The 113,485-nt window shown below is 66.2% G+C and carries 112 protein-coding genes, 1 tRNA gene, 1 other RNA gene, 1 pseudogene and 1 riboswitch (2 of these 116 only partly in view); of the genes and pseudogenes, 75 read left to right on the top strand and 40 right to left on the bottom strand.

Annotated elements, in window-relative coordinates; all coding sequences use genetic code 11:
- On the bottom strand, positions 1-976 hold the 5' portion of the coding sequence (locus WC585_RS02430; protein ID WP_373255919.1) for a dicarboxylate/amino acid:cation symporter. The gene continues 383 nt to the left of window position 1, outside the view; only the first 976 of its 1,359 coding nucleotides appear in the window; its start codon is at positions 974-976; its stop codon lies off the left edge, out of view.
- Between the two features lie 236 nt (positions 977-1,212).
- Between WC585_RS02430 and WC585_RS02425 the strand changes: the two genes are divergently transcribed.
- Both WC585_RS02425 and WC585_RS02420 read left to right on the top strand, forming a co-directional pair.
- Complete coding sequence (locus WC585_RS02425; RefSeq protein WP_373255918.1) at positions 1,213-3,009, top strand: ATP-binding protein; 1,797 nt, start codon at positions 1,213-1,215, stop codon at positions 3,007-3,009.
- Positions 3,006-4,340, top strand: a complete 1,335-nt coding sequence (locus WC585_RS02420; protein WP_373255917.1) for a sigma-54-dependent transcriptional regulator — start codon at positions 3,006-3,008, stop codon at positions 4,338-4,340. The genes WC585_RS02425 and WC585_RS02420 overlap by 4 nt, the downstream gene beginning before the upstream one ends.
- Before the next feature lie 27 nt (positions 4,341-4,367).
- Here WC585_RS02420 and WC585_RS02415 read toward each other — a convergent pair whose 3' ends face one another.
- A complete protein-coding gene (locus tag WC585_RS02415; RefSeq protein ID WP_373255916.1) occupies positions 4,368-4,775 on the bottom strand; it encodes a DUF983 domain-containing protein in 408 nt (135 codons plus the stop codon).
- Positions 4,776-4,889: 114 nt separating this feature from the next.
- On the opposite strand from WC585_RS02415, the gene WC585_RS02410 reads away from it, so the two are divergent.
- Positions 4,890-7,781 carry a hypothetical protein gene (locus tag WC585_RS02410; RefSeq protein WP_373255915.1) on the top strand — a complete coding sequence of 964 codons (2,892 nt, stop codon included), beginning with the start codon at positions 4,890-4,892 and terminating at the stop codon, positions 7,779-7,781.
- Between the two features lie 3 nt (positions 7,782-7,784).
- On the opposite strand, the gene WC585_RS02405 is transcribed toward WC585_RS02410, so the two are convergent.
- The 3 genes from WC585_RS02405 to WC585_RS02395 all read right to left on the bottom strand — a co-directional run bounded on the left by WC585_RS02405 (position 7,785) and on the right by WC585_RS02395 (position 9,263).
- Positions 7,785-8,063 (bottom strand): HU family DNA-binding protein, encoded by a 279-nt coding sequence (locus WC585_RS02405; RefSeq protein ID WP_373255914.1) that lies wholly within the window; start codon positions 8,061-8,063, stop codon positions 7,785-7,787.
- A gap of 118 nt (positions 8,064-8,181) precedes the next feature.
- Positions 8,182-8,991, bottom strand: a complete 810-nt coding sequence (gene fliP, locus WC585_RS02400; RefSeq protein ID WP_373256776.1) for a flagellar type III secretion system pore protein FliP — start codon at positions 8,989-8,991, stop codon at positions 8,182-8,184.
- 2 nt (positions 8,992-8,993) lie between these two features.
- Complete coding sequence (locus WC585_RS02395) at positions 8,994-9,263, bottom strand: FliO/MopB family protein (protein ID WP_373255913.1); 270 nt, start codon at positions 9,261-9,263, stop codon at positions 8,994-8,996.
- Positions 9,264-9,412: 149 nt separating this feature from the next.
- Here WC585_RS02395 and flgB point away from each other — a divergent pair, with 149 nt between their 5' ends.
- The 3 genes from flgB to WC585_RS02380 are packed head-to-tail and all read left to right on the top strand — an operon-like array spanning position 9,413 to position 10,567.
- The gene (gene flgB, locus WC585_RS02390) at positions 9,413-9,820 is read left to right on the top strand and encodes a flagellar basal body rod protein FlgB (protein WP_373255912.1); all 408 of its coding nucleotides are present in this window, start codon (positions 9,413-9,415) and stop codon (positions 9,818-9,820) included.
- A 50-nt stretch (positions 9,821-9,870) separates the two neighbouring features.
- Entirely contained in the window at positions 9,871-10,257 is a 387-nt protein-coding gene (flgC, locus tag WC585_RS02385; protein WP_373256775.1) for a flagellar basal body rod protein FlgC, read from the top strand.
- A gap of 10 nt (positions 10,258-10,267) precedes the next feature.
- On the top strand, positions 10,268-10,567 hold the full coding sequence (locus WC585_RS02380) for a flagellar hook-basal body complex protein FliE (protein ID WP_292170918.1): 300 nt from the start codon (positions 10,268-10,270) through the stop codon (positions 10,565-10,567).
- 4 nt (positions 10,568-10,571) lie between these two features.
- On the opposite strand, the gene WC585_RS02375 is transcribed toward WC585_RS02380, so the two are convergent.
- Together WC585_RS02375 and WC585_RS02370 are read right to left on the bottom strand one after the other, a co-directional pair.
- Positions 10,572-11,411, bottom strand: a complete 840-nt coding sequence (locus tag WC585_RS02375; protein WP_373255911.1) for a 2OG-Fe(II) oxygenase — start codon at positions 11,409-11,411, stop codon at positions 10,572-10,574.
- Positions 11,412-11,460: 49 nt separating this feature from the next.
- The gene (locus WC585_RS02370) at positions 11,461-12,609 is read right to left on the bottom strand and encodes an acyltransferase family protein (RefSeq protein WP_373255910.1); all 1,149 of its coding nucleotides are present in this window, start codon (positions 12,607-12,609) and stop codon (positions 11,461-11,463) included.
- Between the two features lie 130 nt (positions 12,610-12,739).
- On the opposite strand from WC585_RS02370, the gene WC585_RS02365 reads away from it, so the two are divergent.
- From WC585_RS02365 to WC585_RS02290, 16 genes are all read left to right on the top strand, one after another.
- Positions 12,740-14,206 (top strand): ankyrin repeat domain-containing protein, encoded by a 1,467-nt coding sequence (locus tag WC585_RS02365; protein ID WP_373255909.1) that lies wholly within the window; start codon positions 12,740-12,742, stop codon positions 14,204-14,206.
- Between the two features lie 415 nt (positions 14,207-14,621).
- On the top strand, positions 14,622-14,885 hold the full coding sequence (fliQ, locus tag WC585_RS02360) for a flagellar biosynthesis protein FliQ (RefSeq protein WP_373255908.1): 264 nt from the start codon (positions 14,622-14,624) through the stop codon (positions 14,883-14,885).
- Positions 14,885-15,655, top strand: a complete 771-nt coding sequence (gene fliR, locus WC585_RS02355; protein ID WP_373255907.1) for a flagellar biosynthetic protein FliR — start codon at positions 14,885-14,887, stop codon at positions 15,653-15,655. The genes fliQ and fliR overlap by 1 nt, the downstream gene beginning before the upstream one ends.
- The gene (gene flhB / locus WC585_RS02350) at positions 15,648-16,718 is read left to right on the top strand and encodes a flagellar biosynthesis protein FlhB (RefSeq protein ID WP_373255906.1); all 1,071 of its coding nucleotides are present in this window, start codon (positions 15,648-15,650) and stop codon (positions 16,716-16,718) included. Before fliR ends, flhB begins: the two co-directional genes overlap by 8 nt.
- A gap of 107 nt (positions 16,719-16,825) precedes the next feature.
- Positions 16,826-18,463 (top strand): flagellar basal-body MS-ring/collar protein FliF, encoded by a 1,638-nt coding sequence (fliF, locus tag WC585_RS02345; RefSeq protein ID WP_373255905.1) that lies wholly within the window; start codon positions 16,826-16,828, stop codon positions 18,461-18,463.
- On the top strand, positions 18,463-19,500 hold the full coding sequence (gene fliG / locus WC585_RS02340; protein ID WP_373255904.1) for a flagellar motor switch protein FliG: 1,038 nt from the start codon (positions 18,463-18,465) through the stop codon (positions 19,498-19,500). The genes fliF and fliG overlap by 1 nt, the downstream gene beginning before the upstream one ends.
- 1 nt (position 19,501) lies before the next feature.
- Positions 19,502-20,170, top strand: a complete 669-nt coding sequence (locus WC585_RS02335; protein WP_373255903.1) for a flagellar assembly protein FlbE — start codon at positions 19,502-19,504, stop codon at positions 20,168-20,170.
- Positions 20,170-20,502, top strand: coding sequence for a flagellar motor switch protein FliN (gene fliN, locus WC585_RS02330; RefSeq protein WP_373255902.1), 333 nt, complete (start codon positions 20,170-20,172; stop codon positions 20,500-20,502). The genes WC585_RS02335 and fliN overlap by 1 nt, the downstream gene beginning before the upstream one ends.
- A 61-nt stretch (positions 20,503-20,563) precedes the next feature.
- On the top strand, positions 20,564-21,958 hold the full coding sequence (locus WC585_RS02325; RefSeq protein WP_373255901.1) for a sigma 54-interacting transcriptional regulator: 1,395 nt from the start codon (positions 20,564-20,566) through the stop codon (positions 21,956-21,958).
- Positions 21,959-21,974: 16 nt separating this feature from the next.
- On the top strand, positions 21,975-22,886 hold the full coding sequence (gene bla / locus WC585_RS02320; protein WP_373255900.1) for a class A beta-lactamase: 912 nt from the start codon (positions 21,975-21,977) through the stop codon (positions 22,884-22,886).
- Complete coding sequence (gene flhA / locus WC585_RS02315) at positions 22,883-25,003, top strand: flagellar biosynthesis protein FlhA (RefSeq protein WP_373255899.1); 2,121 nt, start codon at positions 22,883-22,885, stop codon at positions 25,001-25,003. The genes bla and flhA overlap by 4 nt, the downstream gene beginning before the upstream one ends.
- Before the next feature lie 79 nt (positions 25,004-25,082).
- On the top strand, positions 25,083-26,612 hold the full coding sequence (locus tag WC585_RS02310; protein WP_373255898.1) for a CHASE3 domain-containing protein: 1,530 nt from the start codon (positions 25,083-25,085) through the stop codon (positions 26,610-26,612).
- Entirely contained in the window at positions 26,609-27,034 is a 426-nt protein-coding gene (locus WC585_RS02305; protein ID WP_373255897.1) for a response regulator, read from the top strand. Before WC585_RS02310 ends, WC585_RS02305 begins: the two co-directional genes overlap by 4 nt.
- Positions 27,035-27,041: 7 nt before the next feature.
- A complete protein-coding gene (locus tag WC585_RS02300) occupies positions 27,042-28,082 on the top strand; it encodes a sensor histidine kinase (protein WP_373255896.1) in 1,041 nt (346 codons plus the stop codon).
- 2 nt (positions 28,083-28,084) lie between these two features.
- A complete protein-coding gene (locus WC585_RS02295) occupies positions 28,085-28,543 on the top strand; it encodes an NUDIX domain-containing protein (RefSeq protein WP_373255895.1) in 459 nt (152 codons plus the stop codon).
- 101 nt (positions 28,544-28,644) lie between these two features.
- The gene (locus tag WC585_RS02290; protein WP_373255894.1) at positions 28,645-28,818 is read left to right on the top strand and encodes a CsbD family protein; all 174 of its coding nucleotides are present in this window, start codon (positions 28,645-28,647) and stop codon (positions 28,816-28,818) included.
- A gap of 67 nt (positions 28,819-28,885) precedes the next feature.
- On the opposite strand, the gene WC585_RS02285 is transcribed toward WC585_RS02290, so the two are convergent.
- From WC585_RS02285 to WC585_RS02275, 3 genes are read right to left on the bottom strand one after another with little or no spacing between them, the layout of a single operon-like run.
- Entirely contained in the window at positions 28,886-29,401 is a 516-nt protein-coding gene (locus tag WC585_RS02285; RefSeq protein ID WP_373255893.1) for a hypothetical protein, read from the bottom strand.
- Between the two features lie 58 nt (positions 29,402-29,459).
- Positions 29,460-30,638: a VWA domain-containing protein gene (locus WC585_RS02280; protein WP_373255892.1), complete on the bottom strand. Its 1,179-nt coding sequence runs from the start codon at positions 30,636-30,638 to the stop codon at positions 29,460-29,462.
- Positions 30,639-30,658: 20 nt separating this feature from the next.
- Entirely contained in the window at positions 30,659-31,255 is a 597-nt protein-coding gene (locus WC585_RS02275; RefSeq protein ID WP_373255891.1) for an N-acetyltransferase family protein, read from the bottom strand.
- Between WC585_RS02275 and WC585_RS02270 the strand changes: the two genes are divergently transcribed.
- The 11 genes from WC585_RS02270 (at position 31,254) to WC585_RS02220 (ending at position 39,248) form a co-directional block, all read left to right on the top strand.
- Positions 31,254-32,174, top strand: coding sequence for a histone deacetylase family protein (locus WC585_RS02270; protein ID WP_373255890.1), 921 nt, complete (start codon positions 31,254-31,256; stop codon positions 32,172-32,174). The genes WC585_RS02275 and WC585_RS02270 overlap by 2 nt on opposite strands.
- A 36-nt stretch (positions 32,175-32,210) precedes the next feature.
- Positions 32,211-32,843: a histidine phosphatase family protein gene (locus WC585_RS02265; protein ID WP_373255889.1), complete on the top strand. Its 633-nt coding sequence runs from the start codon at positions 32,211-32,213 to the stop codon at positions 32,841-32,843.
- Positions 32,844-32,931: 88 nt separating this feature from the next.
- Positions 32,932-33,180, top strand: coding sequence for an exodeoxyribonuclease VII small subunit (locus WC585_RS02260; RefSeq protein ID WP_373255888.1), 249 nt, complete (start codon positions 32,932-32,934; stop codon positions 33,178-33,180).
- Positions 33,180-33,530 (top strand): tRNA-binding protein, encoded by a 351-nt coding sequence (locus tag WC585_RS02255; RefSeq protein ID WP_373255887.1) that lies wholly within the window; start codon positions 33,180-33,182, stop codon positions 33,528-33,530. Before WC585_RS02260 ends, WC585_RS02255 begins: the two co-directional genes overlap by 1 nt.
- 47 nt (positions 33,531-33,577) lie before the next feature.
- Entirely contained in the window at positions 33,578-34,450 is an 873-nt protein-coding gene (locus WC585_RS02250; RefSeq protein WP_373256774.1) for a polyprenyl synthetase family protein, read from the top strand.
- Positions 34,451-34,510: 60 nt separating this feature from the next.
- Positions 34,511-36,424 (top strand): 1-deoxy-D-xylulose-5-phosphate synthase, encoded by a 1,914-nt coding sequence (dxs, locus tag WC585_RS02245; RefSeq protein ID WP_373255886.1) that lies wholly within the window; start codon positions 34,511-34,513, stop codon positions 36,422-36,424.
- Between the two features lie 218 nt (positions 36,425-36,642).
- Entirely contained in the window at positions 36,643-37,014 is a 372-nt protein-coding gene (locus WC585_RS02240) for an AtpZ/AtpI family protein (protein ID WP_373255885.1), read from the top strand.
- Between the two features lie 4 nt (positions 37,015-37,018).
- Complete coding sequence (locus tag WC585_RS02235; protein ID WP_373255884.1) at positions 37,019-37,813, top strand: F0F1 ATP synthase subunit A; 795 nt, start codon at positions 37,019-37,021, stop codon at positions 37,811-37,813.
- A gap of 61 nt (positions 37,814-37,874) precedes the next feature.
- Positions 37,875-38,099, top strand: coding sequence for a F0F1 ATP synthase subunit C (locus tag WC585_RS02230; RefSeq protein ID WP_201099132.1), 225 nt, complete (start codon positions 37,875-37,877; stop codon positions 38,097-38,099).
- An 80-nt stretch (positions 38,100-38,179) separates the two neighbouring features.
- Positions 38,180-38,731, top strand: a complete 552-nt coding sequence (locus WC585_RS02225; RefSeq protein ID WP_373255883.1) for a hypothetical protein — start codon at positions 38,180-38,182, stop codon at positions 38,729-38,731.
- Between the two features lies 1 nt (position 38,732).
- Complete coding sequence (locus tag WC585_RS02220) at positions 38,733-39,248, top strand: F0F1 ATP synthase subunit B (RefSeq protein ID WP_373255882.1); 516 nt, start codon at positions 38,733-38,735, stop codon at positions 39,246-39,248.
- 59 nt (positions 39,249-39,307) lie between these two features.
- Here the strand turns inward: WC585_RS02220 and WC585_RS02215 are convergent, their stop codons facing one another.
- The 11 genes from WC585_RS02215 to WC585_RS02165 form a co-directional block, all read right to left on the bottom strand.
- The gene (locus WC585_RS02215; protein WP_373255881.1) at positions 39,308-39,775 is read right to left on the bottom strand and encodes a DUF6789 family protein; all 468 of its coding nucleotides are present in this window, start codon (positions 39,773-39,775) and stop codon (positions 39,308-39,310) included.
- Positions 39,776-39,882: 107 nt separating this feature from the next.
- The gene (locus tag WC585_RS02210; RefSeq protein WP_373255880.1) at positions 39,883-40,827 is read right to left on the bottom strand and encodes an SDR family oxidoreductase; all 945 of its coding nucleotides are present in this window, start codon (positions 40,825-40,827) and stop codon (positions 39,883-39,885) included.
- Positions 40,828-40,864: 37 nt separating this feature from the next.
- A complete protein-coding gene (gene gcvPB / locus WC585_RS02205) occupies positions 40,865-42,436 on the bottom strand; it encodes an aminomethyl-transferring glycine dehydrogenase subunit GcvPB (RefSeq protein WP_373255879.1) in 1,572 nt (523 codons plus the stop codon).
- Between the two features lie 3 nt (positions 42,437-42,439).
- The gene (gene gcvPA / locus WC585_RS02200) at positions 42,440-43,798 is read right to left on the bottom strand and encodes an aminomethyl-transferring glycine dehydrogenase subunit GcvPA (RefSeq protein WP_373255878.1); all 1,359 of its coding nucleotides are present in this window, start codon (positions 43,796-43,798) and stop codon (positions 42,440-42,442) included.
- Between the two features lie 22 nt (positions 43,799-43,820).
- Complete coding sequence (locus WC585_RS02195) at positions 43,821-44,270, bottom strand: OsmC family protein (RefSeq protein WP_373255877.1); 450 nt, start codon at positions 44,268-44,270, stop codon at positions 43,821-43,823.
- Positions 44,271-44,275: 5 nt separating this feature from the next.
- Positions 44,276-44,641 (bottom strand): glycine cleavage system protein GcvH, encoded by a 366-nt coding sequence (gene gcvH / locus WC585_RS02190; RefSeq protein ID WP_373255876.1) that lies wholly within the window; start codon positions 44,639-44,641, stop codon positions 44,276-44,278.
- Between the two features lie 9 nt (positions 44,642-44,650).
- Positions 44,651-45,778 (bottom strand): glycine cleavage system aminomethyltransferase GcvT, encoded by a 1,128-nt coding sequence (gene gcvT, locus WC585_RS02185; protein ID WP_373255875.1) that lies wholly within the window; start codon positions 45,776-45,778, stop codon positions 44,651-44,653.
- Between the two features lie 144 nt (positions 45,779-45,922).
- Positions 45,923-46,019, bottom strand: a riboswitch (glycine riboswitch).
- A 73-nt stretch (positions 46,020-46,092) separates the two neighbouring features.
- Complete coding sequence (locus WC585_RS02180) at positions 46,093-47,406, bottom strand: type VI secretion protein ImpB (protein ID WP_373255874.1); 1,314 nt, start codon at positions 47,404-47,406, stop codon at positions 46,093-46,095.
- 42 nt (positions 47,407-47,448) lie between these two features.
- A complete protein-coding gene (locus tag WC585_RS02175) occupies positions 47,449-48,453 on the bottom strand; it encodes an adenosine deaminase (RefSeq protein ID WP_373255873.1) in 1,005 nt (334 codons plus the stop codon).
- Between the two features lie 191 nt (positions 48,454-48,644).
- On the bottom strand, positions 48,645-50,447 hold the full coding sequence (gene argS, locus WC585_RS02170) for an arginine--tRNA ligase (RefSeq protein WP_373255872.1): 1,803 nt from the start codon (positions 50,445-50,447) through the stop codon (positions 48,645-48,647).
- Entirely contained in the window at positions 50,447-51,124 is a 678-nt protein-coding gene (locus WC585_RS02165; protein WP_373255871.1) for a Tat pathway signal sequence domain protein, read from the bottom strand. The genes argS and WC585_RS02165 overlap by 1 nt, the downstream gene beginning before the upstream one ends.
- 155 nt (positions 51,125-51,279) lie before the next feature.
- Here WC585_RS02165 and ispH point away from each other — a divergent pair, with 155 nt between their 5' ends.
- From ispH to WC585_RS02150, 3 genes are all read left to right on the top strand, one after another.
- The gene (gene ispH, locus WC585_RS02160; RefSeq protein WP_373255870.1) at positions 51,280-52,251 is read left to right on the top strand and encodes a 4-hydroxy-3-methylbut-2-enyl diphosphate reductase; all 972 of its coding nucleotides are present in this window, start codon (positions 51,280-51,282) and stop codon (positions 52,249-52,251) included.
- 63 nt (positions 52,252-52,314) lie between these two features.
- Positions 52,315-53,235, top strand: coding sequence for a DUF4232 domain-containing protein (locus WC585_RS02155; RefSeq protein WP_373255869.1), 921 nt, complete (start codon positions 52,315-52,317; stop codon positions 53,233-53,235).
- Between the two features lie 85 nt (positions 53,236-53,320).
- Positions 53,321-54,652 (top strand): dihydroorotase, encoded by a 1,332-nt coding sequence (locus WC585_RS02150; protein WP_373255868.1) that lies wholly within the window; start codon positions 53,321-53,323, stop codon positions 54,650-54,652.
- Between the two features lie 3 nt (positions 54,653-54,655).
- Here WC585_RS02150 and WC585_RS02145 read toward each other — a convergent pair whose 3' ends face one another.
- Both WC585_RS02145 and WC585_RS02140 read right to left on the bottom strand, forming a co-directional pair.
- Positions 54,656-55,405 carry a hypothetical protein gene (locus WC585_RS02145; protein ID WP_373255867.1) on the bottom strand — a complete coding sequence of 250 codons (750 nt, stop codon included), beginning with the start codon at positions 55,403-55,405 and terminating at the stop codon, positions 54,656-54,658.
- A gap of 74 nt (positions 55,406-55,479) precedes the next feature.
- A complete protein-coding gene (locus WC585_RS02140) occupies positions 55,480-55,857 on the bottom strand; it encodes a HesB/IscA family protein (protein WP_373255866.1) in 378 nt (125 codons plus the stop codon).
- A 65-nt stretch (positions 55,858-55,922) separates the two neighbouring features.
- Between WC585_RS02140 and WC585_RS02135 the strand changes: the two genes are divergently transcribed.
- The 13 genes from WC585_RS02135 (at position 55,923) to lpxC (ending at position 72,753) form a co-directional block, all read left to right on the top strand.
- Positions 55,923-57,098 (top strand): deoxyguanosinetriphosphate triphosphohydrolase, encoded by a 1,176-nt coding sequence (locus tag WC585_RS02135; protein ID WP_373255865.1) that lies wholly within the window; start codon positions 55,923-55,925, stop codon positions 57,096-57,098.
- A gap of 70 nt (positions 57,099-57,168) precedes the next feature.
- Positions 57,169-57,945: an SPOR domain-containing protein gene (locus WC585_RS02130; RefSeq protein ID WP_373255864.1), complete on the top strand. Its 777-nt coding sequence runs from the start codon at positions 57,169-57,171 to the stop codon at positions 57,943-57,945.
- Positions 57,946-57,950: 5 nt separating this feature from the next.
- Positions 57,951-59,039 carry a beta-N-acetylhexosaminidase gene (nagZ, locus tag WC585_RS02125; RefSeq protein ID WP_373255863.1) on the top strand — a complete coding sequence of 363 codons (1,089 nt, stop codon included), beginning with the start codon at positions 57,951-57,953 and terminating at the stop codon, positions 59,037-59,039.
- A 1-nt stretch (position 59,040) separates the two neighbouring features.
- Entirely contained in the window at positions 59,041-59,862 is an 822-nt protein-coding gene (locus WC585_RS02120) for a ScpA family protein (protein ID WP_373255862.1), read from the top strand.
- Positions 59,859-60,524 (top strand): SMC-Scp complex subunit ScpB, encoded by a 666-nt coding sequence (scpB, locus tag WC585_RS02115; RefSeq protein ID WP_373255861.1) that lies wholly within the window; start codon positions 59,859-59,861, stop codon positions 60,522-60,524. Before WC585_RS02120 ends, scpB begins: the two co-directional genes overlap by 4 nt.
- A 198-nt stretch (positions 60,525-60,722) precedes the next feature.
- Positions 60,723-62,162, top strand: coding sequence for a UDP-N-acetylmuramate--L-alanine ligase (gene murC, locus WC585_RS02110; protein WP_373255860.1), 1,440 nt, complete (start codon positions 60,723-60,725; stop codon positions 62,160-62,162).
- Positions 62,159-63,070: a UDP-N-acetylmuramate dehydrogenase gene (gene murB, locus WC585_RS02105; protein ID WP_373255859.1), complete on the top strand. Its 912-nt coding sequence runs from the start codon at positions 62,159-62,161 to the stop codon at positions 63,068-63,070. Before murC ends, murB begins: the two co-directional genes overlap by 4 nt.
- A gap of 12 nt (positions 63,071-63,082) precedes the next feature.
- The gene (locus tag WC585_RS02100; protein WP_373255858.1) at positions 63,083-64,018 is read left to right on the top strand and encodes a D-alanine--D-alanine ligase; all 936 of its coding nucleotides are present in this window, start codon (positions 63,083-63,085) and stop codon (positions 64,016-64,018) included.
- On the top strand, positions 64,006-64,905 hold the full coding sequence (locus WC585_RS02095) for a cell division protein FtsQ/DivIB (protein WP_373255857.1): 900 nt from the start codon (positions 64,006-64,008) through the stop codon (positions 64,903-64,905). The genes WC585_RS02100 and WC585_RS02095 overlap by 13 nt, the downstream gene beginning before the upstream one ends.
- 21 nt (positions 64,906-64,926) lie before the next feature.
- On the top strand, positions 64,927-66,252 hold the full coding sequence (ftsA, locus tag WC585_RS02090; RefSeq protein WP_373255856.1) for a cell division protein FtsA: 1,326 nt from the start codon (positions 64,927-64,929) through the stop codon (positions 66,250-66,252).
- A gap of 196 nt (positions 66,253-66,448) precedes the next feature.
- Positions 66,449-69,841, top strand: coding sequence for a TonB-dependent receptor domain-containing protein (locus tag WC585_RS02085; RefSeq protein WP_373255855.1), 3,393 nt, complete (start codon positions 66,449-66,451; stop codon positions 69,839-69,841).
- A gap of 249 nt (positions 69,842-70,090) precedes the next feature.
- Complete coding sequence (gene ftsZ / locus WC585_RS02080) at positions 70,091-71,650, top strand: cell division protein FtsZ (RefSeq protein WP_373255854.1); 1,560 nt, start codon at positions 70,091-70,093, stop codon at positions 71,648-71,650.
- Positions 71,651-71,826: 176 nt separating this feature from the next.
- Complete coding sequence (lpxC, locus tag WC585_RS02075; RefSeq protein ID WP_373255853.1) at positions 71,827-72,753, top strand: UDP-3-O-acyl-N-acetylglucosamine deacetylase; 927 nt, start codon at positions 71,827-71,829, stop codon at positions 72,751-72,753.
- A gap of 27 nt (positions 72,754-72,780) precedes the next feature.
- On the opposite strand, the gene pgeF is transcribed toward lpxC, so the two are convergent.
- Genes pgeF through lgt form a run of 3 tightly spaced genes read right to left on the bottom strand, consistent with a single transcriptional unit; the run spans position 72,781 to position 75,556 of the window.
- The gene (gene pgeF, locus WC585_RS02070) at positions 72,781-73,563 is read right to left on the bottom strand and encodes a peptidoglycan editing factor PgeF (protein WP_373255852.1); all 783 of its coding nucleotides are present in this window, start codon (positions 73,561-73,563) and stop codon (positions 72,781-72,783) included.
- Entirely contained in the window at positions 73,560-74,645 is a 1,086-nt protein-coding gene (locus tag WC585_RS02065) for a class I SAM-dependent methyltransferase (protein ID WP_373256773.1), read from the bottom strand. The genes pgeF and WC585_RS02065 overlap by 4 nt, the downstream gene beginning before the upstream one ends.
- 5 nt (positions 74,646-74,650) lie before the next feature.
- The gene (gene lgt / locus WC585_RS02060) at positions 74,651-75,556 is read right to left on the bottom strand and encodes a prolipoprotein diacylglyceryl transferase (protein ID WP_373255851.1); all 906 of its coding nucleotides are present in this window, start codon (positions 75,554-75,556) and stop codon (positions 74,651-74,653) included.
- A gap of 188 nt (positions 75,557-75,744) precedes the next feature.
- On the opposite strand from lgt, the gene WC585_RS02055 reads away from it, so the two are divergent.
- The 3 genes from WC585_RS02055 (at position 75,745) to WC585_RS02045 (ending at position 77,410) form a co-directional block, all read left to right on the top strand.
- On the top strand, positions 75,745-76,032 hold the full coding sequence (locus tag WC585_RS02055) for an accessory factor UbiK family protein (protein WP_373255850.1): 288 nt from the start codon (positions 75,745-75,747) through the stop codon (positions 76,030-76,032).
- Positions 76,033-76,096: 64 nt separating this feature from the next.
- Positions 76,097-76,600 carry a YbjN domain-containing protein gene (locus WC585_RS02050; protein ID WP_373255849.1) on the top strand — a complete coding sequence of 168 codons (504 nt, stop codon included), beginning with the start codon at positions 76,097-76,099 and terminating at the stop codon, positions 76,598-76,600.
- Positions 76,601-76,603: 3 nt separating this feature from the next.
- Positions 76,604-77,410: a pyrroline-5-carboxylate reductase family protein gene (locus WC585_RS02045; RefSeq protein ID WP_373255848.1), complete on the top strand. Its 807-nt coding sequence runs from the start codon at positions 76,604-76,606 to the stop codon at positions 77,408-77,410.
- Here the strand turns inward: WC585_RS02045 and WC585_RS02040 are convergent.
- The 3 genes from WC585_RS02040 to WC585_RS02030 all read right to left on the bottom strand — a co-directional run bounded on the left by WC585_RS02040 (position 77,400) and on the right by WC585_RS02030 (position 80,062).
- Positions 77,400-77,894, bottom strand: coding sequence for a hypothetical protein (locus WC585_RS02040; protein ID WP_373255847.1), 495 nt, complete (start codon positions 77,892-77,894; stop codon positions 77,400-77,402). The two genes, WC585_RS02045 and WC585_RS02040, sit on opposite strands and share 11 nt — an antisense overlap.
- Positions 77,895-77,980: 86 nt before the next feature.
- Positions 77,981-79,324, bottom strand: coding sequence for an ATP-binding protein (locus WC585_RS02035; protein ID WP_373255846.1), 1,344 nt, complete (start codon positions 79,322-79,324; stop codon positions 77,981-77,983).
- Positions 79,325-79,330: 6 nt separating this feature from the next.
- Complete coding sequence (locus WC585_RS02030) at positions 79,331-80,062, bottom strand: response regulator (RefSeq protein WP_292175628.1); 732 nt, start codon at positions 80,060-80,062, stop codon at positions 79,331-79,333.
- An 88-nt stretch (positions 80,063-80,150) separates the two neighbouring features.
- Here WC585_RS02030 and WC585_RS02025 point away from each other — a divergent pair, with 88 nt between their 5' ends.
- Positions 80,151-81,029: a branched-chain amino acid aminotransferase gene (locus WC585_RS02025; protein ID WP_373255845.1), complete on the top strand. Its 879-nt coding sequence runs from the start codon at positions 80,151-80,153 to the stop codon at positions 81,027-81,029.
- Here WC585_RS02025 and WC585_RS02020 read toward each other — a convergent pair.
- Positions 81,020-81,631 (bottom strand): TetR/AcrR family transcriptional regulator, encoded by a 612-nt coding sequence (locus WC585_RS02020; protein WP_373255844.1) that lies wholly within the window; start codon positions 81,629-81,631, stop codon positions 81,020-81,022. The genes WC585_RS02025 and WC585_RS02020 overlap by 10 nt on opposite strands.
- Positions 81,632-81,715: 84 nt before the next feature.
- Here WC585_RS02020 and WC585_RS02015 point away from each other — a divergent pair.
- The 4 genes and pseudogenes from WC585_RS02015 to thrC all read left to right on the top strand — a co-directional run bounded on the left by WC585_RS02015 (position 81,716) and on the right by thrC (position 86,384).
- Positions 81,716-82,827 (top strand): annotated as a pseudogene (locus WC585_RS02015) (aldo/keto reductase).
- 198 nt (positions 82,828-83,025) lie between these two features.
- Positions 83,026-84,297: a NupC/NupG family nucleoside CNT transporter gene (locus WC585_RS02010; protein ID WP_373255843.1), complete on the top strand. Its 1,272-nt coding sequence runs from the start codon at positions 83,026-83,028 to the stop codon at positions 84,295-84,297.
- Positions 84,298-84,313: 16 nt separating this feature from the next.
- Positions 84,314-84,934 (top strand): glutathione S-transferase family protein, encoded by a 621-nt coding sequence (locus WC585_RS02005; RefSeq protein WP_373255842.1) that lies wholly within the window; start codon positions 84,314-84,316, stop codon positions 84,932-84,934.
- 67 nt (positions 84,935-85,001) lie between these two features.
- Positions 85,002-86,384, top strand: a complete 1,383-nt coding sequence (gene thrC / locus WC585_RS02000; protein WP_373255841.1) for a threonine synthase — start codon at positions 85,002-85,004, stop codon at positions 86,382-86,384.
- Between the two features lie 13 nt (positions 86,385-86,397).
- Here the strand turns inward: thrC and hemF are convergent, their stop codons facing one another.
- Together hemF and WC585_RS01990 are read right to left on the bottom strand one after the other, a co-directional pair.
- Positions 86,398-87,276 (bottom strand): oxygen-dependent coproporphyrinogen oxidase, encoded by an 879-nt coding sequence (hemF, locus tag WC585_RS01995; protein ID WP_373255840.1) that lies wholly within the window; start codon positions 87,274-87,276, stop codon positions 86,398-86,400.
- Between the two features lie 45 nt (positions 87,277-87,321).
- A complete protein-coding gene (locus WC585_RS01990; protein WP_373255839.1) occupies positions 87,322-87,777 on the bottom strand; it encodes a tRNA (cytidine(34)-2'-O)-methyltransferase in 456 nt (151 codons plus the stop codon).
- Between the two features lie 138 nt (positions 87,778-87,915).
- Here WC585_RS01990 and petA point away from each other — a divergent pair, with 138 nt between their 5' ends.
- From petA to WC585_RS01965, 5 genes are all read left to right on the top strand, one after another.
- Complete coding sequence (gene petA / locus WC585_RS01985) at positions 87,916-88,512, top strand: ubiquinol-cytochrome c reductase iron-sulfur subunit (RefSeq protein WP_373255838.1); 597 nt, start codon at positions 87,916-87,918, stop codon at positions 88,510-88,512.
- A gap of 13 nt (positions 88,513-88,525) precedes the next feature.
- Positions 88,526-89,854 carry a cytochrome bc complex cytochrome b subunit gene (locus WC585_RS01980; RefSeq protein WP_373255837.1) on the top strand — a complete coding sequence of 443 codons (1,329 nt, stop codon included), beginning with the start codon at positions 88,526-88,528 and terminating at the stop codon, positions 89,852-89,854.
- A gap of 8 nt (positions 89,855-89,862) precedes the next feature.
- Positions 89,863-90,729 (top strand): cytochrome c1, encoded by an 867-nt coding sequence (locus WC585_RS01975; protein ID WP_373255836.1) that lies wholly within the window; start codon positions 89,863-89,865, stop codon positions 90,727-90,729.
- A 147-nt stretch (positions 90,730-90,876) separates the two neighbouring features.
- Entirely contained in the window at positions 90,877-92,523 is a 1,647-nt protein-coding gene (locus tag WC585_RS01970; RefSeq protein WP_373255835.1) for a M28 family metallopeptidase, read from the top strand.
- A 234-nt stretch (positions 92,524-92,757) separates the two neighbouring features.
- Positions 92,758-94,356 (top strand): M28 family peptidase, encoded by a 1,599-nt coding sequence (locus WC585_RS01965; protein ID WP_373255834.1) that lies wholly within the window; start codon positions 92,758-92,760, stop codon positions 94,354-94,356.
- 3 nt (positions 94,357-94,359) lie between these two features.
- Here WC585_RS01965 and WC585_RS01960 read toward each other — a convergent pair whose 3' ends face one another.
- The 5 genes from WC585_RS01960 to WC585_RS01940 all read right to left on the bottom strand — a co-directional run bounded on the left by WC585_RS01960 (position 94,360) and on the right by WC585_RS01940 (position 98,048).
- A complete protein-coding gene (locus WC585_RS01960; protein ID WP_373255833.1) occupies positions 94,360-95,478 on the bottom strand; it encodes a beta-ketoacyl-ACP synthase III in 1,119 nt (372 codons plus the stop codon).
- A 148-nt stretch (positions 95,479-95,626) separates the two neighbouring features.
- Complete coding sequence (locus tag WC585_RS01955) at positions 95,627-96,466, bottom strand: CoA ester lyase (RefSeq protein WP_373255832.1); 840 nt, start codon at positions 96,464-96,466, stop codon at positions 95,627-95,629.
- Positions 96,467-96,613: 147 nt separating this feature from the next.
- On the bottom strand, positions 96,614-97,291 hold the full coding sequence (locus WC585_RS01950) for an SDR family NAD(P)-dependent oxidoreductase (protein WP_373255831.1): 678 nt from the start codon (positions 97,289-97,291) through the stop codon (positions 96,614-96,616).
- 137 nt (positions 97,292-97,428) lie between these two features.
- A complete protein-coding gene (locus tag WC585_RS01945) occupies positions 97,429-97,923 on the bottom strand; it encodes a GAF domain-containing protein (RefSeq protein ID WP_373255830.1) in 495 nt (164 codons plus the stop codon).
- A gap of 49 nt (positions 97,924-97,972) precedes the next feature.
- A tRNA-Ile gene (locus WC585_RS01940) sits at positions 97,973-98,048 on the bottom strand.
- Between the two features lie 201 nt (positions 98,049-98,249).
- On the opposite strand from WC585_RS01940, the gene WC585_RS01935 reads away from it, so the two are divergent.
- Positions 98,250-99,011 carry an SIMPL domain-containing protein gene (locus WC585_RS01935; RefSeq protein WP_373255829.1) on the top strand — a complete coding sequence of 254 codons (762 nt, stop codon included), beginning with the start codon at positions 98,250-98,252 and terminating at the stop codon, positions 99,009-99,011.
- A gap of 1 nt (position 99,012) precedes the next feature.
- On the opposite strand, the gene WC585_RS01930 is transcribed toward WC585_RS01935, so the two are convergent.
- Genes WC585_RS01930 through panD form a run of 3 tightly spaced genes read right to left on the bottom strand, consistent with a single transcriptional unit; the run spans position 99,013 to position 100,518 of the window.
- Positions 99,013-99,360, bottom strand: coding sequence for a hypothetical protein (locus WC585_RS01930; RefSeq protein WP_373255828.1), 348 nt, complete (start codon positions 99,358-99,360; stop codon positions 99,013-99,015).
- Position 99,361: 1 nt separating this feature from the next.
- Positions 99,362-100,111: an SIMPL domain-containing protein gene (locus WC585_RS01925; protein WP_373255827.1), complete on the bottom strand. Its 750-nt coding sequence runs from the start codon at positions 100,109-100,111 to the stop codon at positions 99,362-99,364.
- A gap of 50 nt (positions 100,112-100,161) precedes the next feature.
- Positions 100,162-100,518 carry an aspartate 1-decarboxylase gene (gene panD / locus WC585_RS01920; RefSeq protein ID WP_373255826.1) on the bottom strand — a complete coding sequence of 119 codons (357 nt, stop codon included), beginning with the start codon at positions 100,516-100,518 and terminating at the stop codon, positions 100,162-100,164.
- Positions 100,519-100,731: 213 nt separating this feature from the next.
- Here panD and sppA point away from each other — a divergent pair, with 213 nt between their 5' ends.
- The 12 genes from sppA to mraY form a co-directional block, all read left to right on the top strand.
- A complete protein-coding gene (gene sppA / locus WC585_RS01915) occupies positions 100,732-102,507 on the top strand; it encodes a signal peptide peptidase SppA (RefSeq protein ID WP_373256772.1) in 1,776 nt (591 codons plus the stop codon).
- Between the two features lie 112 nt (positions 102,508-102,619).
- Positions 102,620-102,940 carry a hypothetical protein gene (locus tag WC585_RS01910; protein WP_373255825.1) on the top strand — a complete coding sequence of 107 codons (321 nt, stop codon included), beginning with the start codon at positions 102,620-102,622 and terminating at the stop codon, positions 102,938-102,940.
- 18 nt (positions 102,941-102,958) lie between these two features.
- Complete coding sequence (locus WC585_RS01905) at positions 102,959-103,720, top strand: N-acetylmuramoyl-L-alanine amidase (protein ID WP_373255824.1); 762 nt, start codon at positions 102,959-102,961, stop codon at positions 103,718-103,720.
- Positions 103,721-103,923: 203 nt separating this feature from the next.
- Complete coding sequence (locus tag WC585_RS01900) at positions 103,924-104,979, top strand: hypothetical protein (RefSeq protein WP_373255823.1); 1,056 nt, start codon at positions 103,924-103,926, stop codon at positions 104,977-104,979.
- 122 nt (positions 104,980-105,101) lie between these two features.
- An RNA gene (gene rnpB, locus WC585_RS01895) (RNase P RNA component class A) lies at positions 105,102-105,496 on the top strand.
- 541 nt (positions 105,497-106,037) lie between these two features.
- The gene (locus WC585_RS01890) at positions 106,038-106,493 is read left to right on the top strand and encodes a division/cell wall cluster transcriptional repressor MraZ (RefSeq protein WP_292172912.1); all 456 of its coding nucleotides are present in this window, start codon (positions 106,038-106,040) and stop codon (positions 106,491-106,493) included.
- The gene (gene rsmH, locus WC585_RS01885; RefSeq protein WP_373255822.1) at positions 106,490-107,458 is read left to right on the top strand and encodes a 16S rRNA (cytosine(1402)-N(4))-methyltransferase RsmH; all 969 of its coding nucleotides are present in this window, start codon (positions 106,490-106,492) and stop codon (positions 107,456-107,458) included. Before WC585_RS01890 ends, rsmH begins: the two co-directional genes overlap by 4 nt.
- Complete coding sequence (locus tag WC585_RS01880; RefSeq protein ID WP_373255821.1) at positions 107,455-107,886, top strand: cell division protein; 432 nt, start codon at positions 107,455-107,457, stop codon at positions 107,884-107,886. The genes rsmH and WC585_RS01880 overlap by 4 nt, the downstream gene beginning before the upstream one ends.
- Positions 107,883-109,640, top strand: coding sequence for a peptidoglycan D,D-transpeptidase FtsI family protein (locus WC585_RS01875; protein WP_373255820.1), 1,758 nt, complete (start codon positions 107,883-107,885; stop codon positions 109,638-109,640). The genes WC585_RS01880 and WC585_RS01875 overlap by 4 nt, the downstream gene beginning before the upstream one ends.
- Positions 109,637-111,103 (top strand): UDP-N-acetylmuramoyl-L-alanyl-D-glutamate--2,6-diaminopimelate ligase, encoded by a 1,467-nt coding sequence (locus tag WC585_RS01870; RefSeq protein ID WP_373255819.1) that lies wholly within the window; start codon positions 109,637-109,639, stop codon positions 111,101-111,103. The genes WC585_RS01875 and WC585_RS01870 overlap by 4 nt, the downstream gene beginning before the upstream one ends.
- Positions 111,096-112,541, top strand: coding sequence for a UDP-N-acetylmuramoyl-tripeptide--D-alanyl-D-alanine ligase (gene murF / locus WC585_RS01865; RefSeq protein WP_373255818.1), 1,446 nt, complete (start codon positions 111,096-111,098; stop codon positions 112,539-112,541). The genes WC585_RS01870 and murF overlap by 8 nt, the downstream gene beginning before the upstream one ends.
- A protein-coding gene (gene mraY / locus WC585_RS01860) for a phospho-N-acetylmuramoyl-pentapeptide-transferase (protein ID WP_373255817.1) crosses the window boundary here: on the top strand, positions 112,541-113,485 show its 5' portion. Its footprint extends 165 nt past the window's final position; only the first 945 of its 1,110 coding nucleotides appear in the window; its start codon is at positions 112,541-112,543; its stop codon lies beyond the right edge, outside the window. Before murF ends, mraY begins: the two co-directional genes overlap by 1 nt.

Genomic DNA, 113,485 nt, shown 5'->3' with positions numbered 1-113,485 from the left:
GTGCCGCCATGGTCATGTAGATGTTGGTGCCGTCCAGATTGAAGGAATAGCCCGTGGGCACGACCAGCCCGACCACCGACTTGGCAGCTCCGGCCCGCTCCATCTTCTGCATCAGGCTGGGCAGGGCCGCTTCGGACGACGAGGTGCCGAGCACCAGCAGCAGTTCTTCCTTCAGATAGGCGACCAGTCGGAAGATCGAGAAGCCATTGGCCCAGGCGACCAGGCCCAGGATGCCGAAGATGAAGATCAGCGACGTCAGGTAGAAGGTGGCGATCAGGGCTGCCAGGTTGGCTATGGTACCCAGGCCATAGGCCCCGATGGTGAAGGCGAAGGCTCCGAACGCCCCGATCGGGGCCGCCTTCATCAGTATGGCCACCAGTTTGAAGACGATCTGGCTCAGCGATTCGAACGCCCTCTGCACGGGGGCGGCCGCGTCGCCGATGATAGCCATCGCGATCCCGAACAGGATCGACACGAACAGGACCTGCAGGATGTTGCCTTCGACGAAGGCGCTGAACAGGGTGTCGGGAATGATGCTGGTCAGGAAGCCGACGATCGTCGTCTCATGCGCCGCACTGGCATACTGGGCGACGGCCCCGGCGTTCAGCGTCGCCGGATCGATGTTCAGGCCGCGACCGGGCTGAACCACATTGGCGATGATCAGGCCGATGATCAGGGCCAGGGTCGAGAAGAAGAAGAAATAGGCAAAGGCCTTGGCGGCCACCCGCCCGATCTGTTTCAGGTCCCGCATGCCGGCGATACCGGTCACGATGGTCAGGAAGATCACCGGCGCGATGATCATCTTCACCAGCTTGATGAAGCCGTCGCCCAGTGGCTTCAGGCTTTCGCCGAACTCGGGGAAGAAGTGGCCGATCGCACCACCCGCCACGATGGCCAGCAGGACCATGAAGTACAGGCTGCGATAGAAGGGTCGACGAACGACGGGCGCGCCGGGCGCGGCAACTGGATGCAACAAGAGACCTCCCTTGGGTCCCGTGCCGGGTCCCGGTCTGCACGACGCTCTGTGGCGCGATTGCGACCAGTATCGGTGAAGGAAAATCTGCGGCAAGGCGGACGATCCGGTGCAGCAGGCTGTTGTTAGTTATTGGTTTTTCCCCGTGAAGATTAGGTGGCGGCGGATTTTTGTGCGTCATTCCGCACGTCGGCATTGGACATTTGTGCGGATATCCGCATAGTCGCAGCATGCGCCTCATGACGTCCCCCGCCGACCAGTGGCGACTGTTCGCGGCGGCTTGGCTGGTCGTGGCGGTCCTGGTCGTGACGGCTGGCGGCGAGTTCGCGCGCCGGGATGCCCAGGCCACCGCAACCCGCCAGGCCATCACCGCCAGTGCCCTGCATGCCGCGGTTCTTCGCAGCGAACTGGAGCGTCACGAATCCCTGCCTCGCGTCCTGTCGCAGGACCCGGATCTGGCCCGCCTGCTGGCCGCGCCCGATGCGGCCTCCGCCGATCGTCTGAACCGCAAGTTCGAGACCCTGGCCACTGATGTTCGGGCCGCAGCCATCTATGCGCTGGACGCCAACGGCCGCACCCTGGCGGCCAGCAACTGGCGACTGCCGACCAGCTTCGTCGGCTCCGATTATCGATTCCGGCCTTACTATTACCGGGCCATGCGCGATGGTCAGGCGTCCTTCTTCGCTCTGGGCACCGTCAGCGGGCGCCCGGGCCTTTATCTGTCCAGACGGGTGGACGATGCATCGGGCCAGCCCCTGGGCGTCATCGTGGCCAAGGTGGAGTTCGACGCCCTGGAGGCCGACTGGCGCGCTTCGGGCGAGCCGACCTATGTCACGGATGCTGATGGCGTCGTGGTCGTCACAACTGTCCCTGCGTGGCGGTTTCGCACCGAGGAGCCCCTATCGGCCGACCTTCGCCGCCGTCTGGCCGCGACCCAGGCCGCAGGTCCGGTCACGCCCGGCGTCCTGCCCTTCGATACGGACGATCGCCCGATGGTGCGGATCTCATCGGATGTCTCGCCTGATCTGTATGCCGTAGCCTCTGACGCCATAGCGGACATGGGCTGGAGGCTGACGCTGCTGGCCCCTGCGGGCGAGGCTGTCTCCCGCGCTGTCGCCGGAGCGCGCTGGCTGGCCTTCGTCAGCGTGGGCCTGCTGGCCGCCCTGACCGGCATCCTGCTGCGCCGCCGCCAGCGGGCTGCGGCACGAGCCACCGAGGCCGAACAGGCCCGTATCGAACTGGAGCATCAGATCGACCTGCGGACGTCGGAACTGCGTGCGACCAATGATCTGCTGAACACCGAGATCGATGAGCGGCGGCGGCTCGAAACCATTCGCCAGGACCTTCAGGACGACCTGATCCAAGCCAATAAGCTGGCCACCCTTGGCCAGATCGCGGCGGGCGTGGCGCATGAGATCAACCAGCCTATCGCCGCCATTCGCACCCACGCCGACAGTGCCTCGGTGTTGTTGCGGCGCGACGACAGCGCCGGAGCCCTGCGCTCCCTTGGCAATATTGATCATCTGACCGAGCGGGTCGGCGTGATCACCGACGAACTTCGCGCCTTTGCCCGAAAGACCCGGTCCGAGACCGTTGCCGTCCCGGTGGATGGGGCGATCGACGGGGCCCTGCTGCTGGTCGCCGGGCGCCTTCGCGAAAAGGGGATAGAGCTGGAACGTGCCCCTCTGCCGGCTGGACTGTCGGTCAAGGCCGAACGCAACCGCCTGGAACAGGTGGTGCTGAACCTGCTTCAGAATGCGATCGAAGCGCTGGAGGGCATCGCGGACCCGCGCATCACCCTGGGGGTCCGGATCGACGACGACCATGTGATCCTGCATGTCGCGGACAATGGCCCGGGCGTTGCGGCCGATGTTCGCGAGCGTCTGTTCACCCCCTTCACCACCAGCAAGCGCGACGGCATGGGATTGGGTCTGGTCATCAGCCGCGACATCGTGGCGGCTTTTGGAGGTGAACTGTCGCTGGAGCCCTCCTCTCAAGGGGCCCGCTTTGCCATTCGACTGGCCAGGGCCAGATGAGTTTTCGCGCCCTCAACCGTGTCGCCCTGGTCGACGACGACGACGCCTTCCGCCTGGCCCTGACTGAACGGCTGTCGCTGGAAGACCTGACCATTTCCGCCTTCTCTTCTGCGGAAGCCGCTCTCAAGGCCCTGAACGACGGGTTCGAAGGTGTGGTCGTCACGGACCTGCGCATGCCCGGCATGGACGGTCGCCAGCTGGTCGAGCGGCTGAACGGCCTCGATCCGGATTTGCCCGTCGTCATGATGACCGGGCATGGCGACATCGCCGATGCCGTCGAGGCGATGAAGCGCGGGGCCTATGACTTTCTGGCCAAGCCCTTTGCTCCGGAGCGGCTGGTCGAGACCCTGCGACGCGCGCTGGAGAAGCGCGCTCTGGTGCTGGACAATCGCCGACTGGCCTCCGCCGTGGCCGATGACGAAGGCTCGATCCCGCTGAGCGGCGACAGTCCGGCCATCGAGCGGCTTCGGGGTGCCATCCAGCGACTGGCGGACGCCCAGGTCGATGTGCTGATCGAAGGCGAGACCGGAGCCGGCAAGGAGGCGGTGGCGCGAGCCATCCATAATGCCGGTCGTCGTCGGCCCAGGCCCTTTGTGACCGTATCCTGCGCCGCCCTGCCGGAAACCGGACTGGAGAGCCTGCTGATGGGCGATGGGGCAGGGCCGACAGGAAGTCTGCGTCGTCGTGAAGGCCAGATCGAACAGTCGCACCAGGGCACGCTGTTTCTGGACGAGATCGATCTGGCTCCGCCCTCGGCACAACGCCTGCTGCTGCGGGTCCTGGAGGAACGCGAGATCCTGCCGGTCGGGGCGATGGAGCCGCATGCGCTGGATCTTCGAATCCTCGCCTCGACAAAGGGGGACCCGGCCGAGGCGGTGGCGGCGGGTACGCTGCGCGAGGACCTGTATTATCGCCTGAACGTCATCCGCCTGCGCACCCCGCCCTTGCGTGAACGGCGCGAGGATGTGGCCCTGCTGTTTGCGCGCTTTCTGGACCGTGCCGCCAGCCGTCTGGGCCGCAAGGCACCTGCGATCGACCATGACATCCGGCGTCGCCTGATCGAGCACGATTGGCCGGGCAATCTGCGTGAGTTGTCGAACTATGCCAGTCAAATCGCCGTCGGTATCGCGCACCCTGAAACTCTGGGTCCATCACATGAGGGGCTGGTCCAACGCGTCCAGGCCTATGAGGCCCAACTCATCCGCGAATCGCTGACACGGCACCAGGGCGACATCAAACGGGTCACTACAGATCTGCAGATTCCGCGAAAGACCCTTTACGACAAGATGTCCCGCCACGGGCTCGTTCCGGCCAGACACCGTCCGCGATAGCGGCTGTCCAGATTTGGTCAGGCTACCCTATTTCCACTTCGACCCGTCGCCATGCTTGCCGATGCTGGCCCACTCCGCCGGGGCGGCCTTGTGGATGTATTGCTCGGACACCATCCAGCCCTTGATGGGCCTGAGGACTGCCAGACAGGCGAGGACCAGCAGTGGCATGGTCACCACCAGATGCACCCAGATCGGCGGCTGGACCGTGAACTCGAACCACATGAACAGGCCCAGACCCACCGTACCGACACCGGTCATGCCGAAGAAGGCCGGGCCATCGGCCGGATCGGCAAAGCTGTAGTCCAGACCACACTCCGGGCAGGCGTCCCTGATCTTCAGATAGCCCCGCAGCAAAGGCCCCTTGCCGCAGCGCGGGCAGCGGCACCGCAGGCCGGTCGAAAGGGTGCTGAGCGGGGGATAGACAGGATCGGTCATCGCGCTGATGTCGGCCTCTGGTGGCGCGAGGGCAAGCTGCACCTTTGTCGCGGCGACCGGTGGTCACTGATCGTTAACTGCGTTGAAAGGCCGAACCCGTAACCGTGCGCGCACATGTCCAGGGTTTCCGTCAGCAAGCGCGTCCTTCGCACCACCGTGGCCGCCGCCGCGGCGGGTGCAGTCGCGTTCTCGCCCCTGGCTCCGCTGGCTCAGGAAGGCGGTGCAGCGCTCGACCCCGTCACCATACGCATCGGGGCCAACAGCGAATTCACACGGGTCGAGTTTGCGGGCGTCATCGGCTCGCGCTCCCGCGTGCGACGCGAGGGCCGCAACATCATCGTGCGGATCGGCACGACCGCTGCCCCCGACGTCTCACGCCTGAAGGTCGATCCGCCTCCTGGCGTCGAAAAGGTCGAAACCCGTGCCGTGACCGGCGGCACCGAACTGGTCCTGACCTTGACGGAGGCTGGCGACGCCCGCTCGGGCAGCGCGGACGGGGCGGTCTATTTGAATCTTTATGCCCAGGCGGCCGAGGCTCCGGCCCCTGCCGCCGGCAGCGCCGCCGCCACCGTGCCGGTGACGACCCGCGCCGAGGCCGGTCGCGTCACGCTGGACTTCGGCTGGACCACGCCGGTCGGGGCCGCCGTCTTCCGGCGCGGCGAGGCCGTCTGGATCGTCTTCGACACCCGCGCCCGCCTGGACATGGCCGGCGCCAAGGCCCTGGGACCGGTGACCGATGCCAAGTGGACGGCGGGGGCCGACCATGTCGCCGTGCGCATCGCCGCACCGCAAGCCCTGGCCGTCTCGGCCGTCGCCGACGGTACGACATGGCGCGTAACAGTCGGAGGGTCGCCCACGGCCGTCGAGGGCGTGCAGATCGCGCGCGACGACAGCGGTGATGCCGCCCTGGTGGCGCGCATGGCCGGGGCCACAAAAGCGGTCTGGCTGACCGACCCCGTCGCGGGCGACCGCTTTGCTGCCGTCACCGCCCTGGCCCCCGGCAAGGGGTTTGGTGCCCGCCGCAAGACGATGGACCTGGCCCTGCTGCCGACGGCGCATGGCCTGGCCGTCGAAACGACGGCACCGGACCTGGCGATCCTGGCCCAGGGCGATCTGGTGACCCTCAGCCGCCCTGGCGGTCTGATCCTGTCGCCTCCTTCCGCGGAACTCGAGGCAGGTCAGCTTCAGGCTGACGCCCCCGCCCGCGCCAGACATCCAGGCCTGATTATGGCCGAATGGGCCGATGTCGGGACTGACGGCTTCTCAACCCGGTATCGGCTGCTTCAGGATACGGCCGCGCTGGAGGCCCAGAGTGCTGGCGACGACCCCCGCGCCCCCGCCGAGGCCCGCTTCGCCTTCGCCCGCTTCCTCGTCGGTTCTGGCCTTGGCTACGAAGCCATCGGGGTCCTGAATGCCATCGTGGCGCAGCAGCCGAACATGATCGGCGAGCCCGAGTTGCGCGGCCTGCGCGGTGCCGCTCGTGCCTCCATCGGCCGCATGGAAGAGGCGCAAGGCGACTTCGCCTCTGCCGCCGTGGCGGGCGACCCTGCGTCCTCGGTCTGGCGCGGCTATATCGCCTCGACCCAGGGCGACTATGTCAGCGCCCGACAGGCCTTTGCCGCCGGTGCCTCGGCTATCGACCAGTTTCCGGCGGAGTGGCGGGCTCGCTTCGGCGCGGCCCACGCCCTCGCGGCTCTGGAGACCGGCGATCTGGAAGCCACCCGCGCCCTGCTGAGCTATGCCTTCAGTCAGGAAGCACCGGCTGCTGACGAGCTGGCCGCACGTCTGGTCCAGGCCAGGATGTTCGAGATCGATGGACAGTCGGACAAGGCGCTGGCCGTCTATACTGCCGTCGGCCGCGCCCCGATGGAGGCCGTATCGGTGCCCGCCAAGCTGGGGGCCGTACGCCTGTCGATGGCCAAGGGCGCGATGACACCCGCCGCCGCTGCCGCCCAGCTGGAGAGCCTGCGCTGGCGCTGGCGCGGGGATGCCACCGAACTGGCCGTCATCCGGCAATTGGGTCAGCTTTATCTGTCGCAGGGCCTGTACCGCGAGGCGCTGACGGCGCTGAAGGCGGCGGGGCCTCGCATGGCCCGTCTGCCGGGGGCACCCGAGATCCAGGCCGATCTGAACAACGCCTTCCGTGCCCTGTTCCTGGAGGGCGGGGCCGATGGACTTCAGCCGATCCAGGCGCTGGGGTTGTTCTACGATTTCCGCGAACTGACCCCGATCGGGGCCGACGGCGACGAGATGGTCCGCCGCCTGGCCCGTCGTCTGGTCGATGTCGATTTGCTTCCCCAGGCGGCGGAACTGCTCAAATACCAGGTCGAAAACCGGCTGGAGGGCGTGGCCAAGGCCCAGGTCGCCACCGATCTGGCCACCGTCTATCTGATGGACCGCCAGGCCGAGCCGGCCTTGCAAGCGCTCTGGTCCTCACGCTCGACCCTGTTGCCCACGGCCCTGAACGCCGAGCGCCGCGCGCTGGAAGCGCGCGCCCTGACGCAACTGGGCCGCTACGATCATGCGCTGGAAATCCTGGGCGCCGACAACGGGCCGGAGGCGCGGGCGGTGAAGGCGGAAATCTTCTGGAAGCAGCAGCAGTGGCCCCAGGCCGCGGCCCTGTATGAAGCGGGCCTGAGCGAGCGCTACAAGGCGGGTGGGGCCCTGACGGCGGACGAGGAGGCGCGGCTGCTGCGCGCCGGGATCGGCTATTCCCTGGGTCAGGATGGAACGGCTCTCAGCCGTCTGTCGCGCAACTATCGCCCCTATGTAGCCGGGGCCCGCAACAAGTCGGCCCTGTCGATCGCCCTGGACGGTCTGGACGGAACCGACAGCGAGACCTCTGCCGCCGACTTCGCCGGACTGGCCGCCTCTGCCGACACCTTCGCCGGTTGGGTCACCACCATGAAGACCGAGCTCAGAACGAAAACGGGCGGGGACCCTGCGGCCCCCGCCCGTTCGCAAGCTGCGACAGCAGCGCCGGCCTCTGCGAGACCGGCGGCCTAAGTCTTACTTGTTGACCGCATCCTTCAGCGGCTTGGAGACGCGGAAGCGCACGGCCTTGGAGGCGGCGATCTTGATGGTCGCGCCCGTGGCAGGGTTGCGGCCTTCGCGAGCGGCGCGGGCGGCCGTGTCGAACACACCCAGGTTCGAGATGCGGACGTCGCCACCGGCGGTCAGCGACGAATGGATGTTCTTGACGATGGCTTCCAGCACGCGGCCGGCGTCAGCTTGGCTGACGCCTGCATCCTTGGCGACGGAGGCGATGAGTTCGGCTTGAGTAGTCATATGGGTCGTTTCCCGATGAAAGCTCGCTCCGATTCAGGAGCGATGACGAGGGGATGAGGGCGACTTTTTACAGACAATGCAAGCGCCTTTGCCTCTGTAGTGCCCGCAGGGTGGGGATTTATCCCGCGCCGGACGCCCTCTGGAAGCTCTCGACCAGGCTTCCGCACACCAGTCTCCAGCCATCCACGAGCACGAAAAAGATCAGCTTGAACGGCAGGGAGATCACCACCGGCGGCAGCATCATCATACCCATGGACATCAGCACGCTGGCGACCACCAGATCGATCACAAGGAACGGAACGAAAAGGAGAAATCCGATCGTGAAGGCGGTCTTCAGCTCACTGATCATGAAGGCCGGAGTGACCACCCGCAGGGGCAGTTCGATGGGCGGCGTGGTGGCCTCCACGGCCGACAGCCGCGTGAACAGGGCCAGGTCGTCGGGGTCGACCTGAGACAGCATGAAAGTCTTCACAGGTTCCGCCGCCGCATCGAAGGCCTGGGGTAGCTCCATCTGCTGATCCATCAGGGGACGGATGCCCGAATCATAGGCGTCCTGCCAGGTCGGGGCCATGACGACGGCACTCAGGAACAGGGCCAGGGACACGATCACGGCGTTGGGCGGCGACTGCTGCATGCCCAGCGCGGTCCGCAGCAGCGACAGCACCACGACGATCCGCACGAAGCTGGTGGTCATGATCACGATCGACGGGGCCAGCGACAACACGGTCATCAGACCGACCAGTTGCACCACCCGCTCGGTCAGCCCGGCTCCGGTGCCCAGATCGACATTGATCGCCGCCCCGCCCGAGGCGACGTCCTGCGCAAACGCCCCCAGCGGCCACAGCATGCACAGCAGGGTGGCGATAAGCGACAGCCTGGCCGCCCTGGCCAGCTCGGCGCGTGTGGGGACGACAAAGAGGCCGGACAGCTTCACTGGTCCGATCCCCGCGGCTCGATCAGTTCGCGGCCCTCGCCCAGCACCAGCAGGCGTTCCTCATTGTCGATCCGCACCAGCACCAGCCGCCGCGCGGGATCCAGCACCAGGGTCTCGACGATCTGCATGCGGCGGGGTCCGCGCTCGGCGCTCAGCTTGGCCAGCAACTGCGGCGCATAGCGGCGTGCGGCCCAGGCGGCCAGGCCGATGATGCCGAGGGTGAAGGCCAGGGCGAATAATGCCCGCAACAGATCGAGGAAATTCATGCGCCGCCGGTCCCGCCGGAATCGGTCGTCCGGCCCGTCAGATGTCGGCCATCGTGGTTAATGACCCGTATAGATAACGTCCCATTAACCATGCACACGGCATTTTCTGCCCATCTTCTATGGGACGACTCACGTCCGGAGCGATGTCCGTGGGCTTCACCGACCTGCCACTGCTGAGCCAGATCAAGGGCCGCCTGTCCTGGCTGGACGAGCGCCAGCGGGTCGTCGCCCAGAATGTCGCCAACTCCGACACCCCCGGCTATGTCGCCCGCGATCTGCAACAGCCGACCGACTTCGCCGCCGCCATGGCGCGGGGACAGGGCGTTCGGATGACCCGCACCAGCGCCATGCACATAGCGCCGCAAGGGCAGGTCGCGCGTTTCGAAAGCAAATCGGCACCCGATTCCGAGACCACGCTGGATGGCAATTCGGTCGTGGTCGAAGAGCAGATGCTCAAGATGGCCGAGAGCCGAATGGCTTATGACGCCGCCATCGGCTTCTACCAGAAATCCATGCAGATGCTGCGGATGGCCGCGCGCAAGCCCGGCGCGGCCTAGGGCCAGGAGACTGATCGATGACCGATGCCGTACCGCCCAGAAACAGCGCCATGGCCGTGGCCGCCAGCGCCCTGAAGGCCCAGCAGTCGCGCATGCGCGTGATCGCCGAGAATATCGCCAACGCCCAGTCCACGGCCCCGACCGCGGGCGGCGAGCCCTATCGTCGTCAGGTGCCGGTCTTTCAGGCACGAGAGATCGACGGTGCGACCGGCGTGACCCTGGCCGAGGTCCGGCCCGACATGGGTGACTTCCGCAGCGAATACGATCCGTCCCACCCTGCGGCGAACGGCGAGGGCTATGTCCTGCGTCCCAACGTCGACACCCTGGTCGAGGCGATGGACATGCGCGAGGCCCAGCGCGCCTATGAGGCCAATCTGAACGTCATCGAGACGGCGCGGTCGATGGAGACCCGCACCCTCGATCTCCTCAAGCGCTAAAGGCTAGCCCATGAATCCGATGATGGCGGCCAAGGCCTATGCCTCGATCCAGGGCGGGGCCATGCCCACCGCCCCGGTGCAGGGGCCCGCACAATCCGGCTTTGCCGAAATGCTGACCAGCGTCATGGGCGACATGACCCAGACGTCAAAGGCCGCCGAAACCCAGATGGCCGCCTCGGTCCAGGGCCAGGGCAGCCTGATCGACGTCGTCACCGCCGTCTCCTCCGCCGAGGCGTCGCTGGAAACCGTCATGGCCGTCCGCGACCAGGTGATTCAGGCCTATCAGGAAATCATGCGGATGCCGATCTGACGGCTCAGAACTGCGCGCGATCGCGCATCCACTGTGAAAACACCCATTTCTGACCGGCGGTCGGCGGCAGGCCGGCGTGCACGGTGCGTGGGTCGATCTCTCCGTCGGCCAGGGTATTGGCCCACATGAGCGCCTCTCCCTTCCGCCCACGATGCCGGTGCCCTTCATGGGCGAAGGCGGTCTCGCCCCCCTCGAAATTGTCGTTCAGATAGATCAGACAGGTCGCAATCCTCTGCCCTCGTCGGGCCACGTCCTGCGCAAAGCCGGGGACGGCGGGATCCAGATAGTCGACATGCCAGTCGAACGTCTGGCCAACCTCATAATGCAGGACCTGGCTCCACTCTAGGCTGACCAACGGCATTCCGGCGGCATTGGCGATGCGGTGCCTGACCAGGGCAGTGATCACATCCATGGTGTCGAGATCGAACTGGGCCGAGGTATTCGTTCGTCCCTTTGACTGCTGTGCGTGCCCGGCATCGGCGTCGAAAACCGAAGCCGGATTGAGCGCCCCTCGTCCGCGAGATATCAGCCAGTCGCACATCGGCGCTGCCAGAAAGCCTGACATCAGCACCATCGCCGGACTTTCGGACAGCGTCTGGAGAGGGGGAGGGGTCAGCCAGTCCTGAAGATCGAACCGGCCTTCACCCATCCCGAGCAGCCGAACCTGCTCCTCGGCCAGGTCATGCCCCTGCCGCGCCGAGAGGGCCAGCAGCGTCAGTGCACTGTGCCAGTCCTGGGAGACGCCGATACCGTTTGCAGTCATGACGGCAAGGCGGTGGCTGGCTATCCCGTCGCCGCCGTGACTGGCGGTCTGGATTTCATCAAGGATTGGGCTGGAAGGCACGACCGGACGTTAGGCGTATTCTGGCCGCTCGCCAACCGAGACTGCCGCCTTACCCCTCCAGCGACACCACCGGCTGACGCGTCTCCAGCCGTCGTCCGGTCCGGCGCTTCAGCCATGTCCGGATGCGGGTCTGGATCGGCGTGTCGATGACGAAGTGGAACAGGAAGGCAAAGGCGAAGGCCGCCACCACGCCCGCGACCCACAGCCCCCACTGCACCGCGACCGGCAGGGCAAACCGCGCGATCAGCACATTGGCCACGCCGAACCAGGCGATGCGCACCACCTCATTGGTGATGAACATGGAGAAGGAGACCTGGGCGGCCTTCTCGACCCATTTCGACGGACGCGGCGTCGGAATGGCCCCCGCCGCCAATATGATCAGCGAGATACAGACCAGCGACACCAGGGCGTGCTTGTCGAAATACTGGACGAAGGCCAGCGCCAGCGCGGCTACGATCCCGACCCATCCCGCCAGACGCGGCGCGATCCAGACCTTCTGCGCGAACCAGGCCAGGGCCATACCGAGGAAGAACAGCGGCAGGGCGCGGATGAAGCCATAGCCCATCGGCATCTGATAGACGGGATAGCCCAGCAGGCTCCAGGTCATCTGGTTGACCACCAGATACAGCCCGACCCCCAGCGCCAGCGTGCTCCACGGCCCCAGTTTCGTCAGGCCGCGCAGGATCCATGGAAAGCACAGATAGCAGCCGATCAAGGCCGAGATAGACCAGCTGGGCGCATTCCACCCCAGGCCACCGGGCACGCCGAACGCCTGGGTCAGCGTCAACTGGGCCGGCAGCTGGTCCCATCGGAACCACTCCGGTGCGCGCGGCGCGATGCCCATCGCCCCGCTGATCAGGATCAGCGCGACCAGCCCCAGCCCCATCATCAGATGCGCCGGATAGACCCGCAGAAACCGCTTCAGAAAGAAGTCCGTCGCCGACAGCGAGCCCCTGGCGACCGACGCGCCGTAAACCCGCATCAGCACATAGCCGCTGTCGATCAGGAAGAAGTTGGTCAGCAGGAACCCGCCCCGCTCGAACACCGGATGCACGCTGTCCGCCAGATGCACAGGCCCTGCGCCCTGGAAGTGATGCAGGATGATCAGGCTGGCCACAATGAAACGCAACGCATCCAGCCACCCCCCACGCACGATGGGCGGTGTCTCATTTCGGGTCGAAATCGCGGTCCAGGCCATGGCCGAAGCCTCCTTGGACCGGGGCGGCGCAAGGGGCGGGCCATGGGGCCTTAAGCATGATTGCTCATCGACTGGTGAGGCGGGCCTGACACTCTAGGGTGCACGGCCCTGTGTCGTACGGAGTATTCGCGTGTCCAACCGTTTCCGCGCTCTGCTTCCAGGATTGGGACTTCTGGCCTTGACCTGCTGCAACCGGCTCGACCCGGCTGAGGAGGCCGCCCGCATTGCCGCGAAGAAGACAGCGTTTGCTCAGGCCCAGACCGAAGCCGCGCAGCGCTTCGGTCTTGTGGTTGCCGGTCAGTTTTCTATCAGGCTTCCTTCAGGCGTCACCTGCTTCACACCCGGAGGGCAGGCACCGCTCGTCTTCAAGGAAATTGGTCATGGAGATGTTCTCGACGAGGCGACGCGCACAGAGTTGAACCAGGCCCGACTGCATAATCTGGCGATGGTTGCGCGGCCTGACTATCCCGACGCCGACCTTTGCCGGGCGTCCTTGCCCGGGGATCATGATCGGGACTCCAGCTTCCCCTACGGCTGGGCGAAGCCGATGTCCGAACCGGCGCGTGAGGTGGCACGCCCTGTCGCCTCGCTTCATGAAGCGGCGCGGCGAGGCTCTCTAGTGGACGTGCGACGCTTTTTGCGAGACACGCCCATCAATGCCCGTGACGGGCTGGGCCTGACCCCACTCATGTGGGCCGTTGGTCGGAACAGGCCGGAAATCGTCGACCGGCTTCTCGACGCCGGGGCCAGTCCGTGGACTCAGGGCCAGCGAGACGAAACCGCCTTCTACTGGGCGGCTGTCCTCGGCCATCGGACGGTCTTTTTCGACATGCTCGCCCGCGTCCCGGAACCCAGGTCTTGGCGGCGTCAGGATCTGCAAGCCGCCCTCGCCGGTGGCGATATCGCCATCATCCGTCAGATACTGTCGGACCGGCACGAGATGATCCAACCCCACGACCTGCGATCGATACGACTGTCCCTCCCGGCAGCCCGCCTCCTGCTCGAAACCGATGCGCCTGGAGTGGCGGACGCCGTGTTTCAGGCGAGCATAAACGGGCGCGAGCCGCTTCGTGTGGACCTGATGCGGCTAGCGATTTCCAAGGGGGCAGATGTCAACGCCGTCGGTCCCGGTGAATATGAAACCCCGCTCGGCATGCTGGCTGACGGCATATATCCCGGCACGCCGCAGGCTGTCAGACTGCTGCTTGATGCGGGGGCTGACCCGAATGCACTGTCCCACCGCAGTCGTCCGATCTGGGAAGCCGTCGGGACTATGGCGCTCGACGGGGAACAGGCTGACTCCGATGCCAGGGCCGCTCAAATTCTGGACCTGTTGGTGGCGGCGGGCGGGGACATCAACCTGCCCGACCATCAGGGTCGTCCGCCGGTCTGGGCTTTGTTCTTTCCCCGGACTTATGATCATGAGGAACTGGACCCCAGCTTCGTCACCAAGGATCTGCTCACCGACCTCACGGCTCGAGGGCTGGATCTGAATGCGCCATCGAAGGGACGGCGGATCCTGTCCGTGATCGAAGAAAAGGCCGGACCACGATCGGAGTACGCTCTCCGGCTGCGAGAGCTTGGCGCTCGTCCCTGAGGGAGGCCGCGTCGGTCAACCGCGCGACCACAGTGTATTCCCGACCCTGATCATCCCGCCCGTTTGCGGTCCGAGTGGAGACACTGGACCCTGAAATCAGGTGCGAACCCGGCCTTGCATCGCCTTCGTCACGGGCCAGATGTGATGAGGGAGACGTCGTCGGTCTGACAGCGCCACCCGGGTCTTTGACAGGATGAAATCAACGCTGCGGCCGCTGGATCGAGGCCGGACTTCCCATGGCGGTCGCGCCCTGGGGACCGTTTTCCGACGGCCGACTTTTCCGCCGGTAACCGGAGACACTGAACCCCTTACGCGACATCGCTAACGCCGCATTAACCATGGACCCGGCATTCCTTGCCCAGTGCGGGGGCCGCTCTCGGCGGACATCCCCGGGCGCGTGTTTGTGGAGCGTGGGATGAACGGGGCGGAAGTTCTGGATGTGGGGCGCGATGCCCTGTGGCTGACGATCCAGCTGTGCGCGCCTGTGCTGCTGGTCGGCCTGGTCGTCGGCGTGGTCATCGGCCTGTTCCAGGCCCTGACCCAGATCCAGGAACAGACCCTGATTTATGCCCCCAAGATCATCGCCATCTTCGTCTCCCTGCTGCTGTTCCTGCCTTTGATGGGGGCGCTGCTGGGCGGCTTCATGCGCACCATCGCCGTGCGCATCGCCGGGATGTAGTGGAGCCCTACGCCACATCGGATCAGGTCTGGCAGGGCGCGCTGATCTTCGCACGGATCGGCGCGGTCCTGCTGATGATGCCGGGCATTGGGGAATCCTATGTGCCGCCGCGCATCCGCCTGTCGCTGGCCCTGGTCGTCACCCTGTGTCTGTGGCCGGTGGTGTCGGGCAGCCTGCCAGCTCTGCCGACCAGCCTGGGGGCCACCGTCGGCTGGATGCTGCGCGAGGCGCTGGTGGGGCTGGCGATCGGGACGATGCTGCGCATCTTCCTGACGTCCCTGTCCACGGCGGGGGAGGTGGTGTCGCTGCAGACCACGCTCAGCTTCGCCCAGACCGCCAACCCGTTGCAGGCCCAGCCGGGCACGACGATCTCGGCCTTTCTGCTGCTGCTGGGCACGACCCTGGTCTTCGCCACCAACACCCATCACCTGTTCATCGCCGGACTGGTCGGGTCGTACCGCCTGATCGCCCCGGTCCAGCCGCTGGCCACCGGCGACTTCGCCACCCTGGCGGTACGGACCCTGGGCGAGAGCTTCCTGCTGGGCGTGCAACTGGCCGCGCCCGTCATGGTCTTTGCCCTGATCTTCAACCTGGCGTCCGGACTGGTCGGGCGGGTCATGCCCCAGTTCCAGGTCTTCTTCGCCGCGGCCCCGCTCAGCATCATCCTGGGGCTGTCCGTCTTCGCCTTGAGCCTGGGGGTGGTGGGCACGATCTTCATCGATCGCTACCGCGCCCTGGCCGGACAGTTCACGGGAGGCGCGGGTGGCTGATACGCCCGATCCCGAGTCCAAGACGGAAGACGCCACCCCACGAAAACTCGAGGAGGCGCGCAAGAAGGGGGATGTCGCCAAATCCCCGGATGTCGCCTCCGCCCTATCCCTGGCCGGTGCCGCCGCCGTGATCCTGATGGCCGGGGGCTGGTTCGCCACCTCCATGGCCGAGCAGTTCCTGCCCTTCATCGCCGCCCCCCACACGATGATGGGCGGGCTGAACACAGGTGCGGGGGTCGAGATCGGGGGCATCGCCCTGTGGGCCATCACCCCCTTCCTGGGCGCGGTCATGCTGGCGACCATCCTGGGCGGCGTGGGCGGCAACTTGGCCCAGTCGGGCATTATGTTCACAGGCGAGAAGCTGAAGCCCGACTGGTCCAAGGTGAACCCGCTCAAGGGTTTCAAACGCATCTTCGGCCCCGACGGCCTGGTCCAGTTCATCAAGACCTTCCTCAAGCTTCTGGCCGTGGTGGTGGTCTGCTGGCTGGTGCTGAAACCGCATGCGAACGAGCTGGCCAATATGGCGGCCATGTCCCCGGCCATGATCCTGCCGTTCACGCGCGACCTGGCGATCAGCCTGATGGTCTCCGCCCTGGTCTTCCTCAGCTTCACCGCCGGCGTGGACTTCCTCTGGCAGAAATACCGCTTCGCCGAGCGGATGAAGATGACCAAGGAAGAGCTGAAGGAGGACTACAAGCAGTCCGAGGGCGACCCTCACGTCAAGGCCAAGCTGAAGCAGATTCGGGCCCAGCGCAGCCGCCAGCGCATGATGCAGGCGGTGCCCACCGCCACGGTCATCGTCACCAACCCGACGCACTTCTCGGTCGCCCTGCGTTACGAGGCGGGCGACGCCGCCCCGGTCTGTGTCGCCAAGGGCGTGGACGCCGTCGCCTTGCGCATCCGCGAGGTCGCGCGTGAGCATGCGGTGCCGATCGTGGAAAACGTGCCCCTGGCCCGCGCCCTCTACGCCGCCGTGGATGTTGACGAGACCATTCCGCGCGAGCATTTCGAGGCGGCTGCCAAGGTCATCGGCTTCGTGATGAACAAGCGCAAGAAACGCTGATCGTAACGGAACTTAACTCCCCGTTTACCACGTAGGCGGCAGTTTCTGCCTAGCGACCTGTTCGGTTCGCGCGTCGGGGTGGGCCCGTTTTAACTTAGGCGGTTTGAGTGGGCGGCTTTTCGTCGGCATTGCAGAGGTTCGGGGTCGGCAAGCTGGCCGTGCTGCTGGGCGTAGGCGCCGGCGTCGCGGTCGCGCTGGTCTATCTGATGATGCGCGTGGGCCAGGCCCCTGACGCCCTGCTGTATTCCAACCTGGACCTGCGCGAAGCCTCGGAGATCACCACGGCCCTGGACAGTGCCGGGATCAAATACTCTTCGCGTGGCGACGGCTCGACCATCTTCGTCAGCCGCGATCAGGTGGGCGAGGCTCGCATGCTGGTGGCCGGCAAGGGCCTGGTGACCTCTGGCAGCGTCGGCTACGAAATCTTCGACGACCAGTCGGTCCTGGGCCAGACCGAGTTCCAGCAGAACCTCAACGAAAAGCGCGCGCTGGAAGGCGAGCTGGCCCGCACGATCATGAGCCTGCGCGGCATTACCTCGGCCCGCGTCATGATCGCCCTGCCGCCGCGCCAGCTGTTCCAGGCCTCGACGGCCGAGCCGACCGCCTCGGTGGTCGTGGGCGTGACGGGCGGCCAGCTGTCAGGGGCCCAAGTCCAGGCCATCCGCAATGTGGTGGCCTCCTCGGTCACCAATATGAAGCCCGAGCGGGTCACCCTGACCGACACCTCCAACCGCACCCTGGCGGCAGGCGCGGACGCAGGCGGCTTCAGCGCCGCCTCCGCCGAAGAGGCCAAGAGCTCGACCGAGGCCCAGCTTCAGGCCCGTATCAAGGATATCGTTGAAGGCGTCGTCGGCGTCGGGGCGGCCCGCGTCCAGGTCACCGCCGACATCGACCATAGCCGCTCCACCACCCAGCAGCAGGTCTATGACCCCGACGGGCAGGTTGTCCGCTCGACCTCGACCAATGGCTCCGAGAGCCAGGACACAACGGGCCAGGCCGACGGCGGGGCCACGGCGGTCAACAACATCCCGGGCGGTCAGGCCCCCAATGTCACTCCCATCGGCTCGACTGACACCCAGAACACCGAGACCACCAACTACGAAATCTCCAACACCACCACCACGACGGTGAAGGAGGCTGGAGAGGTCAAGAAGCTGGCCGTGGCCGTGGCCGTCGACGGCAAATATACGCCCCCCGCCAGCGGCGACGGCGAGCCGACCTATGCGCCCGTCTCCGAGGAAGACCGGGCCAAGATCGAGGCCTTGGTCAAGGCGGCGGTCGGCTTCAATGCTGAGCGCGGCGACATCGTCCAGGTGACGGCCGTCCGCTTCAACCGCGACACGGCGGCGGTCGGCGGCGAGGAGGCGGGCTCCTCGATGTTCAGCTTCACCAAGGACGACATCATGCGCGGTGTCGAACTGTTGGTCTTGCTGATCACAGGACTGCTGCTGATTTTCTTCGTGCTGCGTCCTCTGCTGAAAACGGCGACGGGCGGGGGTGGAGGTAGTCCGCAGTTGGCCGGCGCAGGGGGTGTACCGGTGACCAGCCTGCAGACCTCGATCGTCAACGGGGCGGCTGATCCTGGCCAGCAGTTCCTGCCGCGCTCGGAGATGGACGATCGGCTCGACATCGCCCGCATCGAGGGTCAGGTGAAGGCCTCGTCGATCAAGAAGGTCGCCGAGTTCGTGGAGAAACATCCGGAGGAATCCACCTCTATCCTCCGCTCCTGGGTGCACGAAGGCTGATGGCGGCCCGGCTGGTCAACAAGAAGCCTGCAGTAGAGGACGCCAGGAAGCTGACGGGGCCCGAAAAGGCCGCTGTCATCCTGCTGTCGCTGGGCGAGGATCACACCCGTCTGTGGCAGAGTCTGGACGACGAGGAGATCAAGGAAATCTCTCAGGCCATGGCCGGTCTGGGTACCGTCACGGCCGCCGTGGTCGAGGAACTGCTGATCGAATTCGTCGCCGGGATGAGCGGTTCCGGCTCGGTGATGGGCAGCTTCGAACAGACCCAGAAACTGCTGGCATCCTTCATGCCGGGCGACCGGGTCGAAGGCCTGATGGAGGAAATCCGGGGTCCCGCCGGCCGGACGATGTGGGACAAGCTGGGCAATGTGAACGAGGCGGTTCTCGCCAACTATCTGAAGAACGAGTACCCCCAGACGGTCGCCGTCGTCCTGTCAAAGATCAAGCCAGAGCACGCGGCCCGTGTCCTGACCAGCCTGCCCGAGGACTTCGCCCTGGAGTGCGTGCAGCGGATGCTGCGTATGGAGCCGGTCCAACGCGAGATACTCGACAAGATCGAACAGACGCTGCGCACCGAGTTCATGTCCAACCTGGCCCGTACGTCCAAGCGCGACAGCCACGAGATGATGGCCGACATCTTCAACAGCTTCGACCGTCAGACCGAGGCCCGCTTCATAGGGGCTCTGGAAGAGCGCAACCGCGAGGCCGCCGAACGTATCCGCGCCCTCATGTTTGTCTTTGAGGATCTTTCAAAGCTGGATCCTGGCGGCGTCCAGACGCTGTTGCGTGCGGTCGAGAAGGATTCGCTGGGCCTGGCCCTTAAGGGAGCGTCGGAATCCCTTCGCGAAATGTTCTTCTCCAACATGAGCGAGCGCGCCGCCAAGATCATGCGCGAGGACATGGAGGGCATGGGGCCTGTGCGTCTGAAGGACGTCGACCAGGCCCAGATGGCCATGGTTCAGGTGGCCAAGGACCTGGCGGCCAAGGGCGACATCATGCTGGTGGGTCAGGGCGGCGACGACGAGTTGATCTACTGACATGACCCCCCAACCGCTCAGCACCCCATTTTCTTTCGACACCGAGTTCGACTCGCTCGGCGATGTCGTGCGCGCCTCCTCTTACCGTCCCGCCAAGCGCGCCTGGACGGGCCCGGAAGTGGAAGCCCTGGTTGCCCAGGCCCGTGCCGAGGCGCGTCAGATCGCCATGGACGAGGTCGAAAGCCTGCAAGCCATGGCCCTGTCGACCATCGGCCAGGCGTTGGCCGCGTCGGCCCCGGCCCTGACGCTGGTCGCCCAGACCCACCGCGAGCAGTCCGCGGCCCTGGCCATGACGGCGGCGCGTGTGGTGTGTGCCGCCGCTCTCGACCGCTATCCGGCCGCGCCGATCCAGGCCGCGCTGGAAGCCCTGGGCCAGGAGATCGACGCCTCTCCGCGCCTGGTCATCCGCGCCGGCGATCTGACGGACCAGACCCGCGCGCGGATCGAACAACTGTGCACGGACGCGGGCTTCTCTGGCGTCGTGGCCTTCCGTGACGAGGCCGGCATGGCTCCCGCCGCCTTCCAGCTGGAATGGGCCGACGGGCGAGCCGAGTTCGACGTCGACGCCACCTTCGCCCGCATGACTGAGGCCTTGAACTCAGCCCTGGCGGCTGACGCCGGGCACGCCGACAGGCTCGCACCCCACAACCTCACCGAAGGGAGGCCGTAATGGCATCCGACACCATGGCTCTGGAGGAGTTTGGCGACTCCACCGCGATCACCGTCAATGACGAGGCGACCGACAAGACGGCCCACGACCTGGCCCCCGTCTTCGATGTGCCGGTCAACATCTCGGCGGTGCTGGGCAAGGCGCACATGACGGTGGCGCAACTGCTGAAGCTGAACCGAGGCTCGGTGCTGGAGCTGGACCGCAAGGTCGGCGAGGCCATCGACATCTTCGTCAACAACCGCCTGGTCGCGCGAGGCGAGGTCGTCGTGGTCGAGGACCGGCTGGGCGTGACCATGACGGAAATCATCAAGACCGAAGACAGCAACGCCTGACGGCGTTGAACCCCGGCCCCTGACACGGGCCATCGTGCGTTGGATGTGAAGGAGAAGACCCATGCGGCTTCTGGTGGTTGGAAGGCTCAGCGGACAGCTGGCGACGGCAGTGAAGATGGCCATGGCGCATGGGGCCAAGGTCAGCCACGTCGAGCGCGGCGATCAGGCGACCGAGCAACTGCGTCGGGGGCAGGGGGCCGACCTGCTGATGGTCGACTATCGCGTCGACATCGCCGCCCTGATTGCGGCGAACGAGAATGAGCGAATTCATGTGCCGGTCGTGGCCTGCGGGGTCGATGCCGATGCGACGGACGCCGCCAATGCCATCCGCGCCGGTGCCAAGGAGTTCATCCCCCTGCCGCCGGACGCTGACCTGATCGCTGCGGTCCTGTCCGCCGTGGCGGACGACGACCGACCCCTGATCTCGGCCGACCCGGCGATGAAGGCCGTGATCGGACTGGCCGACCAGGTCGCGCGGTCGGAAGCCTCCATCCTGATCACCGGCGAAAGCGGCGTCGGCAAGGAAGTCATGGCGCGCTACATGCACGTCAACTCGCGCCGTGCCGACAAGCCATTCATCAGCGTCAACTGCGCCGCCATCCCCGACAATCTGCTGGAATCCGAGCTGTTCGGGCACGAGAAGGGGGCCTTCACCGGTGCCATGGCCCGCCGCATCGGCAAGTTCGAAGAGGCCGACGGCGGCACCCTGCTGCTGGACGAAATCTCGGAGATGGACGTCCGGCTTCAGGCCAAGCTGCTGCGCGCCATTCAGGAGCGGGTGATCGACCGCGTCGGTGGCACCAAGCCGGTGCCGGTCAACATCCGCATCATCGCTACCTCCAACCGCGACCTGGCCAAATCTGTGGCCGAGGGGACGTTCCGCGAAGACCTGCTGTATCGCCTGAATGTCGTGAATCTGCGTCTGCCCGCGCTGCGTGAGCGTCCAGGAGATATCGCCGTCCTGGCCGATCACTTCGTCAAGAAATACGCCGCCGCCAACGGTGTGCCGGTCCGTCCGGTCTCGGCAGACGCCCGCCGGGCCCTGGTCTCGCACCGCTGGAACGGCAATGTGCGGGAGCTGGAAAACGCCATGCACCGCGCGGTCCTGCTGGCCGTCGGGCCCGAAATCGACGTCGATGCCATCCGCCTGCCGGACGGTCAGCCGTTGAGCGCCGGATCGCATGGTGCGGCTCCGGATGCCGGCTTTGCCGGACGCGCGGCCCAGGTCGCCGACACCGTCACCCGCGCCCATGTCGGCCAGACCGTGGCGCAGATGGAGAAGACGCTGATCTTGGACACCCTGTCGCACTGCCTGGGTAATCGCACCCATGCCGCCACCATTCTGGGCATCTCGATCCGCACCCTGCGCAACAAGCTGAACGAATATGCCGACGAGGGCACCAGCATCCCCGCGCCCCAGTCCGGCATCGCCGCCAGCGGCTACGCGGCGGCCTGATCCGATGACCTTTTCGATGGACCGCAGAAGCGTCCTGACCAGCCTGGGTGCGCTGGGCGTCATGGGCTGTTCGCAAGCACCAGCGACGCCGCCTGCGCCGCAGGATCAGCCAGCGCGCCCGGCCGTGGCGATGCAGGCCTTCGACCTGTCGGCCTTGGAGCGTCGCAACGGCGGACGCCTGGGCTTTGTGGCTCTGGATACCGGAACGGGCCGCAGCCTGGGCTGGCGCGGTGACGAGCGGTTCGTCTACTGCTCGACATTCAAGATGTATCTGGCCGCCGCCATCCTGATGCGGGTGCAAGCGGGTCAGGAGCGGCTGGATCGCGCCATCCCGATCACCTCCGCCGACATGGTCAGCCATGCGCCGGTCACCGAACCCGCTGTTGGCAGCAGCCTGACGGTCGAGCAACTGATGAAGGGGACGGTCGAGGTCAGCGACAACCCCGCAGCCAATATTCTGCTGAAAGCCATGGGCGGCATGGAGCCCATGCAGGCCTTCTATCGCGGTCTCGGCGACACCAGCACGCGGGCCGACAGGTTCGAGCCCGAGATGAACCGTCTGGACGGCGACAAGGACACGATCACGCCGGCCCAGTCGGTGGCGAACATGCAGCGGCTGTTCCTCGACCCGGCCTCGCCTCTGACAGAAGAGTCGCAAAGACGGCTTCTGCGCTGGATGACCGACACTCCGACCGGCATGGACCGACTGAAGGGCGGCGTTCCCTCCGGCTGGCGCGTGGCCCACAAGACGGGCACGGGCGGCTATGGTCCGACCAATGACATCGGCCTGATCTATCCGCCCAACGGCAAACCCATCGTGATCGCGGCCTACTACCACGCCACGCGAGAGACCTCCGACGCCCAGAACGCCGCCGTGATCGCCGAGGCGACTCGTCTTGCGCTGACCGCCCTGGGCCGCACCGCATGACCGACATCCCTGCCTCCAACGGCATGATGAAGGACGGCATGGCCCGGCCGACCGGCAAGGACATGCTGGGCTGGGTCGCGCGGGGCGAGGTCGGCATGGCGGTGGGCGTCATCGGCGTCATCCTGCTGCTGATCCTTCCCGTGCCCAAGATGCTGCTGGACCTGCTGCTAGCGATCTCGCTGGTCTCGTCCGTGCTGATCCTGATGACGGCCGTGATGATGAAGCGGCCACTGGACTTCGCCATTTTTCCGACAGTGCTGCTGGTCTCGACCCTGTTCCGGCTGGGCCTGAACCTGGCCTCGACGCGGCTGGTGCTGACGCACGGGCATGAAGGGCACGGCTCGGCCGGTCAGGTGATCGAGGCGTTCGGGGCCCTGATGATGGGCGGCAGCTTCATCATCGGCATCATCATCTTCGCCATCATCCTGGTGGTGAATTTCGTCGTCATCACCAAGGGCTCGACCCGCATCGCCGAGGTGTCGGCCCGCTTCACCCTGGATTCCATGCCGGGCAAGCAGATGGCCATCGACGCCGATCTTTCCAGCGGCCTGATCGACGAAGAGACGGCCAAGCTGCGTCGCAAGGAGCTGGAGCAGGAATCGACCTTCTTCGGGGCCATGGACGGTGCGTCCAAATTCGTGCGCGGCGATGCCGTCGCGGGCCTGATCATCGTCTTCATCAACGCCATCGGCGGCATTCTGATCGGCACCATCCAGCACGGCCTGCCGATCGGAGAGGCGGCCAATACCTATGTCTCGCTGACCGTCGGCGACGGCCTGGTGACCCAGGTTCCGGCTATCATTATCTCCATTGCGGCGGGCTTCCTGGTCTCAAAGGCGGGCGTCGAGGGCACGGCGGACAAGGCCTTGGTCAAGCAACTGGCCACCAATCCGGTCAGCCTGGGTGTCGTGGCCGCTGCCTCGGCCCTGATCGGCGTCATCCCCGGCATGCCGATCATCCCCTTCTTCGCCCTGGCCGCAGGCGCGGGCTTCATGGCGTGGAAGCTGGGCCGCGACCGGCTGAAGCCCCAGCCGACCGAGGCCGAGATCGCCGCCGCTACCGCCAAGCCCCGGGAAGACGTCGAGGAGCCCATCGGCACCGCCCTGACCATCGACGAGGTCAAGATCGAGCTGGGATATTCGCTGCTCAGTCTGATCAACGATCTGGAGGGGCGTCGCCTGACCGATCAGGTCAAGGCCCTGCGCCGTTCGCTGGCCCAGGAGTACGGCTTCGTCATGCCGTCGGTACGCATCCTCGACAACATGCGGCTGGGCACCCAGTCCTATGCCATCCGCATCAAGGAAATGGAGGCAGGAACCGGCGAGGTGCGTCTGGGCTCGCTGATGGCCATGGACCCGGCGGGGCGTCAGGTCGAACTGCCCGGCGATCACACGCGCGAGCCCGCCTTCGGCCTGCCCGCCACCTGGATCGACGAGAGCCTGCGCGAAGAGGCGACGTTCAGGGGCTATACCATCGTCGACCCCTCGACCGTTCTGACGACCCACCTGACCGAAATCCTTAAGGAGAATATGGCCGACCTGCTGTCCTATGCCGAGGTCCAGAAGCTGCTGAAAGAGCTGGGGACGGAAGAGAAGAAGCTGGTCGACGAGCTGATCCCCTCGGTCGTCACCGTGACGACACTGCAACGGGTGCTGCAGTCGCTGCTGCGCGAGAAGGTTTCGATCCGCGATCTGGGGGCCATTCTGGAAGGTCTGGCAGAGGCAGCACCACACACGTCGTCGGTCACCACCCTGGTCGAGCATGTGCGCGGGCGCCTGGCGCGTCAGCTGTGCTGGCAGCACAAGGGCGACGACGGGGCCTTGCCCATCGTCACCCTGTCGCCGGAATGGGAAGCCGCCTTTGCCGAGGCCCTTGTCGGTCAGGGCGAGGACAAGCAACTCGCCATGGCTCCGAGCCGTCTCCAAGACTTCATCCGCGCCGTCCGCGACGTGTTCGAGCGCGCCGCCATGTCGGGCGAGAGCGCGGTCCTGCTGACCGGGCCTCAGATCCGGCCCTATGTCCGCTCCATCATCGAACGCTTCCGCGGCCAGACTGTGGTGATGAGCCAGAACGAGGTCCATCCGCGCGCCCGCCTGCGCACGATCGGCAGCGTCTGAGCAGCAAATTGCGCTAACAGCCAAGCCTGTGTCGGAAACCCGACTGGACAGAACGCCGCACCACGCTAAAGCTGCGCCGATGGCTCCCGCGCTCCGACCCAGACTTTCGGCCCTGAGCCAGTTCCTGCGCACGCCATCGGTGGGGCGCACGGTCGTGGCCCTTTTATCGGTCGCCCTGATCCTGCTGCTTCTGGTCAATCTGACGGTTTTCGTCATGACCCGCCGGACGGCGGACTTCAACGAAACGGTGGACCATGCGCAAGAGGCCCGACTGGTCTCGCAGCAGGTCCTGAACCGGCTGGTCGATGCGGAGACTGGCCAGCGCGGTTTCATGCTGACAGCGCAGCCCAGCTATCTGGCTATACACAGCGAGGCCGTTGCCGAACTACCAGGGCTGTTGACCACCCTATCGGGGCTAACAGTAGCCGATCCGCAACTGGCCCCGCGGGTAGAGCGCGTTCGTGAGCTTTCTGATGAGCGTCTTGGGGTAATGGAACGCAGCATCGCCCTGGCGCGGACCGGACGCATCGGCGAGGCCGTCTCTGTCGTGCGCGGCGGCGAGGGCAAGGACCTGATGGACCAGATGCGGATCGAGATCGCCGCCATCGACACCTTGCAGGCCAGTCGTGTCAGACAGCTGACGCGGGAGTCGGAAGCGGCGGCCAACTTCACGCTGGGCGTCAATGTCTTTGCCGGACTGCTGATCCTGATCCTGGGCGGCATCGTGGGTTGGATCGTCCGTCGCTATCTGTTGGACATGCGCGACGCCCAGATGGCCATGGACCGTCTGAACGCCGGCCTGGAGAATCAGGTGCGTGACCGGACCGCGGCCCTGTCCCGCGCTAACGATGAAATCCAGCGCTTCGCCTATATCGTCAGTCACGACCTGCGGGCCCCGCTGGTCAATGTCATGGGCTATACGGCCGAGCTGGAGCAGGCTGGCAAGATCATCGATCGCCAGATGACGGCCGTCGAAACCAAGGTGCCGGAGATCGTCGAGAACGACGCCCTGATCGCCGTGCGCGAGGATGTACCCGAGGCCATCGGCTTCATCCGGGCCTCGACCGCCAAGATGGACCGTTTGATCAATGCCATTCTGAAGCTGTCGCGCGAGGGTCGCCGCAGTCCTGTCTCCGAAGTCCTGCCTATGGCAGAGATCGTGCAGGCCATCGCCGACAGCGTTCATCATCAGACCGACGCCGCCGATGCGGAAATCGTGGTTGAAGAGCTTCCCACTATCCAGAGCGACCGGCTGTCGATCGAGCAGATCTTCGGCAATCTGGTCGATAACGCCGTGAAGTATCTGGAGCCGTCGCGTCCGGGGCGTATCGTCGTGTCGGGGGAAGTCTCGGGTGATGAGGTCACCTATCGCGTGACCGACAACGGGCGCGGTGTCTCGGACCGCGACCACGAGCGCATCTTCGAGCTGTTCCGCCGGTCCGGCCGACAGGATCGCCCGGGCGAGGGTCTGGGCCTGGCCTTTGTCCGCAACAGCGTGCGCCGCCTGGGTGGCACCATCGATCTGGAGTCGGAGTTGGGCAAAGGCTCGACTTTCGTGCTGAAATTCCCCAAACGCCTCGTCCTTTCGGAAACCGGAGACCTGTCATGAGCAGCGCAGTCAAGATCGTGATGGTCGAAGACGACCACGGCCACGCCAGGCTGATCGAGAAAAACATCCGCCGTGCCAACATCTCCAACGAGATCGTCCACTTCGACGAGGGTGGTGCCGCCATCGACTATCTGTTCAGCGAGGAGGTGCGGGCCAACGGCCCCATGCTGATCCTGCTGGACCTGAACCTGCCGGACATGTCGGGCACGGACATCCTGGCGCGGGTCAAGGGCGACGACCGGCTGCGCCGCGCGCCCGTGGTCGTGCTGACCACAACCGACGACAAGGTCGAGATCCAGCGCTGCTATGATCTGGGCTGTAATGTCTACATCACCAAGCCGGTGGACTATGAGAGCTTTGCCGACGCCATCCGTCAGCTGGGCCTGTTCCTTTCGGTCATGCAGTCGCCGGACATCGAGTAGCCGCACCTTGAGCGAGACCCCTCCCATCCGCCTGCTCTACATCGACGACGACCGCGGCCTGTCGCGGCTGGTCGAGAAGGAGTTCGGCCGTCACGGCTATGTCGTCACCTGGGCTCCCGACGGTGAGGCCGGACTGGAGCGGCTACGCGGGGGCGAGGTCTTCGACGTCTGCGCCCTGGATCACTACATGCCGGGCCGAGACGGGCTGGACGTGCTGCCGGACATCCTGGCGCTGGAGGCTCCGCCGCCGGTCGTCTACGTCACCGGGGCCCAGGATGGGCGGATCGCCGTGGCCGCACTGCGGGCGGGGGCAGCCGACTATGTCATCAAGGACGTGTCGGAGGATTTCACCACCCTGCTGCGCAATGCCGTCGAGGACGCGCTGAACCGGCGACGTCTGCAGCGCGAGAACGACGAGGCGCACGAACAGGTCCGCATGGCGCGTGACCGGGCCGAGGCCATGCTGCACGAGGTCAATCACCGCGTCGGCAACTCGCTGCAACTGGTTTCCAGCTTCATGTCGCTGCAATTGCGGCATCTGGTCGATGAAGGTGCACGCGCGGCTCTGAAGGAATCCCAGGCTCGGATCGAGGCCGTCGCCCATGTGCACCGCCGCCTCTACACCTCGGGCGACATGTCGTCGGTGGCCATGGACGAATATCTGGAAGGCCTGATCGACGAACTGGGCAAGTCGCTGGGACCGGACGAAACGTCACCCCGGCTGGTGCTCGACGTCGCCCCCATGCGGGTCACGACCGACCAAGCCGTGTCTCTGGGCGTTGTGGTCACCGAACTTGTCACCAATGCCGTGAAATACGCCTATGGCCCCGATCAGGGCGGCGAAATCCGCATCATTCTGAAAGCCGACGGCGAAGGGCGCGCCCTGCTGACGGTCGAGGATGACGGCCCCGGCATGGGCGACGGCAAACCCAAGGGCACCGGCTTGGGTGGCAAGATCGTCTCGGCCATGGCGTCTGGCCTGCGCTCGGCGGTGGAGTTCGATGGCGCTCACAAGGGCGTACGGGCCCGTCTGGCCTTCGATCTCTGACCATGAGCGTCGCCTTGCAATTCGGTCAGGCCCAGCCTGGCGTTACCCATCTATGGCGGACCACGGCGTTCGGCCTGGTGTTCCATGACGGCAAGCTGGCGTGCGTACGCGTCGACCGCGGCGAAGGCAGCTACTATGACTTGCCGGGCGGTGCCGTGGATGGTGACGAAACCGAGGAACAGGCTCTGGTGCGCGAGTTCGTTGAGGAGACGGGCATGACCGTCCGCCCCTCCGCGCGGATCGGTGAGGCGGCGCAGTATTTCCTGAAATCCGACGGCGCCCCCATCAACAATGTCGGCGGCTTCTGGCTCGCGGAGCAGGTTTCGCTGGACCCGGCGTCCAAGGTCGAGGCAGATCATGAGCTAGTCTGGCTGCACCCGCACACGGCCTTGAGTGAACTTCGCCATGATGCCCATGCCTGGGCCGTGGCGACCTGGCTGCGACGAAACGCCGGGGCCTGATCCGGCCAGTTTCCCAAGTTTCGCGGAACCAGAGACAGGCCGGCGGGTTCATTGATCATCGCGACGCCGCAACGGTGTCCTTTTGAATCAAGGAGTTACTCATGGCTGATCAAGATCAATTCAAGGGTGCCGCCAAAGAAGCCGGCGGCAACGTCAAGGAAGGCCTCGGCAAGTTGACGGGCAATGAAAAGCTTCAGGCTGAAGGCAAGGCCGACCAGGTCGAAGGCGCAGTTCAGAAGAAAGTCGGCGACGTAAAGTCCGACCTCAAGTCCTGATAGCTTCTACCTCGTGATTGTCGAAGACGCCGCCCGCTCCCCCGGGCGGCGTTTTCTTTTGTGCCGCTCAGTCGTCCCCGAACAGCTTGATCCGCAGGCCCTGGCTTTCGCTCTCGCCCGGCCGCGTCGATGTGCAGTTCTCGGTATAGGCCACGCCGCCCTGGGGCAGGCGGGTCGGCCGCGTCTCGCAGCGCCGATCCGCCAGATCAGGTCCTGCCGGTACGCTTCGCGCAGTGCTGCAGTCGAGCGCAAAACCTCCGGTGCGAGGATCTGGTTGGCACCGTTCGCTTTCGGCAGCAGGCCTGAGCCCATCCGGCAAAGCATCGCCCAGACCGGCGGCCAGCACAGTTCTCACCCGGAACTGACAGTCTTCGAGCGTCTCGCTGGATGCGCGGACATAGGGGCTGCATTCAGCACGTTCGTACCCATAGGGATCAGCCCTGGCCGCCTCGGGTAGTTGAGGGCGAGGCGCGGCCGGTGCCTCGATGGGGGGGACGATCGGCGTGGTCCAGACCACCTGGCCCTGAACGTTCGGAGCAGGCGCGGCCTGTTGCAGCAGAATGGCGAAGACGATGGCGATCATGGTCGAACGCTCCGGAATAGCGGCCCCTCACATCACGCCGTGGGCCGCGTTCCAGAATCTACCGTGTCAGGGCGCGCATGGCCTTGTCCAGCCCGTCGATGGTCAGGGGGTACATCCGCTCGTCCATCACCTCGCGGATCAGGCCCACCGAGGCGGAATAGCTCCAGTATTTCTCCGGCGACGGGTTCAGCCAGGCCGACTTGTCCCACTGCTGGCGGGCGCGTTTCAGCCAGACGGCCCCGGCCTCCTCATTCCAGTGCTCGACCGAACCCCCGGGCATGGTGATCTCATAGGGGCTCATGGTCGCATCGCCGACGAAGATGGCTCGCCAGTCGCCGCCGTATTTATTCAGCACTTCCCAGGTCGGGATCTTCTCGTTGTGCCGACGCCGGTTGTCCTTCCACACGCCCTCGTACAGACAGTTATGGAAGTAGAAGAATTCCAGATGCTTGAACTCGGTCCTGGCCGCCGAAAACAGCTCTTCGCACAGCTTCACATGGGCATCCATCGATCCGCCGATGTCCAGGAACAGCACCACCTTGATCGTATTGCGCCGCTCGGGGCGCATCTGGATGTCCAACCAGCCCTGGCGTGCCGTGCCGTCGATGGTGCCGTCGATGTCCAGTTCGTCCGCCGCGCCCTGCCGCGCGAACCGGCGCAGGCGGCGCAGGGCGATCTTGATATTGCGAGTGCCCAGTTCGACGCTGTCGTCCAGATTGCGGTATTCGCGCTTTTCCCAGACCTTGACCGCCCGCCCCTGTTTGGCCGGCCCGCCGATGCGCACGCCCTCGGGGTTGTAGCCGCCGTGGCCGAACGGGCTGGTGCCGCCCGTGCCGACCCATTTGTTGCCGCCCTCGTGCCGCTTCTGCTGTTCTTCCAGACGCTGTTTCAGCGTCTCCATCAGCTTGTCGAAGCCGCCCAGCGCCTCGATCTGGGCCTTCTCCTCGTCGCTAAGAAACTTCTCGTTCAGCAGCCGCAGCCAGTCCTCCGGCACATCGACGCTCGGCTCATCGCCCGCGCCAACGGTTTCGATGCCCTTGAACACCTTGCCGAAAACCTGATCGAAACGATCGTAGTGTTTTTCGTCCTTGACCAGCACTGCCCGCGACAGATGGTAGAAGTCCTCGACCCGGCCGCCGACCACGTCCCGGTCCATGGCCTCCATCAGGTGCAGCCATTCCTTGGTCGAAACCGGAACCTTGGCGTCGCGCAGGGCAGTGAAAAAGGGCAGGAGCATGTGCGCAAACTGGACCCTGCTCAGCCTCGCCGCAAGATGAACTCATGGTCGGTCCAGCGACCGACGGGATAGTCATACTCCCCCGCCTTCTCGAAGCCGTAGGCCGCGTAAAGCTTCTGAGCCTTCTCGTTACCGCTCCAGACACCGATCCAGAGAGAGCCGTCGGTATGAGCCTCCATCCAGGCCAGCGCGAGGGCCAGCAGCTTTGTGCCCAGGCCCATGCCTTGCGCGGCCCTCGACACATAGAGGCGGCGCAGCTCCGCATGGCTGGCACGGCCGTCCGGGTGGGGCAGGGTGTTGGGGCCGGTGTTGGCGAAAGCCAGCAACTGGCCGTCCGCGCCTTCCGCCACCCACCAGCCGCTGCCGGGCTCCTGCATCTTTCTGCCCGTCGCCTCCGGGCTGAAGCTCTCGTCGAGGAAGGCCTCCAGGTCGTCAGCAGGGTAGGGGATACCAAATCCGGTCACGAAGGTGTCGACGAACGTCTGGCGGCCCAGCGCACCCAGGGCGGCGGCGTCATCAAGGGTTGGGGTGCGTATCGTGGCGTCGGTCATCCCTTGGCGATAAGGCTTGCGCAGACAGGCGACAAGGGCGCGGAGGGGCCCTATCCTGATGCTCATGAGCGTACCCCTGTTCACCCATCCCGACATGATCGCCCACCAGCCCGGAGCGGGTCACCCCGAGCGGCCGGAACGGCTGGCGGCGGTGCTGGAGGCCCTGGCCGATGCCGGGCTGGATCGAGACACGCGGGCGGCGACGGAAGCCTCGGTCGAGGATCTGGAGCGGCTGCATCCCGCCGATTATGTCGCCCGCCTGATCGGGGCCTCGCCCGCGACGGGTCAGGCCCAACTGGATGCCGACACCATCCTGTCGCCGGGCAGCATCCGTGCGGCCCGCCTGTCCGCCGGGGCCATCGTCGATGCGGTGCGCGCCATCGCGCGGGGCGAGACGAACCGCGCCTTCGCCGCCGTGCGTCCGCCAGGCCACCACGCTGAGCCGGATCGCGCCATGGGCTTCTGCCTGTTCTCCAATGTCGCCGTGGCTGCACGGGTGGCGCAGAGCGAGGGGATGGCCCGTGTCGCCGTCATCGATTTCGACGTTCACCACGGCAACGGCACTCAGGCGGCGTTCGAAAACGACGATAGTCTGTTCCTGGGCTCCATCCACCAGATGCCGCTCTATCCCGGCACCGGCGCGGCGTCGGAGACAGGCGTGGGCAATATCGTAAATGTGCCGGTCCCGCCCCATTCGGCGCGCGAGGCCTGGCGCGCCAGTTTCTCCGGCGGGCTGATGCCGGCGCTGGACGCGTTTCGGCCCGACCTGATCCTGATCTCCGCCGGGTTCGACGCCCATCGCCGCGATCCTCTGGCGCATCAGTCGCTGGAAGCTGAGGATTTCGCCTGGGCCACCCGGGCCGTGATCGAGGTCGCGCGCGCCCGTTGCGGCGGAAAGGTTGCGGCCTCGCTCGAGGGCGGTTACGACCTAGAGGGGCTCGGCCGTTCGGCCCAGGCCCACGTCCAGGCGTTGGGGGAGGACTAAGGGTCGGATCGTGTTCGCTTTATCCGCCTGTTGCTCATGTCGAACCCCGCCGTTGATTCTCCTCCGATAGAGAAGGTGTCCGCTGTCGCTCCCGTGCGGCCCGGTGCCATTACGCTTGCCCGACACGGCGAACCGGCCTTGTCCCGCCAATGCCTGCTGACCTCGGACCAGTATCGCGACTGGTGGGCCAAATATGAGGTTGGTGGGCTGAAAGAAGGGCAGACCCCTCCCGCCGATCTGCTGGCTACGGCCCAAGGCGCGGGCGTCATATACGCCTCGACCCGCCGCCGGGCCCAGGAAACGGCCTCCGCCATCTCGGCCGGGCGCGAGGTGTTGTCGGACGTGCTATTTATCGAGGCTCCCCTGCCGCCGCCCCATTTCCCCAGCTGGTTCAAGCTGCCGCCTAAATACTGGGGCGCGGTCGCCCGCTTCTGGTGGCATGCGTTCGACCACCACGAAGGTCAGGAAACCCGGACCCAGGCCGAGGCCCGGGCCGAGGCTGCCGCCCGCGCCCTGATCGCCCGCGCGGAAACCGGCGAGGACGTACTGGTCCTGGCCCACGGCTATTTCAACCACATGGTCGGCAGGCGGCTGAAGGCCGACGGCTGGTCGCTGGTTCACAACCAGGGCTTCAGATACTGGTCCCAGCGGCGGTACGAAAAAAGCTGAGGGGTTCTTTTTGGCCTGTCGTCTATCGGCTGCTTGAGGCCGAAATCCCCGTTGAAGCGAATGCGCGGCCCCTCTAGGGTCGCCGACGATGACCGACGTGACCCCTCTTTCCGCCGACCTCAGCTTCGAAGACGCACTGCAGCGTCTGGAGCAGATCGTGTCCAAGCTTGAATCCGGCCAGGCCCCGCTGGAAGAGTCCATCGCCCTGTACGAAGAAGGGGCGCGGCTGAAAGCGCATTGCGAAACGCGACTGAAGGCGGCCCAGCTGCGGGTCGAGAAGATCGTGGTCGGCCCCGACGGTCAGGCGAAGGGCACCGAACCGGCCGAGTTCGGCTGATGCCCGCCCCCGCGCCCCAGATTACCTTCGACGACTTCATGAAGGTCGACATCCGCATTGGACGGGTCGTCGCCGCAGAGCCTTTTCCTGAGGCGCGCAAGCCCGCCTACAAACTGAACATCGACTTCGGCCCGGACATCGGCGTCAAGCGGTCCTCGGCCCAGATCACAGTGCACTACACCTTGGACGAACTGGTCGGCCGCAAGGTGGCCGCCGTGGTGAATTTCCCGCCCCGCCAGATCGGGCCGGTCATGTCCGAGGTGCTGACCCTGGGTTTCCCCGACGCAGACGGCGAGGTGGTCCTGGTCGGCGTCGATCGTGACGCCGTGGTCGGAGGGCGTCTGTTTTGATCTCGCCCCCCGTCGCCCTGCATGCTGCCAACTCGCCCGAGCAGGGCGTGATCGACCGTGTGGCCCAGGTCGCCGATCTGGTTACTGTGGCCCTGGATCAGTTGCTGCCCCGAGCCGATGGTCCCGAATCCCGACTGACCGAGGCCATGCGCTATGCGGCACTGGGGCCCGGTAAGCGGTTGCGGCCTTTCTTCGCCATCGAGGCGGCGTCGCTGTTCGATATCGAGGAACAACCTGTCCTGCGCGCCGCCTGCGCCCTGGAATGCGTCCATGCCTACAGTCTGGTGCACGACGACCTGCCCGCCATGGACAATGACGACATGCGGCGCGGTCGGCCCACGCTGCACAAGGCCTATGACGAGGCCACGGCCATCCTGGCGGGCGATGCGCTTCAGACCGCTGCCTTCGACATCATCCTGCACCCCGACACCCACGAGGACGCCGAAATCCGCTGCGATCTGGCCGCGCGGCTTTCGCTGGCCTCGGGCGCGCGCGGCATGGCCGGGGGGCAGATGATCGACCTGCTGGGCGTGCGCGACGACCTGGGCGGGGTGGCCCGTATGCAGCGGCTGAAGACCGGGGCCCTGTTCACCTATGCCTTCGAGATTCCCCTGATCATCGCCCGTGCCCGCGACAGCCATGTCCAGGCCCTGACCAGCTTCGCCCACGACATCGGGCTGGCCTATCAGATCATCGACGACCTGTTGGATGTCGAGGGCGACGAGGACATCCTGGGCAAGGCGGCCAACAAGGATGCGGCCCAGGGCAAGACCAATTTCGTCACCCTGCTGGGCGTCGAGGCGGCGCGGCACAGGGTCGCGCATCTGGCCGATCAGGCCCGTTCTCACCTGAATGTCTTCGGCTCCGATGCCGAAATCCTCAAGGCGAGTGTGGACTTCGTGCTAAAGCGCAGGTCCTGATAGGAAACGTCCGGCCCGTTCGCGGGTTCTGAAGTCCGTGCCGTCGCCCAAGGTTTTTGAATGCCCGTTACCCCGTTGCTCGACCAGGTTACCTTTCCCGCTGACACGCGCGGGTTCGATATTCCACAGCTGCGTCAGCTGGCGGACGAGGTCCGGGCCGAGACTATCGACGCAGTCTCCGTCACCGGAGGGCATCTGGGCGCGGGTCTGGGCGTCGTCGAACTGACCGTCGCCCTGCACCATGTTTTCGAGACGCCCAGGGACATCCTGATCTGGGACGTCGGGCATCAGTGCTATCCGCACAAGATCCTGACCGGCCGTCGCGACCGCATCCGCACCCTGCGCCAGCCCGGCGGGCTGTCGGGCTTCACCAAGCGCAGTGAGAGCGAATACGATCCGTTCGGCGCGGCCCATGCCTCGACGTCGATCAGCGCGGCGCTCGGCTTCGCCGCCGCCCGCGATCAGAAGGGCGAGCATAACCGCGTCGTAGCCGTCATCGGCGACGGCTCCATGTCCGCCGGCATGGCCTATGAGGCGATGAACAACGCCGCCGAGACGACCAATGGCCAGCTGATGGTCATCCTGAACGACAACGACATGTCCATCGCGCCTCCGGTCGGCGGCATGAGCGCCTATCTGGCCAAACAGGTGTCGGGCGGGGCCTATCAGAACTTCCGCCGCCTGGGCAAAAAGGTCGCTGAGCACATGCCGCGCCCGTTCCGCAATGCGGCACGCAAGGCCGAGGAATATGCCCGCGGCATGATCACCGGCGGCACCTTCTTCGAGGAGCTGGGCTTCTACTACATCGGCCCCGTCGACGGCCACGACATGGACAATCTGGTCCCGATTCTTAAGAACGCCGCCGCCATCACCGATCGCCCGGTGGTCGTCCATGTCGTGACCCAGAAGGGCAAAGGCTATGCCCCGGCCGAGAGCAGCGCGGACAAGCTGCACGCCGTGGTCAAGTTCGACGTCGTCTCCGGCAAACAGTCCAAGAGCGTCTCCAACGCCCCTAGCTACACCAAGGTGTTCGGCACCGAACTGATCAAGCGGGCCAAGATCGACCCGTCCATCGTCGCCATCACCGCCGCCATGCCGTCCGGGACCGGTCTGGACCTGTTCGGTCAGGCCTTCCCCGAGCGCACCTATGACGTCGGCATCGCCGAACAGCATGCCGTGACCTTCGCCGCCGGTCTGGCCGCCGACGGGATGAAGCCGGTCTGCGCCATCTATTCGACCTTCCTTCAGCGCGGCTATGACCAGGTGGTCCACGACGTGGCCATCCAGAAACTACCCGTACGCTTCGCCATGGACCGCGCCGGTCTGGTCGGGGCCGACGGCGCGACCCATGCCGGCTCGTTCGACATCGGCTATATGGGCGCGCTGCCCGGCATGGTGCTTATGGCCGCCGCCGACGAGGCCGATCTGGCCGCCATGATCGCCACCAGCCTGGAGATCGACGACCGCCCGTCGGCCTTCCGCTATCCGCGCGGCGATGGCGTGGGGGTGGAGATTCCTGAACTGGCCGCCCCGCTGGAGATCGGCAAGGGGCGCATCGTGCGCGAGGGCACCTCGGTGGCCATCCTGTCCCTGGGCACCCGCTTGCAGGAATCGCTCAAGGCCGCCGATCTGCTGGCCGCCCGCGGGGTGTCGGCCACCGTCGCCGACGCCCGCTTCGCCAAGCCGCTGGACGAGGACCTGATCCTGCGTTTGGCGCGCGAGCACGAATGCCTGATTACGGTGGAGGAGGGGGCCATGGGTGGTTTCGGCGCCTTCGTCCTGCAACTGTTGGCCGAGAAGGGGGCACTCGATACGGGGCTGAAGATTCGCACCCTGCACCTGCCTGACATCTTCCAGGATCAGGATACGCCCGCCGCCATGTATGCGACAGCGGGGCTGAACGCCGACCATATCGCAGTCGCGGCCTTGCAGGCTCTGGGCGTCGGGGCTGGTCGAGGCGCTGTACGCGCCTGACACCCTCGCACTGGTGGTGAATTGACCGCTGGGGCTGACAATCACAGCGACCCTTCGCCACGGCCACGAAGGGACGCAACAAACGACCCGCTTTTCAACGAGATATCGAATTTCGCGCCGTCTTGACCAATCAAGGTCTCGCCTATAGGTTCCGCGCCGAATTCAGACCCCCTGTGACGCCCGTCTTTCGGCGTCAGTGTCGCAGTGCTGAGGCCATCATGTCCCTGCCACCAGAATCGCGCGAAGAGGCAATCGCACGCCTCAACCGAAGCGCTTCTGATCTAGAGACGCGCACCACCCGCGAGGTTTCGGCCGAGCTGGCGGGGCAGAAGGTATCGAGCGAGGCCTACAAGATTATCGCCGAGCTTCTCGGGGGTGTCTTCATCGGCCTGGGAGCGGGTTTTCTCGTGGATCGGTTCTTCGGAACCAACCCGTGGGGCATCATCGGCGGAGTCCTTCTGGGCTTTGCCTTGTCGATTTACATGGCGCGTCGCACAGCCAACCGGCTGATGGCGCAGGCCAAGGCGTCAGGTGTCACGGCTCAGGCTGTGCCGTTCGACGACGAAGCCGAAGAAGACCAGGAGCGATAGGCGTTTGGCCGATCCGATTCATCAGTTTCAGGTCACGCCCATTGAGGGGCTGAACTTCGGCGAGGTCACCCTTCCGATCATAGGGGCCACGCAGATTGCGTTCACCAACTCGCATCTGGCCATGACCGTCGCCTTCGCCATGGTCGTGGGCTTCCTTATGCTGGTTACCTCCGGTGCCAAGATCGTCCCGGGCCGTCTGCAGGCGGCGGGCGAGACCTTGTTCGACATGATCGACGGCGTGACCGATTCAATCATCGGCCATGAGGGGCGCAAATATTTTCCCTTCGTCTTCACGCTGTTCACCCTGATCCTGGCCATGAACCTGCTCGGCATGTTCCTGTCGTTCACGGCTACGTCGCAACTGGCGGTGACCGTGACGTTTGCGGCTCTGACCATCCTGCTCGTCATCGGCATCGGCTTCGCCAAGCACGGCCTTGGCTTCTTCAAGCTGTTCTGGCCGACCAGCGCGCCGTTGGTACTTCGCCCCGTCGTCGGTGCGATCGAGTTCCTGTCCTTCCTGCTTCGTCCGGTGACCCTGGCGCTTCGTCTGTTTGGCAACATGCTAGGCGGTCACGTGGCGCTGAAGATCTTCGCCGGTTTCGTGGTGGCGCTGGGAGCCGGTGCTTTCGCTGGCGAAGGTCTGGGTCTGTGGGGCCTGCCGATCGCCGCCCTGTCGATGAGCATGGTCGTCGCCTTGACCGCGCTGGAATTCCTCGTGGCCTTCCTTCAGGCCTTCGTTTTTGCCGTTCTGGCCAGCATCTATCTCAATGATGTGGTCAATCTGGGCGACGCCCACTAAGGCTGCCCAATCCTAATCCACCCTCATCCAACCAACCCTGACTGAAACAAGGATATTCACCATGGAAGCTGAAGCCGCAAAATACATCGGTGCTGGCCTCGCAACGCTCGGCATGATCGGCTCGGCCATCGGCGTGGGCAACATCTTCGCCAACTTCCTGAACGGTGCCCTGCGCAACCCTTCGGCCGCTGGCTCGCAAGTCGGTAACCTGTTCGTGGGCGCGGCTCTGGCCGAAGCCCTGGGCATCCTGGCTTTCGTGCTGGGCATCCTGATCCTGAACTCCTGATCGTTCAGGTCTGAACAGCGACGGCGGCTCCGCAAGCGGAGCCGCCGTCCGCTTTTCGATTTTCTGCAAGAACGGACACCATGGCGGCTCCAGAAGCTCACACCACCGGCACCCATGCCACGACCGAGGCCGAAGGCCACGGCAGCGGTGGCCTGCCTCAGTTCCAGACAGACGTCTGGGCGGGTCAGATCGTCTATCTGCTGATCCTGTTCTTTGCCCTGCTGTTCCTGATTTCCAAGGTCTTCGCGCCGCGTCTGCGCAAGGTGATGGACGAGCGGGCCAACACCATTTCATCCGCCGTCGCCACGGCGCGTCAGGTTCAGGCCGAGGCCGCCGACCAGGCCGCTGTCGCCAAGGCAGAGGTCGAGCAGGCACGGGCCACGTCGCGGGCCACCGCTCTGGCTGCCCGCACCCGCGTGACCGATGAGGCCAATGCCCGTGCCGCGGCCGAAGAAGAGATCGTCAACGCCCGCATCGCCGAGGCCGAGACCGCCATTGGCAAGACCCGCGATGCCGCCATGGTCCACGTCGGAACCATCGCCTCCGACACCGTGGTCTCCATCGTCGATCGCCTGACCGGCAAGGCCCCGACGGCCGCCGAGGCCGCCGCCGCCGTCAAGGGAGCCGCCTGACATGAACATGTTCCTGGAAGAGGGCGTCTGGGCCTGGGACAGCGCTGAAGTGTGGGTCGGCATCGGCCTGTTGCTGTTCTTCGCCATCCTTCTGTGGGCCGGTGTGCACAAGCTGGTAGCCCAGCAGCTGGACGCCAAGGCCTCCAAGATTCAGGGTGAGTTGGACGAGGCCGCGCGTCTTCGGGCCGAGGCCGAGGCTTTGCTGGCCCAGATCCGTGCCGAAAAGGCCGAGGCCGAGGCTCAGGCCGCCGAGATGATGCGTGCCGCCGAATCCGACGCCCGCACCATGGAAGCCGAAGCCAAGGCCAAGCTGGAGGAGACCCTGGCCCGCCGTCAGGCCCTGGCCGAGCGCCGCATCGCCCAGGCCGAGGCTCAGGCCACGGCCGAGGTCAAACAGGCCGCCGCCGACCTGGCCATCAAGGCCGCCGAACAACTACTGACAGCCCGCGCGGCAGGCCAGAAAAGCGATCCTCTGCTGGACGCGGCCATCGCCCAGATCGGGACACGTCTGAACTAGGACGTTCTCTACCCTCGAACGATCCAGGCCCGCCGGTGCACCCGGCGGGCCTTTTCGTATCAGTGGGCCGGGTGGGCCCCGACCACGGCGTGGGCTCGCTTCTCGCGTTCCACCAGCCGGGCGTAGACATTGCCCAGTACGATGCCGAAGACGATGTGGGTGACCAGCATCCAGCCCAGGGTCGCCATATTGGAACCCAGCACCTGCGAATCTCCCACGAAGAAGACGCCCAGCATCATCACCACCCAGGCCCCGACCGCAAAGACGATGCCCTTGGTCTCGGAGGTATCGGTGGGCAGCCGCGGGCACAGGATGCCGAACAGCGAGCCGAGGATGAAGGTGCCCGAGAACAGATGGATGGCCCAGCCTGCGGCCAGATTACCGTCCATGCCCAGCAGGCTGGCGACCATTCCGGGAAATGGCTGGAACATAGAATTCAAGGCGAAGATGTTGATCGCCTCCAGAACAGAGATGGCCAGTGTCGCCACCAGACCAGCAATGATTCCTTTTTTTACGCGTGACATCATGACCTTGGCGCCTCCCAACGCTTGTTTTGGTTCTTGATAACGCGAGGGGAAGCATACGCCTGTCTGACGGCATGAAAATCACATTGCCGTGCTTCGCAGCTGCGAGATCAGGCGAAGGTGACGCCAGTCATCTGTTCAGAGGCAGTCCACAGGCGCGCAGCGACGTCTGCATCCAAGGCCTGCGGTTCGGCCTTGGCTGGGCCGGGCGGGCCCTTGAGTTCGTTCAACTGCGTCGCGCCTAAGTAGGCACCCCCGCGAACGGTCGGATCGGTTGCGGCCATCAGAATGGGCAGGGCACCGGCAGAGGCTGAGTGGCTGACCAACGGCTCGATCAGGGGGCGGAAGATGTAGCGCAGGCCCGCCCGCGCGATCGGCGATCGCACCAGAGGACCGTTCTCGATCAGGCCGGTGCGCGCATAGCCCGGATGCGCCGCGACACTGGTCAGGCCCCATCCATTCGTTTCGCTGCGTCGATCCAGCTCCAGCCCGAACATCAGCATGGCCAGTTTGGACTGTGCATAGACCGCCCACGGCTTGTAATCCCGCTCATGGTTCAGATCGTCGAGCCGGATCCGGCCCTGTCGATGAGCGATGCTGGACAGTTGGACGACACGTGCGCGGCCTGCCTTCAGCAGAGGCAGCAGTCGCCCGGTGAGGGCGAAGTGGCCCAGATAGTTGGTCGCCAACTGCATCTCGAAGCCGTCGGCCGTCACCTCGCGCCTCGGTAATGCCATCACCCCGGCATTGTTGACCAGGACATCGATAGGCCGTCCATCGGTCAGCATTCGTTCAGCGAAGTCCGCGACAGACGCCTGACGCGACAGATCCAGCACCTCGAAGGTCACGTCGGCCTCCGGCGTTTGCTGTTTCAGCTTGTCGATCGCCGCCGCAGCTTTCTCCTGGCTGCGCACCGCCATGACGATCGATGCACCTTTGGCGATCATGGCCTTGGCCGTCTCGAAGCCCGTCCCGCTGTTCGAGCCGGTGATGATAACCCGCTTGCCGGTCAGCTCGGGGATGTCGTCAGTCGTGAAAGAGGCCATGTCGATCATGTCGGCATGGCCTCCGGTCTTCACAAGTGCGGCAAAGCTATTCCGCCGCGATGTTCGATCCCTGCGGTGCGGTCCAGCGTAGGACGGGCGCCCGGGCGGCGCGGGTTTCGTCCAGCCGCTTCATCGGCGCATGGAACGGCGCGCCCTTGAAGCGGTCGACGTCACCGGCCTTGGCGGCCCCGGCCAAGGCACGCATCGCCTCGATGAAGCGATCCAGCTCCTGCTTCGATTCCGTCTCGGTCGGCTCGATCAGCATGGCTCCGTGCACGACCAGGGGGAAATACATGGTCATGGGGTGGAAGCCCTCGTCGATCATCGCCTTGGCGAAGTCGAGCGTGGTGATGTCCGTGCCCTTCAGCCACTCGTCGTCGAACAGGGCTTCGTGCATGCACGGTCCCTCGGGGAAGGCGGCGCTCATCACGTCCGATAGGCGGGCCTTGATGTAGTTGGCGTTCAGCACCGCGTCCTCGGCCACCTGACGCAGGCCGTCAGCGCCGTGGCTCATCATGTAGCTGAGGGCGCGCGTGTACATGCCCATCTGGCCCTGGAAGGCGCACAGGCGGCCAAAGGCCTGGGCCGCCTCGTCTTCTTCGCGCTCGATCAGGCGATAGCCGTTCTGATCATGCACGACCCAAGGCGCGGGTGCGAACGGAGCAAGAGCCTCGGACAGCACCACCGGACCCGCGCCCGGACCGCCGCCGCCGTGGGGCGTGGAGAAGGTCTTGTGCAGGTTGATGTGCATCGCATCGACGCCCAGGTCGCCCGGGCGCACCCGGCCGACGATGGCGTTGAAGTTCGCGCCGTCGCAGTAAAAATAGGCCCCCGCCTCATGCGTCAGCCGGCTGATTTCGAGAATATCCCGCTCGAACAGGCCGCAGGTGTTGGGGTTGGTCACCATGATGGCGGCGACGTCGTCGCCCAGCTTGGACGCCAGATCGGCCACGTCGACGCGGCCGTCGTCGGTCTGGGCCACTTCCACGACGGTGTAGCCCACGAAGGCGGCCGTCGCCGGATTGGTGCCGTGGGCGGATGTCGGCACCAGCACCTTGCGGCGCTTCTCGTGCTCGCCGGACGCCTCGTGGGCGGCACGGATGGCCATCAGACCGCACAGTTCGCCGTGCGCGCCCGCCTTGGGCGACAGGGCCACGGCCGGCATGCCCGTCAGGGTCGTCAGCCAGTGCGACAGCGTATCCATCAGCTCCAGCGCGCCCTGCACCGTCGAAATCGGCTGCAGCGGATGGATGTCGGAGAAACCCGGCAGGCGTGCCATCTTCTCGTTCAGGCGCGGATTGTGCTTCATCGTGCACGAGCCCAGCGGATAGATGGCCAGGTCGATGGCGTGGTTCTTCTGCGACAGGCGCACATAGTGGCGCATGGTCTCGGGCTCAGACAGGCCGGGCAGGCCGATCGGATCCTTGCGCACCAGGTCGCCCAGGTCCGATCCGTCCGTCGTCGGCTCCGGCAGATCGACGCCGGTCTTGCCCCAGCCGTCGCTCTCGAAGATCAGATGTTCGTTCTGCAACAGGCCCCGCCCACCGGTCAGGGTGGCGGGTTTCGAGGTGATGGCGTTCGGAGTGGTCGGACGGCCGACAGTGTTCATGGTGCTCATGGTTCAGCCCTCCGATCCGGCGGCGAGGAATTTGGTCAGCGCCTTGGCCAGTATCTGGATATCGACGTCGCGCGTCGTCTCGGTCGCGGCGACCAGCAGGACGTCGTCCATGCCGGCATCCGGAGCCAGGCGGCTGTACGGCACACCGGCCAGCAGATGATGCGACGCCAGCTGATCGACAACTTCTGCGGCCGGTCTGGGCAGGCGCACCGCGAACTCGTTGAAGAAGCGCGGGGTCAGGATTTCCACGCCCGGAATGGCGACCAGGGCATCGCGGGTCGCCAGCGCCTTCTCATGGTTCAGCAGGGCCAGTTTGCGCAGGCCTGTCTCGCCCAGCAGGCTCATGTGGATGGTGAAGGCCAGCGTACACAGGCCCGAGTTGGTGCAGATGTTCGAGGTCGCCTTGTCGCGGCGGATGTGCTGCTCGCGCGTCGACAGGGTCAGGACGAAGCCCCGCTCGCCATCGGCATCCACCGTCTCGCCGCACAGGCGGCCCGGCATCTGGCGCACCAGCTTGTCGCGCGTGGCGAACAGGCCGACGTAGGGTCCACCGAAATTCAGGGCATTGCCGATCGACTGGCCCTCGGCCGCGACGATATCGGCCCCCATCTCGCCCGGCGATTTCAGCAGGCCCATGGACACCGCCTCGGTGACCACGACGATCAGCAGGGCTCCGGCGGCATGCGCGGCCTCGGCGATCCTGGTCACGTCGGTGGCGGTGCCGAAGACGTTGGGGGTCTGGACGACGACGCAGGCCGTGTCCGGCCCGATACGAGCGATCACGTCGGCCTCGGCATCGACGGCAGCGGGCAGGGCCTCGGTCTCGACGCCCACGGCATGGACCACGGTTTCAGTCGCCCGGACATAGTGGGGATGCACGCCGCCCGAGATCACCGCCTTGTTGCGGCGGGTCACGCGGGTGGCCATCAAAACGCCCTCGGCCATGGCGGTCGAGCCGTCATAGAGCGAAGCATTGGCCACTGGCATGCCGGTCAGGTTCGCGACCTGGGTCTGGAACTCGTACAGATACTGCAGGGTGCCTTGCGCGATTTCCGGCTGATAGGGCGTGTAGCTGGTCAGGAACTCCGACCGCTGGATCACATGGTCCACGGTCGCGGGCACATGGTGCTTGTAGGCCCCGGCCCCGCAGAAGAAAGGCACCGTCCCCGCTGTCGCATTCTTGGCCGCCATGGCCGACAGCGCCCGCTCGACCTCCATCTCGCCCGCCACGCGCGGCAGGTCGACGAAGCCGTCACGCTGCGCCGGTTCGGGCACGTCCACGAACAGATCGTCTATGGATTTCGCCCCTATGGCGGCGAGCATCGCCGTTCGGTCGTCGGGCGTAAGCGGGAGGTAGCGCATGGGCGGGCTTTCCTGGGGAGGGTCAGCGGGGCTGAATGATCACATCGCCGCGGATCGAGTTGGCGAGGTAGCATTCGGTATGGGCGAGATGATGGACCTGATCGACGACGGCTGGATCGGTGGCACCTTCGAACGTGATCCGGGGACGCAGGGTGATGGTGGAGACGTACAGTTTGCCGGCATCGTTCGGGCTCATGACGCCGTCTGCCTCGTCTTCATAGGCGGTGATGGTCAGGCCGTGCTTGCGGGCGATGGCAAGAAAGAAGAGCATGTGGCAGGACGAAACTGCCGCCACCAGCGCCTCCTCCGGGTCCACCGCCGACGGGTCAGCGCCGGGCACGGACGCCCCGGCCGATCCGGGCACCACCGCCCCGCCGTCAAAGCGCCATTCGTGGGCGCGCGAGTAGCGGCCCGAACGATGGGTCTCGGCGTCCGAGCTCCAGGCGACGACAGCTGTGTAGCGGTGGTCCATCAGGCTCAGAGCGACGTCAGATAGGCGTCATAGGCCGCACGATCCATCAGGCCTTCGGTCGCAGCGGCGTCCGACACCTTGATCTTGGCGAACCAGCCTTCGCCTTCGGGATCGGCATTGACGGTTTCCGGCGCGCCAGCCAGCGCGGCGTTGCCCTCGATCACTTCGCCGGCCACGGGCGCATAGACGTCGGACGCCGCCTTGACGCTTTCGACGACGGCGAAGCTGTCACCCTTGGTGACCGACTTGCCGGCTTCGGGCGTCTCGACGAACACCACGTCGCCCAGGGCGTCGGCAGCGTGTTTGGTGATGCCGACGGTGGCGACGTCGCCTTCGAGGCGAACCCACTCGTGATCCTTGGTGAAATGCATGGTCGTCTCTCAGGCTTTGGGTTTGCGATAGTAGCGTTGGGCCACGAAGGGCATGGCGATCACTTCGGCGGCGGCGGGCTTGCCGCGCACGATGACCTTTAGCTCGGTGCCCAGTTCGGCGAAGGCGGGCGGCACATAGCCCATGGCGATGTTGCGGCCCAGGGTTGGGGAGGGACCGCCCGAAGTGACCGTGCCGATGACGGTGCCGTCCAGATCGGCAATCTCGGCCCCCTCACGCGCGGGCGCGCCTTCCTTGACGCTCAGGCCGACACGGACCCGCGACGGGCCAGAGCTGAGTTCCTTCAGTATGCGCTCGGCCCCGTTGAAGTTGGCGGCCTCCTTGCGCGACTTTGACAGGGCGAACGTCAGGGCCGCCTCGACGGGGCTGGTCGTCGCGTCGATATCGTGCCCGTGCAGGGGCAGGCCGGCTTCCAGGCGCAGGCTGTCACGTGCCCCCAGGCCGATCGGCTTGACGCGGGCATCGCCCAGGATGGTGTTCCAGATCCGCTCTGCGTCGGTATTAGGCACCGAAATCTCGTAGCCGTCCTCGCCCGTATAGCCTGAGCGGGAGACATAGCAGTCGACCCCGAACAGCATCAGTCGGGCACAGTCCATGAAGCCCATCTCGGCCAGCAGCGGCTCATGCGCAGCCATGACCTCGGCGGCTTCCGGGCCTTGAATGGCGATCAGGGCGCGGTCGGCCAGGATCGTCAGATGCGCGTCCCCTTCCAGATGGGTGTCCAGGAAGGTGAAGTCCGCGTCCTTGTTGCCCGCGTTGACGACGACGAACAGGCCGTCGTGGTCGGGCTTGCCCGCCATCAGGTCGTCCAGGATGCCGCCCTGGGCATCCAGCAGCAGGCTGTATTTCTGGCGGCCCTCTTTCAGCACCGCATAGTCGCCGGGCACGAACCGCTCGAACTGGGTGATGGCGTCGGCACCGGTGATCTTGCACTGGCCCATGTGAGAGACGTCGAACAGGCCCGCATGCTCGCGCGTCCAGCGGTGCTCGGCCAGCACACCCTCATACTGCACCGGCATGTCATAGCCGCCGAAGCCCACCATCCGGGCTCCCAGCGCGCGGTGGGCCGCGTTCAGGGGCGTGGTCTTCAGCATCGCTTCGGTCAGGGTATCGGCCATTCAGACTCTCGCGGTCGCGTGTTGATGCGGAAAGCTCCGCCGTCCTCGCGCCCCCGCTGTCTGTGAAGCCTGAGAGATTCCGGTGCCGGAAAAATGGCACCTTGCTCCGTCGGCGCGATCCGCAGATCGACTTTCCAGCGTCCGTATGTCCTCGCGGTCCGTTTGCCTGAGCGTTTCCGGGGCGGTTGCGCCTTCGGCTCCGGGCCCGACTCATGGGCCCGATCTCTCCCGCGAGAGCGGGTCCAAAGGCCTCGGAACCCGCCCTGAGTCAAGCGTACGAAAGAGAATCCACCCTATCGTGATCGACGCAGGCCCTATTCGTAGAAATCCTCGACATCGGGAATACGGGTGAAGGCGATCTTGGCCCCGATATAGTCGGGCAGGCCCGCCTTTGGGCCGATGCTGACCGTGTCCTTGCCATAGCGGCGGTTCAGGGCATCCAGCGCCTGCGACAGTTTCAGCGATGGCGCGGTGCCGCCCTGATCCGGGGCCTCGCCGAACAGGTCCGTCTGCGCCGCGCCGCAGGGTTTCAGGTGATGGACCGCCACCCCGACATAGCTCAGACGTCCTGCCTCCAGTTCTGGCTCAACCTTGCGCCACAGGCTGTCCAAGGCCGTCAGAAGCGCAAAGGTGTCCTGGGTTGGGGCGACGGCACAGTGAAGCCCCGCCGTCTGCCAGCCGCGCCGCCCGCTTCGCGGCGTTCCCTTGGGGCCCATGTCCAGATGCAGGCTGACACTGGCCCCCGTCTGGCCCATCCGTCGCAGCCGCGCTCCGCATTTGACCAGCAGACGCCGCGCCACCGCCTTGGCCTTGACCGGAGTCCGCATGTCCTGCGCCAGCACATGGCTGTGGCTGATGGAGGCGGGCGGATTGGGCGGCGGCACCTCGCTCTCCAGCCCGTGCAGGCCGCGCCAGATGCGCTCGCCTTCGATACTGTTCCAGACGGCGCGGGCCTGTTTGCCGCTCATGGCCCACAGGCCGGCGGTATCGACCACCCCGGCCTTCTCCAGCCGCGCCAGCATGCGCGACCCGATCCCCGGATATTTCGACAGAGGCAGCTCCAGCAGCGGACCGGGCAGTTCATGGGCCCTCAGGACCGTCAGCCCGTCCGGCTTCTTCATTCCGCACGCCGTCTTGGCCAAGAACCGCGACGGGGCGATCCCCACGGACGAGTGAAGACAGTCGCCAACATTCGCGCGAATGCCCGCCTGAATCCGTTGCGCCAGAGCCACCGCTTTGGCCTCCTGCCGCTCCGGCCCGATCAGTTCGCAGGAGCATTCGTCGATCGACCCGACCTTCCAGACCGGAATGTGCCGGTCGATCTCGGCCATGATCTGCTTGTGGACCTGGACATAGAGGTCCGGCCGGGCCTCGGCCACGATCAGGCCCGGGCAGAGCTGTCGCGCTTCCGACACCCGCATGCCGGTGCGGATACCGAAGGGGCGGCTCTCATAGCTAGCCGCGATGGCCCCGGTATATTCGCTGGGGGCCGGGCGGACGATGACGGGCCTGCCGCGCCAGTCGGGGTTCATCTGCTGCTCGACGCTGGCGAAGAAGGCGTTCAGATCGACGAACAGCCAGCGCAGGTTCGCACCGTTGTTATCCTGCTCTGTTCCGGCCTTCTCCATGGCTGGAACATAACAGGAACAAATGCGGGCGAGGAGTCGGATTCAGCGTGCGTAGGCGTTCAGCTCGGCCAGATAGCCAGCCTTGGCCTCCTCTGGCAGGAACGACCCCTCGAAACTGTTCCGCGCCATCTGCACGATCTGTTCGCGCGACAGGCCCACGGCCTTGGCCAGCTGGCGATAGTTCTCGTTCACATAGCCGCCGAAATAGGCCGGGTCGTCCGAGTTGAGGGTGACGTGCAGGCCCCGGCGCAGCATCTCGGGCACCGGATGGTGCTTCAGGTCATCGACGACGCAGAGCTTCAGATTGGACAGCGGACAGACCGTCAGCGTCATCTGTTCGGCGGCCAGTCGCGCGATCAGGGCCTCGTCCTCCATCGACCGGTTGCCGTGGTCCATGCGGTCGATCTTCAGCAGGTCCAGGGCCTCGTGCACGTAGGCGGGCGGACCTTCCTCCCCGGCATGGGCACACAGTTTCAGGCCCAGGTCGCGGGCGGCGGCGAACACACGCTGAAACTTCGACGGCGGGTGGCCCATCTCGGACGAATCCAGCCCCACGCCGATGAAGTGATGCAGATAAGGCTTGGCCATCTCCAGCGTGGCGAAGGCCTCGTCCTCGGTCAGGTGGCGCAGGAAGCTGAGAATGAGACCGCTCGAAACCCCCAGCTCCGCCCTGGCCCGATCAATCCCCGCGATCAGCCCCTCGACCACCACGCCGAACGGCACGCCACGGTCGGTATGGGTCTGAGGGTCGAAGAAGATTTCGGCGTGGCGCACATTGTCGGCGGCCGCCCGTTGAAAATAGGCAAAGGCCAGATCCTCGAAATCCTGTCGCGCCAGCAGCACCGCCGCGCCCGCATAATAGATGTCGAGAAAATCCTGCAGGTTCGAAAAATCATAGGCGGCCCGCACGGCCTCGACGCTGTCATACGGGATCGCCACGCCGTTGCGCCGCGCCAGCTCGAACATCAACTCGGGCTCCAGCGAGCCCTCGATATGCAGATGCAGTTCGGCCTTGGGCAGGCCGGCGATGAAGGTGTCGAGGGACATTGAGGCTCCGGGTTTGGCACCTAGCCTACCACTTTTCCTCCCTATGCAATGGGGAGGGGGACCACGAAGTGGTGGAGGGGGAGGCGCGGGATCAAAGGGATTGGCGATTCAGGTAGGGGACATCAGCGCCGCCCCCTCCGTCACGCCGCGTATTCGCGGCGCGCCACCTCCCCACCGCGTGGGGAGGTGAACTACATCCGCTCCGGCGTCGCGATGCCCAGCAGGTCCAGCGCGATCTCCAGCTGATCCAGAGCCGCCTTCGACAGCGCCAGGCGCGACGCCTTCGTCGCCTCATCCGGCGCGATCAGGACCGGGCAGGCGGCGTAGAATTTCGAAAAACTCTGCGCCAGCCGATAGGCATGCTCGCTGATCAGATGCGGCATGCGCTTGTCATAGGCCTCGGTCACGGCCTGTGAAAACGCATCCAGCGTCAGGGCCAGATCGCGCTCGGCCGGCTCGCCGATGACGATGGTGCCGGGGGCCAGACCCTGTTCACCAGCCTTGCGCAGCAGGGATTTGATCCGCACCGCCTGGTACAGCAGATATGGCCCGGTCTTGCCCTCGAAGCTCATGAACCGGTCCAGATCGAAGACGTAGCTGGTGGTTCGCGCGTTCGACAGGTCCGCGAATTTCAGCGCCGCGATGGCCACCTTGTGCGCCGTGTCCTCGAACTCGGCCTCGGCCAGGTCGTCGCCCAGCTTGGCCTCGCGCAGCCGCTCGCGCGCCTTGTCGGTGGCCTGGGTGATCAGGTCGTGCAGCTTCAGCACCCCGCCCGCGCGGGTCTTGAACGGCTTGCCGTCCGTGCCGTTCATGGTGCCGAAGCCGAGGTGCTGCAAACTGCCCTCGGTCGCATATCCGGCCAGATAGGCCGCGCGGAACACCTGTTCGAAATGCTCCGCCTGTCGCTCGTCGACGACATACAGGATCAGGTCCGGATCGACCACTTTACGCCGATCCAGAATGGTGGCCAGGTCGGTCGTACCGTACATGGCCGAGCCTTCCGAGCTGATGACCAGCAGCGGCGGCGGCGACGGAGCTTCGATCACCGAGCCGTCGGCCAGCTTCTTCTTGCGGGTCTCCCCGGGCCGGGCGACGTGGACCACGCGGGCGCCGTCGTCCTCGACCAGAAGGCCGGTGCTCTCCAGATGTGCGATCATCTCGGCCATGACCGGATCGGCATCGCTCTCGCCGTTCCACAGGTCGAAGGTCACGCCCAACGCCCCGAATTCGCGCTCTAGCGCCGTGCGGCTGACCGCAACGAAATGCTGCCACAGGGCGCGGTAGCCGGGACGTCCGCCCTGCAGCTCCGCCGTCGCCTTGCGCGCGCGGTCGCGGAACGCGGGGTCTTCCTTGGCCTGACCGGCGGCCTGGGGATACAGCCGCTCCAGATCCTCCAGGCTGACCGGACTATCAGCAGGGAAGGGCCCATCACCCTCGGCCAGAAACGCTGCCGCCTTGCCCTCGTCACCCACGGCGACGATCAGCAGCCCCATCTGGAAGCCCCAGTCGCCGAAGTGGGCGTCGCCCCAGACGGTGTCGCCCCGGAATCGGAACAGCCGTTTCAGGCTCTCGCCGATGATGGAGCTGCGCAGGTGGCCGACATGCATCGGTTTGGCCACATTCGGTCCGGCGAAGTCGATCACGACCTTGCGCGGTGCCTCGACGATGGCTGCTCCGGCATGGGCGGTATCGCCCGCCACCTGCGCCGCGCGTTCGGCCAGTGCCGCGTCGGCCAGTTTGAAGTTGATGAACCCCGGCCCGGCCACCTCGACCGACGTCAGACGCGGATCGTTGGCCAGCCGTTCTGCGATCTTGCCCGCCAGTTCGCGCGGATTGGCCTTCATCGCCTTGGCGGCGGCGAGGGCCCCGTTCGACTGGAAATCGGCCAGATCGGGTCGGTCCGACGGCGTCACGCGTGCCAGGCCGGCGTCCACGCCTTCGGCGGCGAAGGCGGCGGCGACCGCTTCGCCCAACTGGGTCCGGAGGTCACTCATTATTGGGCTGGAGGCTGCGTCGTCGGTGCGGCAGGTGCCGCTGTCCCGGCGTTGATACGGAAACGGCTGCCGTCGCGGTTGAACTGGGCCATTTCCGGCGTGACATCGAAACCAACCAGAATTTCGAAGTTGTCTCCGCTGGTCGTCACGTCCGCGCGGGGGATGATGACGGTCTGGGTCTCGACCATCGACGTGCGATCGGCCCCTTCGAATGCCACGGGCAGGTCAAAATAGGTCTTGGCCAGTACAGCCTTGTTCCGTTCGGTGACGGCGATCCAGTAGCGGTATGTACGACCGTCCGTCTGGGCCTGCGGACCGCGACCCAGGTTGAACAGGATGCGGGTGTCCACGGTGATCGGCTGGTCCGCCTGGTACATGCAGTTGGAAGTCAGGCCCTCGATCTCGCCGGTGAAGCCGACATTGGCGGCCGCAGGACGATCGCCGGTCATTTCGACGTAGCGTGCTGCGTCGTAGAGGATTTTCACATAGGGGCACGGGCCTGCGGCGGCATTGCGCCGCAATGGGGCGATGCGCGGCGCGCGGGTGCTGCGCTCGGGTTCTTCGGACGCGCCTTGTTGCCCGGGACGCTGCTGCGGTGATTGAGCCTGAGCAGTCAGTGGCACCATGGTGGCCGCGACGATGGCCGAGGCCAGGGACAGTTTCAGGACGCGACGCATCGGTGATTTCTTCCAGTCAACAGGGAGACGCGCGGCGACAGCCTGACGCAACGCGAACGCTCGCCGCTGATAGCGGCTAAAGCGAGGCGCGGCAAACGCGCCGTGTCGTGAAACCGAGGTGGCGTGGCCGGGCCGCAATGACTAGGTTTGAACTCATGACCCTGACCGATGTCGTGCCCGTCTCCGACAAGCGCGCCCTGACCGTACGAATGGCTACCCCGCGCGGCTTCTGCGCCGGGGTCGATCGCGCCATCCAGATTGTGGAGCGTGCGCTCGAGAAGTTCGGGGCTCCGGTCTATGTCCGGCATGAGATCGTGCACAACAAGCATGTGGTCGATCGGCTGAAGGCCATGGGGGCGGTGTTCGTCAAGGAACTGGACGAATGCCCGGACGACCGGCCCGTCGTCTTCTCCGCGCACGGCGTGCCCAAGTCGGTGCCCGCCACTGCCCGCTCGCGTGAGATGCTGTTCCTGGATGCCACCTGTCCGCTGGTGTCCAAGGTCCATGTCGAGGCCGAACGCCACCACGCCAATGGCCGCCACATCGTCCTGATCGGCCATGCAGGTCATCCTGAAGTTGTCGGCACCCTGGGCCAGCTGCCGCCCGGGTCCATCAGCCTGGTCGAGACGGTCGAGGATGCGGAAGCATTTCAGCGTCCCGGCGATGCCCCTCTGGCCTATGCGACCCAGACCACGCTGTCGGTGGACGACACCTCCGAAATTCTGGCCACGCTGAAGCGCCGTTTCCCCGAACTGCCCGACCCGCACAAGGAAGACATTTGTTACGCCACGACCAACCGTCAGGAGGCGGTCAAGCGGCTGGGCGAGGGGTGTGACTTGGTGCTGGTCGTGGGATCGAAGAATTCGTCCAATTCCGTGCGACTGGTCGAGGTGGCCTTGCGGGCGGGAGCGGGCGCGGCCCAGCTGGTCGACGATGCGTCGCACGTGGACTGGACCTGGTTCGATGGCGTGCAGACTCTGGGCATCACGGCCGGAGCGTCTGCGCCGGAGCGGCTGATCAGCGAACTGGTCGAGGCCGTCAGTGCCCGCTTCGACGCCACGGTGATCGAGGACGACGGCGAGCGCGAGACGGTGACCTTCAAACTGCCGCGCATACTGACGACCTGAGCGCGACAAGCGGAGCCTTTACGGTACTGTGGCGTTCTGGGGCGAGTGTTTCGGGGAGCCATCATGTTGTTTCGTCAGCGTTCAATCTGTGTAGCGGCCCTGTTCGCCCTGGGTCTGACTGCCTGTGACCGCGGTGTGGAACCGGTCCCGCCGCCCGTCACACCTGTACCCCCGGTGGCTGATGCAGCACCCGTCACCGCCCGCTATGTCTGCGACAGCGGCCTGACCATAAGGGCGGCCTATCCCGACCCGGAATCGGCCCAGGTCACATGGCGCGATCAGATACGCGTGCTGCGCAGTGCCCCGATCCCTTCGGGTGCCCGCTATATCGACGAAGCCGTGGAATGGACGCTGAGCGCCCGCGATGGAGTCGAGACCGGTGTGCTCACGCGCGTGGACTCTGCCGGTGGCGAGGTGCTCGAGACCTGTCGCCGTAACCTGCCGCTGGTCGTGACGGCTCCGCCTATCACTGAGACCGCGTCGACGACCAAGGCACCTCAGGCCGCACCCGGCGGCGTCCTGCCTGCGTCGCCTCCCTGCAAGGGCAATCAACTGACTCTGTCGGCGGATGGCGGCGATGCGGGTGCGGGCAACCGCGTCGCCATCATCGGCGTGCGCAACACGGGCACCCAGGCGTGCAGCCTCACCGGCTATCCCGCCGTCACGGTCCAGGACCGTCAGAACCGCACCCTCAGCGCCATTCGGTCAGAAACCACGCCCGGCAGCTATCTGCGGGCCGGTCAGGCCCCGGCACCCGTCAATCTGGCCCCCAATGCCAAGGCCTTCTTCGACATTGCCTGGAACGTCGTGCCCAATGAGGCTCAGGGCCAGACGACCTGTCCGTCGGTGACCCGCGTTCGAGCCACCGTGCCGGGCGACGACACGGCCATCGCCCTGTCCCAGGCCTTCACGCCCTGCGGCGGGCGTGTCCGCATCAGCCCTTTCAGGTCTGAGGCCGAGCCCGAACCTGCCCCCGCGAACTGAACACAAAAAAGTCGGTTCGAACCTGCGCAAGGGTCGCCGGGCCGCGCTATAAGGCTGTCCTCGTTCGCGGCCAGGACCCTTCGCCATGACCCAGACTTATGACCTGATCGTCCGGGGCGGCGAAGTCGCCAATCATGCCGGACATGGCCTGGCCGACGTCGGTGTCCGCGACGGCCGTATCGCCTTCATCGGCGATCTGTCCCAGGCTTCGGCGGGGGAGGTGGTCGATGCCACCGGCCTGACCGTCCTGCCCGGCGTCATCGACACACAGGTCCATTTCCGCGAACCCGGCCTGGAGTGGAAGGAAGACCTGGAGACCGGTTCGCGCGCCGCGGCCCTGGGCGGCGTCGTCGCCGTGTTCGAGATGCCGAACACCAATCCCAACACCACCGACCCGGCGACGCTGGAAGACAAGCTGGCCCGCGCCCGCGACCGGATGTGGACCGACCACGCCTTCTACATCGGCGGTACCCACGGCAATGCCGCGTATCTGGGCGAGCTGGAGCGACTGCCCGGCTGCTGCGGGGTCAAGGTCTTCATGGGGGCCTCGACCGGCGACCTGCTGATCGCCGACGACGATGGCGTGCGCGAGGTCCTGTCGAACGTCAGCCGCCGCGCCACCTTCCATTCCGAGGACGAATACCGGCTGGCCGAACGCCGCGACCTGGCCCGTCCCGGCGACTGGACCAGCCACACCGACGTCCGCGACGCCGAGAGCGCCATCATGAGCACGCGCCGCCTGGTTCGCCTGGCGCGCGAGGTCGGCCGCCGCATCCACGTGCTGCACGTCTCGACGGCGGAAGAGATCGCATTTCTGGCTCACCATCGCGATGTCGCCACCGTCGAGGTCACGCCGCAGCACCTGACCCTGGACGGCGACGAGGCTTATGAGCGGCTCAAGGGCTATGCCCAGATGAACCCGCCGATCCGCAATGCCCCGCACATCGCGGGCCTGTGGCACGGCATTCAGCAGGGCGTAGTGGACGTGCTCGGTTCCGACCACGCCCCGCACACCATCGAGGAAAAGGCCAAGCCCTATCCCGCCTCGCCCTCCGGCATGCCGGGCGTCCAGACCCTGGTGCCCGTCATGTTGACCCACGTGGCGAACGGAAAGCTGTCGCTGGAGCGGTTCATCGATCTGACGTCCGCCGGTGCCCAGCGCGTCTTCGGCACCGCGAACAAGGGCCGCATGGCCGAGGGCTATGACGCCGACCTGACCCTCGTCGACCTGAAGGCGAAACACAAGATCCGGCACGAGGACATGGCCAGCCGCTGCGGCTGGACCCCCTTCGACGGCTTCGAGGCCACCGGCAAGGCCGTCGCCACCATCGTGCGCGGTCGCGTCGTCATGAAGGACGGCGAACTGATCGGCCAGGCGCACGGCCGGCCCGTGCGGTTCATGGAGACCTTGGCCTGAGCCTCAGTAGTAAGGATCCATCGCGCGGACATTGCCCGAAACCGTCACGCGGCAGATCGAGCGATAGGTCCCGGTCGCCATGGTCAGTTCAAACTCGCCGCCACCGGCGTCGCGCACGCTGATCGGGACGCTGGAGCCATAGGGGCGGTTCTGGAACTCGTCCGCGCGCCGCGAACACGCCTCCTGCGCCGCATCCGGCGCACCACGGACCCAGCGACTGTTGGAGTGACGGCGATTGCTGGCCTCGGCCTCACCCGCCAGATAGCCGTCATGATAGCCGGGCGTCTCATGGCGATCGTCGTAGTCGGCCCCGTAAAGCGCCGCCTGATAGCCGCGCTCATACTCCCGATCGTGATCCCGATCCGTCTCGCCGTGCCGCCGGTTGTGGGACGCCAGCGCCGCGACCAGCCCGATCAGGGCCACACCGGCTACCGCCGCTGCGGCCCCGTCAGACGAAGAATTGCTGCCTCCGCCACACTCGCTTCGCCCGGCCTGATTGATGGAATCGTATCGCCCGTCCCGCGTCATGATCGACACGCATTCGTCGCCGCGCCGCCAGTAGGTCATGCGACCGTCGCCGATCACCTCGCTGCGGTCCGTGGCCTGATAGCCCCTGCGCTGAAGTTCGCCCTCGGCCTGTCCTGCGCGCGCCCCGACCATGTCCGACAGTCTAGGGGGCGTCTGGGCCGAGGCGGTCGAGGCCAGACCGACGGCGAAAGCGAGTGATGTGGCTGCAAGGCGGCGTGCGAACATGGTGGTTCTCCCTTCCCTGACGAAAGAAAACCACGATACGCAGACGGGTTCCAGCGCAGGCGTGCTTAACGCCCTCAGATCGAGAAACTGACCCCGCAGCCGCAGTTGGAGGCGGCGTTCGGATTGCGGATCACGAACTGAGCGCCCGCCAGTTCGTCCACCCAGGCGATCTCCGAGCCCTTGAGGAAGGGCAGGGAGACGGCGTCCACCAGAGCGGTCTGACCGTCGTTCTCGATGCGGATGTCATCGGCCTCTGCGGCCTGAACCAGATCCAGCCGGTACTGGAACCCCGAACAGCCACCGCCGTCGACGGCGACGCGCAGCATGACCGGATGGCCCTCGACCTCGCCCAGCTGGGCCAGGCGCTTCGCCGCGCTGTCGGACAGCGACAGGCCGTGCCCGCCGGTGGCTGGGGAAATCTGGAACGACGCTGGAGATTGGACGGTGCTCACAGGCCTCTATATGAGGCGCTGACGGGCGACCGCAACGGTCGGCCCCATCAAATGAGCCGCCATCCGTGTCCTTCGACCGCGCGCCCTATGCCGAATATCCCGAACACAGCCGTGGTCGTCTGACGCACGAGCCCATCAGCCGTACGCGCAATGCCTATGCCCGTGACCGCGACCGCATCATCCACGCCACGGCCTTCCGTCGCCTGAAGGAGAAGACCCAGGTCTTCGTCGCGCATGAGGGTGACCATTATCGCACCCGCCTGACCCACAGTCTGGAGGTGGCCCAGATCGCCCGCTCGCTGGCTCACGCGCTGCGGCTGGACACCGATCTGGCCGAGACCGTGGCCCTGGCCCATGACCTGGGCCATCCGCCTTTCGGCCACGCGGGCGAAGACGAATTGCAGGCCCAGATGCTGCCGTGGGGCGGCTTCGATCACAACGTCCAGACCTTCCGCGTCGTGACCGAGCTGGAGGAACGCTATCCCCAGTTCGAGGGCCTGAATCTCAGCTGGGAAACCATCGAGGGCGTCATCAAGCACAACGGCCCGGTCGATCACATGCTGGCCGAACCCGCATGGAAGGCCGTCGCAGACTATGCCCCGCGCTGGGACCTGCGCCTGGGCACCTTCGCCTCGCTGGAGGCCCAGGCCGCCGCTATCGCCGACGACATCGCCTACAACAACCATGATGTGGATGACGGGGTTCAGGCGGGGCTGTTCACCCTCGACGATCTGGCCCAGGTGCCCCTGATCGGTCCGATCCTGCATCAGACCCGCCGCGACTGGCCCGATATCGACGAGCGGATGATCCGCATCGAGGCCGTGCGCCGCATGATCGGGGCCATGGTCGAGGATGTGCTGGCCGAGACCGAAGCCCGCATCGAGGCCGCCGGCATCCGCTCGACCGAGGACGTGCGCACCGCCGACCGCACACTGGTGGCCTTCTCTCCGCAGATGCTGGCCGACCTGGGGGTGCTGCGCCAGTTTCTGTACCAGCGCATGTACCGCCACTACCGGGTCAACCGCACCCGCAGCCAGGCCCGGCGGATACTCGCCGAAATGTTCCAGCTGTTCATGGCCGAACCCGAGACCATGCCGCCGGAATGGTCGGGCAAGGCCGGCGTGGCAGACGAGGGGAAGCGCGCCCGTGCCGTCTGCGATTACATCGCCGGCATGACCGACCGCTATGCCATCGAGGAGCACAAGAAGCTGTTCAGCCTCGACCTCGCCCTCGATCTGTGATTCCTGACGGTGGGGCGGCTAGACTGATCACCCGCGCCTCCGATTCGCGCGGACACTGAAGGCGCGACCGATGTCACACGAAGATCCCTACCGTCCGAACACGGGCCGCGACCGCGGGGCCTATACGCCGCCGACCGACGACGACCTGCCCTTCGACCGCCAGAGCTATGACCCGCGCCGTCCGCGCGGCGGCGGCCACGGCGGTGGCGGCGGCAAGGCCCCGCCCGTGACCCTGATCGTCAGCGCCCTGGTGCTGCTGGCTATCATCATCGGCATCGTCGTCATGTTCAACATGGACGGGCTGTCGCCGTCAGAGGACGCGCCGCCTGCCGTCGGCACCGTCGTCGGCCAGATGAAGGCTGCGCCTCCTGTCGATGCCCAGCCGGTCGATCCCGCCGCCGGCATCGACGTCTATGACAATGCCGGCGGTGTTCCGACCACGCCGCCGACCTTCACTGCGCCGCCGGAAGAAGTTCAGCCGCGTCCCGAGCCGCGCCCGCTGGACTCAGCGCCGCCCGTCGTCCGTCCGGTCCCGGCGACCCCGCCTGCGACCCGCCCGGCCACGCCGCCCGCCGAAACGCGTCCCTCCACACCAGCCACCACCGGCGGCAGCGCCAGCGTCCAGATCGGTGCCTTCTCGACGCCCGGCATCGCCGAGACCCAGTACAACGCCATCGTCGGTCGCTATTCCCGCTTCACCCAGGGCGGTGCGCGTCGCATCCAGGAAGTCCAGTCCTCCAGCGGCTCGACCCTGTATCGCACCAGTGTCGCGGGCCTCAGCCGCGAACAGGCCACCGGCCTGTGCAATGCGATCAAGGCCTCCGGCGGCGACTGCATCGTGCGCTGACCGGGGTGACCAGCGCCGCCATATATGGCTGTAGCGGCCATCGCCTGACCGACGAGGAGCGGGCCTTCTTCGCCGAGGTCCGCCCCTGGGGCTTCATCCTGTTCCGCCGCAACATCGGCAGCCCGGATCAGGTTCGCGCCCTGACCGCCGATCTGCGTGACAGCGTCGGCTGGGACGCCCCCATCCTGATCGATCAGGAGGGCGGTCGGGTCCAGCGCATGGGCCCGCCGCACTGGCCCAAATATCCGCCGGGTGACGCCTATCTGAAGGCGACCAACGATCCGCTGGCCGCGCGCGGGCTGGTCCGTCTGGGCGCACGACTGATGGCGCATGATCTGAGGGCCGTCGGCATCACCATCGACTGCATGCCGGTGCTCGATGTGCCGGTGCCGGGCGCACACGACATCATCGGCGACCGCGCCTATGCGACCGATCCCGCGACCGTGGCGCTTCTGGGCCGTTCAGCGGCCGAAGGGATGCTGGCCGGCGGCGTCCTGCCGGTGATCAAGCACATGCCGGGCCACGGCCGCGCCTTTGCCGACAGCCACAAGGAACTTCCGACCGTCCACGCCGATCTGGACACTCTCGACGCCTGGGATTTCGCGCCCTTCAAGGCCCTGTCCGACATGCCCATCGCAATGACGGCGCACGTCGTCTTCACCGCCATCGACAAAAAGCGCCCGGCGACCCAGTCGAAGAAAGCCATCAAGCTGATCCGCCAGCATCTGGGCTTCAACGGTCTGCTGCTCTCCGACGATCTGGTCATGAACGCCCTGTCGGGCACCCTGACCGAGCGGGCCGAGGCCTCGCTGAAGGCCGGCTGCGACCTCGTCGTCCACTGGAACGGCGACATGGCCGAGATGCGTCAGGTGGCCGAAGGGGTCGGCAAGCTGAAAGGCAAGTCGGCTCGCCGCGCCGACGCCGCCCTGGCCCGCATCGTCCACACGCCGGAGCCGCTGGACGAGTTCGAGGCCCGAGCCCGTTTCGGCGCTATGCTGGACGGCAAGCTGGACGCAGCGCGCGGGCCGGATGTTGGCGAGGCTCAGGCTCCCCTCCTGGCCTCAAGTAGCGCGACGCGCGATAGGCCAGTGTGAAGTGACCGAAGCCTTCCAACCTAATCTGGACTTCACCGCCGTCGAACAGGTCGATGCGCGCGAGGCCTTCGTGGTCGATCTGGAAGGCTATGAAGGCCCCCTGCATGTCCTTCTGGCTCTCGCCCGAACACAGAAGGTCGATCTGCTGAAGCTGTCGATCACCCGACTGGCCGAACAGTATCTGGCCTTCGTGCATGAGGCGCGGCGCAGGAATTTCGCGCTCGCTGCCGACTATCTCGTGATGGCGTCCTGGCTGGCCTATCTGAAGTCCCGCATGCTGCTGCCGCGCACGGAAAAGGGCAAGGGCGAGGAGCCACCCGCCGAGGAGATGGCCGCCGCCCTCGCGTTCCGTTTGCAGAAGCTGGAGGCCATGCGCCGCGCGGTGGAGGCCATCACCAGCCGACCCCGGCTGAAGCGCGACGTCTTCACGCGCGGCGACCCGGAGGCCACGGTCATTGTTCCGTCCGACCGTATCGACGCCAGCCTGTACGAACTGATGGCCGCCTATGTCACCCAGCGGCGCCGCGAGGAGCAGCGGCGCTATAATCCTGGCCAGCGCGTCGAGGCTTTTGCCCTTGAGGCCGCCCGCGACTGGCTGCGCGACATCCTGCCCCGGATGGAAGACTGGACACCGCTGGACCGCGTCGCGCCCGAACGCACCGACGCCGACGGCCCGTCCCAGGCCAGCTTTACCGCCTCCACCCTCTCGGCCAGTCTGGAACTGGTCAAGGAGGGGGCGATGGACGTGAAACAGGCGACGGCCTTCGCCGAGGTCTATCTGAAGCGGCGGGGGCAGGGGATGCCGCTGGAACTGACGCCGTGATCCAGTTCGCCCCTGACGACACCGAGATCGAGCGTCGCGTGGAGGCCCTGCTGTTCGCCGCCTCCGGGCCGCTGTCGGCCGCCGAGATCGCACGTCGCCTGCCCGAGGGTGCCGATGTCGGCGGGGCCATATCGGCCCTGCGCGATCGCTATCAGGGGCGGGGGGTCGAGCTGGAATGCGTCGCCGACCGCTGGCGTTTCCGCACGGCCGCCGACCTGTCGTTCATGATGACCGAAGAACGGGAAGAGCCGCGCCGCCTGTCCAAGGCCGCGCTGGAGACCCTTGCCATCATCGCCTACCACCAGCCCTGCACCCGCGCCGAGATCGAGAGCGTGCGCGGCGTCTCCCTGTCGCGCGGGACTTTGGACCTGCTGCTGGAGATGGGCTTCGTCAAGCTGAAGGGCCGCAGGCGCACGCCCGGTCGCCCCGTGACCTATGCCACCGCCGACCGCTTCCTGGAGCATTTCGGACTGTCCAATCTCTACGACCTGCCCGGCGTGCAGGAGATGAAGGCCGCCGGCCTGCTGGACCTGTCCATTCCCGTCGGCTTCGAGGTCCCCGACCCGTCCCGCGCCTCCGACGGCGACGACGAGCCTCTCATGCCCGGCGACGAGGACAGCCCCGAGTTCGCTCAGGATTTCGTGGCCGAGGACCAGAGCTGAAGCGGCGCGTTGGTTGGACGACAAAACAGAGTCCACTCAGTCCACTCGGTCCACCTATCTGCAACACTCTCCTTTCAATGGCATCATGGCATGCGGTCACGTCAAAAGCGGACGCAGGCATCAGGCCACCCCCTTTATTCGCCATGGACTGGGAAAGGATCACCTTGCGTCGCTCCCCCCGTTTGCTAATCCGCTTGGATGATCGCTCGCCTTAGACCCGTCCCGTTCAATCTCGGCCCCGTGCATTTCGTCGGCATAGGCGGCATCGGCATGAGCGGCATCGCCGAGATCATGCTCAAGATCGGCTATTCGGTTCAGGGCTCGGACGCCAAATCGTCGGCCAATACCGAGCGGCTGGAAAAGTTGGGTGCCCGCATCTTCATCGGCCATCACGCCGCGCACGTCAGCGAGGGTGTCTCGGCGGTGGTCTATTCCACGGCGGTTCAGCCGACCAATCCGGAAATGGTCGAAGCGCGCGCCCGCCGCATCCCCCTGGTCCGCCGGGCCGAGATGCTGGCCGAGCTGATGCGGCTGCAATTCTCCATCGCGGTCGGCGGCACCCACGGCAAGACGACGACGACCTCCATGGTCGCGGCCTTGCTGGACGCGGGTGGACTGGACCCCACCATCGTCAACGGCGGTATCATCAACGCCTATGGGACCAACGCCAAGGTCGGCGACGGCGACTGGATCGTGGTCGAGGCGGACGAGAGCGACGGCAGCTTCCTGCGCCTGAAATCCACCGTGGCCATCGTCACCAATATCGACCCGGAACACCTGGATCACTACGGCGACTTCGACGGGGTGCGAAAGGCCTTCGTCGATTTCGTGGAGAACATCCCCTTCTACGGCTTTGCCGCCGTCTGCCTGGATCATCCGGAGGTCCAGCGTCTGGTCGCCGCCATCGATAACCGGCGTCTGGTCACCTATGGACTGAACCCCCAGGCCATGGTGCGCGCCGACAACATCGAGATGGGGCCGGACGGCTGTCGCTTCGACGCCGTCTTCAAGGGCGCGGGCACAGAGGCCGACGAAACGCGGATCGAGGGCCTGCACCTGCCCATGGCCGGTGGGCACAACATCGCTAATGCGCTGGCCGCGATCGCCGTCGCGCGCGAGCTGGACGTGGACGACGCCGCCATCAAGGCCGGTCTGGCCGGCTTCGGCGGGGTCAAGCGCCGCTTCACCACCACCGGCGTCGTCAACGGCGTGCGCATCGTCGATGACTATGGCCACCACCCGGTCGAGATCGCCGCCGTCCTAAAGGCCGCCCGCCAAGTGGCCCAGAACGCAGACGGCCACGGCCGCGTCATCGCCGTGGTTCAGCCGCACCGCTACACCCGCCTGCGCGACCTGATGGAGGAGTTCTCGACCTGCTTCTCCGACGCCGACGCCGTCATCGTCGCCGACGTCTATCCGGCGGGCGAGGAGCCCCTGAACGGCATCGACAAACACGCCCTCGTCGAAGGTATCCGCCGCTTCGGCCACCGCTCGGTGCAGCCGCTGGAGGGGGTCGAAACCCTGGCCGGTGTTGTGGCCGACGAGGCCAAGTCGGGCGACTTGGTCGTCCTGCTGGGCGCCGGCGATATCACCCAGTGGGCCTATGCCCTGCCGGGGCAGTTGGAGGCGCGGTCTTGAGCTGGCGAGACAGCCTTCCCTCCGTCCGCGGCAAGCTACTGCTCGACGAACCCCTCGCGCCCTTCACCTGGTTCCGCGTGGGCGGAAGCGCTGACGCCCTGTTCATTCCCGCAGACCCCGACGACCTCGCCGACTTCCTGAAGGCAGTCGACCCGTCCGTCCCCGTGACCGTCCTCGGCGTCGGCTCCAACGTCATCGTGCGCGACGGCGGCGTTGAGGGTGTGGTCATCCGGTTGGCCGGGCGCCCTTTCGCCGGGATCACGACCGAGGGCGACACCATTACGGCGGGCGCGGGCGCACTCGATTCCATGGTCGCCAGGGCCTCGGCCAAGGCCGGGCTTGCGGGGCTGGAGTTCTATGCGGGCATCCCCGGCACCATCGGCGGGGCCCTGACCATGAATGCGGGCTGCTATGGTTCCGAGACCAAGGACATCCTGGTCTCGGCCTGGGGCCTGACGCGGTCGGGCGAGCGGGTTGATTATACCCTGGCTGACTTCGGCTACACCTATCGCCACTCCGAGGCACCCGCCGACATTATCTGGATCGAGGCCACCTATCGCGGCACGCCTGATGCACCCGAGGCCGTCGCCGCCCGCATCAGCGAGATCACCAGCCGCCGCGAACAGACCCAGCCGATCCGCGAAAAGACCGGCGGCTCCACATTCAAGAACCCGCCCGGCCATTCCAGCTGGAAACTGGTCGACGAAGCGGGCTGGCGCGGAAAGCTCCACGCCGTCACCGGCGGCGGGGCCATGTTCAGCGAACTGCACTCCAACTTCATGATCAATCCCGGCGAGGCGACCGCTGCGGATATCGAAGGATTGGGAGAAACAGTCCGCGCGGATGTGAAAAGTAAACTCGGCGTAAACCTTGATTGGGAGATCAAGAGGATCGGCCGCCCGCTCTGAGTTCATTGCCCCATGACCCGCCCCCTCGCTGATCTGCACGTCGCCGTCCTGATGGGCGGACTGTCGTCCGAGCGCGAGGTGTCGCTGTCGTCCGGTAAGGGTTGCGCTGACGCTCTGGAAGGGCAGGTGGCCAGGGTCACGCGCGTCGACGCGGGCCGCGACCTGGCCCAGGTTCTGGCCGCGCTCAAACCCGACGTCGTCTTCAACGCCCTGCACGGCGAATGGGGCGAGGACGGCTGCGTCCAGGGTATCCTCGAGACGCTGCAGATCCCCTACACCCACTCCGGCGTGCTCTCTTCGGCCCTGGCCATGGACAAGGACAAGTCCAAGGCCGTGCTGCGGGCCGCGGGCGTCGTCGTGCCCGGCGGCGGCCTGTTCGACCGGTTTGCGGTGGCAGCGGGTCACGTGATCCCGCCGCCCTATGTCATCAAGCCCAATGCCGAGGGCTCGTCCGTCGGGGTCTATCTGGTGCGGGCAGGCGAGGGGCCCTGTGCCGCCACCGCCGCCGACGACTGGACCTATGGCGACCTGGTCATGGTCGAGCCCTTTATCGCCGGGGCCGAACTGGCCGTCACCGTCATCGGCGAGGCGACCGGCCCACGCGCCCTGACCGTCACCGACATCACCCCGACCAAGGGCTTTTACGACTACGAGGCCAAATATGCGCCGGGCGGCTCGCGCCACGTGCTGCCGGCCCAGCTGCCGCCCGCCGTGTTCGAGCGGGCCCTGCGCCAGTCGGAGCTGGCCCATGTCGCCATGGGCTGTCGCGGCGTGTCGCGATCGGACTTTCGTTATGACGATATTAACGACGATCTCGTCTTGTTGGAGGTCAATACCCAGCCCGGCATGACCCCCACGTCTCTGGTTCCAGAGCAGGCGGCCCATGTCGGTATGGACTACCCAACCCTGGTCCGATGGATGGTGGAGGACGCCTCATGCCCGCGGTAGTGCGCGGCGGTCGGCGACAGAGCGCCGGCCAGCCTCCCAAACGCGCCGCCGCCCCGAAATCGGGTGGTCGCGGACGTGCGCCCAAAAATGCACCCAGAAACGCACCAGGCGTGCCCGGCAAGATGGCCGTCCTCGGCCGGATGGACATGTCGCCCCGTGCCGTGATCATCGCCATCGTCGCCGGGGTCGTCGTCCTGGGTGGCGTTCTGGCGACCGGTGCGCGAGCCGAGCGGATCGGGAACTCCCTGTCCAATGGCGTGGACGGCGCAACCGCCGCCATGGGCCTGAAGCTGACGCAGGTCGATATTCGCGGCTCATCGCCCGAAGCCAATGCCGCCATCCGCCGGGCCATAGCCGTCACCGCCGACCAGCCGATGACCTCTCTCGACCTTGATGTCATCCGTCAGCGGGTCGAACAGGTCGGCTGGGTCAAGGAAGCGCGGGTCGTGCGCCTGCTGCCCGACCGGCTGGTGGTGCAGGTGATCGAACATGACCGTCTGGCCGTATGGCAGTCCGGAGGCCGCAACTTCGTGGTCGACGGCAAGGGGCAGGTCATCGATGGAGCCGATGCGGGTCGCTATCCGAATCTGCCGCTGGTCGTCGGGGCCGGAGCCAATGAGACCGCGTCTGAAATTCTGCCGCTGATCGCAGAGCGTCCGCGTCTGCAGAGCCGCGTCGAGGCCATGGTGCGCGTCGACAATCGCCGGTGGAACCTGCTGCTCAAGGATGGCGGCCTGATCCAGCTGCCGGCCACAGAACAGGAAGCCGCCCTGATCCGCCTGGATGCGCTGGATCAGCGCGAGCGGCTGCTGGAGCTGGGCTTTGCCCGTATCGATCTGCGAACGCCCGAGGAGCTGGCCGTCCGGCGCTCCGACAGCGCGACCTGACAAGAACAAGAAGAGACGATCATGGCTGGCCGCACCACCGACAAGACGATCAACAGCGCAAAGGGCGCGGCCGGACGCGCGCCCGTCGTGGCCGCACTGGACCTGGGCCAGTCCAAGGTCGCCTGTTTCATCATGAAGCCCGAGGGCGTGCGCCACGCCGACCGCACCATCCGGGTCGCCGGGGCCGGTCACGTCCAGTCGCGCGGTGTGCGCGGTGGCGGCATCGTCAATATGGACGAGGCGGCCCAGGCCATAGGCCACGCCGTCGAACGGGCCGAGAAGGCGGCGGGCTCGCCTGTCTCCGGCGTCGTTGTCACGACCGCCATCGGCCAGATGGCCAGCCACAGGGTTCAGGCCCGGGTCTCCCTGGGCAGCAATCCCGTCGGCGATGCCGACCTGGCACGCGCCATCGCCATGGCCCTGGCTCAGATCCGCTATCCGAACCGCCGTCCGATCCACGTCCTGCCGATCAACTGGTCGGTCGACGGGGCCAGGGGCGTGCATGATCCGCGGTCGATGCGCGGCACCTCGCTCGGCCTCGACCTGCTGGTCGTCTCCATGGCCGAGAGCGCCTTCAACGGCCTGAGCCATTGCCTTGAGCTGGCGCATCTCGACCTTCAGGGCGTGGCGTCTGCGCCCGTCGTCTCGTCCCTCGCCGCGCTGGAAGACGACGAGATGGATCTGGGCTGCGTCTGCATCGACATGGGGGCCGGCTCGACCACGGCGGCGGTGTGGGCCGGCCGGTCCTTGCTGCATATCGAATCGATCAACGTCGGCGGAGACCACGTGACCTCCGACATCGCTCGCGGCCTGTCGACCAGCCGCGCCGGTGCCGAGCGTCTGAAGACCCTGCACGGTTCGGCCATGGCCAGCGCCAATGAGGACCGTGAGATGCTGGAGGCCCCGCCGCGGGGCGAGGACACGTCCGCCGGCTCCGTCGTCGTGCCGCGCGCCATGCTGAAAACCGTCATCGCCCCCCGGGTCGAGGAAACGCTGGAGCTGTTGCGCGACCGACTCAAGGCCGCGGGCGTTCTGGAGCCTGGTGCGGGCATTGTCCTGACCGGCGGGGCCAGCCAGCTGAACGGCGTGCGCGAATTGGCCGTGCGGGTGTTCGATCGCCCTGTGCGTCTGGGCAAGCCCCAACGTGCGCCACATTTGGCGGATGCGGCTTCCGGACCCGCCTTCTGCTCGGCGGCAGGCGTACTCCTGCGTGCGGCCTACGGCCCGCGTGAGGCCGTCTCGGCCCGCAAGCTGATGTCACGCCAGATCACCGCCGCTGATGGTCCCCGCGTCCACCAGGGCGGCCTGGTGGCCCGGATGGCGGGCTGGCTGCAAAAAAACCTGTAGTCGCGGCCGCCTGCCACACGGCGATATGTGATCCGTGACGAGACTGTGTCCAGATTGTAACATCAATGGCCCTGATTGGTCGCCAAGTAGACACAATCGCTTGCCGTGGACGGCGATGCTGTTAAGCGTGAAACCAAGTGGATTGTGCCGTTCGGCGATCCGCGTCTCGAATCTTTTATCTGGTGGGGCCTTACACATGGTTTTGAAGCGCAAGTATCTCTTCGGTACGACGATCCTCGCGGGCGTCATGGCCGTTATGGCTCCGGCCTTCGCTCAATCCGCTCCTGTCTCGCAGGACCCGGAAGCGACCGAAATCGGCGACGTTGTCGTTACCGGTTCGCGTATCCGTCGTGACCCCACCACGGTTGCCGCCCCGATCCAGACGATCCAGGGCACGGACCTGCTGAACACGGGTCAGGCCACGGTCATCGACTACCTGGCGACCATTCCCGCCCTGTCCAACTCACTGGTGCCTTCCGACACCACCGGCTCCGGCCTGAACGACGGCGGCCTCGAGTTCGCCAACCTGCGCTCGCTGGGTTCAGGCCGTACGCTGACGCTGGTTGACGGTCGTCGTCACGTTGGTTCGTCGGCGGGTACTCTGTCGGTCGACGTGTCGACCGTTCCGCGCCTGCTGATCCAGAACATCGAGATCATCACCGGTGGTGCCTCGTCCGTTTACGGCGCCGACGCCGTTTCGGGCGTGATCAACTACACCCTGCGCAAGGACTATGAAGGCCTCGAGATCGACGCCAACTACGGTGAACTGGTCCAGGGTGGCGACGCCGCGACCCGCCGCGTCTCCGTGCTGGGCGGTATCAACCTGCTGGACGATCGCCTGAACCTCTATGCCTTCGGCGAATATGAAAAGGCCGACTCGGTCCGCTCGGACCAGATCGACTGGATCGCACGCAGCCGCGTCGCCCTGGGCATCGATGCCGACCCGACCAACCCGGCTATCGGACGTGCGACCGATGGTTTCATCGACCAGGCGGAGTTCTACAACGCCCGTCGTCTGGACCGCCCGCAGTGGGGTTCCACGACCCTGGCCAACATGCAGCGCCCAAGCGCGACGACCGATCCCGACATTCCGGTCGCGGCCTGCCGCAGCTTCTCCACATCGGGTAACTGCTTCAACGTCGATCCTGCCTACACATACTGGTTCGATGGTACGACCGCCCGTCTGGCGGACTTCGGTCAGCGCATCGGCAACACCGGTGCCAGCCGTCCCTGGAACATCGGCGGCGACGGCGAGGCAGCGGGTCTGACGGCCTTTGATGCCCTCACCCGTTTCCCCGAGCAGGAAGCTCAGCGTTATCAGGTCGGTGCCAACTTCCAGGTCAACGACAACATCCGCGCCACGCTTGAAGCGAAATACACGACGGAAGACGCCTTCGACCAAGGCCAGTTCTCCTTCTGGGATATCTTCATCGTCGACGCCGGCCTGGGCTGCGGCGGCACGCCCTTCGGTTCGCCGGCCCGCACGTGCAACAATGGCCTGACCCCCGGCCTGATCGGCGGCACCAGCTCGTTCGCCACGCGTCTGGACAATGCCTTCCTGCCGGCCAACCTGGTCACGGCCATCCAGAACAACACCTTCATCCCCTATGCCAACCCGACCGCTACGGCGCCAGGTGCGCCTGGCGCTCCGGTTGCCGCGCCGATCGCCCTGCATCGCGGCTTCGGTATTCCGCGCCAGCAGCAGAACAACCGTGAAATCCAGCGCTACGTCGCAGCTCTGGAAGGCAGCTACGACCGTATCGGCTTCATCAACAATGCCAACTGGGGCGTGTCGTACACCCGTGGCGAGATGAACAACACCAACATCGAAACCGGTCCGGACGCGATCCGCTTCGGTCACGCGATGGACTCGGTTGTCGACACCGGTGGTGAAGTCAACGGTCGTCCGGGCGAAGTGGTCTGCCGGGTCCGCCTGCTGGCCGCCCGCGGCATCGCTATCCAGGAGCAGAACCCTGGTACGGCCACCCAGGTTTACACCGACCCGACGACCAACCCTGAAATCGCCGGCTGCGTTCCCTTGAATGTCTTCGGTAAAGGCAATCAGTCGCAAGCCGGCATCGATTACATCTCGGCTTCGGTTACGGTCGAGGAAACCAACATCCAGGAAAGCGCCGTCGCTACCTTCGGTGGTGAACTGGGCGACTTCTGGGGTGCGGGTGCCATCGGCTTCGCCGTCGGTGCCGAGTATCGCCGTGAATACACCGACGGTATCGGCCGCAACCGCTCGACCAACGGTCGTCTGCTGCAGCTGAACACCGGTCCGGACTTCCTGGGCGTCGAATATGAAACCGAAGAGTTCTTCGGTGAAGTCGCCATCCCGCTGTTCCGCGACAGCTGGCTGGGTGAGTTTGCCGAACTGAGCGGTTCGTATCGCTACTTCGACTACACCACCTCGGGTACGGGCGACGTCTACGGCGTCAGCCTGGTCTACCGTCCGATCCGGGACATCACGTTCAAGACCAGCTTCAACACGGCCTTCCGGGCCCCGAACCTGACCGAGAACTTCCGTCCCAACGTTCAGACGTTCGTGAACCCGCCGTTCACCGACCCCTGCGACTCGCGCGCCATCGCGGCCTTCGCTGGTGACAACGCTGCCACGATCCGCGCCAACCGGATCGCAAACTGTACGGCACTGGCGGCTGAACGGGGCCTGACCTACGACTTCGACAACAGCACGACTACGGTCGATGACGACTACCGCCCAACCTACGGCTCTGGCATCGCCAGCGTCCTGGGTGGCAACCCCGATCTGCGTCCCGAGACGTCGGAATCGTTCACTTTCTCGACGGTCCTGCGCCCCCGGTTCATCCCGAACTTCAGCCTGGTGCTCGACTACTACGAGATCACCATCGACGACGTCATCGTCACGCCTGGCGGCCAAGCCATCGCCGAGCAGTGCGTGAACGGTGCCGAACTCGACGACCTGGCCTGCAGCCTGGTTCGCCGCAACAACCCGAACAACGACGCGGATCCGTTCAACGTCTTCAAGATCGGTGGACCGGTTGGCGATCCGCTGGGTGGCTTCACCCTGCAGACCCTCAACTTCGCCAAGCTTGAAACGCGCGGTCTGGACATCACGGCCAGCTACAGCATCGACACCGAAGAAGTGTTCGGTGTGAACCTGGGCCAGATCGGCTACCAGCTTGGTGCCCTGTGGCTGATCGAACAGAAGCAGTTCACCAGCCTGACGAACCCGAACGAGTTCGGCGATCTGGCGACCGGCGTCTTCTATCCGCGCTTCGAAGGTACGTCGCGACTGACCTGGGCACCGAACGACAAGTTCAGCATCAGCTGGCTGGCCGACTTCATGGTGGCGCAGGATCTGAACAAGATCCGCAACGTCGTGGCCTCGGGTAACCTCGATCAGTCGCCGACCGACTGGTACGATACGGGTAACTTCGTCCGCCACGATGTGAACGTCCGCTACGACGTCACCGAGCAGCTTCAGCTGCGCGCTGGTGTCACCAACCTGACGGACGTCGAGCCGCCGGCATACCTCGGCTTCGCATCGACCTTCGACCCTTACGGCCGTCGCTTCTTCGTCGGTCTGAACTACAAGGTGTTCTAAGAAGCATCGCTTCCAGGAAGCACGGAAAGGGCGGCTCGCAAGAGCCGCCCTTTTTCGTTTCGCTGTGGATGACCCCCGGCAAACTGCGGCCAAGGTTAACGATTTCCGTGGCATGCGGACCGACTCAAGTTATCCGGTAACCTTCTCTTAAGCAGTTTGGGCGTTTCCTTAACGCGCTCATAACCAATGCGAATCGGCGGGGATTTCGCATCGGAACTGCAGAGCAGGGTCGGATAGGGTCTTTAGAATATGTCTCTCTCGCTGGTACGTCCGCAAAGCGCGGATCTGAAACCCCGGATCGTCGTCTTCGGCGTGGGTGGTGCAGGCGGCAATGCCGTCAACAACATGATCGACGCCGGCCTCGAAGGGGTCGAGTTCGTCGTCGCCAACACCGACGCCCAGCACCTCAGCTTCGCCAAGACCGACCGTCGGGTCCAACTGGGCGAGACGATCACCCAAGGCCTGGGCGCGGGCGCTCACCCTGAAGTCGGCATGAATGCCGCCGAGGAATCCGCCGAGGAAATCTACGGGCACCTGGAAGGGGCTCATATGGTCTTCATCACCGCCGGCATGGGCGGCGGTACCGGCACCGGTGCCGCGCCGGTCATCGCCAAATGCGCCCGCGACCGCGGCATCCTGACCGTCGGCGTCGTGACCAAGCCCTTCACCTTCGAAGGGCGTCACCGCATGCGTCTGGCCGATGCGGGCATCGCCGAGCTGCAACGCTACGTCGACACCCTGATCGTCATTCCCAACCAGAACCTGTTCCGCGTCGCCAATGAGCGCACGACCTTCGCCGATGCCTTTGGCATGGCCGACCAGGTGCTGCACTCGGGTGTGCGCTCGATCACCGACTTGATGATCCTGCCGGGTCTGATCAATCTGGACTTCGCCGACGTCCGCGCCGTCATGTCCGAAATGGGCAAGGCGATGATGGGCACGGGCGAGGCCTCGGGCGACGACCGCGCCCTGATGGCGGCCCAGAATGCCATCGCCAACCCTCTGCTGGACGAGACCAGCCTGAAGGGGGCCAAGGCCGTGCTGGTCAACATCACCGGCGGCATGGACATGACCCTGCTGGAAGTCGACGAAGCCGCCAACGCCATCGCGGGCGAAGTCGATTCCGACGCCAACATCATCTTCGGTGCCGCCTTCGACCCGGCCCTGGACGGCAAGATCCGTGTCTCCGTCGTCGCCACTGGCATGGAAGACCTGGCCGTGGCCAAGGCCCCGCCGGCCGCAACCTCGTCAATCATCGACAGCCGCCGCTCGACCCCGACCTATGCACCTCGCACCTCTGAGCCGGTTCGCAGCGAGCCCGTCCGCTCTGAGCCTGTTCGTTCCGAGGCCGCGCCCGTGATGCCGAGCTTCCAGTCCGCTCCGGCCTACCAGGCTCCGACCTATCAGGCCCCCGCGCCGGAGCCCGTCCGCGAGCCGGTGATCCACGTCGCCGAGGACCGCAAGCTCGATCCCATCGTCGATCCCTGGGTCGAAGAGTACGAAAGCGCCCCGCGCACGGCTGCGGAGGCTCCGGCCCCGCAAGGCGATCTCTACATGGATCGCGGTTACCAGCAGCCTGCTCCGCAGGCGCGCGAAGAGCAGCCGGCCTACGACGACTATGACGACCGGGACCACCGCAAGAGCGGCTGGAGCCTGTTCGGTCGGGGCAAGCGCCAGCCCCAGCCGCAGCCGCAACAATCGAACTATGCGCCCCAGATGCGGCCGACCAGCTCGGCCCAGCCCGCACCGGAGCCGGAGGCCCAGGACGACCTGGAGATCCCGTCTTTTTTGCGCCGTCTGGCCAACTAGGCCAGCGCGAAGACTGATCGACCGCCTCGGCCCCCAGGGCCGGGGCGGTTTTTCGTTGGGCCCCCAGTTCTTTGGTCTAGCGTGACGGTCCCATACCGAAACAATCCGAAACCGGACTTTGATTTCGCTCTTGCGAAAGGCCGGGTACATCGCTCCTCAGGCGAAATCCGCTAACCATGTCGCCGTGCAAAACGAGAGTGTCTGTGCCCGCCAGTTTCGACCACCGCCAGAGGACGACCGTCGCGCCCGCGATCATCGCCGGCGTGGGCGTGCACACGGGTGACCGTGTGCGTCTGGCTGTGCGCCCGGCGGCCGAGGGCACCGGCATCGTCTTCGTCCGCACCGACATCACCGACCGCGACAACCGCATCCCGGTCTCGGGTGAGGCGGTCGTCGATGCCCGCCTGAACACCATGATCGAGAATGCGGCGGGCGTTCGCCTGTCGACCATCGAGCATCTGATGGCGGCGTTCGCAGCCTTGGGCATTTCCAATGCGGTGATCGAGGTCGATGGCCCCGAACTGCCGATCCTGGATGGCTCGGCGCTTCAGTTCGTCCAGCTGCTGGACCGTGCCGGTTTCCGCCGCCAGTCGGCCCCCGTGCGTTACATCGAAATCCTTGAGCCGATCCGCGTTCAGGACGGCGACAAGTCCGCCGCCCTGCTGCCCTGCGACCGCTACGAGATGCGGTTCGAGATCGACTTTCCCACGCCCGTCATCGGCAATCAGGTTGTGGATTTCGTCGTGGACGAAGACACCTTCCGCACCGAGATCATGGCCGCCCGCACCTTCGGCTTCGCCCATGAGGTCGAGGCCCTGCGCCGCGCCGGCCTGGCCCGCGGTGGCAGCCTGGAGAACGCCGTGGTCATCGACGGCGACCAGATCCTGAACCCCGGCGGCCTGCGGATGGAACGCGAGTTCGTCCGGCACAAGGCGCTGGACGCGATCGGCGACCTGTACGTCCTCGGCGCGCCCCTGCTGGGCCGCTACGAAGGCGTCAAGGCGGGTCATGCCATCAACAACCTGCTGGTCCGCGAACTGCTGGCCAATCCACAGGCCTGGCGCGAAGTGACGCGCGTGCCTGAAATGGCGATGGCGGGCTGAGCCCTCATCGCATCGCAGGCGATGTGATCACCCCAGGCTGATCGCACTCATCATCCGACCGAAATCCGGCTCTTCATTCAAGTGCGCCCGGCGGTTGGAGAAGAACCGCATGCCATCTGCCCGCGTGTCATGCCCTGTCCAGGCCGCCTCTCCGACCCCCGCCTGTTCCAGCCGCCACAGGACGAAGCCGGGCAGGTCGAACAGACGCTTGTCCGCCGCCGCACCCTCCGCGAAGAACTGTCCGCTGCCGGGGTCGTGGTGCTCGAACCGTTCTTGATAGTCGGCCCCGACCTCATAGCTGGATTGCGCGATACAGGGACCGACGACGGCGACGATACGGCGGGGATCCGCCCCCAGCGCCTGCATGGCGGCGACCGCTGAGTGGACGATGCCGCCCAGGGCCCCCTTCCAGCCCGCATGGGCGGCGCCGACGATGCCTGCCTCGACATCGGCCAACAACACAGGCGCACAGTCGGCGGTCAGGACGGCGCAGATCGGGCCGGGCGTGGCGGTGACGACGGCGTCACCCTCGGGACGGTCTCCGCGCCATCCGGCCTCGGCCACGCGGGCGACGGCGGAATGGATCTGGTAACAGGCGGCCAGGTCGTCGGCGGTGCCGCCCAGGTGCGCGGCGATGCGGCGGCGGTTCTCCTGCACGGCGGCGGGATCGTCGAATGAGCCGACACCGGTGTTCAGACTGTCATACAGGCCGGTCGAGACGCCACCCAGTCGCGTGAAGAAGCCGTGGCGGATGCCTGCCTTATGCAGCAGCGGGTGGGTGATGGGGGACAGGTTCGCTGCGCCGGTCATGCCTCGAAGCCCGGCACGATCAGCGTACGGGGCGAGAAGATCGCGCAGACCTTGATCAGGGTGCCCATCTGGTCGTCAGCGGTCAGGCGGGCCAGCTGGCGGTCGATGACGGGCGCGGCCTCGGGACGGCCGTTCTTCAGCCGGTCGGCGCGGGCCTCGATGCCCAGCAGCTGCAGGAACTCCCCCTGACCCATGCAACCCGTGACGTCGGCCCCGGCGCGGACGGCGGCGTCCTGGACGGCCGGAAAGTCGGCCCATTGCGTCAGGTCGGTCTGGCCCGGTGCGTCGAGGGGATCGACCTTATGGTGCCGCCGCAGACCTTGCAGGGTGTCGCCGGCCTCGGGCCGCGACCGCCCATAGTCGATCAGCAGGGCCGCGCCGGACGTCGCCTTTATCAGGGTCGCCACATCACGCCCGAACGCCGCCTGCTGATCCGAAATCTCGACGGTCTGGCCGGGCTCGACCGAAAAGTCTGGGCGTTTGAACCCGCCGCTGATGGTCACCAGTCCAAAGGTCAGACCGCCCTCGTCGGTGACGCCGACCCGTCGTTCGGCCCAGCCGTCCTCCGTCTTCACGAACTGGCGGGCGGGCAGGCAGTCCAGCACCTCATTGGCGATCAGGATGACCGGCGCGTCGGTCTCCACCTTGCCAAGATCAGAGACCCAGCGGGGATGCACGTCGCTGTCGGCCAGCATGCGCGCCTGGGCGGCACGCAGAGGCGGGCTCGGCTCGATCAGGACCAGATCGACGGCCTGCAGGAAGTCGGGAGCCAGCCGCGATGCCCGCAACGCGTCGGCCATCAACGTACCGTCGCCGGGCCCGACCTCGACCAGACGAACCCGCTCTGGTGCCCCCAGTCGCTCCCACGTCTCGACCGCCCACAGGCCGATCAGCTCGCCGAACATCTGGCTGATCATCGGGGCCGTGATGAAGTCGCCGGTCGCCCCGATCGACGGCCGCGTCGCATAGTAGCCGTCCTGCGGATCATGCAGACAGCGTGTGACATAGTCCGCGATGGTCATTGGACCCGTCAGGGCGATCTCGCGGGCCAGGCGTTGCGCCAAGGTCTGGACCGGGTCCATGGATCTCAGGCCGCCTGCACCGGCGGACGGCTCCAGGCACGCCAGATCAGCCACGCCCCGATCAGCATCATCGGGATGGACAGCATCATGCCCATCGTCAGACCAAGCGGCAGGTTCTCGAGACCCGCATCCGGCTGGCGCACGTTTTCCAGCGACGCCCGGATCAGACCGTAGCCAAACAGGAAGATGCCGGAGACATAGCCCGGCTTCTTCAACAGCCCCCATTTGTAGACGGCGAGCCACAGCACCCCGAACAGGATGATGCCCTCAAGCCCCGCCTCATAAAGCTGGCTGGCGTGACGGACCATGTCACCGGGGCCGAACACCTGTCCGGTCGGATCCACATACTGGCACGACGGGCCGAAGATTTCCCTGATGCGGTCGTTGCAGAAGTTGACGCCCCACGGCACGTCGGTGGGGCGACCATACAGCTCGCCATTGATGAAGTTGGCCAGCCGCCCGAAGCCCAGGCCGATCGGGACCACGGGTGCCACCAGATCGCCCAGGCTCAGCAGCCTGATCTTGTTCTTCCAGGCGAACCAGACGATGGCCAGGCTGACCCCGATCAGTCCGCCGTGGAAGCTCATGCCCCCGTCCCACAGCCGGAACAGCCCCAGCCGCTCGCCCCAGGTCGCGCCGGTAAACAGGTCGCCATACAGGTGCGGCTGATAGAAGAGGGCATAGCCGAACCGTCCGCCCAGGATGATGCCCAGGGTGATCCACAGCACCAGATCGTCGACCTGAACCGTCGTCGCCGGTGGCTGACCCGGAGCCCACACGGCCGCGTTCTTCGCCAGGCGATTGGCGTACCACCAGCCCAGGACGATGCCCGCCACATAGGCCAGCGCATACCAGCGCAGATCCAGCGGACCGATGCTGATCAGGACCGGGTCGAAATCGGGAAAAGGCACGCGGCCTCCTTCAAGGCTGTAGGTCGCCCCGCTTTAGCAAGCGGCTGCGTTACCGTCGCGGGATTTTGCAGCCGAACGCTGTGATGGGGACATACTGATGCCATCGGGCGCATGGACATCAAGGTTTCGTTTACCATAACGGGCCGACCATCATCACACTCAGTCCTGCTGAGTCGGAGAGAGTTTCCATGCAGACGCGTAACCCCATCCTCGACGAATTTGCCAAGCTGACGACCGGTGCCATGGGTCTGGCGCAGGCCGCCGGCGAAGAGGCCAAGACCGCCTGGCGCGCCCAGACCGACCGCATGGTCGCCGAGATGGACCTGGTCCGCCGCGACGAGTTCGACGCGCTGAAGGCCGAGATCGCCGTCCTCCGCGCAGAGATCGCGACGCTGAAATCTGTTCAAAAGCCGACAAAGAAGCCTGTCGCGGGAACGTCCACAGCGTCTGTTCCCCCTGAGGACGCAGTCGGTTGAGCCGAATCTGCGAACCCGCCTACGGTCGTCGCATGGGGTGTGAGTCGCGCCCGGAGAGTATTTGATGGACGCTGTCCGCCCTGAAGAAGTCGATGTCCCGCACGATCCGCTGGATGTCGTCGAACACGTCCTGGTGGCGGAAAACCTGCCGTTCGACAGGACGGACGAGGGCGATGTCGCCTTCGCCCTGGCAGGCGACTGGAAGGACTATGAGCTGTGGTTCGCCTGGCGGCCCGAGGGCGACTGCCTGCAACTGTGCTGTGCCCTGGACCTTCAGGCGTCCAAGTCTCGCCGCGCCGCCGCCTACGAACTGGTCGGCCTGATCAATCAGCGCACCTGGATGGGCCATTTCGAGGTCTGGGCCGAGGACGGCGAGATCGTCTTCCGCCACTCGCTGGCCCTGCCGTTCGGCGAGCGCCCGACCCTGGCCCAGGCCGCCTCCATGATCGACGCGGCGGTCGAGGCTGCGGATCGGTACTACCCCGCCTTCGACTTCATGATCCGCGGCTCCAAGAAGCCCCAGGACGCTATCGCCGCCTGTCTGTTCGAGACCGCCGGCACGGCTTGATCCATGACGACTGACCAGATCTCAAACGGCGTCATCCTTCTGGGCTGTGGACGTCTGGGTTCTTCTATTCTGGAAGGCTGGCTCAAGACGGGCGCGGTAGCTCCAGCCGATCTGATCATACTGACACCGTCCGAAAAGCCGGCTTCGCAGGTCGCGGCGGATCGCGGCGCGCGGATCAATCCGCCCTTGAACGAGATTGGTCAGGCCCGGACCCTCGTCATTGCCGTCAAGCCCGCCAAATGGCGTGAAGCGCTGACGCCCCTGATGGACCATCTGCATCCTGAGACCATTCTGATCTCTGTAATGGCGGGTGTTCTGGGCAGGGACATCGAACAGCTTTCCGGCCGGCGGGTCGCTCGCGTCATGCCGACGACCGCCGTGGCCCAGGCCAGTGGCGTCGCCGCCGTCTGGTCGAACGCCCCAGAGGGCGTGACGCGGGTCAAGGCCCTGTTCGATCCCCTGGCGGATGTCGTGGAGTTGGACGCCGAGGTACGCATGAATGCGGCTACAGCAGTCGCCGGCTCGGCACCCGCCTTTGTCTATGCCTTCACCCAGGCCCTGGCGCGTGCGGGCCAGGCCCAGGGCCTTGAGCTCGATGCGGCCGCGAGGCTGGCCGCGGGCGCGCTGCGGTCGGCTGGCGCTGGAGCCGCGACAGGTGCTTCTCTTGAAGACCTGGTCGCGCGCATTGCGTCGCCCGGAGGAACCACCCAGGCGGGTCTGGATGCCATGGCCGAAAGCGGCGACCTGGATCGCGCAGCCGAGGCTGCGGTCAAGGCCGCCGTGTCACGCGCAGGCGAACTCAGCGCGTAACGTAGCGTCCGTCGGCCAGATTCACGGCCAGACGACGATAGGCGCGATCCGCATCCTGCCAGGTGCCAAAGCCCCGAACGTCGGCAATATTGCTGCTGTACCAGTCGTATCTGACCGGCAGTGTCTGGCCTTCAGCCGTTGTGATCGTCCCTTCGATCGTCGCGCCACCGATGGAGACGCTGCGGGTGCCGTCCAGACCAGGGCGATCGACCAACTGCTGGAAGGTCGGGCGGTTGGGTTTGAGGTCGGTCAGCACAAGGTCGATGGTCGCGCCGTCGAGGGCACCGCGATTGATCAGGGTAGACTGGACAACGCCGACGAGTCGCGTGGCCTGTTCGCTGACGTCACGATCGCCCAGTTCATCGACCTTGGCCTGAAGCTCGTTTCCAAGAGTGACATTGATGGTGGGCGGCTCGGCCAGGGCAGGGCTGGCGGCCAGGGCGACTACGGCACCCAGAGGTGCAAAAAAGGCGAGTTTACGCATGTTCAAACACTCCAAAGCCCCTGTGCACTCAAGATGCGCCCAATGGCTCCGCTTCGCCAGACCCTGCGCCGAAATGTGATCGGCACCTATTCCGGCAGTCGAATGACCGCCTTCAGCCCCCCAAGGTCACTGCGATCCAGGGTGATGTCGCCGCCGTGTCCGCGGGCCACGTCGCGCGCGATGGCCAGCCCCAGACCAACACCCTTGCTGTTCTGATTGCGCGAGGCGTCCAGCCGGGAAAAAGGGCGAAAGGCCTCCTCGTGCATGTCGTCCGGAATGCCGGGGCCATCATCCTCGACCATGATCTCCAGCCCGCCGGAGGAAAGGGCTCGGGCTGACAGCCGGACATGCTCGCCATGCACGGCGGCATTGCCCGCCAGATTGGTCAGGGCCCGCTTGAAGGCCAGGGGGCGAAGCGACGCGGTCAGTCCAGGTTGCGCCGCGATTTCGACCTTGGCCCCGGCCCGCCGGGCGTCATCACCCGCAGCGCGCAGCAGATCGTTGACGGATATCGACTGCGTCGCCTCGCCCGCCTCGCCCCGCGCGAACGCCAGATACTCGTCGATCATATGCTCCATCTCGTCCAGGTCGCCCTTCATGGCGGTCTGCCGCTTGAAGGGCGGGGCCAGGGCCAGTTCCAGCCGCAGACGGGTCAGCGGGGTGCGCAGGTCGTGGCTGACGGAGGCCAGCATGGCGGTGCGCTGATCGATGTGACGCTGGATCCGCTCGCGCATGGCCATGAAGGCGGTGGCGGCGGCGCGGACTTCCTTTGCACCGTGGGGCTTGAACCGTTCACGCGCCTCGCCCCGCCCGAAGGCCTCTGCGGCATCGGCCAGCCGTTCGATCGAGCGAACCTGGTTGCGAATGAACAGCACCGCGATCGACAGCAGCAGCACAGTCGCGATCAGCAGCCACAGCACGAAGATATGCGCTTGGGTCGCCACCGCTCGCTCGCGCGGCGCGATGATCCGCAGGACGCCTTGCGGCTGCTGAACGCGGATGTCGACATAGGCGGGGTATCGGGTCGTGTCGAACCAAACCGGCTGATCCACCCGGTTCTCCAGCGCCTTGCCTAAGGTGCGGTCGATGACCCCGACGGGGCCCCGCCGGACGTTCTCCGGCAAGGTCGCCCCGTCCTGTAGCGCGATGGACAGGGACATGGATCGCTGGGCCCGGTCGGCGATGACGGCCAGGTTCTGGGGCGTCGGATCGTCGGCATAGCTTTCCGTCGCCCAGGCGACGTCGCCGGCCAGGCCGTCGGACAGGCGCGCCGTCACCGTCTGCCAGTGCATGTCGAAGAACGCCCAGGTCACCGCTACCTGCATGACCAGCACCGGCAGGACGATGATCAGCAGAGACCGCCCCCACAGCGAGGTCGGCAACCGCCGCTTGAGCACCCGCGCCCAGACGTTAAAGGGCAGCAGCCTCATGCGTCGTCAATCCGGGGCCAGCATATAGCCTATGCCGCGTACGGTCTGGAGATAGCGGGGGTTCTTGGGATCGACCTCCAGCTTGCGGCGCAGGCGCGTGACCTGGACATCGACGGCGCGGCCGGTGATGTCGGCGGTATCGGGCGACAGGCTCATCCGCTCGACCGGGGCATGGGCGTGAATGGCCAAGGTCTTGAGCAACTGGGCCTCGGCCTCTGTCAGGCGCAACGGAGCCCCGTCGCGCGACAGTTCCAGCCGTTCCATGTCGAACACCGCCGGACCCAGCTTGATCTCGCGCGGTGTCAGGGGCTTGCCCCCGGTCCGTCGCAGGATGGCATCCACCCTCAACGCCAGCTCGCGCGGGTCGAAGGGCTTGGACATATAGTCGTCGGCCCCGCGCGACAGCCCTTCGATCCGGTCGTCGGGATCGCCCTTGGCCGTCAGCAGCATGACCGGCGTCTTGGACGTCTCGGCCTGGGACCGGATCCAGCTGGTCAGGTCGAAGCCGCTCTCGCCCGGCATCATGACGTCCAGCACGATCAGGTCGAACTCGATCAGCTCGACCAGGCGACGGGCCGCGGCGGCGTGGGCGGCCCCGGTGACGCGATAGCCCTCGCGTGCCAGGAACTCCTTGAGCAGGTCGCGGATGCGGTCATCGTCGTCGACGACCAGCAAATGCCGGCCCGCACCGGGGCCTGCGATCGGGCCGGAACGGCCGCTGCTGCGCGAATCGCTCATGCGGATACGCCCGCGCCATGCCGACAGGCGTTGACCTGAGGCTTTTCGACGGGTCTAAAACCAGCATCGCTACGGGAGACGTTATTCAATGGCCTTCGTTCCTTTCGACGATCGTGACGGCTGGATCTGGATGGACGGGCATTTCGTGCCCTGGCGGGACGCGAAAACGCACGTTCTGACCCATGCCCTTCACTATGGCTCGTCGGTCTTCGAGGGTGAGCGTATGTATGCGGGCGAAATCTTCAAGCTGACCCCGCATAGCGAACGCCTCAAGCGTTCTGCAAACCTGCTGGACTTCGACCTTCCGTATAGCGTGGCCGAGATCGACGCCGCCTGCAAGGAAACCTGCGCCAAGATGGGTCTGGACGACTGTTATGTGCGCCCGGTGGCCTTCCTGGGCTCCGAACAGGTCAGCGTCACGGCCAAGAACTCCAAGGCCCATGTCGCCATCGCCGCCTGGGAATGGCCGTCCTATTTCGACCCGGAGACCAAGGCCAAGGGCATCCGCCTGGAGTGGGCCAAATGGCGTCGCCCCGACCCGGCCACGGCCCCTTCGGCGGCCAAGGCGGCGGGTCTGTACATGATCTGCACCATGTCCAAGACGGCGGCTGAAAAGCGCGGCTTCTCCGACGCCATGATGCTGGACTGGCGCGGCTACGTCGCCGAGGCGACCGGCGCCAATGTGTTCTTCGTTCAGGATGGCGTGCTCCACACCCCGCCCATCGACGCGATCCTGGATGGCATCACGCGTCAGACCATCATCGAAATGGCCAAGGCCAAGGGGATCGAGGTCATCGTGCGCCACATCCGGCCCGAGGAACTGTCGACCTTCAGCGAATGCTTCCTGACGGGCACGGCGGCAGAGGTCACACCGGTCAGCGAGATCGGCGAATACCGCTTCACGCCGGGCGCGCTAAGCCTGGGCCTGATGGAAGACTACGGTCGTCTGGTGCGGCGTCAGCTCTGAGGCCAAGCCGTCATGGCGGACCGGGCAATGCGCAGCAACTTGTCGCGTGATGCACCGTCACGCGCCAGAGTCGACGAGCCCTGGATAATGGCCGTCGTGTGCGCCGCCAGGATTTCGGCGTCCGTGTACGGGGGCAGGGTGCCGTCGGCCACCTCGGCCTGAATACGCGCCCTCAGATGCGCCTCGACGCCGTTGCGAATGGCCGAGAGATGCGCCTGCACATCCGCCGCTTCTGCGGACACGCTGATGGCCGAGGTGGCCAGCATGCATCCCGGCGGCGTCTCCTCGCCCGTATAGGCGATGGCGGCGCCTTCCATCAGGACCTGAGCGGCGTCGCGCGCCGAGGGGGCCGCATCGATGATCGCGGTCGGCGACGATCCACCGGACAGATACAGGCTGACCGCCTCCAGAAAGAGCGCCTTCTTGTTCCCGAAGGCGGAATAGATGCTGGGTGCCGTCACCCCCAAGGCACGGGTCAGATCGCTGAGCGATGTCGCTTCATAGCCGTGCCTCCAGAACAGCAGCATCGCCTGTTCCAGGGCGACCGCGCGATCAAAGGAGGGCGGGCGTCCGATCCGGCGCGGTTCCGTGTGCGACTCCATTTCCATAACGATCAATATGAAACTATTGACGCAGGACCGCAAGACGCGCAGAGGGTTTCATATCAATCGATAGGAAACCAAGCCATGACCCTCACAGACTATCGCACCCTGGGACGGTCCGGCCTGGTCGTCAGTCCACTGGCGCTCGGCACAATGACCTTCGGCACCGCGCGGTGGGGGTCCGGCGAAGACGTGTCGCGCGACGTGTTCAATGCCTACGCCGATGCAGGCGGCAACTTCGTCGACACCGCTGACGTCTATTCGGGTGGTCGCAGCGAAGAGATGGTGGGCCGCTTCATCGCCGAGCGGGTCTGCGCGACCAGATGGTCGTGGCCACCAAGGCGGGGTTCAATACCGGAGCCTGGCCGCTGGCAGGCGGCAATGGCGCGAAACATCTGACGCGCGCGCTGGAGGGGTCGTTGACGCGGCTGGGCACGGATTATGTCGATCTGTTCTGGGCGCACGTCTGGGACGGCGTCACCCCGGCGGAGGAATTGCTTGAAACGATGGCGGGCCTCGTCCGGTCGGGCAAGATTCGCTACTGGGGCATGTCCAACAGCCCGGCCTGGTTCGTCGCCAAGCTGGCGACGCTGGCGGCGGTACGGGGCCTGCCCGGTCCGATCGCGCTGCAGTATTTCTACTCCCTGGCCAACCGCAATATCGAGGACGAGCATGTGCCTCTGGCCCGGGATTTCGGCCTGGGCATCGTGCCGTGGAGCCCGCTGGCCTATGGCCTGCTGGCCGGCAAGTACGACCGCGCGACGGTCGAGGCCGGTGCCCCGCGCGCCGGTGGCCTGCCCCGTGACGCCGCCACCTCCGAGGAGGCGCGCCCCGAGGGTGACAAACGTCTGGACGGAGCCAATCCCTTCGGCGACAGCCTGTTCACCGAGCGCAACTGGCGCATCGTCGATGTCCTGCGCCGCATGGCCGAGGAGACGGGTCAGACCCCGGCCCGCCTGGCCCTGGCCTGGGTCGTCGGCCGACCCGGCGTGACCTCCACCCTGATGGGCGTCAGCCGCGCCAGCCAGGTCACCGACAACGCGACGGCCTTGCAGGTCCAGCTCTCACCCGAACAGCGCGCCGAACTCGACGCCGTCAGCGCCGCCGAACCCCGCCTGATCTATGGCCTGCTCCAGCCCGCCATGCGCAAGAATGCTGTCTTCGGGGCCGATGTGACGGATCATCGGGGCGGATAGGGCGGCGACGAACCTGCGACCAGTTCTGAGGTGCCCTCGTGCCAGTCTGCGCCGCACGAAGGCCCGACCGCTGAAGCCTGACGTGAGAGAAAGTAGAGTCACTCTCACAGACTCTCACTTCACCTCTTGCCAGAGCTTCATCCGCGGCGTTCAAGCGATCTGGGACCGGCGTGGCCGGGGTGGGGAAGATCACGCATCATGTTCAGCCTGCTGAACCTTCAGAGCCTGCTGGGTCTGGTCGTCATCGTGGCGGCCTGCTGGGGCCTGTCCGAGAACCGCAAGGTGTTTCCGTGGCGGCTGACGCTGGGGGCCATCGCGGTCCAGGCGGGCTTGATCTTCGTCACCTTTGCCGTGCCGGGCTCGCAGGTCGTGCTCGACGGCATCAACAACGGCGTCAAGGGACTGGAACTGGCGACGGAGGAGGGGACCAAGTTCGTCTTCGGCTATCTGGCCGGCGGGGCCCAGCCCTATCCGGTGCAAGACGAACTGGCGCTGTTCACCTTCGCCTTCAAGGTCCTGCCGCTGATTCTGGTGATCTCAGCGCTCTCGGCCCTGCTGTGGCACTGGAAGATCCTGAAGTGGGTCACGCACGGCTTCGGCTTCATATTCCAGAGGACCATGGGACTGGGCGGGGCGTCGGCCCTGGCCGTCGCGGCCAACATCTTTCTGGGCATGATCGAGAGCCCGATCGTCATCCGCGCCTATCTGGACAAGCTCACGCGGTCTGAGCTGTTTCTGATGATGGTCGTCGGCCTGGCGACCGTCGCGGGCTCGACCATGGTGGCCTATGCCTCGATCCTGGCCCCGGTCCTGCCCAATGCGGCGGGCCATGTGCTGGTCGCCTCCATCGTCTCGGCCCCGGCGGGTGTGCTGCTGGCCCGCATCATGATCCCGGAGACGCCGGGGCAGGGCGGGGCGGTTGCCGACTATGGCTCGGCCCTGAAATACGACAGCGCCATCGACGCCATCGTCAGGGGCACGGCCGATGGCCTGATGGTGGTGCTGAACATCTCGGCAGTGCTGATCGTGTTCGTGGCTCTGGTCGCTTTGGTCAATGTGATGGTCGGCGGCATCGTGCTGTTCGACGCGCCGCTGACCGTCGAGCGGGTGCTGGGCTGGCTGTTCATGCCGGTGGCCTGGCTGACCGGCGTGGAATGGGCCGATGCGGGCAAGGCGGGCGGCCTTCTGGGCGTCAAGCTGACCCTGACCGAATTCGTGGCCTTCATCCGGCTGGGCGGCATTCCCGACGGCGAGATCACCGAGCGCACCCGCATGCTGATGACCTACGCCCTGTGCGGCTTCGCCAACATCGGCTCGGTCGGGATCACGGTGACGGGCCTGTCCGTCCTGATGCCCGAGCGCCGCGAGGAAGTCCTGGGTCTGGTGTGGAAGGGTCTGTTCGCCGGCTTCCTCGCGACCCTGATGACGGCGGCGGTTGTCGGTGCCATGCCTGCCGCCATATTCCGTTGAACCGGAGACCCTGACGATGAAGCTCTACACCTCCCACCGTGCTCCAAATCCGCGCCGCGTTCGCTGGGTCATGGCCGAAAAGGGCATCGAGGATGTCGAACTGGTCGAACTGGACATCATGGTCGGCGAGCACAAGACGCCGGAATACCGCGCCCGCGTCGGCGTGCCCCACGTCCCGTCCCTGACCCTGGACGACGGCACGACCATCTCCGAATCTATCGCTATCGGCCGCTACCTGGAGGCCCTGTACCCGGAGCCCAATCTGTTCGGCCAGGACGCGCGCGAACAGGCGATCGTCGAGATGTGGATGCGGCGGGGCGAGTTCTATCTGGCCAATCCAATCATGCTCAGCGTGCGCCATTCGCATCCAGCCCTGGCCGCGCTGGAGGCGACCCAGCTGCCGCAGGTGGCGGACTACAACAAGGTCTCGGCCGAGCGGTTCATGAAGACGCTGGACCGGCATCTGGCCGATCGCGAGTTCATGGCCCTGGACCGGTTCACCATCGCCGACATCGTGGCCGTCGTCGGTCTGGATTTCGCTCGCCTGGTCAAATACCGCCCGCCGGAAGAGTTCACCCATCTGGCCCGCTGGCTGGAGGCCTGCCGTGCCCGCCCGGCAGCGAAAGCCGGGGCCTGACGCACGGTTCTTGTTGCGTCGCGGCATGGCGACCTGTTGGATGATCTGACCAATCATCGGACCGCCCATGCCCGCTGCTGCATCGATCTACATCAGTACCCGGGGCCAGAGCCCCGCCATAGACTTCGCCGAGGCCTTGTTGCGTGGCGTGGCCCCCGACGGCGGCCTGTATGTGCCCAGCCGCTGGCCCGCCCTGACTCCCGAGGCGATGACCGCCCATTCGGCGCGAGAGGTGGCTCATGCCGTGCTGCGTCCCTTCGTCGGCGATGCCCTGCCGGACGAGGCGCTGACGCGGGCGACCTGGCGTCTGACTGAAGGGTTCCTGGAGCCGGAGGTGACGCCCCTGGTCCAGATCGGCCCCAATCTGCACATGCTGGAGCTGTTCCACGGCCCGACGGCGGCGTTCAAGGACTACGCCATGCAGATGGCGGCGGTGCTGGCCGAGGCGGCGCTGAAGCAGAGCGGACAGAGGCTGCTGTTGATCACGGCGACCAGTGGCGACACCGGCGCGGCTGCGGCGCGCGCCTTTGCGGACGTCGAGGGGGTGGAGTTGGTGATCCTGCATCCGCTCGACCGCGTCTCGCCCATCCAGCGCCTGCAGATGACGACCACGGGCGCGGACAATGTCCGCAATCTGGCGGTGCGGGGTGACTTCGACGACTGCCAGCGGCTGGTAAAGGCTCTGCTGGCCGACGAGGGCCTGCGTGACGGGCGGCGGCTCAGCTCCGTAAACTCCATCAACTGGGCGCGGCTGGCGGGTCAGATTCCCTATTACGTGACGGCGGCGCGGGCCTTGGGTGATGCGGCTCCGAAGGCGACCTATGTGGTGCCGACCGGCAATTTCGGCGACGCCTTCGCGGGCTGGGGCGCGCAGCGGATGGGGGTGCCTATGGACGGCCTGGTCGCGGCCACCAATCGCAACGACGCCCTGGTCCGCGCGCTGAACACCGGCGTGTACGAGCGGACCACGGCCACCGCGACCGCCAGCGTCAGCATGGACGTCCAAGCCCCCTCCAACTTCGAGCGGCTGGTGTTCGAGGCCTCGGGCCGGGACGCCGACCTGACGCGCGGCCTGTTCGAGGACTTCGCGCGGCACGGACGGGTCCAGATCCCCGACGACCTGCTGGGAGCCTTGCGCCGCGAGGTGTCGGCGGTCGCCGTGACCGAGGCCGAAACAGCCGAGGAGATCGGCCGTACCTATCGCGAGACAGGCCGCGTCATCTGCCCCCACACGGCGGTGGCCCTGACTGCGGCGCGCCGACTGAACCGCCGCGACGGCCCGGTGGTCGCCCTGGCCACAGCCCATCCGGCCAAATTCCCCGAGGCCGTACGTTCCGCCATCGGCATCGAGCCGGAACGTCCCCAGCAACTTCGGGGTCTGGAGGGGCACCCAGAGAGGTTCGAGACGGTTTACGCCGATCTGGCCTCGGTTCGCGCAGTCATCGCCTGAACTTGGACCCTCGCTAAGGCCACTTCACCACCGGCGGCATGGAACTGAGGATCGAGTCGACATTGCCGCCGGTCTTCAGGCCGAACATGGTGCCCCGATCATAGAGCAGGTTGAACTCGACGTATCGACCGCGCCGGACCAGTTGCTCTTCACGCTCTTCTGGCGTCCAGGGTTCGACCATGCGGCGGGCGACGATCTCGGAATAGGCGAACAGGAAGGCCTCGCCGACGTCGCGGGTGAAGGCGAAGTCTCGGGCATAGTCGCCGCTGTCGTGGTGGTCGTAGAAGATGCCGCCGGTGCCGCGAGGCTCGTTACGATGGGCCAGCCAGAAGTAGTCGTCGCACCACTGTTTGAACTTCGCATGATAGGCCGGATCGTGGGCATCGCAGGCCGACTTCATGGCGGCGTGGAAGCCCAAGGTGTCCTTGGCGTCCGGATGTCGATCAACATCCAGCACCGGCGTCAGGTCCGCCCCGCCGCCGAACCAGCTTTTCGTCGTCGAGATGAAGCGTGTGTTCATATGCACCGCCGGGATGCGCGGGCTGACCGGATGGGCGATCAGGCTGATGCCGGTGGCATAGAAGCGCGGGTCCTCCGCAGCACCGGGCACGGTCTTCGCATAATCCGCGGGAAAGGTGCCATGCACGGTCGAGCAATGCACCCCGACCTTTTCGAACAGCCGTCCGTGCATCATCCCCATGACGCCGCCGCCACCTTCCGGTCGCTGCCACGGCGTGCGCTCGAACCGACCGGGCTCACCGGGGAACAACTCCGCCGACGCCTGATCCTCCAGTGCTTCGAACGCCAGATGGATGCGGTCGCGCAAGGCTTCGAACCAGGCGCGGGTCTCGGCCTGCTTCAGCTTAAGGGGATCGGTGGTCACGTCGCTCATAGCCAAGTGTCTAGTCCCTCGCGGGACGGGGAGGGAAGAGACACGTCAGCGCAACGTCAGACCGCCCGTCTGTCTCAACCCCTCCCATAGCGCCATGCCGGCGCTGACCGACAGGTTCAGTGAGCGCGCCTCTGGGCGGATCGGTATGACAACGCGGGCATCGGCGGCGGCATGGACGTGGTCGGGCGCCCCGCTGGTTTCGCTGCCGAACAGCAGGGTGTCGTCGGGCTGAAAGGCGAAGGCGTTCAGTGGCGTGGCCCCCTTGGTCGTGAACAGGATCAGGCGGCCAGGGCTGCGATCTCGCTGAAATGCGTCCCAATCGGCATGGCGCGTCAGGTGGCTGAGCGGGCCGTAATCCAGGGCCGCGCGCTTCATGGCGCGGTCGTCGAAGTGGAAGCCTGTCGGCTCGATCACATGCAGGTCCACGCCGAAACAGGCGCTCAAGCGGATGCTGGCGCCGACGTTCTGTGGAATGGCCGGTTGAAAAAGGGCGAGACGCATTCTAAGGCCCTCTTACGCGTGGCCCGGGGGCTTGTCGCGGTCTTAATTGCGACTGTTTCGCAAGTGGCGTCAGCAACTTGCGTCGATGAGCCGCAAATCCAGACCGGGTCAGGACAAGGGTTTTTCGCTAAAGCGTTCATGCCGCGACAAACGCCGTCTTCAGACGCGCGACACGCGGCGCATGAGGAGTGTGACGTGGCCGAATCGGTCGTGACTGAGAACAACGAAAGTGGCGAAGCCACCCGCCGGGACTTCATCCACATCGCGGCCGGTGCTGCGGCTGTCGGTGCCGGGGCCATGGTCGTCTGGCCGCTGATCAATTCGATGAACCCGGCCGCCGATACCCTGGCGCTGTCGACCATCGAGTTCGACCTGACCAAGGTTCAGGAAGGCCAGCAGGTCGTCATCAAATGGCAGGGCAAGCCGGTATTCATCCGTTTCCGCACCCCTGCCGAACTGCAGCGCGTCGTCAGCGAGGGTGCCGTCGGCAGCCCGGCGCAGACCGACGTCGAGCGCACCAAGGCTGGTCACGAGAAATATCTGGTGGTCATCGGCTCCTGCACCCACCTGGGCTGCGTCCCGACCTTCAATGCCGGTGATTACGGCGGCTGGTTCTGCCCGTGCCACGGCTCGCACTATGACGCCTCGGGCCGTATCCGTAAGGGCCCCGCCCCGTTGAACCTCGTCGTGCCGGAGTACCAATACGTCTCCGACACCCGCGTGCAGATCGGTTGATTAGGTCAGAAGCATGAGCGATCACGAATCCACCTATGTGCCCAAGACCGCCATCGAGCGGTGGATGGACACCCGCCTGCCGATCATCCGCTTCGGAGCCGACTATATGTCGCTGCCGACGCCGAAGAACCTGAACTACTGGTACACCTTCGGGGCTATCCTGGCGCTGTGCCTGGTCGTGCAGATCGCCTCGGGCATCTTCCTGGCCATGCACTATGTGCCCAATACCGAAATGGCCTTCGCCTCGGTCGAGCGCATCATGCGCGACGTCAACGGCGGCGACCTGATCCGCTACACCCACGCCAACGGGGCCTCGATGTTCTTCATCGCGGTCTACATCCACATGCTGCGCGGCCTCTACTACGGCTCCTACAAGGCCCCGCGCGAGATGATCTGGATCATGGGCTGCGTGATCTTCTTCCTGATGATCGCGACCGCCTTCCTGGGCTACGTCCTGCCCTGGGGTCAGATGTCCTTCTGGGGCGCCGAGGTGATCACCAATCTGATCGGGGCCATCCCGGTCATCGGCGAGCCCGTGCTGATCTGGCTGCGCGGCGGCCCGGCCATCGACAATGCGACGCTGAACCGCTTCTTCTCGCTGCACTATCTGCTGCCGTTCGTGATTGCGGGCTGTGTGGTCCTGCACCTGTGGGCCCTGCACCACGCCGGTCAGAACAACCCCGTCGGAATCCTGATCCCCAAGGATCGCGCCAAGAAGGACATGTTGCCCTTCCACCCGTACTATACGGTCAAGGACGGCTTCGCGATCATCCTGTTCCTGATCCTGTTCGCCTTCTTCGTCTTCTTCATGCCCAATGCCTTGGGCCATGCGGACAACTACATCCCCGCCAACCCGCTGGTGACGCCGGCGCACATCGTGCCCGAGTGGTACATGCTGCCCTTCTACGCCATCCTGCGGGCGGTGCCGGACAAGTTCGGCGGCGTGGTCGCCATGTTCGCGGCCATCGGCGTGCTGTTCGTCCTGCCCTGGCTGGATACGTCCAAGGTGCGGTCGATGCGCTATCGCCCGACGATGCGGACCTTCTTCATCATCTTCGTGATCGTGGGTCTGGGCCTGGGCTGGTGTGGTGGGCAACTGCCTGACGCCCCCGTCATCGGTTCGTTCAGCACCTTCACCCTGATCGACGGTGATCTGAACTCCTACCTGTGGCTGACCCGCTTCCTGACGCTCTACTACTTCGCCTTCTTCCTGGTGATCATGCCGCTTGTCGGTCTGCGTGAAACACCGCGCCGGATCCCTGCGACCATCTCCGAGCCGGTCCTGGGCACCAGCGACGCCATGAGCGGGGCCGTTCCTGCCTCGGCCGAGAAGAAGGGCTGATCGCGACCATGACCCTGAAGACGAACACCATGAAGAAGACCCTGGTCATGATCGCCGCCGCTGCCGGGCTGGCCCTGGCGGCTTCGCCCGCCCTGGCCGCCGGTGAGGCCAAGCACCCGCGCTCGGGTGGTTTCTCGTTCGAGGGGCCGTTCGGCTCCTTCGATCAGGGCCAGCTGCAGCGCGGCTACAAGGTTTACCGCGAGGTCTGCTCCGCCTGCCACGGCATGAACCTGATGTATTTCCGGACCCTGGCCGAGCCGGGTGGTCCGTTCTACGACTCGCATCAGGAAAACCCCGCCGCCAACCGCTTCGTGAAGGTCCTGGCCGCCGAGGTTCAGGTGCCGGATATCGATTCGGAAACCGGCGAGCCGATCATGCGCGACGGCATCGCCGCCGACCGCTTCCCCAATCCCTATCCAAACGCTGTCGCTGCTGCGGCGGCGAACGGTGGCGCGGCCCCGCCTGACCTGTCGGTCATGGCCAAGGCGCGTCACGACGGGGCCAACTACATCTACTCCCTGCTGTCGGGCTACAAGGCCGCACCTGCGGGCCTGCAGATCCTGCCCGGCCAGAACTACAACCCCTATATGGCCGGCGACCTGACGCCGTTCTGGACCGGCGAGGGCCCGGTGCCCTACGGTGGCTTCATCGCCATGGCCGCGCCGCTGCGCGACGGTCAGGTGACCTATGACGACGGTTCCGCCCAGACGGTGGATCAGTATTCCAAGGACGTCGCCGCCTATATCGCATGGGCCTCGGATCCCAAGCAGGTCCAGCGCAAGCAGGCCGGCGTAGGTGTGATGGTGTTCCTGTTCCTGTTCGCTGGCATCACCTACATGAGCTACCGCCGCATCTGGAAAGGCGTGGCCCACTAAGGCTCGCTGTCCAGGTCGAACGATCAGCCCGCCCGGCTCCGGCCGCGGCGGGTTTTTCGTGCCGGAAGCCCTGTGTCGCCGCATCGACAGCGTCGGACGCCTGCCCTAACGTCAGGACATACAGAGACTTTGAAGGTGTCACCGTCCATGCGTTTGTCCGTGTCCGCCGCCGCGCTTGCCGCCGCCCTGATGTTGTCCACGCCAGTGCTGGCCCAGCAGGCCCAGACATTCGACACGGCACGGCTGTCCGAACATGCCCGAGTTCTGTCTGACGACAGCTTTCAGGGGCGCGGCATCGGCACTCCCGCTGAGGAGATGGTCGTCCAGTATCTGAGCGAGCAGTATGCGGCCGCCGGCTTCCAGCCCGGTGGCCCGAACGGCCAGTGGACGCAGGACGTGACCCTGAACCGCTTCACCGCCTCCAACATCCAGGCCCGGCTCAAGGCCGGTGACGACACCATTCCCCTGACCCCGGGCGAACAGATTGTGGTCTCGACCCGCCTGCCCGGCGACCACGTCATGCTGATGGACACGCCGCTGGTCTTCGTCGGCTACGGCATCGATGCGCCCGAGCGTCAGTGGGACGACTTCAAGGATGTCGATGTGCGCGGCAAGATCCTGGTCGTGCTGGTCAACGACGCCGACTTCGAACAGCCCGAGCTGGACACCTTCGGCGGTCGGGCCATGACCTATTACGGCCGCTGGACCTACAAGTATGAAGAGGCGGCGCGTCAGGGCGCGGCGGGCGTCATCATCGTGCATGAGACGGCTCCGGCCTCCTATGGCTGGGCCACGGTGACCAACAGCTGGTCGGGACCGCAGTTCGACATCGTGCGTCAGAATGCGGCGGCCGAGCGGGTGCCGATGGAGGCCTGGATCCAGCGCGACGTGGCCGTGGACCTGTTCCAGCGCGCTGGTCAGGATTTCGAGGCCCTGAAGGTTGCGGCCCGGAGCCGCGACTTCCGCCCGGTCGAGCTGGAAGGCGCGAGCTTCAGCGGCATGTTCGACGTCGCCACCAGCCAGATCACCACCCGCAACGTCCTGGCCAGGCTGGAAGGCACGACCCATCCGGACGAGACGATCCTGTACACCGCCCATTGGGACCACATCGGCGTGGGAGCCCCCGATGCCGAGGGCGACACCATCTTCAATGGTGCAGTCGACAATGCCACGGGCACAGCGGGGCTGATCGAGATCGCCCGCGCGTTCGGAGCCGGGCCACGCCCCGAGCGCTCCATCGTGATGATCAGCTTCACCGCCGAGGAGAGCGGACTGCTGGGCTCAGAATTCTATGCCTCCAACCCGGTCTATCCGCTGGCCAAGACCGTCGGCGGCTTCAATGCCGACGCGATGAACGTCTACGGCCGCACGGCCCGCTATGGCATCACCGGCTACGGCCAGTCCGACTTCGACGAGCGGATCGGGGCCAAGGTGGAGGCGCAAGGACGCGAGATTCAGCCGGACGCCAACCCGGCCTCGGGCGGCTATTTCCGCTCCGACCACTTCCCCCTGGCCAAGCGCGGCGTGCCCATGACCTATGGCGGCAGTACCGGCGATTTCCGCGACGAGCCGATCGCCCAGCGCGAGGCGACCCGGTCCGAGTATGGCCGCAGCCGCTATCATCAGGCGGCAGACGAATGGTCTGCGGACTGGGACCTGACCGGTCAGGCCGAGGACCTGCAGGTTCTGTACGAAGTCGGTCTGGACCTGGCCAACAGCCGCGACTGGCCCGCCTGGAAGCCGGGGTCTGAGTTTGCGCCCGCACGCGAGGCGACGGCGGCGGAGCGGCAGTAGCCAAGCTTTCCCTTCCCTTCGGGGGAGGGTGGTCGCGCAGCGACCGGGTGGGGAGGACCAAGGCAGGCAACAAGCGTCGGTGTTTGCCGCGCCGAGCCCCTCCCACCCTGTCGTCGATTTGCGCCGACATCCCTCCCCGAGGGGGAAGGAGAGCGACATGACGAAAACTTAATGGGCCAGAGGGGCGCTGCGCCCGTATGTCCGCACCAGACCTTTTTCGGACGGAGCTTTCCGATGTTTCGCAAGATGATGGGCGGCGTCGCCGTCGCCGCCGTGCTGCTCGCCGCCGGAGCGGTTCAGGCCCAGGACTTCTCGGCCGCCCGCCTCAGCGACGGCGTTCGCACCATCAGCGACGACAGCTTCCAGGGCCGCTATCCGGGCACGGAGGGCGAGCGCATGACCCTGGCCTGGTTGCAGGCCCAGTATGAGGCCATGGGGCTGCAACCCGGCGGGCCGAACGGGCAGTGGCTGCAACCGATCGAACTGAAACGCTATACGCCTGCGCGCCCGGCGACGGCCAGCTGGGCCGGACCGGACGGCCAGTCGCGCCCGCTGACGGTCGGCACCGACATCGTCCTGCGCGCCGTCAGCAATGACGGCAAGACGGATGTCCAGGACGCGGGCGTGGTCTTCGCCGGCTACGGCATTTCGGCGCCGGAGCGGAACTGGGACGATTACGGCGACGTCGATGTGACGGGCAAGGTCGTCATCGTGGTGGCCGGTGAGCCCGAGGGCGACCTGTTCAACGGGGCCTATGCCACCAACTATCAGTCCGGGGCCTACAAGGCCGATGAGGCCAGGCGGCGCGGGGCCATCGGCGTGATCACCCTGGTGCCCCGTGTCGGGGGCGGCAATGATCGTCGCCGGACGCTGACCCCCGGTGCGGCCGACACCGAATTCTCGGGCGCGATGACGGTCGAGGTCGCGACGGCTCTCGCCCAGGCAGCCGGTGTCGATCTGACCGCGCTGCTGCCCACGACGGCAGGGGGTCAGTTCAAAGCCGTGGCCTTGCCGGGCGTCAGCCTGTCGGTCAGCGCCGAGGAGACCATCGACACCCTGGTCACCCACAATCTGCTGGCCCGCATCGAGGGCAGCGAGCGTCCGAGCGAGACCGTCGTCTATTCCGCCCACTGGGACCACGTCGGGGGCGAGGAACAGCATCCGGGCATGACCGGCGACAACATCTTCAACGGGGCCTGGGACAATGCGTCGGGCACGATCGGTGTGCTGGAAACCGCGCGTCAATTCAGCCAGGCTCCGCGTCCGAAACGCAGCCTCGTCTTCGCCCATATGGCCGTCGAGGAGATGGGCCTGCTGGGGGCCTATGGTTACACCGCCAATCCGGTCTGGCCGCTGGAGACGACGGTGGCGGACATCAACATCGACATGCTGCCGCTGTCGGCCCCGACGCGCGACTTGGCCATCTTCGGCAAGGGGCAGAACGACCTCGAGGACCGGCTGGAGGTCCTGGCCCAGGTCGAGGGCCGCTATGTCACCGACGACCGCGAGCCGGAGCAGGGATATTACTACCGCTCCGACCACTTCCCCTTCGCCCGTGCGGGCGTGCCGGCCCTGATGCCGTGGCACGGCGTCGATCTGGACGAAGGCGGCGCGGCGGTGGGCCTGCCGGCCTATCGGGCCAAGTTCGATGCCGACTATCACAAGCCCAGCGACGAATGGTCCGCCGATCTGGATTTCAGCTCGGCGGTCGAGAACCTGACCCTGCTGTATCGCCTGGGGCTGGACCTGGCCAACGGCACCGACTGGCCGACGTGGAAGCCGGCCTCGGAGTTCGGGGCGGTGCGCGCGCGGACGGACGCCGCGCGGCAGTAGCTGTCAGCGCTTCCTGACGAAGACGGTCCCGGCCGAATAGCCGGCGCCGAAGCTGCAGATCAGGCCCGTGTCGCCTGCCTCGAAGCCGTCGTGGTGGAGGTGGAAGGCGATGATCGAGCCGGCGGAAGACGTGTTGGCATAGTCGTCCAGGATGATGACGTTCTCGTGCGGCTCGGGCTCGCGACCCAGGACCTTGCGGCCGATGAACTGGTTCATGTTGATGTTGGCCTGGTGCAGCCACATCCGCTTCAGAGCCGTCGGGTCGATCCCCAGTTCGCCGGCGTGGTCGACGATCATGTCCGACACCATCGGCACCACATCCTTGAACACCTTGCGCCCCTGCTGGATGAACAGCTTGTCGGGGGCGCCGATGCCTTCAGGGGCGGCGTTGTTCAGGAAGCCGAAATTGTTGCGGATGTTGTTGGAGAAGCTGGTCTTCAGCCGGGTGCCCAGCACGTCCCAGCCGCCCGGTCCTGCGGTATCGGACGATTCCACGATTACGGCGGTGCAGACGTCGCCGAAGATGAAGTGGCTGTCGCGATCCTTGAAGTTCAGGTGGGCGGAGCAGACCTCCGGATTGACCATCAGCACAGCCTTGACCGAGCCGCCGGTGATGAAGTCCGCCGCCGTCTTGATGCCGAAGGTGGCGCTGGAACAGGCGACGTTCATGTCGAAGGCAAAGCCCTCGATGCCCAGGGCCTGCTGAACCTCGATGGCCAGGGCCGGATAGGGGCGGGGCATGTTGGAGGCGGCGCACAGGACCGCCCCGATCTCGCTGACCGGCTTGCCCCAGGCGGCGATGGCAGCTTGCGCGGCCTTGACCGCCATCTCGGCCATGATCGACAGCTCGTCATTGGCGCGCTCGGGGATGTTGGGGGCCATCCGCTCGGGGTCCAGAACGCCCGCCTTATCCAGAACGAAGCGCGACTTGATGCCCGAGGCCTTTTCGATGAACTCGACCGAGGACGGCGTCAGAGGGGCGACGTCGCCCTCGACGATCTGGGCCGCGTGCTCGGCATTATAGCCGTCGGCATAGGCGTTATAGGCCGTGACCAGTTCTTCGTTGGAGATCGACTGGTCGGGCGTGAACAGCCCCGTGGCGGCGATGACGGCGTGTGTCATGTTGGTAAGGGGCCCTATCACTCGACGCGCGGCGTCTCGCTGCTTGAGGGCGCTCGGCCCTCGGGTTGGTGCCGGTCGCCTGGGCGCGTCCGGTACGTGGATCTGTGCTCTAGATAGGCGTCCGGAATGCGGCGGTCGAGAGGGGGGATCAGGGGTTCGTCGTGGCTTGCGCCAGCACCCGTTCGGCGGCGGCCAGATGCAGGCGCTCAACCATCTGGCCCTCGATCTGGATCGCGCCGCGTCCAACCGCATCGGGCGCGTTGAAGGCGGCGACGATGGCGCGGGCATTGGTGATTTCGGCCTCGGTAGGCGCGAAGGCGGCGTTGGCCCCGTCGATCTGGGACGGATGGATCAGACTCTTGCCGTCGAAGCCATACAGGCGACCCTGGGCGCATTCGGCGGCGAAGGCTTCGGAATCGGCGAAGCGGTTGAAGACGCCGTCGATGGCCATCAGTCCGTGGGCACGGGCCATGGCGACGGTCAGGGCCAGCCAGGGTTTCAGCGGCTCACGGTCGGGCGAAGGGCCTGTGCGCAGCATGGTCGCCAGATCGTTGGTGCCCAGCATCAGGGCCTCAAGCGGGCCACCGCTGGCTGCGATGTCATTGAGGGCAAACAGGGCGCGCGGCGTCTCGACCATGGCCCAAAGGGCAGTGCCTGACGGAATCTGGCTGGAATGCGCGCGGACGGTGTCGGCGTCCTCGACCTTGGGTGCGACGATCAGGTCGATGGGCGTATCGGACAAGGCGGCCAGATCGTCGCTGCCCCATTCGGTGTCGAGGGCATTGATGCGGACGCCCAGGCGCGGGCCGAAACCTCCCGAACGGACGGCGGCGACGGCGGCGGCCCGGGCCTCGATCTTGGCCTCGGGGGCGACGGCGTCTTCAAGATCGAGAATGGCGACATCGCAGGCCAGGGTGCGCGCCTTTTCGATAGCCCGGGCGTTAGAGGCGGGCAGGTAAAGAACGCTACGGGCGGGCTTACTTTTCATTCCGCTCATCCCGGCGAAAGCCGGGACCCAGATCTTTGGCCGAAAGGTCGTTGGTACGTCGCACAGTCCCTAGTCCTGGATCATCGGCGTCAAGCTGGACAGGACTAGATCCCGGCTTTCGCCGGGATGAGCGGTTTACAATGATCATCACACCCGGCCCATGACCGGCACCAGCGCCCCGGTCATGGCGCGGCTGTCGGGCGAGGCGAGGAACAGCATGACCCGCGCCAGATCGGCAGGCGCGACCCAGGTCGAAGGATCGGCATCGGGCATGTCGGCACGGTTGCGCTCGGTGTCCAGGATGGAGGGCAGGACGGCGTTGACCGTGACCGACGTGGTCTTCAACTCCTCGGCCAGGCTTTCGGTCAGGCGATGCACCGCCGCCTTGGAGGCCGCATAGGCCCCCATGCCCGCCGCGCTGCGAAGGGCGCCATTGGCCCCGACATTGACGATCCGGCCTTCATCCGATGCCTTCAAATGGGGCAGGGCGGCGCGGCTGGCGTTCAGGGCGGTGGTCAGGTTCAGGGCGAACATCCGGTCCCAGGCGGGCTTGTCGTCGTCGGTCGTCTGCCAGACGAAGCCGCCCGCGATATTCAGCAGGGCGTCGATGCGGCCAAAGCGGGTCATGACGGCCGCGATGGCCTTGTCCGCCGCCGCCGCATCCGTCAGATCGACGCCGCCCAGTTCCTGAACCCCCGCCGGAGCCGCATGGCCCATGGCGTGGTCGATGATGGCGACACTCAATCCGTCCGCCAGGGCCTGTTCGACTACGGCCCGGCCCAGATCGCCGTGACCTCCGGTGACGATGATGACGCGGTTGCTCATTGTCGGCGCTCCGAAAAAATACAGTCCACTGAGTCCACTCAGTCCACCTGGTAGGGTCAGCGCTTTGACCGCGCCGCCGGGGTGCCAGCGTGGCAGGGTCGAAAGACTATGTCATGAGGCTGCGTCAAATTCGGTCGTCAGGCGGCGAAGACCTTATTCAGAAGTCTCTCCAGCGCTTCGGCATCCACCGCATCGAAGGCGGCCACTTCGGTGGCGTCCACGTCGAAGACGGCGATCAACTGGCCGGATGCATCCACCACCGGCACCACGATTTCGCTGGCCGAACGGGCGTCGCAGGCGATGTGGCCGGGGAAGGCGTGGACGTCCTCGACGATCTGGGTCTGGCGCGTGCTGGCCGCCGTCCCGCAGACGCCGCGCCCGAAGGCGATGCGCAGACAGCCCAGTGTGCCTTGATAAGGTCCGACGACCAGTTCGTCCGGTTTCGTCTCATCGACGACATAGAAGCCGGTCCAGAAGAAGACCGGAAAAGCATCCGCCAGCATGGAGGCGACTGTGGCCATGCGGGCCACGCGGTTGGGCTCTCCGTCGAGCACCGCCAGGATTTCGGCCTCGACCTCGGCATAGCGGGTGGCCTTGTCGGCGGGGCGGTCGTCACGGGCGATGTAGGACATGGGGTCTCCGGGCAGTGGACAGCCCCGATGTAGGCTTCGTTGGCGGATTTGGTAGGCGTGGAGGGACTCGAACCCCCAACCAGACCGTTATGAGCGGTCGGCTCTAACCATTGAGCTACACGCCCGCCGTGTGCGTGGCCTAGCAGGGCGGTGGCGGCCTTGCCAAGAGCGGGTTGCAACCACAGGCCTGTCTGCGAATTCATCTAGATGAACGGCGTCTGTCGCCGTCGCCGTCCCGGCGTTCAGACGGGTAGCGTCACTGTGGCGTCCACGGTTGATCGACACGGTCACGCCGGATGGATCGTCACTGAGTTACGGAGACCAAGATGAAAAACTTTTCCCGCGCCCTGGTTCTGGGCGGCGTCATGATGGCGTCGGGCCTGATGACCACCACCGCCATCGCCCAGTCGCAGCCGAACGGCGGCGCGCCCCTGACCATCCAGGCGGTGACCGAGCGCCCGTCGCTGAACCTGTCGGCCTATGGCGAGGTCAAGGCCGTACCGGACATGGCCACCATCAGCTTTGGCGTGGTGACGGAAGCCGCCACCGCCGCCGAGGCGATGCAGCAGAATGCGACCCGCATGACCCAGGTCATGGCCGCCCTGCGCCGCGCCGGGATCAGCGAACGCGACGTCCAGACCAGCGGCCTGAACCTGTCGGCCCAGTATGACTACGTCCAGAACGAGCCGCCGAAACTGCGCGGCTATCAGGCCAACAACCGGGTGACGGTGATCATCAATGACCTGGACCGCGTCGGCACCACCGCCGACGCCGTGGTCGCCGCCGGGGTCAACCAGATCGACGGGATCAGCTTCGGTCTGAAGGATCCTTCGGCTGCCGAGAACGAGGCGCGTCGTCTGGCGGTCCGTAATCTGCAGGCCAAGGCGGCGCTTTATTCCGACGCCCTGGGCACGCCGCTGGGCAGCATCCGCTCGCTGTCGGAAGGCGGTGGCTATGCGCCCCAGCCGCCGATGCCGATGTATGCGGCTCGCGCCATGTCGATGGACGCCGGAGCCTCCACCCCGGTCGCGGCGGGTGAGCTGTCGATCCGGATCGACATCACGGGCGTGTACGACCTGGCCCGCTAGGTCAGAGTAGCGACCCTTCCTCGTCCGTCGCGGGCAGGGAGGGGTCGTACGTCCACTCCCGCGCCACCACCATCAGCATGGCGACGTTGAAGCCATAGCCGATGATGAAGACGGCCAGGGTGGTCACGGAATCCAGGCCGGCCAGCAACGGCACGAAGCTCCATGGCGCGGTCAGGATGCGGGCGGGCAGGAAGCTGAGGCTGTCGAGCGACAGGCCCAGGGCGCTCAGTCCGATCGGCGTGGCCATCATCACCGCGGCACCACCCGCCAGCACATAGACCGCAAACAGCGGCCAGCGCAGCGTGGACAGGAGGCGGATCGCGGCGCGGAAGCCCTTGCTGTCGGTCATCTCATTGCACCCCGAACACGACGGTCAGGCGGCGCTCGACGCGCGACGGGCCCGGCACGATCACGATGGGGGTATTGGCCACGCGCGCGTTGCTGAGAGCAGGCACCGTGGCCAGATAGTCCACCACTGTGCTCTCACCTGCGGCAGCTTGCGGATCGGTGATCCGTAACGGGGCACCCAGCGTTTGACCGGACGCCGCAGCGATGGCCTGCGCCTGGCGACGGGCATCCTCGAAGGCGGCGCGGGCCGATCGTTCGCGCAGGGCTTGATCGTCGGCCAGATAGACCGAGACCAATCGGGCATTGGGAGCCCCGTTCTGCGCGGCGATGGACACCGCATCGCCACCGCGCACGGCAGGCTGTGCGATCAGGGTCAGGCTGGAGGTGGCGGCATAGCCGACAATGGCACAGTCCGGGCTGGCCTGATTGTAGCGGGCGCTCTGGCAGTCAGGGGCATAGACGGCTCTGACGTCCGGCAGGCCGGTGGTCAGGTCGGACGCCGTCAGGCCATTCAGTCCGGTCAGGGCCTCGGTGACCCGGGCCTGAAGGCGCACCAGTTCGCCGATGGCTTCGTCCTGACTGGGACCCCGACCCAGCAAACCGGCTTCCACGCGGAAGGTGTCGGGCGCGGCCTCCGCACGGCCGACGCCGGAGACGACGATGGTTCTGGCCGAAGACGGCACGTCCTGGGCGATGGCCGGGGGGCCCATGATCGCCAATACGGCGACGGCCAGAACAGCAATGGATTTCACGATGCGTCTCTCCCTGAACACGGTCAGGGGACGGCATCATGCCACGGGCGTCAAGCCGCGCGCTTGATTGCGTTGCCGTCGTCCAGCAGCACGACGGAGGGGCTCCACTGGCGGGCCTCTTCCTCGGGCATCTGGCCGTAGGTGACCACGATAACCTTGTCGTTTTTCTGGACCAGGCGGGCAGCGGCACCGTTGACGCCGATGACCTTCGAACCGCGCGGAGCCTCGATGGCATAGGTGGTGAAGCGCGCGCCATTGGTGATGTTCAGCACATCGACCTGTTCGTGCGGAAAGATGCCGGCAGCCTCCAGCAGCTCCATGTCGATGGCGATGGAGCCTTCGTAGTCCAGATCGGCCTGGGTCACCGTCGCGCGGTGCAGTTTGGCCTTCATCATCGTGACCAGCATGGGCGTGCGGTCCATTAGACGCGGGGCAATAGGCCCCCGCTCGCAGGCGGCTGATATAGGGGTTTCGATGCGGCTCATCAATGCGTGTGTTGCAGCGCAGCGTAAGCGCCGCCTGCCCGGCTTGATTACGGGACCTTCATTTGACCGAGGCGGATGCCGCCCTATGCTGGCCCAAGGGCCAGTGCCGGTCCGGATCAGGTTTTCGACGACATCATGAAGCAATTCTTCCTGACCATGGGCGGCGTGTTCGCCGGCCTGCTGCTGTTCTTCGTGGTCATTCCGGTCGTCTTCATCAGCATCATCGTCGCCTCCGCCTCGTCCAAGCCGGCGACGCCCGGCAATACGGTGATCGAGCTGGACCTGCGCGAGGGCGTGACCGACCAGACGCCGACAAATCCGTTCGCGGCCTTCGGCGGCTCGGGCCTGTCGACGCTGCAGATCGTCGACACCCTGGCCCAGGCCGGGGACGACGCCAAGGTGAAGGGGCTGCTGATCCGCCTGCCCGAGGCGGGGATGACGCCCGCCGCCGCCGACGAAGTGCGCCAGGCTATTCGCCGCTTCCGCGCCAAGGGCAAGACGGTCATCGCCCACAGCCAGGGCTTCATGCCCATCGGCACCGCGGTCAGCAGCTATATGGTCGGCGCATCGGCGGACCAGCTCTGGATGCAGAACACCTCGGCCTTCCAGCTGGCAGGCTTTTCGGCCGACTCCATCTTCCTGGGCCGCGCCTTCGAACGCTATGGCGTCGATGCCCAGTTCGAGCAGCGCTACGAATACAAGAACGCCGTCAACGAGTTCACAGAGAACGACTTCACGCCCGAGCACCGCGAGGCGATGTCGGCCTGGATGACCTCGATCTATACGACGTCGCTGGCCAATGCGGCCCAGGATCGCAAACAGACGCCCCAGGCGCTGCGCACCGTGATCGAGGCCGGCCCCTATTCCTCGGCTCAGGCGTTGCAGAACCGCCTGATCGACAAGATCGGCCAGGTCGAGGAGGCCGAGGCCGAGATCAAGCGTCTGGCCGGTAGCGGTTCGGAGCTGATGGAGTTTTCCGACTATGCCTCGTCCAAGGGCGAGCGCACGGGCTCGGGTAGTTCGGCCATCGCCATCGTGGGCGGCGAGGGTGCCATCATGACCGGCACGGGCAGCGGCGGCTTCGGCGGCGGCGCGCAGATCAGTTCGGACGACACGGCCGAGGCCATCTATCAGGCGATCGAGGACGACGCCGTGAAGGCCATCGTCTTCCGCGTCTCCTCGCCCGGCGGCTCGCCCGATGCCTCGGAGCAGATCCTGGCGGCGGTGCGCGCGGCCCGGGCGGCCGGCAAGCCGGTGGTGGTGTCCATGGGCGACTATGCGGCGTCCGGCGGCTACTGGATCAGTTCCGAAGCTGACTGGATCGTGGCGCAGCCCTCGACCCTGACCGGCTCGATCGGCGTGTTCGGCGGCAAGTTCGTTCTGGCCGATGCGCTGGGCCGGTTCGGCGTGGACATGCGCGGCCTGTCGGTCGGCGGGGACTATGCCAGTGCCTTCTCGCCGTCGGAGCCCTTCACCCCGGAACAGCGCACGGCCTTCGCGGCCCAGATCGACCGGACCTATGACGAGTTCATCACGCGTGTGGCCACGGGCCGCAAGCTGTCGCCCGACCGGGTGCGCCAGATCGCGCGCGGCCGGGTCTGGACGGGCGCTCAGGCGCAAGGGTTGGGCCTGGTCGATCAGCTGGGCGGCCTGACTGAGGCGGTCGCCAAGGCGCGGGAGCTGTCCAAGATTCCGGCCGGCGATTCGGTGCGTTTCAAACGCTATCCGACGCCGCAGTCGCCGTTCGAGGCCCTATCCGATGCGTTCGGCGTGTCCAGCGAGGCGGCCAGGGTCCTGGTCGGCATTGGCGGCGTCATGAATGATCCGCAGGCCGAGGCCCTGGTGCGCCGGGTGCAGGCCGATCGGGCGCGGGCGTCGGGAGCGACGGTCCTGGCCGACCAGCCCTACTGAGACGAAACGACGCCCTGCACCGACCTGTGATGTGTCGGTCATTGACGGTTCATGTCGATGGACCGACATTGCGAGCGAGACGTCCTTTGCAGCGTCTATTTTAGGTGAAGACATGAGCCCGTCCGACCGCATCGCCCTCGGCCCGCAAGGCCGCCGTTCCTCCGGCAACCTGTTCGCGCCGGTGCTGTGGCTTGGCGGCGTGATCGCGACCATGGTGGCCATGGCGGTCGGGGCCGTGTTGGCCGTATTCGCCGCCGCAGCGGTCGCGGTGTTTGCCGTGTTCGCCGCCGTTCTGGTCTTCTTCGCCGGACTGGCCCTGAGGGCGCGTCGCCGGATGACGGTGCGCAACCGCCGTGCCGACGACGGCGTCATCGAGGCGCGCAAGGTCAACGGGGCCTGGGTCGCCTATGGCTGGGAGCGGACGGGCCGCTAGAGACGTTCAGGGAGGATCATGTTGATCGTCCGCGACGTCCCGTCCCCGAATTTCGATGCCCGGCGCGGCCCGCCGGACATGCTGGTGCTTCACTATACCGGTATGCAGACCGCCGAGGCCGCGATCGCGCGGCTGTGTGACCCCGAGGCCAAGGTGTCGGCCCACTATGTCGTCGATGAGGACGGCTCCATCCTGAAACTGGTCCCCGAGGAACGGCGGGCGTGGCATGCGGGGCGGGGCGTCTGGCTGGGCGAGACCGACTGCAACGCCGCCTCCATCGGCATCGAGATCGTCAATCCGGGCCATGAGTTCGGCTATCGTGACTTTCCGGAGGTTCAGGTCGATGCGGTGATCAGTCTGATCGCGGACATCCGCACCCGCTGGACCATCCCCGACACCCGCATCATCGCCCACTCCGACCTGGCCCCCGACCGCAAGCAGGACCCGGGCGAGCGGTTTCCGTGGAAGCGGCTGGCCGGTTCCGGGCACGGCCTGTGGTTCCAACCGGCGCAGGAGCGGATCGCCGCCCTGGGCGTGCCGCTGAAGGTCGGGGACGAGGGTCTGGGCGTCATCGTCCTGCGCGCCGGCCTGCACCGCCTGGGTTATGGCCTGCCCCCCGGCGGCGACTATGACGAGGCGACCCGGCTGACCGTCGAGGCCTTCCAGCGCCACTGGCGACCGGCGCAGGTGGACGGCGTGGCCGATGGCGAGACGCGGGCGACGCTGATGGGTGTGCTCCAGCTGGCGACGGCGGAGAGCACGACGGGGGTGCTGAACTAGCGGGGCGGCCAAGAGTGTGGGCTTCCCAGCCTCAGAGGATGTCCGACACGTTTGCTTCCCAAACACCCGGCCAGTGTCCGCTTTCGGCGTTGAGGTCGGCGACCGCTCTCGACCCATTGCGGACATTCGCTTTTGCTCCACTATCGCGCCTTGGATAGCGGTTGCCGCACAATTGAAATCCATCGATTTCTACAGGAGCATCCATGAGACTTAAGGCCAAGCTGGCATTGGTTGCGACTATAGCAGCTGCGTGCGTCGTCCAGTCGTGCGCACAACCAAGCGGACATCTTATCGAAACCGACATCGTACCTACCGTCTTCCTACGAAAGGCTGGAGCGTGGGCCCTGTCCTCTGCGCAGCCCGCCTTCCCCTATAACTCCGAACCTGTTCTTGAAACTATGTTCGGCGCAGGGGGCGAGGCACCTTTCGGTTGCGGCCTCACGGCTGTTCGCAATGGCTATTTTTCGGGGCCTCGGGGTGGGTTGGCCTGCGCTACTCGCGCCGCCGACGGCCGCCTGGAGTTGAGAGGTGTTCAGCGGGGCGCGCACTTCGCCCGGGTCTATGATGCCGTCCCCCTCCAGGATGGTTTCCTCATCGTGGTGAAGCCGTTTGGAGTTCCTGCAGCGAGGACGATCTTCTTGGACTCCGACGGGGAAGTCCAAGGTACGTTCACCCTGCCAGGAAGCGCCCCCGACGAGGCGGTCGTTCTGCCATCAGGGCGTATCGCGTTGCTTCACAATGAAGGAGCGTCGTGCAACTGGACCATACTGGAGCGAGGCAATGCTGACTTCAGGCCTGTCGCCACGGCTCCAGAAGATCGGTCGCTGTGCCATTTGTCCAGCTTCAACGGAGAGGCGCTGCGGGATCAGATGACCGGACAAGCATACCTGCGATCTCGCCGCCCCGAACCTAATGCTCTCTACAGGATCGATGACAATGGACCCCGAAGCCCGTCCACCCTCGTCGCTGCCGATTTCGGTGCGGATGTCGCTCCGAACTCCAACTCGGGTGCCAGCTATGTCACCATTCATGGTGGGGCGGTCTACTTCAGTTACCCAACCCAATCAGGACCGACTATTGGCCGCTATGATCTCGGGACCGGGGAGACCACACGTACGGTTTTCACAGCCCCAAGCGGTAGTTTGCATGACGCTGAGCAGGTCTACGGCTTTGCCATTGCAAAAACCTTCGGGTCGTCACCCCATGTTGCGCTCATGAACCGCGCTGGCGAAACCCGGGTAGCGGCTCTTAATCCCTGACTTTGATCGAGCGCCCCTCACTTGGCGAAGCGGCGATGTCTGCTTCCCACCCACAGCGGACCTTGGCGAAGTCCGTTGAGCCGGCGTTGACCTGCGCGCCGCAAAAGCGCACCTAGCGGCCGTCAGACGGCCGGGCGGTCGCGGCGGGGGTTTCGGCCTCGGTCGAGGAAAGTCCGGGCTCCACGGTGAAAAGGCGGCGGGTAACGCCCGCCCGGGGTGACCCGAGGGATAGCGCCACAGAAAGCAAACCTCCGGACCTGCGGGACCGGTAAGGGTGAAAGGGTGGGGTAAGAGCCCACCGCGTCTCTGGTAACAGCGACGGCATGGCAAGCCCCGCCTGGAGCAAGACCGAATAGGGACGTTGCGCGGGCTTGCTCGCAGGGCTCACCGCCCCAGACGTCCGGGTAGGTCGCGAGAACCGTCCAGCGATGGACGGTCCAGATGAATGATCGTCGCTGCACTTCTGGTTTCGGCTTGGGGTGCGGAACAGAACCCGGCTTACAGGCCGTCTGACATTTTTTCTTTCAAGTGGAAGGGCGCTAACGCTCGGCTCGCGGAGCCTCGCTGTTTGAGCGCTTTTTTCCAAGTGGAAGAGCGCTAACGCTCGCGACGCGGTCGCTCGTTGCTTGATCGCATCACCTCCCTGTCGCGCAGCGATGGGGAGGGGGACCGCGCGTAGCGTGGTGGAGGGGGCGGCGCGGTCGAGAGGGGTTAGCGCCTCGACAAGCGAACGCCTGCGCCGCCCCCTCCGTCACGGCGCATATTTGCGCCGCGCCACCTCCCCATCCGCGACGCGAATGGGGAGGTGAGGCCGTTAACGCCTGTGTCAGCATCGCGGCGCGATAACAGCCCACAGCCTGTCTATACTTTGCGCGTTCCGTGTATGTTCACGGACATACTGCCGTTACGGCCGCAATTGAGGTTAACTCTCGTCAACTAATCCCATTGAGACCCATTCAATCCCATGCTATCCCATTCGCACTGAGTGGGGTGAGGCATGCGCCAAGCGGCGCCAACGGATTAGAGGGGCGGGTCGAAGGGCCCGAGTTGGGGCAATCGTGTTTCTCGGAACCTATGAGAAACAGTTGGACGGAAAGCGGCGCCTGCTGATCCCGCAGGAGTTCCGCACCGCCGACAACGGAGCCCAGAACGGCGTCTTCTGCTTCTTCTCGATCGCCTCGGACTGCCTGGAGGCCGGCGGTGACCGGCTGATGGCCGAATATGTCGCCCGCATCGAGGCCCTGCCGTTCGGCAGCGACGAACGCACCGCCATGGAAGAGGCCTTCTATGCCGCCCAGCGCCCGCTGTCCTATGACAGCGGTGGCCGCATCACCCTGCCCGAAGGTCTGTGCCAGGAGGCCGGGCTGGGCGAGGATGTGGTGATCGCCGGCATGGGGCCGCGTTTCCAGATCTGGGACCGCAAGGCGTGGAACGCCCGCCGCGCCGCCAGCCGGGCCCTGGCTCGCAAGGTCATGAACGGCGAGACGACGCGCGCCGCGGGGGAGGGGGCATGACGACCGCGCCCCACGCCCCGGTCCTGCTGGACGAAGTGATCGAAGCCCTCGCGCCACAAGCCGGCGATGTGATCATCGACGCGACCTTCGGGGCGGGTGGCTATACCCGCGCCATTCTGGCGACCGGCGCGACCGTGATCGCCCTGGACCGCGACCCGACGGTCCAGCCGCATGCCGACGCCGTGGCCAACGACTATCCCGGCAGGTTCCAGCTGGTCCGCACGCCGTTTTCCGGCCTGGCGGAGGCCTTCGCCGGGACGGGCGAGGCGCGGCTGGACGGGGTGGTGTTCGATATCGGCGTCTCGTCCATGCAGCTGGATCAGGCAGAGCGCGGCTTTTCCTTCATGCGCGACGGGCCGCTGGACATGCGGATGAGTGATGAGGGCGAGACCGCCGCCGACATCGTCAACACCTGGGACCACGGGCCGATGGCCCATATCTTCAAACTGTATGGCGACGAGCGCCAGTCGGGCCGCGTCGCCACCGCCATCCTGCGTCGCCGAGTGGAGAAGCCGTTCGATCGCACGCTCGATCTGGCCGCCGTGGTCGAAAAAGCCCTGGGCGGTCGTCGCGGGGCCGCCATCCATCCTGCCACTCGCGTGTTTCAAGCCTTGCGGATCGCGGTCAATGACGAGCTGGGCGAGCTGCGCGCCGGGCTGGAGGCGGCGGAGGCGACGCTGGCCCCCGGTGGCCGTCTGGCCGTCGTGACCTTCCATTCGCTGGAGGATCGGATCGTCAAGGCCTTCCTGACCGAGCGGACCGGCAATGCGCCGGGCGGCTCGCGTCATGCGCCGGTGGCCATCGACACCCGCAAGCCCAGCTTCACCCTGGCGTTCAAGGGCGCGCGTGAGGCGGGCGAGGCCGAGCTGGCGACCAATCCGCGGGCCCGATCGGCCAAGCTGCGGGCGGCGGTGCGGACCGACGCCCAGCCGTGGGGCCCCATCGGCGGAAAGGTCGCCGCATGACCGTTCCTGCCGTCGTCCAACGCGTCTTTGCCTGGAAGGTCCGCGGCATCCGATGGGTCGAGATCATCGGCGTCATTCTGGTCGCCCTGATGGTCCTGTCCGTCTATGTCGCCAAGGCGGCGGCGGCGCGCCAGAGCAGCGACATCGCCGACATGGAGCGCCAGATTGCCTCGAACGGCGAGCGGGTTCGCCTGCTGAGCGCCGAGGTCGCGCGTCTGGAACAACCCGCGCGTCTTGAGGCCCTGTCGCGCGAGGCGGGCCTGGGGCCCGTCGATGTGCATCGTCAGGCCACCGAACAGGGTCTGCCCCTGATCGCGCCGGAGCCTGATCCTCGTCCCGTGGTCATCGCGCCTCCGCCCGCCGGTCCTGCGCCCGTCGCGGAAGAGCAGGCAGCGGTGCCGGAAGCGCCTGCGGAGGTCGCGCAATGAGCGTGCACGATCCGCATCATCAGGCCTGGACCCGTCCTGCCCCCGGCGTAGCGAACCTGAGCGCCCTGTCGCGCAAACTGCCGTCCTGGCGCTGGCTGGGCGAGGCCATGTGGTGGGTCGAGCATGCCTTTGGCCGTGCGCGGACCGATGCGCGGCCCGAAGAGGATACGCGGGTCCGCATCCTGTTGATCCGCTGGCTGTTCGCGGGTGTCTTCGTCTGTCTGGCTCTGGGCGCGGCCAAGGCGGCGCTGTGGGGGCCACAGGTCGGGGTCGGTAGCGCGTCGCATCCGAATGCCACGACGCGGGCCGATATCGTGGATCGCAACGGGGCCCTGCTGGCCGCCAACATCACCCACTATGGCCTGTATATCGATCCGTCCGAGGTCTGGGATCGGCCTGCGGCCATCGCGGCCATCAAGAAGGCCGTGCCGCGCATCCGCATGAGCCGGCTGACCCGGGCCGTGAACGGCGATCGCCGTGTCCTGGCGCTGGCCCGTCTGACGCCGGCCGAGCGCGCCCGCGTGCACGATCTGGCGCTGGGCGGTCTGACGTTCGAGCCGGAGGATGTCCGCGTCTATCCGCTGGGCCAGTCCGCCCGCCACGTCGTCGGCAGCGTCGAGGAGGGCGGCGAGGTCGGCCTGTCGGGCGTCGAGAAGGCGTTCGATGCCGAGGTTCGCGCGGCGGGCGCACGCGGCGAAACCTTCCAGACCTCCATCGACCTGCGCGTCCAGGGCGTGCTGGAAAACGAACTGGCCGCCATGGCCCTGGAAACCCAGGCCAAGGGCGCGGTCGGTATCATCACCGACGTCCAGACAGGCGAGGTTCTGGGCATGGCCAGCTGGCCGGGCACCAACTCGCGCAACCTGGCCGCCAGTGCCACCTATGAGATGGGGTCGGTCTTCAAGACCTTCACCGTCGCCGCCGCCATCGACACCGGCCGGGCCGACATGCACACCATGCTGGACGCCTCCGAGGCGCTTCAGATCGGCAACCGCCGCATCAAGGACTTCCACGCCCAGAACAAGGTGATGTCGCTGGAGGAGGTCTATCTTCACTCGTCCAACATCGGCACTTCGCGGCTGGCGACCGAGATGGGGCCTGCGGTCATGCAGGACTATTTCCGGCGCTTCGGCCTGATGGACCAGGCTCCCTTCGAAATCGCGTCCGAAGCCCCGATCACCCCGCGCGGTTGGACGGATTCGACCCTGGCGTCGCTGTCGTTCGGCTACAACATCTCCATCACACCGCTGCAGATGGCTGCGGCCATGCAGGCGATGACTAACGGTGGGCGCTACATTCCACTGACGTTGCGCAAAGGTGGTCGTCCTGATGCGCCGGTACGGCAAATCATTTCGCCCGAGACCTCCCTGACCATGCTGGACCTGATGCGGCGCAACGTCGTCAATGGTTCGGGCACCCGGGCCGATGCGCCGGGCCTGCGGGTCGGGGGCAAGACGGGCTCGGCCAACAAGTCGGTCAATGGCCGCTATTCGACCGCCCACGCCCTGGGCACCTTCGCCGCCGTCTTCCCGGCCGACGGCCCGGTCAATGCGCGCCGGTATCAGATCCTGATCCTGATGGATGAGCCCCAGACCTATCCGCGCACGGGTGGCTTCGTCGCCGCGCCGGCCGTGGGCCGGATCGCCGACCGGATCGCGCCTTTCCTGGGCGTGCAACGCCGGGCCGACGTCTGGCGCACGGCCACCGGCGAGCGTTTGCCGACCTATGAGGACGTTGAAGGGGACGGGCGATGAGCGTCCAGCCACCCGTCCGCCTGTCCGACCTGCTGCGCCGCGATGTGGCCAGCGACCCGATGATTACGGGCGTCACCTCCGACAGCCGCAAGGTCGCGCCCGGCACCCTGTTCGTGGCCCTGCCCGGCAGCGCCGCCGACGGCCGCGCCTTCATCCCCCAGGCCCTGTCGCAGGGGGCGGCCGCCGTCCTGGCTCCGTCCGATACCGACGCCGGAATGGCTCCTGTTCTGGTTACCTCGGGCGATGTGCGCCGGGCCTATGCCATCGCGGCGCGCAGCTTCTATGGAGCCCAGCCCGCCACCTGCGTCGCCGTGACCGGCACCAACGGCAAGACGTCCGTCGCCGCCTTCTGCCGCCAAATCTGGGCGGCGCTGGGCCTGACCTCGGCGAGCATGGGCACTCTTGGGGTTTTGAAACAGTCCGGTAACGTTAATCAGGCCTTGACGGGGCCCGGCCTGACCAGCCCCGACGCCGCCGATGCGGCCCGCCTGCTGGCCGATCTGGCCGAGGGCGGCGTGACCCATCTGGCGCTGGAGGCCTCGTCGCACGGCATCGACCAGCGGCGTCTGGACGGGGTCACGCTCAAGGCGGCGGGGTTCACCAACCTGACGCAGGATCATCTGGACTATCACGGCGACATGGCCGCCTATCGCGACGCCAAGCTGCGGCTGTTCGAGACCCTGTTGCCGCGCGGGCGTACGGCGGTGCTGAACGCCGATTCCGACGCCTATTCCCAGTTTGCCTCGGCCAGCATCATGTCCGGCCTGGGCGTGATGGCCGTGGGTGAGCGCGGGCGTGACCTGACCCTGCTGGGCCGCAAGGCCGTGCCGGAAGGCCAGCGGCTGTCGCTGGATGTGCGTGGCAGCCTGCATGAGGTGCTGCTGCCGCTGGCGGGGGCGTTCCAGGCGTCGAACGCTCTCGTCGCGGCGGGGCTGTGCATCGCCGGCGGCGAAAGCCCCGAGCGGGTTCTGGCGGCCATGGAGAAGATCGAGGGGGCGCAGGGGCGGCTCGAGCGGGTCGCTGGCGGTAACGGCAAGGGCGAGGTCTATGTCGACTATGCCCATACGCCCGACGGGCTGGAGACGGTGCTGTCGGCCCTGCGGCCGCATGCGACGGGGCGGCTGATCGTCGTGTTCGGTGCGGGCGGCGACCGCGATCGCGCCAAACGCCCTCTGATGGGCGAGATTGCCGGACGTCTGGCCGATGTCGCCATCGTAACCGACGACAATCCGCGCGGTGAGGATCCGGCTGCCATCCGCCGCGCCGTGCGCGAAGGCTGTCCGGACGCACAGGAGATTGGCGACCGCCGGCAAGCCATCCACCAGGCCATCCACATGATGCGCGACGGGGATGTGGTGGTCATCGCCGGAAAAGGGCATGAGCAGGGTCAGATCGTCGGCGGGGTGACACACCCCTTCGATGACGCGACCGTCGCCGCCGAAGCCCTGAACGCCCATGCCTGATACTCCTGTCCTGTGGACCTCTGAACAGATCGAAGCGGCCACGGGTGGACGCCTGTCGGGCGCGCCTTTCGAGGTCACGGGCCTGACCTACAACAGCCGTGAGATCGTGCCCGGCGATCTTTTCCTGGCTCTGAAGGGTGCGCGCGACGGGCACGCGTTCGCCGCCTCGGCCTTTGCGGCGGGGGCCGCCGGTGCGCTGACGGACCATGGCGTAGAGGGCGGGCCGTCCATCGTCACGAACGATACGCTGAAGGCGCTGGAAGCCCTGGGTGTCGCTGCCCGCGACCGGGCCGGACGTCGCGGGGCTGTCACCGGCAGCGTCGGCAAGACCAGCGTGACCCAGGCGATCAAGGCCGGGCTGGATCTGGCGGGGTCGTCGCACGGGTCGATCAAGAGCTACAACAACCATATCGGCGTGCCTTTGACGCTGGCGCGGATGCCGCAGGGCACGGCCCGGGCGGTGTTCGAGATCGGCATGAATGCGCCGGGAGAGATCGCGCCCCTGTCGCGTATGGTCGCGCCGCACGCCGCCTGCGTGACCACCGTCGGCCCGGTGCATATCGAGGCCTTTGCCGATGGCGAGGCCGGCGTGGCGGCGGAGAAGGCGTCGATCTTCGAAGGCCTGCTGCCCGGCGGCGCGGCGGTTCTGAACGGCGATGTGGCCCAGGCGGCTGTGCTGGAGGCGGCGGCGCGAGCGCAAGGCGCGCAGGTCCTGCGCTTCGGCACCGGGGCCGCAAACGAAGCGCGGCTGATCGGGTTCGAGCCGGACACCGAGGGGGCAACCGTGCGGGCCGAGTTGCACGGCAAGGCGCTGGAGTATCGCCTGGCTCAGTCTGGCCATCACTGGGGCCTGAACAGCCTGTGCGTCATCCTGATGCTGGAGGCGCTGGATGTGCCGCTGGAGACGGCGCTGGCGGCCCTGGCCGGGTTCGCGCCCTTGGCCGGGCGGGGGCAGACCATGCAGGTGGCCGCCCCCGGTGGGGCCTTCACCCTGATCGACGAAAGCTACAATGCCAATCCGCTGTCGATGGCGGCGGGCTTCCGCAGCCTGGGCGTCAGGCCGGTGGGGCCGGGCGGACGGCGCGTGGTCGTCCTGACCGACATGCTGGAGCTGGGCGACCAGTCGCGGGCGCTGCATCAGGGGCTGGGGATTGCGATCGAGGCCGCGGGGCTGGACATGGTCCATGCCGCCGGGCCGGAGATGAAGGCACTGTACGACAGCCTGCCCAGCTCGCGTCGGGGCCTGTGGCGCGAGACGGCGGCCGAGCTGGCGGCCGAAGCCATGGTCCTGGCCGGGCCCGGCGACGTGGTCATGGTCAAGGGCTCGAACGGATCGAAGGCGTCGATGGTCGCCAAGGCCCTGGCGGCCTTGGGCAGCGAACCGCCCCTCAAGCAGCAAGCGTCCGCGACGCGAGCGATAGGGGCAAAGGAAGTCTGATGTTCTATCTGCTGTATCTGCAGTTTTCCGATGTGGCGCAGGACTACCCCCTGCTGAACCTGGTCCAGTACCAGACGGTGCGGGTGGCGCTGGCCATGGCGACGGCCATGATCGTGTCGGTGGCCATGGGCAGCCGGTTCATCAACTGGATTCGTGCCAAACAGGGCCGCGGCCAGCCGATCCGCGACGACGGCCCGGTCTCGCACCTGTCCAAGGTCGGCACGCCCACCATGGGCGGGCTGATGATCCTGGCGGGCATCGCGGTGGCGGTCCTGCTGTGGGGCGACCTGACCAATCCCTACATCTGGATCGTCAGCTTCGTCACGGCGGCCTTTGGCGTCCTGGGCTTCATCGACGACTATGCCAAGGTGACCAAACAGACCTCGGCGGGCCTGACGTCCAAGCAGAAGCTGGCGGCCCAGGTCGTGGTCTCGGTGATCGCCGGTGTGCTGACCGTGCTGTGGATGACCGCCTCGCCGACCTCGCCGGGGCTGGAGACGTCGATCGCCTTTCCCTTCTTCAAGGCCGTGCTGCTGAACATCGGCTGGTTCTATGTGGCCTTCGCGGCCTTCACCATCGTGGGCTTTTCCAATGCGGTGAACCTGACCGACGGTCTGGACGGCCTGGCCATCGTGCCGGTCATGATGGCGGCGGCGGCGTTCGGCATCATCAGCTATCTGGTCGGCAACTTCATCTTTTCGGGCTATCTGGGTGTCCACCATGTGCCCGGCTCGGGCGAGCTGGCCATTTTTTGCGCGGCCATGATCGGCGGGGGCACGGGCTTCCTCTGGTACAATGCGCCGCCGGCCAAGATCTTCATGGGTGACACCGGCTCGCTGGCTCTGGGCGGCGCACTGGGGGCCATCGCCGTCGCGACCAAGCACGAACTGGTGCTGGGCATCGTCGGCGGCCTGTTCGTCATCGAGGCCGCCTCGGTCATGATT

The organism is Brevundimonas sp. (genome assembly GCF_041648055.1).
GTDB lineage: Bacteria > Pseudomonadota > Alphaproteobacteria > Caulobacterales > Caulobacteraceae > Brevundimonas.
This window is presented reverse-complemented; position numbering and strand designations above follow the sequence as displayed.

Bases quoted from the DNA above. Each gene is read 5' to 3' on its own strand.
- WC585_RS02425 (WP_373255918.1), top strand. From the start codon at position 1,213: ATGACGTCCCCCGCCGACCAGTGGCGACTGTTCGCGGCGGCTTGGCTG.
- WC585_RS02420 (WP_373255917.1), top strand. From the start codon at position 3,006: ATGAGTTTTCGCGCCCTCAACCGTGTCGCCCTGGTCGACGACGACGAC.
- WC585_RS02415 (WP_373255916.1), bottom strand. From the start codon at position 4,775: ATGACCGATCCTGTCTATCCCCCGCTCAGCACCCTTTCGACCGGCCTG.
- WC585_RS02410 (WP_373255915.1), top strand. From the start codon at position 4,890: ATGTCCAGGGTTTCCGTCAGCAAGCGCGTCCTTCGCACCACCGTGGCC.
- WC585_RS02405 (WP_373255914.1), bottom strand. From the start codon at position 8,063: ATGACTACTCAAGCCGAACTCATCGCCTCCGTCGCCAAGGATGCAGGC.
- WC585_RS02395 (WP_373255913.1), bottom strand. From the start codon at position 9,263: ATGAATTTCCTCGATCTGTTGCGGGCATTATTCGCCCTGGCCTTCACC.
- flgC (WP_373256775.1), top strand. From the start codon at position 9,871: ATGGCCGTGGCCGCCAGCGCCCTGAAGGCCCAGCAGTCGCGCATGCGC.
- WC585_RS02380 (WP_292170918.1), top strand. From the start codon at position 10,268: ATGAATCCGATGATGGCGGCCAAGGCCTATGCCTCGATCCAGGGCGGG.
- WC585_RS02370 (WP_373255910.1), bottom strand. From the start codon at position 12,609: ATGGCCTGGACCGCGATTTCGACCCGAAATGAGACACCGCCCATCGTG.
- fliQ (WP_373255908.1), top strand. From the start codon at position 14,622: ATGAACGGGGCGGAAGTTCTGGATGTGGGGCGCGATGCCCTGTGGCTG.
- fliG (WP_373255904.1), top strand. From the start codon at position 18,463: ATGGCGGCCCGGCTGGTCAACAAGAAGCCTGCAGTAGAGGACGCCAGG.
- WC585_RS02335 (WP_373255903.1), top strand. From the start codon at position 19,502: ATGACCCCCCAACCGCTCAGCACCCCATTTTCTTTCGACACCGAGTTC.
- fliN (WP_373255902.1), top strand. From the start codon at position 20,170: ATGGCATCCGACACCATGGCTCTGGAGGAGTTTGGCGACTCCACCGCG.
- WC585_RS02325 (WP_373255901.1), top strand. From the start codon at position 20,564: ATGCGGCTTCTGGTGGTTGGAAGGCTCAGCGGACAGCTGGCGACGGCA.
- bla (WP_373255900.1), top strand. From the start codon at position 21,975: ATGGACCGCAGAAGCGTCCTGACCAGCCTGGGTGCGCTGGGCGTCATG.
- flhA (WP_373255899.1), top strand. From the start codon at position 22,883: ATGACCGACATCCCTGCCTCCAACGGCATGATGAAGGACGGCATGGCC.
- WC585_RS02310 (WP_373255898.1), top strand. From the start codon at position 25,083: ATGGCTCCCGCGCTCCGACCCAGACTTTCGGCCCTGAGCCAGTTCCTG.
- WC585_RS02305 (WP_373255897.1), top strand. From the start codon at position 26,609: ATGAGCAGCGCAGTCAAGATCGTGATGGTCGAAGACGACCACGGCCAC.
- WC585_RS02295 (WP_373255895.1), top strand. From the start codon at position 28,085: ATGAGCGTCGCCTTGCAATTCGGTCAGGCCCAGCCTGGCGTTACCCAT.
- WC585_RS02290 (WP_373255894.1), top strand. From the start codon at position 28,645: ATGGCTGATCAAGATCAATTCAAGGGTGCCGCCAAAGAAGCCGGCGGC.
- WC585_RS02285 (WP_373255893.1), bottom strand. From the start codon at position 29,401: ATGATCGCCATCGTCTTCGCCATTCTGCTGCAACAGGCCGCGCCTGCT.
- WC585_RS02280 (WP_373255892.1), bottom strand. From the start codon at position 30,638: ATGCTCCTGCCCTTTTTCACTGCCCTGCGCGACGCCAAGGTTCCGGTT.
- WC585_RS02270 (WP_373255890.1), top strand. From the start codon at position 31,254: ATGAGCGTACCCCTGTTCACCCATCCCGACATGATCGCCCACCAGCCC.
- WC585_RS02275 (WP_373255891.1), bottom strand. From the start codon at position 31,255: ATGAGCATCAGGATAGGGCCCCTCCGCGCCCTTGTCGCCTGTCTGCGC.
- WC585_RS02265 (WP_373255889.1), top strand. From the start codon at position 32,211: ATGTCGAACCCCGCCGTTGATTCTCCTCCGATAGAGAAGGTGTCCGCT.
- WC585_RS02260 (WP_373255888.1), top strand. From the start codon at position 32,932: ATGACCGACGTGACCCCTCTTTCCGCCGACCTCAGCTTCGAAGACGCA.
- WC585_RS02255 (WP_373255887.1), top strand. From the start codon at position 33,180: ATGCCCGCCCCCGCGCCCCAGATTACCTTCGACGACTTCATGAAGGTC.
- dxs (WP_373255886.1), top strand. From the start codon at position 34,511: ATGCCCGTTACCCCGTTGCTCGACCAGGTTACCTTTCCCGCTGACACG.
- WC585_RS02240 (WP_373255885.1), top strand. From the start codon at position 36,643: ATGTCCCTGCCACCAGAATCGCGCGAAGAGGCAATCGCACGCCTCAAC.
- WC585_RS02230 (WP_201099132.1), top strand. From the start codon at position 37,875: ATGGAAGCTGAAGCCGCAAAATACATCGGTGCTGGCCTCGCAACGCTC.
- WC585_RS02225 (WP_373255883.1), top strand. From the start codon at position 38,180: ATGGCGGCTCCAGAAGCTCACACCACCGGCACCCATGCCACGACCGAG.
- WC585_RS02220 (WP_373255882.1), top strand. From the start codon at position 38,733: ATGAACATGTTCCTGGAAGAGGGCGTCTGGGCCTGGGACAGCGCTGAA.
- WC585_RS02215 (WP_373255881.1), bottom strand. From the start codon at position 39,775: ATGATGTCACGCGTAAAAAAAGGAATCATTGCTGGTCTGGTGGCGACA.
- WC585_RS02210 (WP_373255880.1), bottom strand. From the start codon at position 40,827: ATGATCGACATGGCCTCTTTCACGACTGACGACATCCCCGAGCTGACC.
- gcvPB (WP_373255879.1), bottom strand. From the start codon at position 42,436: ATGAGCACCATGAACACTGTCGGCCGTCCGACCACTCCGAACGCCATC.
- gcvPA (WP_373255878.1), bottom strand. From the start codon at position 43,798: ATGCGCTACCTCCCGCTTACGCCCGACGACCGAACGGCGATGCTCGCC.
- WC585_RS02195 (WP_373255877.1), bottom strand. From the start codon at position 44,270: ATGGACCACCGCTACACAGCTGTCGTCGCCTGGAGCTCGGACGCCGAG.
- gcvH (WP_373255876.1), bottom strand. From the start codon at position 44,641: ATGCATTTCACCAAGGATCACGAGTGGGTTCGCCTCGAAGGCGACGTC.
- gcvT (WP_373255875.1), bottom strand. From the start codon at position 45,778: ATGGCCGATACCCTGACCGAAGCGATGCTGAAGACCACGCCCCTGAAC.
- WC585_RS02180 (WP_373255874.1), bottom strand. From the start codon at position 47,406: ATGGAGAAGGCCGGAACAGAGCAGGATAACAACGGTGCGAACCTGCGC.
- WC585_RS02175 (WP_373255873.1), bottom strand. From the start codon at position 48,453: ATGTCCCTCGACACCTTCATCGCCGGCCTGCCCAAGGCCGAACTGCAT.
- argS (WP_373255872.1), bottom strand. From the start codon at position 50,447: ATGAGTGACCTCCGGACCCAGTTGGGCGAAGCGGTCGCCGCCGCCTTC.
- WC585_RS02165 (WP_373255871.1), bottom strand. From the start codon at position 51,124: ATGCGTCGCGTCCTGAAACTGTCCCTGGCCTCGGCCATCGTCGCGGCC.
- ispH (WP_373255870.1), top strand. From the start codon at position 51,280: ATGACCCTGACCGATGTCGTGCCCGTCTCCGACAAGCGCGCCCTGACC.
- WC585_RS02155 (WP_373255869.1), top strand. From the start codon at position 52,315: ATGTTGTTTCGTCAGCGTTCAATCTGTGTAGCGGCCCTGTTCGCCCTG.
- WC585_RS02150 (WP_373255868.1), top strand. From the start codon at position 53,321: ATGACCCAGACTTATGACCTGATCGTCCGGGGCGGCGAAGTCGCCAAT.
- WC585_RS02145 (WP_373255867.1), bottom strand. From the start codon at position 55,405: ATGTTCGCACGCCGCCTTGCAGCCACATCACTCGCTTTCGCCGTCGGT.
- WC585_RS02130 (WP_373255864.1), top strand. From the start codon at position 57,169: ATGTCACACGAAGATCCCTACCGTCCGAACACGGGCCGCGACCGCGGG.
- murC (WP_373255860.1), top strand. From the start codon at position 60,723: ATGATCGCTCGCCTTAGACCCGTCCCGTTCAATCTCGGCCCCGTGCAT.
- WC585_RS02100 (WP_373255858.1), top strand. From the start codon at position 63,083: ATGACCCGCCCCCTCGCTGATCTGCACGTCGCCGTCCTGATGGGCGGA.
- WC585_RS02095 (WP_373255857.1), top strand. From the start codon at position 64,006: ATGCCCGCGGTAGTGCGCGGCGGTCGGCGACAGAGCGCCGGCCAGCCT.
- ftsA (WP_373255856.1), top strand. From the start codon at position 64,927: ATGGCTGGCCGCACCACCGACAAGACGATCAACAGCGCAAAGGGCGCG.
- WC585_RS02085 (WP_373255855.1), top strand. From the start codon at position 66,449: ATGGTTTTGAAGCGCAAGTATCTCTTCGGTACGACGATCCTCGCGGGC.
- ftsZ (WP_373255854.1), top strand. From the start codon at position 70,091: ATGTCTCTCTCGCTGGTACGTCCGCAAAGCGCGGATCTGAAACCCCGG.
- lpxC (WP_373255853.1), top strand. From the start codon at position 71,827: ATGTCGCCGTGCAAAACGAGAGTGTCTGTGCCCGCCAGTTTCGACCAC.
- pgeF (WP_373255852.1), bottom strand. From the start codon at position 73,563: ATGACCGGCGCAGCGAACCTGTCCCCCATCACCCACCCGCTGCTGCAT.
- WC585_RS02065 (WP_373256773.1), bottom strand. From the start codon at position 74,645: ATGGACCCGGTCCAGACCTTGGCGCAACGCCTGGCCCGCGAGATCGCC.
- WC585_RS02055 (WP_373255850.1), top strand. From the start codon at position 75,745: ATGCAGACGCGTAACCCCATCCTCGACGAATTTGCCAAGCTGACGACC.
- WC585_RS02050 (WP_373255849.1), top strand. From the start codon at position 76,097: ATGGACGCTGTCCGCCCTGAAGAAGTCGATGTCCCGCACGATCCGCTG.
- WC585_RS02045 (WP_373255848.1), top strand. From the start codon at position 76,604: ATGACGACTGACCAGATCTCAAACGGCGTCATCCTTCTGGGCTGTGGA.
- WC585_RS02040 (WP_373255847.1), bottom strand. From the start codon at position 77,894: ATGCGTAAACTCGCCTTTTTTGCACCTCTGGGTGCCGTAGTCGCCCTG.
- WC585_RS02035 (WP_373255846.1), bottom strand. From the start codon at position 79,324: ATGAGGCTGCTGCCCTTTAACGTCTGGGCGCGGGTGCTCAAGCGGCGG.
- WC585_RS02030 (WP_292175628.1), bottom strand. From the start codon at position 80,062: ATGAGCGATTCGCGCAGCAGCGGCCGTTCCGGCCCGATCGCAGGCCCC.
- WC585_RS02025 (WP_373255845.1), top strand. From the start codon at position 80,151: ATGGCCTTCGTTCCTTTCGACGATCGTGACGGCTGGATCTGGATGGAC.
- WC585_RS02020 (WP_373255844.1), bottom strand. From the start codon at position 81,631: ATGGAGTCGCACACGGAACCGCGCCGGATCGGACGCCCGCCCTCCTTT.
- WC585_RS02010 (WP_373255843.1), top strand. From the start codon at position 83,026: ATGTTCAGCCTGCTGAACCTTCAGAGCCTGCTGGGTCTGGTCGTCATC.
- WC585_RS02005 (WP_373255842.1), top strand. From the start codon at position 84,314: ATGAAGCTCTACACCTCCCACCGTGCTCCAAATCCGCGCCGCGTTCGC.
- thrC (WP_373255841.1), top strand. From the start codon at position 85,002: ATGCCCGCTGCTGCATCGATCTACATCAGTACCCGGGGCCAGAGCCCC.
- hemF (WP_373255840.1), bottom strand. From the start codon at position 87,276: ATGAGCGACGTGACCACCGATCCCCTTAAGCTGAAGCAGGCCGAGACC.
- WC585_RS01990 (WP_373255839.1), bottom strand. From the start codon at position 87,777: ATGCGTCTCGCCCTTTTTCAACCGGCCATTCCACAGAACGTCGGCGCC.
- petA (WP_373255838.1), top strand. From the start codon at position 87,916: ATGCCGCGACAAACGCCGTCTTCAGACGCGCGACACGCGGCGCATGAG.
- WC585_RS01980 (WP_373255837.1), top strand. From the start codon at position 88,526: ATGAGCGATCACGAATCCACCTATGTGCCCAAGACCGCCATCGAGCGG.
- WC585_RS01975 (WP_373255836.1), top strand. From the start codon at position 89,863: ATGACCCTGAAGACGAACACCATGAAGAAGACCCTGGTCATGATCGCC.
- WC585_RS01970 (WP_373255835.1), top strand. From the start codon at position 90,877: ATGCGTTTGTCCGTGTCCGCCGCCGCGCTTGCCGCCGCCCTGATGTTG.
- WC585_RS01965 (WP_373255834.1), top strand. From the start codon at position 92,758: ATGTTTCGCAAGATGATGGGCGGCGTCGCCGTCGCCGCCGTGCTGCTC.
- WC585_RS01960 (WP_373255833.1), bottom strand. From the start codon at position 95,478: ATGACACACGCCGTCATCGCCGCCACGGGGCTGTTCACGCCCGACCAG.
- WC585_RS01955 (WP_373255832.1), bottom strand. From the start codon at position 96,466: ATGAAAAGTAAGCCCGCCCGTAGCGTTCTTTACCTGCCCGCCTCTAAC.
- WC585_RS01950 (WP_373255831.1), bottom strand. From the start codon at position 97,291: ATGAGCAACCGCGTCATCATCGTCACCGGAGGTCACGGCGATCTGGGC.
- WC585_RS01945 (WP_373255830.1), bottom strand. From the start codon at position 97,923: ATGTCCTACATCGCCCGTGACGACCGCCCCGCCGACAAGGCCACCCGC.
- WC585_RS01935 (WP_373255829.1), top strand. From the start codon at position 98,250: ATGAAAAACTTTTCCCGCGCCCTGGTTCTGGGCGGCGTCATGATGGCG.
- WC585_RS01930 (WP_373255828.1), bottom strand. From the start codon at position 99,360: ATGACCGACAGCAAGGGCTTCCGCGCCGCGATCCGCCTCCTGTCCACG.
- panD (WP_373255826.1), bottom strand. From the start codon at position 100,518: ATGCTGGTCACGATGATGAAGGCCAAACTGCACCGCGCGACGGTGACC.
- sppA (WP_373256772.1), top strand. From the start codon at position 100,732: ATGAAGCAATTCTTCCTGACCATGGGCGGCGTGTTCGCCGGCCTGCTG.
- WC585_RS01910 (WP_373255825.1), top strand. From the start codon at position 102,620: ATGAGCCCGTCCGACCGCATCGCCCTCGGCCCGCAAGGCCGCCGTTCC.
- WC585_RS01905 (WP_373255824.1), top strand. From the start codon at position 102,959: ATGTTGATCGTCCGCGACGTCCCGTCCCCGAATTTCGATGCCCGGCGC.
- WC585_RS01900 (WP_373255823.1), top strand. From the start codon at position 103,924: ATGAGACTTAAGGCCAAGCTGGCATTGGTTGCGACTATAGCAGCTGCG.
- rsmH (WP_373255822.1), top strand. From the start codon at position 106,490: ATGACGACCGCGCCCCACGCCCCGGTCCTGCTGGACGAAGTGATCGAA.
- WC585_RS01880 (WP_373255821.1), top strand. From the start codon at position 107,455: ATGACCGTTCCTGCCGTCGTCCAACGCGTCTTTGCCTGGAAGGTCCGC.
- WC585_RS01875 (WP_373255820.1), top strand. From the start codon at position 107,883: ATGAGCGTGCACGATCCGCATCATCAGGCCTGGACCCGTCCTGCCCCC.
- WC585_RS01870 (WP_373255819.1), top strand. From the start codon at position 109,637: ATGAGCGTCCAGCCACCCGTCCGCCTGTCCGACCTGCTGCGCCGCGAT.
- murF (WP_373255818.1), top strand. From the start codon at position 111,096: ATGCCTGATACTCCTGTCCTGTGGACCTCTGAACAGATCGAAGCGGCC.